The organism is Streptomyces sp. NPDC039465, assembly GCF_055639315.1.
This window is the reverse complement of sequence record NZ_JBVKAP010000008.1, coordinates 1-113,194: the sequence shown is the minus strand read 5'-3', so window position 1 is coordinate 113,194 and position 113,194 is coordinate 1. Positions and strand designations below refer to the sequence as shown.

Here is a 113,194-nt window from a genome sequence, read left to right as displayed (position 1 = left end):
AGCGCCCCGTCGGCTTCACCGCCACGTCACTGAACTCCGTCGCGGCCGAGCCGCCCCTGGTCTCCTTCGGTGTGGGCACCACCTCGTCGAGCTGGCCGGTGGTCGCCGAGGCCGAGCACATCGGCGTGCACATACTCGGCGAGCACCAGAGCGAGCTGGCCGCCACCTTCGCCCGCAGCGGCGCGGACCGCTTCGCGGCCCCCACCAGCTGGCGCCCCGGCCCCGAGGGCGTGCCCGTCCTCGACGGCGTCCTCGCCTGGCTGGTGTGCCGGGTCGTCGCCCGCGTGCCCGCCGGTGACCACCGCATCGTGGTCGCCCAGGCGGTCGCCGGCGACCCCACCGGCCAGGGCCGTCCGCTCCTCTACCACCAGGGGCGCTTCAACGCTCTGCGAGACTGAAAGTCTCCGGTTACGGAGCGTTGGCAAGGTCACAGTTCCGAGCGCTTGCTTACTGGGAACGTATTGGGTGTACTGGCGAGTAACATTTCGTGAGGGGCGTCAGGCGCCCCGAACGGAAACCGTCCCTTCAGGCGCCTATGCTGCGTGCAACAAGGCAGCCCAGTAATGACGATGCAGTAGGAGAGCCGGCGTGAGCTTGAGGATCGTAGTAGCTGTTAAGTACGTGCCCGACGCGACCGGCGACCGGCACTTCGCCGACGACCTGACCGTCGACCGGGACGACGTCGACGGCCTGCTGTCGGAGCTCGACGAATACGCGGTCGAGCAGGCGCTCCAGATCGCCGAGGACGCCGACGACGCCGAGATCACCGTCGTCACCGTCGGTCCCGAGGACGCCAAGGACGCGCTGCGCAAGGCCCTGTCGATGGGCGCCGACAAGGCCGTCCACGTCGAGGACGACGACCTGCACGGCAGCGACGTCATGGGCACCTCGCTGGTGCTCGCCAAGGCGATCGAGAAGACCGGCTACGACGTCGTCATCTGCGGCATGGCCTCGACGGACGGCACCATGGGTGTCCTCCCGGCGATCCTGGCCGAGCGCCTGGGCGTCCCGCAGGTCACCCTGCTCTCCGAGGTCAAGGTCGAGGACGGCAAGGTCACCGGCCGCCGCGACGGCGACTCCGCGTCCGAGCAGCTGGAGGCGTCCCTGCCGGCCGTCGTGTCCGTGACGGACCAGTCGGGCGAGGCCCGCTACCCGTCCTTCAAGGGCATCATGGCCGCCAAGAAGAAGCCGGTGGAGTCCCTGGACCTGTCGGACCTGGAGCTCGACGCCGACGAGGTCGGCCTCGAGGGTTCCTGGACCAAGGTCGACTCGGCCACCGAGCGTCCCGCGCGCACCGCGGGCACGATCGTCAAGGACGAGGGCGAGGGCGGCAAGCAGCTTGCCGAGTTCCTCGCGAGCCAGAAGTTCATCTAGCCGCTCTCCCGGGGCGCGCCGCCCCGGGTCCGGCTCAGGCTCGCGCAGAGCCACCGACCGCCCCCAGATTCTTCGTTCGCAGGAGATTGAAGTCCCATGGCTGAAGTTCTCGTCTACGTCGACCACGTGGACGGCGCCGTCCGCAAGCCCACCCTGGAGCTGCTGACGCTGGCCCGCCGCATCGGCGAGCCCGTCGCCGTCGCCCTCGGCGCCGGTGCCGAGGCGACCGCCCCGGCCCTCGCCGAGCACGGCGCGGTCAAGGTCCTCACCGCCGACGCGCCCGAGTTCGCCGACTACCTCGTCGTCCCTAAGGTCGACGCGCTGCAGGCCGCGTACGAGGCCGTGTCCCCGGCCGCCGTGCTCGTCCCGTCCTCCGCCGAGGGCAAGGAGATCGCGGCCCGCCTCGCGGTCCGTATCGGCTCCGGCATCATCACCGACGCCGTCGACCTCGAGGCCGGCGACGAGGGTCCGGTCGCGACGCAGTCCGCGTTCGCCGCCTCCTTCACCACCAAGTCCCGTGTCTCCAAGGGCACCCCGGTCATCACGGTCAAGCCGAACTCGGCCGCCGTCGAGGCCGCCCCGGCCGCGGGCACCGTCGAGGCCCTGACGGTCTCCTTCGGTGAGCTGGCCACCGGCACCAAGGTCGTCTCCCGCACCCCGCGTGAGTCGACCGGCCGCCCCGAGCTGACCGAGGCCGCGATCGTGGTCTCCGGTGGCCGTGGCGTCAACGGCGCCGAGAACTTCGCGATCATCGAGGCGCTCGCCGACTCCCTCGGTGCGGCCGTCGGTGCCTCGCGCGCCGCCGTCGACGCCGGCTGGTACCCGCACTCCAATCAGGTCGGCCAGACCGGCAAGTCGGTCTCGCCGCAGCTGTACATCGCCTCCGGCATCTCGGGTGCGATCCAGCACCGCGCGGGTATGCAGACCTCGAAGACGATCGTGGCGATCAACAAGGACGCCGAGGCCCCGATCTTCGAACTGGTCGACTACGGCATCGTCGGCGACCTCTTCGACGTCGTCCCGCAGCTGACCCAGGAGATTCAGTCCCGCAAGGGCTGACCTGCTGCTTCGTCCGGTCCGGGGGCCGCGCGGTGATCTTTCACCGGGCGGCCCCCGGCCGTTTCGGACAACCATTGACTCAGGTCCCGGCGGACTACTAACTTCGCTATACGGATTGTTGATTCCGTGAAGCGGAAAAGAGAAGGGTGTGGGAATGGGTCAGCAGGAGAAGGTGGCAACGAGCCTCGCGGGTGGCGTCAGCGAGGCCATCAGCGCCTCCCTCGAAACCGTGGACGCCGAACTCGCCCGCCGCTACCCCGGCGACCCCGGCACCCGCCAGCCCGTCCACACCGTCTACGTCCCCGGTGACGTCTTCGACGCCGGCACCATCCGCTCCTGGGGCGACCAGGCCCTCGCCGCCCTCGACGAGCACGCCCCCGACGCCGCCTCCTTCGGCGCCGTCCTCGGCCTCCCCGGCGCCCTCGCCGAGGACGTCCACGCGCGCGTACGGGCCAAGCTGGAGCGTGAGCCGATCGAGGACCTCCGGGTCGACTTCGAGGACGGCTACGGCGGAAAGGACGGGGCCGCGGAAGACGCCGACGCCGCCCGCGCCGCCCGGATCATCTCCGAGGCGTACGCCTCCGGCACCGCCGCCCCCTACATGGGCATCCGGATGAAGTGCATGGAGGCCGCCGTCCGCGACCGGGGCATCCGCACCACCGACATCTTCCTCACCGGCCTCATGGAGCACGGCGGACTGCCCGACGGCCTCGTCCTCACCCTCCCCAAGGTCACCTACCCCGAGCAGGTCTCCGCCTTCGTCCGCCTCCTCGAAGCCTTCGAGAAGGCCCACGGCCTCGACGCCGGCCGCCTCGGCTTCGAGATCCAGATCGAGACCAGCCAGTCCATCCTGGCCGCCGACGGCACCGCCGCCGTCGCCCGCATGATCGACGCCGCCGAGGGCCGCGCCACCGGCCTGCACTACGGCACCTTCGACTACAGCGCCTGCCTCGGCGTCTCCGCCGCCTACCAGGCCAGCGACCACCCGGCCGCCGACCACGCCAAGGCGATCATGCAGGTCGCCGCCGCCGGCACCGGCGTACGGGTCTCCGACGGCTCCACCAATGTGCTGCCCGTCGGCTCCACCGAGCACGTGCACGAGGCCTGGCGCCTGCACTACGGCCTCACCCGCCGGGCCCTCGCCCGCGCCTACTACCAGGGCTGGGACATGCACCCCGGCCACATCCCCACCCGCTACGCCGCCGTCTTCGCCTTCTACCGCGAGGGGTTCGAGACCGCCGCCAAGCGCCTGTCCGCCTACGCCAACCACGCCGGCGGCGACGTCATGGACGAGCCCGCCACCGCCAAGGCGCTCAGCTCCTACCTGCTGCGCGGCATCGACTGCGGAGCCCTCGACACCGCCGAGGTGGCCGCCCTGACCGGCCTGACCCGCGCCGACCTCGACCGCTTCGCCTCCCCGCGCCGCGGCGACCTCACGGCGACTGCCCAGTAAACCCCCGCGCCCCCGGGCGCTGCCATCGCCGCCCCGTGCTCTGTACGCGTTCATCACCCAACGCCACAGGGAACGGGGCAGCGGTGTCATCGGGGGAGAACGAGCGGCTGGCCGGCCTCCCCTCATAGCCTTCGGCATGGGAGGTGCCCCCACGGATCGTGCGCCAACTGGGGCGCGGCGGCATGGGCGTCGTCTGGCGCGCCGTCGACGAGGTGCTCGGCCGTGAGGTCGCCGTCAAGGAACTGCGGACGTACACCGACGCGGCCGCGCCGGAACTGGCCGATCTGCGCCTGCGGATGCAGCGCGAGGCACGGGCCGCCGCCCGCGTCCGCCATCCCGGAGTGGTCGCCGTCCACGACGTGACCGAGCACGACGGCCGCCCGGTCATCGTCATGGAGTCCGCGCCCAAGAAGCCGCCGTCGGTCTCCCCGCAGCCCCCCGCGCCCGGGAAGGACCCCGGCGACCAGGGCACGGGCGGAACCACCGGCTCCCGGGGCGCCGACGGCGGCTCGGCCACCACCGGCGGCACGACGGGCGGCAAGGGCACCACGGGCGGCGGCTCCACCACCACGACGGGCGGTACGGGCGGCGAGCCTGCCCCCGCTCCGGTCTGCCGCCCCAAGGGCGGCGCAAGTACAACTGCGAGGTGTACCGCACCGGGAAGACCTACCGCCACGACGGCGGCGAGGCGGGCGTCCTCAACGCCGGCACCACCTACTTCTACTGCCAGGCCAACCTGGGCCGCCGCGAGACCTACGGCCAGTGGACCAACGTCTGGTGGGCCAAGACCGACCACGACAGCGGCAACAGGGACGTCTACTTCAGCGTCGTCTACATCAAGGGCGGCGACAACGACGCGCCCCTGCCGGGTCTGCCCGTCTGCTGAGCGAGCGGTGCGGCCCGGCGGACCGGCCGCACCGCGCCTACGCGTCGTGCGGCGGGATCTCGCCCGAGCCCCGCGCGATAAGGACCGGCGTGAGCTCCACCCGGTCCGGGGCGTCGTCGAAGCCGTCCAGACGGCGGAAGAGCCGCTCCGCCGCCGTCCGCCCCAGCGCGGCGGCGTCCTGGGCTATGACGGTGATCCCGAGCAGGTCCGCGAGCTCGATGTCGTCGAAGCCGACCAGGGCGACCGGCCGTTCGCGCCCCGCCAGGGTCCGTACGGCCGTCACGGTCACCCGGTTGTTCCCCGCGAAGAGCGCGGTGACCGGATGCGGTCCCGTCACCATGGCCGTGACCGCGTCCCGTACCCGCTCCGGGGCCGTGGGGCCCAGCGACACCCACGCGGGGTCCACCGGCAGCCCGGCGTCCTCCATCGCCGCGTGGTAGCCGCGCAGCCGCTCCGTCGCGGTGTGGATGCGCGGCTGGTCGCCGATGAACCCGATCCGCCGGTGGCCGTGCGCGACGAGATGGGCGACGCCCTCGCGGGCCCCGCCGAAGCTGTCGGAGAGGACGACGTCGGCGTCGATCCGCCCGGCCGGCCGGTCCACGAAGACCGTCGCGATGCCCGCCTTGATCTCCGGCTCCAGATAGCGGTGGTCGGTACCGGCCGGGATCACGATCAGACCGTCGACCCGGCGGGCGCAGAGCGCCAGGGCCAGTTCCTGCTCCCGGTCCGGGTCCTCGGCGCTGGAGCCGTTGATGAGCAGCGCGCCGTGCGCCCGCGCCACCTCCTCCACGGCGCGGCTGAGCGGGCCGTAGAAGGGGTCGGCGAGATCCTCCAGGACGAGCCCGATCGAAGCCGTACGACCCTTGCGCAGCACCCGGGCGCTGTCGTTGCGGCGGAACCCCAGGGCCTCGATGGCCTCCTGGACGCGGCGCTCGGTGTCGGGCGTGACCCCGGGCTCGCCGTTGACCACCCGCGAGACCGTCTTGAGGCCCACTCCGGCACGGGCCGCGACGTCCTTCATGGTCGGCCGGATGCCATAGCGGTGGTCGGTGCGGCGGGCGTTGTCGGCCACAGTGCGCTGTCCTGTTCGTTCGTCCGGAGTCATGGGAGGCTGTGCCGTCGAGCATAGGGCCTGGACAACGTTGTCAGGTGAATGGAGACTGTTCCTCGCACCCCTTCGTCGACCCTGCCCACCTGGAGACTCGCGCCCATGCTTACCGACCTCGTCGTCGCGCTCGACATCGGTGGTACCAAGATCGCCGGTGCGTTGGTCGACGGCGGCGGGCGGATCCTCGTACGGGCGCAGCGCCCGACCCCCGCCCGCGAGGACGGCGAGACGGTGATGCGGGCGGTCGAGGCGGTCGTCGAGGAGCTCGCGGCCTCGTCCCTGTGGCCGCTGGCCGGGGCAGTCGGCGTCGGCAGCGCCGGACCGGTCGACGCCGGTGCCGGTACGGTCAGCCCGGTCAACGTCCCCGGCTGGCGCGACTATCCGCTGGTCGAGCGGGTCCGCCGGGCGGCCGGGGGCCGGCCCGTGACCCTTGTCGGCGACGGGGTCGCCATGACGGCGGCCGAACACTGGCAGGGCGCCGCGCGCGGCTACGACAACGCCCTGTGCATGGTCGTCTCGACCGGTGTCGGCGGCGGCCTCGTGCTCGGCGGTGCCCTGCACCCCGGCCCCACGGGCAACGCCGGACACATCGGCCACGTCTGCGTGGAGCTGGACGGCGACCCGTGCCCGTGCGGCGGGCGCGGCTGCGTGGAGCGGATCGCCAGCGGACCCAACATCGCCCGCCGGGCCCTGGAGAACGGCTGGCGGCCCGGCCCGGACGGCGACACCACCGCCGCGGCGGTGGCCGCGTCCGCCCGGGCCGGCGACCCCGTCGCGACCGCCTCCTACGCCCGCGCGGCCCAGGCCCTGGCCGCCGGCATCGCGGCCACCGCCAGCCTGGTCGAGATCGAGATCGCGGTGGTCGGCGGGGGAGTGGCGGGTGCGGGCGACGTCCTGTTCGACCCGCTGCGGGGGGCCCTGCGCGACTACGCCACGCTCTCCTTCGTCCGGCGCCTGACCGTCGCCCCGGCGCTCACCGGCACGGACGCCGGCCTGCTGGGCGCGGCCGCCGCCGCGTCCCCGCGCCGTACGGGCGGCGCGCCGGTCAGCCTCACCGGCTGAGCCGCCCGGCCGCCGGCACTGGGCCAGGCGGCCGCCTTTCGACGGGTGTGACGCCCGGCCCGTCAGCGTGGCTCCGACGGCCGCCCTTCAGCGGGTGTCGGGTGTCCGCTGGACCACGACCACCAGGAACGCGTCCGACTCCAGATCCATCACGACCTCCGCCGGCTGGCCCTCGTCCCGGCGTTGCCGGGCGAACTCCTCAGCCGGCCAGCTTCCGCGGGGACCCCCCGCGGGGAACCTCTCCAGCACCGTGCGACGCATCGCGCACCCCCTCGTCATTGCCGGACCCAACGTCCCTCCGTCCCGGAGTGTTACGGCCGAACGGACCCGGCGGCCCGTTCAGTGAGACGTTGCACATCCTGGTCCGGTTCGACCCCGGCGCGTGCGATCCGCGACGGAGAGTCATCGGGATCGTCCCGTCCGGTACCGGACGGGGGTTTCCGTGGCAGGGTGTTGCGGGCAAGCCACTGAGGGCTACGGATAAGGGGGAACTGTGATCGTCTGGATCAACGGTGCGTTCAGTGCGGGCAAGACCAGCGCCGCGCGCGAACTGATCGACCTGATCCCGCACAGCACCTTGTACGACCCCGAACTCACCGGCACCGCGGTGCGCTCCCTGCTCCCGCACAAGCGCCTCGCGGAGGTCAACGACGTCCAGGAGCTGCCGATCTGGCGCCGGATGGTCGTCGACACCGCCGCGGCGCTGCTCGCCGAGGTCGGTGGGGTGCTGGTGGTGCCTATGACGCTGCTGCGACAGGAGTACCGCGACGAGATATTCGGCGGGCTCGCGGCCCGGCGCATCGAGGTCTGTCATGTGGCACTGACCCCGGACGAAACGATCCTGCGCGGATGGATCGCCGGACGGGAGGAGTACGCCGACGACCCCGATGCCAACGAACGCGTACGGCAATGGGCGTACGACCACCTGGAGCCGTACCGCGCGGCCCTCGGCTGGATCACCGCCGACGCCCACCTCGTCGACAACTCCGCCCTCACCCCGGCGGGCACCGCCGAGGTCATCGCGCGGGCCGTGCACACCGGCGCGGCCGGGACCTGCACGATCGTGCAGACGCCGGAGCCGACCCGCGAGACGCTCGCCGCCGGGGTGCTCCTCTTCGACGAGGAGGACCGGGTCCTGCTCGTCGATCCCACCTACAAGCCCGGCTGGGAGTTCCCCGGCGGGGTCGTCGAGCGCGGCGAGCCGCCCGCCCGTGCCGGGATGCGGGAGGTCGCCGAGGAGATCGGCCTCGAACTCGACACCGTCCCGCGCCTCCTGGTCGTCGACTGGGAACGGCCCATGCCTCCCGGCTACGGCGGCCTGCGGCTGCTCTTCGACGGCGGCCGGCTGAGCGGCGTGGACGCACGGCGGATGCTCCTGCCCGGCGCCGAGCTCCGCGGCTGGCGGTTCGTCACCGAGGAGGAGGCCGCCGAACTCCTGCCCCCGGTCCGCTACCAGCGGCTGCGCTGGGCGCTACGGGCCCGGGAACGCGCCACCGTCCTCAATCTGGAAGGCGGCGTCCCGGTCTAGCGGCCGGGCTACGGCGTGGCGGCCGCGTCCCGGGCGGCCGCCTCGTCCAGCCGCGCCGCCGCGTCCACGGTCAGCGGATCGCCGTGGCCGAAGCAGACCGTCGACGGTGCGAGCGCGGCGAGCCGTCGCATCGACGCCTTGGCCCGCTCCCGGTCCACATGGAAGACCCCGAACGTCACCCCCTGCACCGCCGCGATCGTGTCGCCCGTGAACAGCACGCCGTGGCGCGGCAGATGGACACCGATCGAACCGTCCGTGTGGCCCGGGGCGTGCACCACCACGGCCCCGTCACCGAAGCCGAGCACGTCACCGTCCTCCAGTTCCCGGTCGACCGGGGTCGGCGGGGCCTGGGGGACGGTGAGCGCGTGCTCGTACAGCGGGAGCTCCCAGTCCAGCAGGTCCGGTTCCGGCACGGGCGCCTCGCCACGGATCACCGGCGCGTCCAGGCGGTGGGCGAGGATCTCGGCGCCGTGCCGGCCGGCGAGCTCCCCGGCCGAGCCGACATGGTCGCCGTGGCAGTGGGTGAGCACGATCCGGCGCAGGTTCTCGGGCCGCATCCCGGCCTGGCGTATGGCCTGCTCGATGTCGTCGGCGGCGCCGGCCCACCCGGCGTCGACCAGGGTCAGCTCCTCGCCGTCGCGCCAGAGATAGGCCTGGCCGATGGAGAAGTGGAGCATGTGCAGTTGAGGGGTCACCTCGGTGAAGTCCATGCAGTGAACGTACGTGTTCGGGGACGTCCGCCGCGGCGGTCTACGCTCCTGGCGATCTTCGCCGAACGCGGAACGGGCGTGCGCCGCGACGCACGCCCATTCCGCGTTCGGGATCGCTCAACCCTTCTTCGACTGGGCGTAGTTCACCAGGAAGTACGCCTCGGCCACCGAGAGCCGCTCCAGCTCCTCGGGCGACACCGACTCGTTGACGGCGTGGATCTGGGCCTCCGGGTCGCTCAGGCCGATCAGCAGGATCTCCGCCTGCGGGTAGAGCCCGGCGAGCGTGTTGCAGAGCGGGATCGAGCCGCCCATGCCCGACGTCTGCATCTTCTGGCCCGGGTACGCGATCTCCATCGCCTCGGCCATCGAGGTGTACGCCGGGCTGGTGACGTCTGCCAGGAACGGCTGGCCCTGGCCGACCTGCTCGAAGGACACCCGGGCGTTCCACGGCACCCGCTTCTCGATGTGCGCGTACAGCAGGCGCGTCGCCTCGGCCGCGTCCTGGCCGGGCGGCACCCGCAGACTGATCTGCGCGCGGGCCGTGGCCGGGATGGACGGGGTCGCACCGGCGACCGGGTGGCAGTCGATGCCGATGACCGTCACGGCGGGACGGGCCCAGATACGGTCGGCGACCGTGCCGTTGCCCGGCAGCCCCACGCCGTCGAGGACGCGGGCGTCGCGGCGGAAGTCGTCCTCGGGGTACTGCACTCCGTCCCACACCGCGTCCGCGGGTAGACCGTCGATGACGGTGGAGCCGTCCTCGGCCCGCAGGGTGTCCAGGACGCGGATGAGCGCGGCCAGCGCGTCCGGCGCGGCGCCGCCGAACTGGCCGGAGTGCAGGTTCCCTTCGAGGGTGTCGATCCGTACGCGGATCATCGTCATCCCGCGCAGCGTCGCCGTCACCGTCGGCAGGCCGACCCGGAAGTTGCCGGTGTCGCCGATCACGATCGCGTCGGCGGTGAGCAGCTCGGGGTGCGCCTCGGCGTACCGCTCAAGACCGCCCGTACCCTGCTCCTCGGAGCCCTCGACGATCACCTTCACCGTGACCGGGACGCCGCCGTTCGCCTTGAGGGCGCGCAGCGCCAGCAGGTGCATGATGAAGCCGCCCTTGCAGTCGGCGGCGCCGCGGCCGTACCAGCGGCCGTCCCGCTCGGTCAGCTCGAACGGCGGGCTCAGCCACGCCGACTCGTCCAGCTTGGGCTGGACGTCGTAGTGGGCGTAGAGCAGGACGGTCGGGGCGCCGGCCGGGCCGGGCAGTACGCCGTACACCGACTGGGATCCGTCGGGGGTGTCGAGGAGCGCCACGTCCTGGAAGTCCTCGGCGCGCAGCGCGTCGGCCACCCAGTTCGCCGCCGCCTCGCACTCGCTCCGCGGGGCCACGGCCTCGTCCGCGACCGACTCGAAGGCCACCAGCTCCGCGAGCTCCGCCTTGGCGCGGGGCAACAGGGATGCGACCGTCTCGGCGATGGGATTCGCGGTCATGGGCACGCTCCTCGTGGGTGCGACGTTATGGAGTGACGGAGTACGTGACGTCGAGCCATGTGACGGGTGAGCCGTCACGCATGACGCCTGCGTCCGTTGTGCCTGGTGTGGCAGCGAACGCAGGGGCGATCCTCCCACAGAGGGGCGATCGGTACCGCGCCGTAGGATGCCGTGAAGAGCATGGACCACTGGTCGGATCAGGAGCAGAAGCACATCGTGAGCAGCGAGAACGCAGACGCCGGAACCACTCGGCCCGGCCCGGCGGAGCCCGGTCGGGCATCGTCCGAGCCCGTGCCCTCCGAGCCGGTGCGGGCCGAGGGCGCGCCGTCCGAGCCTGGGCCGTCCGAGAGCGTGCCGTCCGAGCCCGGGCAGGCCCAGGGTGTGCCGGCCGAGTCCGTGGCCTCCGAGGGCGACCTGCCGCTGGACTCCGTGGAGTCGGGCGCCGGGGAGCCGGACGCGGAACCGGACACCGAGGCGGCCGGGGCGGCGCGGCCGGAGTCCGTGTGGGACGTGGTCGTGGTCGGCGCCGGGCCCGCCGGTGCCTCCGCCGCCTACGCGGCGGCCGTGGCGGGACGCCGGGTCCTCCTGCTGGAAAAGGCCGAGCTGCCCCGCTACAAGACCTGCGGCGGCGGCATCATCGGCCCCTCCCGCGACGCGCTGCCGCCCGGCTTCGAACTACCCCTCCAGGACCGGGTGCACGCCGTCACGTTCTCGATGAACGGCAAGTTCGCCCGTACCCGCCGCTCCCGGCGGATGCTGTTCGGGCTCATCAACCGGCCTGAGTTCGACGCCGGACTCGTCGAACAGGCCCAGAAGGCGGGCGCCGAGCTGCGCACCGGAGCGACCGTCTCCCGGGTCGAGCAGCACGGCACGGCCGTACCGGACCGGCGGACCGTCGCGGTCGTCCTCGCCGACGGCGAGACCGTGCTCGCGCGGGCGGTCATCGGCGCCGACGGCAGCGCCAGCCGCATAGGAGCCCATGTCGGCGTCAAGCTCGACCAGGTGGACCTCGGTCTGGAGGCCGAGATCCCCGTGCCGCCCTCGGTCGCCGAGGACTGGGCGGGCCGGGTGCTCATCGACTGGGGCCCGATGCCCGGCAGTTACGGATGGGTGTTCCCCAAGGGCGACACGCTCACCGTCGGAGTCATCTCGGCGCGGGGCGAGGGCGCGGCGACCAAGAGGTACCTGGAGGACTTCATCGCCCGGCTCGGCCTCGCCGGATTCGAGCCGGCCATCTCCTCGGGCCATCTGACCCGCTGCCGCAGCGACGACTCGCCGCTGTCCCGGGGCAGGGTGCTGGTCTGCGGCGACGCGGCCGGTCTCCTCGAACCCTGGACGCGCGAGGGCATCTCCTTCGCGCTGCGCTCGGGGCGCCTCGCGGGGGAGTGGGCGGTACGGATCGCGGAGTCCCACGACGCCGTGGACGCCCGGCGACAGGCCCTGAACTACGCCTTCGCCATCAAGGCGGGGCTCGGCGTGGAGATGGCGGTCGGGCGGCGGATGCTGTCGCTCTTCGAGCGGCGGCCGGGCCTGCTGCACGCGGCCGTGACCGGGCTGCGGCCGGTGTGGCGCGCCTTCGCCGACATCACGCGCGGCACGACGACACTGGCCGGTCTGGTACGTACGCACGGACTGGCGCGCCGGGCCCTGGACCTCCTGGACCGCCAGATGCCGGAGGCCCGTACGGAGCGGCAGACGGACGAGCGGGCGGATGAATGGGCGGACGAGCGGACGGAGCGGAGCGCGCCGGGCCAGGCGTGACCGGCGGCCGGGGCGGGGCTGGGGCCGGGCCTGGCGGTCGGCTCCCGGGCCGTGTCACGCGGTCGTGGTGATGCGGAAGACCGGGTGCCTGGGGGCGATGGCCCGCAGCTCCTCCTCGGGGGAGTCCGGGCCCACCCCGCCGAAGAAGACCCCGACCTCGGCCTTCCACCGCTTGAGGTAGGCCCGGAGCAGCTCGGGCTTCTCGTCGTCCGCCAGCTCCACGGCGGTGAACCGCTGCACCCGCTTCCCGAGGTGCAGCTCACCCCCGCCCGCCGCCCGCATGTTGTACGTCCACTGGACGTGACCGCGCGGGGCGACCAAGTACTCGACGCCGTCGAGCGTCAGCAGGTTGACGGGCGTACGACGCCACTCGCCGCTCTTGCGCCCGCGTACGGCCAGCACCCGGGAGCCCCAGACGCTGATGCCCCGGCGGGTCAGCCAGGCGACCGCGGGGTTCAGCACGTTCCTGGTGATCCAGCCGGGCTTCATGACATGTGCCGACATGGCGTACCTCCGAAGTGTGAGCACTGCTCTCGCTGGAGAACAGTGTGCACGGATCAGTGCGCCGAAACAAGAGCAGTGCTCTCGAAGTGGTGCGCCGCTCTTGGTCCGATGGCACACTGATCACCATGACCAGCGTTCAAGGAGCCCGTGCCCGCGCCCGGATCGAAGTCACCGCCGCCATCAAGGACGAGGCGCGCAGACAGCTCGCCGCCGAGGGCGCCGCGAAACTCTCCCTGCGGGCCGTCGCCCGGGAGCTGGGCATGGTCTCGTCGGCGCTCTACCGCTACTTCCCGAGCCGCGACGACCTGCTCACCGCCCTGATCGTCGACGCGTACGACGCCGTCGGCGCCGACGCCGAAGCCGCCCTCGCCGCCTCCCGCGGCACCGACGCCCCCGCCCGCTGGATCGCCGTCTGCCGCGCCGTACGGGCCTGGGCGCTCGCCCACCCCCATGAGTACGCCCTGATCTACGGCTCTCCCGTGCCCGGCTACAGCGCGCCGAGGGACACTGTCGTGCCCGCCTCCCGGGTGGGCCTCGCGCTCATCACGATCGCGCGGGACGCCCACCGCCGCGGGTGCGTCGCCCTTCCCCCGCTCGCCGATGAGCTGCGCCCCGAGGCCCGGCGGCTCGCCGACGAGTTCGCCCCGGATCTGCCCCCGGCGCTGGTGGTGGCCCTGGTCGCGGCCTGGTCGCAGCTGTTCGGGATGGTCTCCTTCGAGGTGTTCGGCCAGTTCAACCGCATGGTCGAGAACCGGGACGCCTTCTTCACCGCCACCGTCCGCCGCCTCGCCCACGACACCGGCCTGATCGCCCTCCCCTGAGGCCTCCTGGCGCCCTCCCCTCAGCCGGCCTGGGCGCGGTACCGACCGGGGGTCGTGCCGAACTCCCTGCTGAAGGCGTGGGAGAAGGCGTACGGAGTGCCGTAGCCGACCCTGCGGGCGATCGTGGCCAACGGGTCCTGGGTGTCACGGAGCAGAGCCGCCGCAAACGTCAGCCGCCACCAGGTGAGGTACGCCGTCGGTGGCCGACCGACCAGCGCCGTGAACCGGCGGGCCAGAGTGGCGCGGGAGACACCCGCCTCGGCGGCCAGACGGTCGTTGGTCCACGGCTCGGCCGGTTCCGCGTGCAGGGCCCGCAGGGCGGCGGCCACCACCGGGTCCCCCAGGACGGCCGGCCAGGCGCCGGTCGTACTCGCGTCCATCCAGGCACGGATCATGTAGACGAGCAGGAGATCCAGCAGACTGGGGACCGCGACGCAGGACCCGGGCCGGCCGGCGCCCAGCTCACGGCCCAGCAGGTCGATGGCGGCGCGGAGTTCGGGGTGGCCGCCCACCCGGTTGGGCAGATGGACGACCTCCGGCAGCTCGGCCATGAGCGGATGTACCCGGCTGCGGTCCAGCCGGTACTTGCCGCACAGCACCTCCACCTCGCCGGGACCGTCGCCCCGGCCCACGCCCTCTGCTTCGAACCACCGCTCGAAGGGCACCGCCCGCGCCACGGTCGCCGCGTCGGCGGGGGAGTCGGCGATCACATGCCCGGTGCCGTGCGGCAGCAGCACGGCGTCACCGGCGCCCAGCGCGACCGGGGCGCCGGAGTCTGGCAACAGCCAGCAACCGCCCTCCAGGACGACATGGAAACCCGCGCCGTCGTACGGAGCGAGCCGCGTGCACCAACTGCCGCCCGCCCGCACCCGGTTCGAGGAGGGCCGCCCGATGCGTACGGCGGAGATCGCGTCGCTCACCACATCCATCCGCGTACGGTATCGCGGGCGTCAGTGGTGAGACGGAGACGTATTCGCCTGAGCAGTACGGGCATTGAGCGGCTCAGTGGTCCCTTTCTAGGGTCGACGGCATGAGTGAGAACGTACAGAGCTTCACGCTGGGAGACGTCGAGGTCATCCGGATCGTCGAGTGGCGGGGACCGTTCGCCCCGGCCCGGGGTCTCGTCCCCGGCTCCAGCCCCGACCTGTGGCAGGAGAACGAGGACTGGCTGGCACCGGACCACTGGGAACCGGCCGGTGACCGGGCGGTGGCCGCCTTGCAGACCTGGGTGCTGCGCAGCGGCGGACGGACCGTCCTGGTCGACACCGGGGTGGGCAATGGACGAGAGCGGCCGCAGTCGCCGCAGTTCCACCACTGGCAGGGCGACTTCCTCGGCGGACTGGCCGAGGCGGGTGTCGAGCCCGGCGACGTCGACGTCGTCGTCAACACCCACCTCCACGCCGACCACGTCGGCTGGAACACCATCGGCGCCGACGGCGAGTGGACACCGACGTTCCCGGGCGCCCAGTACCTCCTCCCGGCCGCCGACGACGCGTACTTCGGCCCGGACAACGGATACGGGAAGGGCCTGCGGGGGGAGGACCGGCTGATCTACGAGGACAGCGTGGCCCCCGTCCACCGGGCCGGGCAGGCCGTGCTGTGGGACGGCACCCACCGCATCGACGAGAACCTCGTCCTGGAGTCCGCGCCCGGCCACACCCCGGGCTCGTCCGTGCTGCGGGTCAGCTCCGGCGGGGACCGTGCCGTGTTCGTGGGCGATCTGCTGCACAGCCCGGTCCAGATCCTCCAGCCCTCCCACAACAGCTGTTTCTGCCTGGACCCGGCCCAGGCGGCAGCCGCCCGCCGCAGGGTCCTGGCACGGGCCGCCGCCGAACGGGAGCTGGTCGTCCCCGCCCACTTCGCCGGGGCGGGCGGACTGGAGATCCGGCGCCAGGGGGAGGGGTTCGCCGTCGAAAGGTGGGCGGCCTACGGCACCGAGTAGGGGCCCGGGCGCGGCCCCCGAGGGAGAAGCGCCCAACTAATGGTCCTCGCCTACGAGTCGGGTCTCGTACGGCCGGGCTGGCTGGGCTGACCCGGCCCGCGCCCGGCCCGCCCGGCGCCCGGACCGTAATCACCCGGACCGTCCGGCGCCCGGGCGGCCCGGACGGCTCGGCCCCGCGTCTCGACCCTCACACGCGGGCGCGCGCGGCCGGGAGCCGTTCCCGGCCCACCGCCGCGCGCCCCCGTCAGGCCCCGGGCTCTCAGTCCCGTACGACGGCCTTCTCGGCGGTCGGCACCCCGGCGGACGTGGCGACCACCCGCGAGGGCCGCGGTGCCGCGGCCCGCCGGCGCAGGCCCGGCAGCGTGATCAGCAGGCCGACCAGCGCGATACCGGTGACCACGGCGAGCCCGGGCCGGTAGTGGTCGAGCACCGCCTGCGGGGAGGAAGCGCCCTCCGCGCCGCCGCCCGCAGTGATCACCGCCGTCACCACGGCGAGGAAGATCGCGCCGCCGACCTGGATCGAGGTGTTCAGCAGGCCCGAGACCATGCCCTGCTCGTCGTCGTGCACGCCGTTGGTGGCCTGGATGTTGAGCGACGGGAAGACCAGCGCGCACGCCGCGCCCAGCAGCAGCATCGACGGCAGGATCACCGCCGCGTACCGCGGGTGCAGATCGACCCGGAGGAAGAGCGCGTATCCCGCCACGAGCAGCGCGAAGCCGGTCACGATGACCTTCGGCGTGCCGAACCGGTCCACCAGATCGCCGATCTTCGTGGAGGAGAGCGCCACCAGCACACCCGCCGGCAGGAAGGCGAGCGCGGTCTGCAGGGCCGACCAGCCGAGCAGTGACTGCATGTACTGGGTCACGATGAACTGGAAGGAGACGTACGAGCCGAAGAACGCCATCGCCCCCAGCTGCGCCCGTACCTGCGGACCGGAGCGGAGCACGCCGAGCCGGACCAGCGGGTTGGCACTGCGCCGCTCGATGACCACGAAGGCGGCCAGGAGCAGGGCGGTGAGCAGGAACGACAGGAGCGTACGGGCGGACGCCCAGCCGACCTCGGGTGCCTGGACGACGGTGAAGACGAGCAGCAGCATGGCGGCCGTGCCGGTGACGGCGCCCGGCAGGTCGTAGCCGCGGTGGGTGTCGTCGCGGTCGCTGTGCGGGATGAGCTTGAGGCCGGCGATGAGCGCGAGGAGCGCGACCGGGGCGGGCAGCAGCATTGTCCAGCGCCAGCTCAGCTCGGTGAGCAGGCCGGACAGGACCAGGCCCATGGAGAAGCCGGTGGCGGCGCAGGTGGTGTAGATGGCCAGGGCGCGGTTGCGCTGCGGGCCCTCCTGGAACGTGGTCGTGATGATGGACAGGCCGGCGGGCGCGGTGAACGCGGCGCTGAGGCCCTTGATGAAACGGCTGGCGATCAGCAGCGGGCCGGAGTCGACGAGTCCGCCGAGCAGGGACGCGACCGCGAAGACGGCCAGGGCGATCAGGAAGACACGGCGGCGGCCGAGCAGATCGGCGGCGCGGCCGCCGAGGAGCAACAGTCCGCCGTAACCGAGGATGTAGCCGCTGACGATCCACTGCAGGGTCGACGTGGACAGGTCGAGGTCCGTGGCGATCGACGGCAGGGCGACGCCGACCATCGAGACGTCGAGGGCGTCGAGGAACATCGCGGCGCAGAGCACGAGCAGGGTGCCCCACAGGCGAGGGCTCCAGCGTGCCTGTGTGGCGGGGACGTTGAGCGGAGAGGTCATGCGCAGCACAGTACATGCACGTGCATTCAATGCAAGCGCATTTAATTCCCGTGCAACAAAGCGGCCGAGCTCTGCTAACGTGCCTTCATGGCAGCGAAGAAGTCCGAGCGTGCGCTCGTACAGGAGTGGCGGGACGTCCTCGCGCTGCACGCCCGGACGATGTGCGAGCTCGACCGCGAGCTGCATCGCCACGGGCTCGGCGCCAGCGACTTCGAGGTCCTCGACGTGCTCGCCGAGGCGGCCCCGGCCGACGGCGGCACGTCCTATCGCGTCCAGGAGCTCGCGGACCGGGTGCATCTGAGCCAGAGCGCGCTGTCGCGCCTGGTGGGCCGGCTGGAGAAGAGCGGGCTAGTGGTGCGCGGCATGTGCGGTGAGGACCGGCGCGGCGTACGGGTCGCCCTCACGGACGCCGGACGGGCACGCCACGCCGAGGTGCAGCCGCTCCAGCGGGCGGTCCTGACCCGGATGCTGGAGGGCTGACCGGGCCGCCTGCCCCGGATGGTGGGGACGGTGGCGTCCGGGCCCGCCGAGGCGGCCGCTTCGGCCAGCGCCCGCCCTTCCCGGTCGAGGGCCGCGAGGTGCTCAGAGACCTCCACGTCCGGGATTGTGCCAGCGCGGCCCGGATCCCAGGGGCAGTTCGTGCCGACCGGGCTTCTTCCGTGCCAGGGCCACAAGCCATCCGAGGACGAAGGCCTGGAAGAGGTACGAGAAGAGGAAGAGGGAGTAGACGGCCGGCGTGGATTCGGCCCAGTCGCCGAGCATGCCCTGCAGTGTGAAGAGCATCGCGCTCGCCGGCGCGGACAGGAACAGGGCGAGGATGCCGGCGCCGAAGGCGGCGCCGTTGCCGTTCGAGTCCCCCAGGCCGATCAGGATCGTGAGGGTGACCAGGCCGAGGTAGCTGAGCGACAGCCAGTTGCCGAAGGTCGTCCGCGTGAAGGCGCGGAGCAGGCGCAGTGCCACGGTGGATCGTGCTCCCTGGGGGTTCCGGCCGGGGAGGCCGGACGGTGAGGCGGATGGGCCGGGTTCATCGTGCGGCGGCCCGCCCGCCGTCCGCCTGAGTACTCCTACTCAACTACTCGACTGCTCGACCGGAGCTGGTGCGGACACCGCCGTGCGCGCCGCGAACCCGATCAGCGCCGCACCCGCCGCCAGCGCCGCCACCGTCGTCAGGGCGAGCGGCAGCGAGAACAGGTCGGCGAGGAACCCTATCGCGGGCGGCCCGAGCAGCATGCCGCCGTAGCCGAGGGTCGAGGCGGTGGCCACCCCGGCGGGACCGGCCAGAGCGCCCGCGCGGGCCACGGCCACCGGGAAGATGTTCGCCAGTCCGAGGCCGGTCACCGCGAAGCCGAGCAGCGCCGCCCATACGGTCGGGGCCAGCGCGCCGAGCAGCATGCCGGCCGCCGCCGTCGCCCCGCCCGCGACGAGGGTCCGGGTCTGCCCGAGCCGCTCCAGGAGCGTCGTACCGGTCAGCCGGCCCGTGGTCATGGCGAGGGCGAAGAGCGCGTACCCGGCGGCCGCGAGGCCGGGGTGGGCGTGCAGGTCCTGCTCCAGGTGGAGCGCGCCCCAGTCGGCCATCGCCCCCTCCCCGTACGCGGTGCACAGCGCGATCACACCGCACACGACGACCAGACGGCGCGTGCGCCCGTCCGCCGGCCGGCCGGCCGGGGGCGCGTCGGCCCGTGGCGGGGTGACGGGCGCGGGTTCGCGGAGCAGTACGGGACCGGCCGCCGCGGTCAGCAGCAGACCGACGCCGGTCAGCGCGAGCAGATGCGCGGTCGGGCTGAGGGATCCGGCGACGAGGCCCCCAAGGCCGGCCCCGACCATGCCCCCGAGGCTGAACGCGGCGTGGAAGGCGGGCATCACGGGCCTGCGCAGGGCGGCGACCAGATCGACGGCGGCGCTGTTCATGCTGACGTTGATCGCCCCGTAGGCCGCGCCGAAGACCAGCAGGACCAGGCCGAGGGCGAGCGTGGAACCGGTCAGCGCCGGGAGCGCGATGCTCAGCGACATCAGGGTGGCGGCGGCGACGGTGACGGCGTGGCTGCCGAAGCGGCGGCAGAGCCGCCCGGTGGAGGTCATGGTGACCACCGCGCCGGCCGAGACTCCGAGGAGCGCGAGCCCGAGGCCGGTGGCGGAGGCCCCGGTCTGCTCCTTGATGGCCGGGATCCGAACCACCCAGCCGGCGAAGAGGAAGCCGTCGAGGGCGAAGAAGAGGGTCAATGCGGTGCGAAGGCGAGCGAGGGAGGGGGCGGCGGGGTTTCCGTCGGCTCCCCCCGCGGCGGCCGTCCTGAGTTTGTTTAGTAGCGGCACAAAGTCAGAATAGAGGTGGAGCACCGATCCGGACAAGCTGACGGTCTCGGAGCGCGGCAACACCCCGCGCGGGCCGTGCGGAGTACGGATCATGGGAGACTCGCCCCCATGAACGGCAAGGCGACGACGACTCGGACACGGCTGGACAGAGGCCGCAGCGCACTCGGCCCCGCGCTCGAACTGGTGCATACGGGCCGCGCGCCGACCCGCGCCGTCCTCACCGCCGAGCTCGGCGTCACCCGCGCCACCGCGGGCGCCGTCGCCGCCGAACTCGAAGCCCTCGGCCTCATCCGGGTCGACTCCAACCCCGGCGCGGCCGCCGGCTCCCAGGGCCGCCCCTCGCACCGCCTCGCCGTCGACGACAACGGTCCCGTCGCGCTCGCCGCCCAGGTCCACTCCGACGGATTCCGCGCCGCGCTGGTCGGCCTCGGCGGACAGATCGTGGCCACCGCCCCCGGCTGCGTCACCGTCTCCGCCGACCCCGCCCAGGTCCTCGGCGCGGTCGTCGACGCGGGCGCCGACCTGCTGCGCGCCACCGGCCGCCGCTGCGTCGGCGCCGGACTCGCCGCGCCCTCCGCCGTCGCGGAACCGGAAGGCACCGCCCTCAACCCGCTCCACCTCGCCTGGCCCGCGGGCGCCCCGGTCCGCGAGATCTTCGCCGAGCGGGTACGCGCCGCCGGCATCGACGGGCCCGCCTTCACCGGCAACGACGTCAACCTCGCCGCGCTCGCCGAGCACCGCCACGGCGCCGGCCGGGGCGCCCGTGACCTCCTGTGCGTCGCCACCGGACACCGCGGCGTCGGCGGCGCGCTCGTCCTCGACGGCCGCCTGCACACCGGCAGTTCGGGCCTCGCGCTCGAAGTCGGCCATCTCACCGTCAACCCCGAGGGCCGCCCCTGCCACTGCGGCAGCCGCGGCTGCCTCGACGTCGAGACCGATCCGCTCGCCTTCCTCACCGCCGCCGGCCGCACCCCCGGACCGGAGGTCTCCCTGCTCCAGCAGTCCCGCGACCTGCTCCGCGACCGCCCCGACGACCCCGGCGTCCGGGCGGCCACCGAGGAGCTCATCGACCGCCTCGGACTCGGTCTCGCCGGCCTCGTGAACATCCTCAACCCGGACCGCATCATTCTCGGCGGGCTCCACCGCGAACTCCTCGACGCCGACCCGGAACGCCTGCGCGCCGTCGTCGCCGACCGCAGCCTGTGGGGCCGCAGCGGGGGAGTGCCGATCCTGCCCTGCACCCTCGACCACAACAGCCTGGTCGGCGCAGGCGAACTCGCCTGGCAGCCCGTCCTCGACGACCCGCTGGCCGCCCTCGGCCGCCCCGCGGCCTGAACGCGCGGAGCCCGGACCTGACGCCCGCGAGCCCGCCCGGAGGTCCGGGCGGGAAATCGCTGGTCAACCGGTGCCCTGAGAACTAGTGTGCGCCCCCATGACCACCGATGATCTTCCTCCGGCGCTCGGCCGCCATCTCACCTTCCACAGCCCGCTGTCCGAGGCCCGCGCCACCCGCCTCATCGACCGGCTCGCCGCCGGCCGGCCCGCCACCGTCCTCGACATCGGCTGCGGCTGGGGAGAGCTGCTGCTGCGGCTCCTGGCCGCCGCGCCGGACGCGCACGGCACCGGCCTCGACATCGACACCCGCGACCTGGACCACGGCCGGGAGCTCGCCAAGGAGCGCGGCCTCGCCGACCGCGTCACCTTCGTCGCCGAGTCCGCCCTCGGCACCAGCCAAGGCCCGGCCGACCTGGTCCTGTGCCTCGGCTCCAGCCAGGCGCTGTGCGACCCCGACGGGCCGCACGACCCGGCCGCCGCGCTGCGGGAGCTGCGCCGGCTCGTGGCACCCGGCGGCAGGGTCCTCCTCGGCGAGGGCTTCTGGCAGCGCCCGCCCACCCAGGAAGAACTCGCCGGCATGTGGCCCGGCGCGCACGGAGGAGACCACTTCTCGCTCGGCGCGCTGGTCGACCTCGCCGTCGAGGCCGGATTCCGGCCCGCGCGGATCGAGACGGCGACCGAGGAGGAATGGGAGGAGTTCGAGTCCGGCTACCGCGAGGCGACCGAGGTCTGGCTCGCGGCCAACGCCGCTCACCCGTCGGCCGAGGAGACCCGGGCCCGCGTCGACCGTCAGCGCTCCACCTGGCTTCACGGCTACCGCCAGGTCCTCGGCATGGCCTACCTCACGCTGGTACCGGTGGACTGACCGGCGCGAGCGCCAGCGCCCGCGCCGGATTCACCCGGAGCATCCGCTCCACCAGCTCCTCGCCCAGGGTGAGTTCAAGGCGCGGGCGCAGCCCGCGCAGCAGATGGGGTGCGCCCGGAGTGCCCGGCACGGTCGTGTCCCCGCCCAGCAGCAGCCGGTCCCCGAACCCGGCGTCGGCCAGCGCCGCCAGCGCCTCGGGCAGCCGCCAGTCCGTGCCGTGATGGGCTCGTGACGGCCCGTCGAAGGCCAGGTAGGCCCCCGCCCTCGCCCCCTCGCGCTGGACGGTCCCGTCCGGGAAGCGGCCCAGATGCCCGAGGATCACCCGCGCCGGCGCCATCCCCTCCCGCCCGCACAGCAGCTCCAGTACGTCCGCCGCGCCCGTCCCCAGCTCCAGATGGACCGCGACCGGCGCCCCCGTGCGGTGATGGGCCCGGGCCGCGGCCGAGAGCGTACGGCGGGCGTGCGCGTCGAGGCCGTGGAAGTCACCGGCGACCTTGATCAGACCCGCCCGTACGCCCGTCGATCCGACGCCCTCGGTCAGCTCGGCGGTGAACAGATCCGCCAGGTCCCCGGGAAGCGCCGCGAGCAGCGCCGGATCGTAGTGCTGCGCCTGGTGCAGTCCGGTCGCGGCGACCACATGGACCCCCGACTCCCGTGAGAGCCCGGCCAGTTCGGCCACGCGGCGCCCCATCCCGTACGGCGTCCACTGCACCAGCGTCCGCCCGCCGAGCTCCGCGAACGCCCGCAGCCGCAGGGCCGCGTCCCCGGCGTCGTCCAGCTCCTGCCCCGGCAGTCGCGGACTGCGCAGGAAGAGATGGTCGTGTGCGTCGCAGATCCCCAACTCCCCGGCCGGTACGTCTCCGAGGACCGTACGGACCGAGGGGCTGTCGGAGCGGCCGGAGCAGCCGGAGCGGCCGGAGTTGACCGCGCCGGCCCGGTCCGGGGCGCTCACCACTGCCTGCCGCGGACCAGCGCGCCCCGGTGCGGATCGGACACGTGGAGCACCTGGAGGACCTCCCCGGCCGCCTCGGGCGCCGCCCCGGCCCAGAGGGTGAAGTGGACCAGCTCCCACCGCCGGGGATCGATCGCCACGGCCGCGGCGACCACGGCGTCCAGGCCCGTCACGCGCTCGTGCTCCGCGAGGGCCCGCTCCACCGCATCGGCGGGCGCCTCGCCGGGCGCCGACCGCTCACGCCGCCGGGTCGCCGCCCGGGGTACGGACCCGGCCGCCGGGCCCTCCTCGTACGCGAGCCCGGTCCAGTGCTGCACCTCCGGGCGCCCGAAGTCCCGGACGACGCCCTGGAATCCGGGGCTCCAGAGAAAGGAGTTCATGCCCTCGGGGGTGGCCCAGAGGTAGAACGGCGCGTACTGGTTCACCGGCGACCCGTCGACCCCGCGCTCCCGCGCCAGATACGCCTTGATCCCGAGGCCCGGGAAGTCGTCGAGCAGGTGCCCTCTGGTCGCCACCCGCGTGCGGATGACGCCCATGTCGTAGTCGGCGGGCAGAGTGATCTCGTACTGCATGGCGTGCATCTGTGCCGTACTCCCTTATGCCTGGCGGGGCGCGAGCAGCGCCAGCAATCCGCGGACCGCGCTGTCGAAGGCGGTGGACGAGCCGGACGCGCGGGCCAGGACGTAGCCGCCCTGCACGGTCGCCACGATCGTCGCCGCGGTCTCCCGCGGATCCGTCCCGGCGGCGAACTCGCCCGCGTCCACGCCCTCCTGGACGAGCTCGGCGAGCCGCCCGCGCAGCCAGTCGACGGTCTCGTCGACCGGCGCCCGCAGCGCGTCGCTCGCGATGACGTCCGGGTCCATCGTGAGCCGCCCGACCGGACAGCCGCGCAGCACATCGCGCTCGCGCAGCAGATACGCCCGAATCCGCTCGTACGGCGAGCCGCCGCCCCCCAGGACCGCCTCCACGGCGCCGCGCATCTCCTCGGCCGTCCGCCGGATCGCCGCGAGGGCGAGATCCGGCTTCCCGCTGAAGTGGTGGTACATGCTGCCCTGGCCGGCGCCGGCCTGCTGCTGGATCGCCTTGGGGCTCGTGCCCACGTAGCCGCGCTCCCACAGGAGCTCACAGGTGGCCTCGATCAGTCGCTCCGGAGTGCTCATGATCCCTACTGTACATACTAGTAGGTACAGTAGGGGCCGTCGGGAAACACCCGTTCGGAGCAGCTCACCGAGCCCTGGCTACTTCTCCCTGGGTCTTCCTCTTCCCCCTGATCTGGGCCGCCGTCATCGCCCTCGTCATCACGACCGCCCTGCTGGGGCACCGCTTCGAGGCCGGGGAGATCGATGAAGACGAGTACTGGCGCCGGCTGTCCGTCCTCGACGAGCAGTTCGGCACCCGCCCGAAGGGGGTGCCGGGTGACCGCCGGCGACGCCGTCCGCGATCTCAGCCCGCGACCGCCGACCGCGCCGCCGGGCGGCCCCGGGCGTGCCGCGCGGGGGTCTCCTTGGGGGCGCCGAAGGGGGCGTCGTCCGACTCGGCGAAGGGGCCGCGCGTCGTGCCGGCGGCCGCGAACGCGCCCTCCGGCGTCGGCGCCTGCGTCGCCCGGGTCGTCGCCGGGACCGCCATCAGGTGCGGGGGAGCGGTCAGGGTGAACCAGACGACCTTCCCGCCGTCGTCCCGCGGCCGTACACCCCAGCTCTCGCTGAACGCCTCGATGAGCGCGAGCCCGCGCCCCGAGGTCTCCAGGCCCTCGGTCGCATGGACCGACGGAAGCCGGGGATCGTGGTCATGGACGGAGACCGTGAGCCGGTCGAGCAGTAGCTCGATCTCGACCGTGCACGTCTTGTCCGGCTGAGCATGCCTGTGCACATTGGTCAGCAACTCGGTGACACCCAGCGCCGCCTGGTCTATCAAGGCATCGAGATGCCAGTAGCGCAGATGCGCAGAAACGATTCTGCGGACCTGACCGATCCGCGACGGCAGGGCTTGCAGCTCCACCGTGCAGTGCCTGCTTGGTTCGCTGATCACGGCTGCGACTCCCCGAAATTGGTCCGGAAGAAGACGAAGGATCGGATCCTGCTTGGCTGCCTGCTGTGCGTACCGGCGGAGGCTGGGTCGCAGCGTAATCGCCGGTGAACCCTGAGTGAGGTCGTTCCAGCGTGAACCAGGAGTGACCTTCGCGCAACTCGCGGCGACAGGGGCGCGTGAGGCGCGACCGGCGCGTTACCCCGGCGCGTTCGGTCGTGCCCGGCCCTGTCCGGTCAGGTCCGGTTGCGTTCGGTCAGCCCGTCGGACGCGTCGCAACGCGTGCGTACGCGCTCGATCGGCGCCGCGCGGGTCGTCCGTTCGTGTTCGTGCTTGTGGTCCGTACGGGCCCTTCTGCGTGCGTCAGCGCCGTACGGGCTTCGCGCCCGCTCAGCTGCCGTCGCCGCCCGCGCGCCGCACCGCCGCCAGGAAGCGGCCCACCGGCTCGGCCGTGTCGTGGCTGTCGTGGTCGTCCATCGTCAGGCGGTACCGCTTGCCGTTCACGGTCGCCACCGTCTCGTCCGGGCCTGCGAACCAAGGGCGTCCCGCCCGTACGGCTCGTACCGGCGCGCTGTCGATCTCCCGCCCGGAGCTGGTCAGCAGCTCCAGCCTGCCGTCCTTGATCAGGACCTCGCCGGCCCGCGTCAAGGAGCGGGGCCACCGCTCGATCCGTACGCGCGTCGCGCTGAACTCGGGCTCCGACATGACTTTGTGCCCCCTTCGACCGATTGCTCTCGGCCAGTCTGCCCGGCTTCGCGCGTCTCAGCCAGGGGGCGGTGCCGAGCTGTCCGATATCCGACCCCCCGCGCGGCCCGTGACGGCCCCCAAGCGCCCCCTATGGACGGTCAAAGTGAACGTTTGTGCAGGTGAGGGGGTTATGGTCGCTGTAGGGGACCAGGAGCGCACAGAAGCAGGAGACGGACCCATGAGCACCGCCGAGAAGAGCAGTCACGCCATACGGGGCGAGGCCATGGCCACCATCGACGTGGACCGCAGCGACGACGAGTACCGCACCTGGCTGAAGGAGGCGGTCCGCAAGGTCCAGGCCGACGCCAACCGCTCCGCCGACACCCACCTGCTGCGCTTCCCGCTCCCGGAGGAATGGGGCATCGACCTCTACCTGAAGGACGAGTCCACGCACCCCACCGGCAGCCTCAAGCACCGGCTGGCCCGTTCGCTCTTCCTCTACGGCCTGTGCAATGGCTGGATCCGCCCCGGAAAGCCGGTCATCGAGGCCTCCAGCGGCTCCACGGCCGTCTCCGAGGCGTACTTCGCCAAGCTGATCGGCGTGCCCTTCGTGGCGGTCATGCCGCGCACCACCAGCCCGGAGAAGTGCCGGCTCATCGAATTCCACGGCGGCCAGTGCCACTTCGTGGACGACTCGCGCACCATGTACGAGGAGTCCGCCGCCCTCGCCGAGCGCACCGGCGGGCACTACATGGACCAGTTCACCTACGCCGAGCGGGCCACCGACTGGCGCGGCAACAACAACATCGCCGAATCGATGTACCAGCAGCTGCGGCTGGAGCGGTACCCGGAACCGGCCTGGATCGTCGCCACCGCCGGCACCGGCGGCACTTCGGCCACCATCGCCCGCTACGTCCACTACATGCAGCACGACACCCGTGTCTGTGTCGCGGACCCGGAGAACTCCTGTTTCTTCGACGGCTGGACGCAGGGCGACCCGCTCGCCACCAGCGACTGCGGCTCCCGCATCGAGGGCATCGGCCGTCCCCGGATGGAACCGTCCTTCGTCCCCGGCGCCATCGACCGGATGATGAAGGTGCCGGACGCGGCGAGCGTGGCCGCCGTACGCGCCCTGGAGCAGGCCATCGGCCGCAAGGCGGGCGGCTCCACCGGCACGGGGCTGTGGAGCGCGCTGAAGATCGTCGCCGAGATGGTCGCGCAGGGCCGCAAGGGCAGCGTGGTCACCCTGCTCTGCGACCCGGGCGACCGCTACCTGGACAAGTACTACTCCGACGCCTGGCTCGCCGAACAGGGCCTGGACATCGCGCCGTACACGGCCGCGATCGAGGAGTTCCTGGCCACCGGCGCCTGGCCCGAGTGACGCCCGGGGCTCAGCGGCCCGCCGTACGGGGCGCGAGGCGGCGCTCCAGGCCGCGCATCGCGTCCCGGAACGAACGGCCCACCCCGGGGCGCAGCAGCCTCATGGCGGTCCGCAGCGGGGCGGGTCCGTCCACGGCCATCGTCCAGCGCACCCGCGTCCCCTCCGGGGTGGGGGCGAGCCGCCACTCCTCCAGCATGGCCCGCACGCCCGGGGCGTTGCTCTCGTCCACGCGGTAGGCGTACCGGGAACCCGGCTCCCGCGCCATGATCGTCTCCTGGAAGCGGGTGCCGCCCCTGAGGCGGACCGCCCGGCCCGCTCCGCCACCGGTCGGCGTCGCCGAGACCACCGCGCCGAACCACGACGGCCAGTCCTCGACGTCGTCGGCCAGCGCCTCGTAGACCGCGTCGGGCGGGGACGCCAGCTCCGCCGTGAAGACCAGCCGCACGGGGGCCGTCTCGACGAAGTCCAGCTCCACGGGGCTCAGTCGGCGTGCCATGGACCGTACCTCCAGGCGGAAGGGGTGGTGGCGGGCCCGCACACGATAACTGGCGGACCGTCAGATGTCTTGTGTCCTGGCCTCTTCCGCCAGCACACCCGTCAGCGCCCGTCCGAACAGCAGCCGCCCCGCCCGCCTGAGGACCGGGTCGAAAAGCCGGGGCAGCCCCCGCAACCGGAGCGCCTCCTCCCACACGACCCGGGCGCCGCTCCCCTCCGCGTACACGGTGATCTCGGCCCGGCCGAGGACCACCCGCCCCCGCTTCACCAGCCGGCACACCCCTGGCCGCCCCGGAGACGGCGGCTCCCAGCGCACGACCTCCATCGGATCGTCGACACCCAGCCGCCCCACACCCGTGCGCACCACGAAGCGGCTCCCGAGGCCCGGCGGGCCGGGCGTCACCGTCCGGGCCCGGGTGAGCGGTACGCCCGCCGCGTGGGCCGACCAGTCGGTGACCCGCTCCCACGCCTCGGCCGCGCTCAGTGCCGTACGCCGTTCGACCACGAAGAGGCTCACCTCGCGATCGTAGGCCGGGACACCCCCGACAGCTCTGACAGGGCCGCGCCGATCAGGCCGACACCGTCGCGAATCTCGCCCGAGGTGCTCGCCGCGTACCCGAGCACCAGACCGGGCCGGTGCGGGCGCTGACAGTGCCACGACAGCGGCTGGACCTTGACACCCGCGGCGAGGGCCGCCGACGCGAGCTCGGTGTCCGACAGCCCCTCATCACCGAAGGTGATGGTCAGATGCAGACCCGCCGCCGCGCCGTACACCACCGCCCCGGGCAGCGCCGCTGCGACCGCGGCCACCATCGCGTCCCTGCGCCGCCGGTGCCGGGCCCGGACCAGCCGCAGATGCCGCTCCAGCTCCCCCGACTCCATCAGCCGCGCCAGAACGAGCTGGGGGAGCACGGCACTGCCCAGATCGGCGTAGCGCTTGGCGTCCAGCAGGGGCTCCCGCAAAGGAGCCGGGGCCAGCACCCAGCCCAGGCGCAGCGCCGGGGCGAGCAGCTTGGACACACTCCCCGCGTACACGACGTGCTCGGGGAGCATCGCGCGCAGCGCGGGCACCGGGGGCCGGTCGTAGCGGTGCTCGGCGTCGTAGTCGTCCTCGACGACGAGCCCGCCCTCCCCGGCCCAGCGCATCAGCTCCCGCCGCCGCGCGCCCCCGAGCACCACCCCGGTGGGGAACTGATGAGCCGGCGTCAGCAGCACGGCCGGGGCGCCCGACGCCCGCAGCTCGCCGACGCGTACGCCTTCCTCGTCGACCCCGACCGGCGGCGTCGCGAGTCCGCGGCTCGCGAGATGCTGCCGCGCCCCCAGCGCCCCGGGGTCCTCCACCGCCATCTCCCGGATCCCCCGGTCGTACAGCACCTGCGCGCACAGGGTCAGGGTCTGCCCGGTTCCGGACACGATCAGTACGTCGGCGGGGTCGGCCCGTACGCCCCGGTTACGGGCCAGCCAGTGGGCGACGGCGGTCCGCAGCGCCGGCGCGCCCCGCGGGTCGCCGTAGCCGAGCTCGGCGGCCGGGAGCCCGGCCAGCACGGCCCGCTCGGCCCGCAGCCAGGCCGTACGGGGAAAGGCGGTGAGGTCCGGCAGCCCCGGGGACAGGTCGATCCGCGCCTTCGTCGCCCGCCACGCGTCGAACACGTCCGGACGCCCGGTGCTGGCGAAGAGCGCCTCCGGCGACGGCGGTTCCGCCGCCGAGGCAGGGGCCGGGGCGGCGTCCAGGGGCGCGGCGACGACGACCGTGCCCGCCCGGCCACGCCCCGCCACGTGGCCGTCCTCGCCGAGGCGCCGGTACGCGTCCGTCACCACACCGCGCGACACCCGCAGTTCGGCGGCGAGGACCCGGCTTGCGGGCAGCCTTCCGCCGACCGGGAGCCGCCCGTCGGAGATCGCCCGGCGCAACTGCCCCGCCAGCCACTCGCTCAGCCCGCCCGGCGGCGCCCCCTCCCGCGTCAGCTGGAGGAAGTCCGCGCCGTGGACCGCGGCGGCGCTTGTGGACCGGTCGGACGGACCCTCTTTGGACCTGTGCACCGGACCATCATCGCGCCAGGCTGAAGACGTCCGGAACCCACCTCCGGACCTCCCCCACCCACCACGGACGCAAGGGCGTGACGTATGACGGTCGACTATGTGCACGGATACTCGGACCAGGAGGCCCAGCGGCTCGGAGACCAGGCGGACACCCTCGCCGCGCTGCTCCACGACGGCACCGCCTACCCGCCCGGCAGCCGGGTCCTCGAAGCGGGCTGCGGCGTCGGCGCCCAGACCGTGCACCTCGCCACCCGCAGCCCCGGCGCCCAGATCGTCGCCGTCGACCTCTCCGAGGACTCCCTCGCCCAGGCACGCGCGCGTGTCCAGGCCCACGCCCCGCACGCGCGCGTGCGGTGGCACCAGGCCGACCTGCTGGAACCGCCCTTCCCCGACAGGTCCTTCGATCACGTCTTCGTCTGCTTCGTCCTGGAACACCTCTCCGACCCGGCGCGCACCCTGCGGCGGCTACGGCGACTGCTGCGCCCCGGCGGCACCCTCACCGTCATCGAGGGCGACCACGGATCGGCGCTCTTCCACCCCGACTCGGCCTATGCGCACGCCGCCATCGACTGCCAGGTGAGCCTCCAGGCCAAGGTCGGCGGCAACGCGCTGATCGGCCGCGAGCTGCACCCGCTGCTGACCGCCGCGGGCTACCTCGACGTCGTCGTCCGCCCCCGTACCGTCTACGCGGACGCCGGCCGGCCCGCCCTCGTCGAAGGCTTCACCCGCGGCACGTTCATCGCCATGGTCGACTCCGTACGCGACGAAGCCCTCGCCGCCGGACTCACCACCCCGGCCGACTGGGACCGCGGCCTGGCCGACCTCCACCGCACGGCGGAGCCGGGCGGCACCTTCTCGTACACCTTCTTCAAGGCGGTCGCCGTGGCGCCGCTCTTTTAGGGCTCGGTTCGCCAGGCGGTCCTGGGCGCCCTCAACGCAGGCGGTCGGGGTGGGCGTGACAAAACAGGCGGTCGTGGCCGGCCCCGCACCGTCAGGTGTCGTCCTCGCCCGCGATCAGGAGCCCCGGGACGTGTTCCGTCATCTCCGCGCGGGTCTCGGGCGACAGGCCCGCGTCCGTGACCAGCGTGTCCACGTCCTCCAGGCGGGCGAACGAGCTCAGGCCCACCGTGCCCCACTTGGTGTGGTCGGCGACCACCACCACCCGGCGGGCCGAGTGGACCAGGCGGCGGTTCGTCTCCGCCTCCGCCAGGTTCGGCGTGGACAGGCCCGCCTCCACCGAGATGCCGTGCACCCCCAGGAACAGCACGTCGAAGTGGAGCGAGGCGATCGCCTGATCGGCCACCGGCCCCACCAGTGAGTCCGACGGTGTGCGCACCCCGCCGGTGAGCACCACCGTCGCCGCCCCCGGCCGCGGACCGCCCGAGGAGCCCGTGCGCTGCGCCGTGTGGAACACGTCCGCCACACGCACCGAGTTCGTCACCACCGTCAGGTCCGGCACATCGAGCAGCTGATGCGCCAGCGCGTACGTGGTCGTCCCGCCGGACAGGGCGATCGCGCTGCCCGGTACGGCCATCGCCGCCGCCGCCCGCGCGATGTCTTCCTTCGCGGTCGGCTCCAGCGACGACTTCGCCTCGAACCCCGGCTCGTGCGTGCTCGGCTCCACCACCGGCACCGCACCGCCGTGCACCTTCGCCACGAACCCCTGCCGGGCCAGTGCGTCCAGATCCCGGCGCACCGTCATGTCCGACACGTTCAGCCTGCGGGTGAGCTCGTTGACCCGCACCCCGCCGCGCCGCCGTACCTCGTCGAGGATCAGGGCGCGCCGCTGCTCCGCGAGGAGATTCTGATTGTCACTCACCGCCGGGCCGGTCCTTCCAGAGGGGATTGAGGTCGGATTCCGTGAGACCACCTGCACGGGCACACGGCCATCCGCGATTCTGTTGCTGCCGCGCATCCTCCCACCACGAGAGCGAGTCACCGAAGTGCCCCCTGCCACACCGGCCCCGCGGAGCGGGGGTGCCGCCCTCGAGCTGCTGGTCCATGGCGTCGGCGGCGCCACCCCTCAGGCCATGCTCGACGATCCCCGGACCGTCAGGGTCACCGGCGACGCCACCGCCGCCATGCACCGCCGCGCCGACGACACGGACGCCGAGGACCACCCCGAGCGGTACGACGAAAGGCCGGTCCCCGAGGCGTACTGCTGGTCCAACCTCACCTCCGGCAACGGCGCCCGCGCCCTGTGGCTGCTCCTGCTGCCCTTCATGGTCGCCAACCTGGCCCACTGGATGCGCCCGCCCACCGAGGACCAGCCCCGGGCCGTCCGGTTCTACGGCGTCCTCGTCCGGCTCGTCGCACTCTCCCTCACCGTGCTCATGACGGCGGCCGCCTGCGAGGTCGCGCTCGACCTGACGGCCTGGCAGTGCGCGGGCACCGCCGCCTGCGCCGAGGAGCGGTCCTGGCTCGGCTTCGTGTCCGCCGCCCGCGAGGGCTGGTGGTCGCAGCCAGGCCGCCGCCTCGCCCTCGCCGCGCTCGTACCGACCGCGCTGGTCACCCTCCTCTGGTACCTGTCCAACCGCACCTGGAGCGCCTATGAGGCCGAACGCCCGCGGACCTTCGACGACGAGGACGCGGACCTGCCGCAGGCGGCCGAGGCCCCCGCCGGTGAAGCACCGACCGCCACGACACCCCCGGCCGCCGTACGGCCCGCGCTCGGCCGTCCCGGCTTCTGGTACGGCCGCCGCCTCGTCGCCCGGCTCCGCGCCGCCCACACCGCCGCCGGTCTGCTCACCGTCGCCGCGGGCGTGGCAGGCGCCGCCGCCCGGCACGACCGGGCCGCCGGCGGCACCTTGCGCGAGATCCTGGCCTGGACCGTCGAGGGGGCCATCGCCGCCGCCGCGCTCTTCGTCGTCGTAGTCGTCTGCCGGCGCGGACGCAGCGAACGGCGCGTCGACCACCGCGTGGACCGCGCCCTGGTCAACTGGCTGCCCGAGGCGTCCCTCGGCCTGCTCGTCCTGGCGATGGTGTACGCCTCCTGGTCCCGGCCCGCCTGGCGGTCCTCCGGCACCCTGCCCGGCGAAGTCACCTTCACCGCCCTAGCCCTCGCCCAAGGAGCCCTCGTCGTCGCGCTCGGCGCCGTCGCGCTCGTCCTGCACCGCCGCACCCGCCACCCCCGCACCGCGATGTACGGACTCGGCGGCCCCTCCGTCGCCATGCTGGCCTGCGCGCTCGGCGGCGTGATGACCGGCGGTGTCGCCCAGCGCGTCGCCGACTGGCTCGACGGCCCCGGCACCCCCGGCATGCAGCGCGGCCCCATCGTCGGACCGCCCGTCCTGCTGAGCTGGCAGGCCTCCGTCATCCCCGTGCTGCTGCTCCTGCTCGCCGTACCGGCCCTGTTCCTGGCCGCCCGTACCGTCCTCGCGGCCCACCGCTCCGTGCCCACGGTCGAGGCCGAGTACGAGATCGACCGCCCCGACCCCGTCCGCAGCCGCCGGATCTCCGCCACGCGCGCGTGGGCCTCCCTCACCGACACCGCGCCCGTCCTCATCGGCATCCTCTCCGGAGCGACCCTGCTCCTCGGCGCCGCCGCCGTCGCCGGATCCATGGCCGGCAAGCAGGTCCCCGGGCGGGTCTTCGACGACGCGCACCCGTTCGTCGCCGGCCTCGCCGACTCGGCGCAGGCGCTCGGCTCCTGGCTCGTCGGCTTCGGCTTCCTGCTCTTCGTCGCCTGCGGCCGCCGCGCCTACAAGGACGCCTCCGCCCGCCGCACCATCGGCATCCTCTGGGACGTGGGCACCTTCTGGCCGCGCGCCGCCCACCCGTTCGCCCCGCCCTGCTATGCCGAGCGGGCCGTGCCCGACCTCACCTGGCGGATGTGCTCCTGGACCGACCGCACCGGCGGACGGCTCGTCATCTCCGGCCACTCCCAGGGCAGCGTGCTCGCCGCGGCCGCCGTCTGGCAGCTGCCCCCGCAGACCCGCAACCGCGTCGCGCTGCTCACCTACGGCTCGCCCCTGGAGCGGCTCTACGGGCGCTGGTTCCCCGCCTACTTCGGCCCAGGGCCCCTCGCCGCCCTCCACCGGGAGGTGCACTGCTGGCGCAATCTGTGGCGGCGGACGGACCCGATAGGGGGCCCCGTCCACCTGCCCGCGCACGGCGACAAGCCCGCAGTGGACCGGGAGGCGCTGGCCGACCCGGTCGTCTACGGCCGCACCGACAACCATCCGCTGCCCGAGCCGATCCTCGGCCACTCCGACTACCAGGCCGACCCGGCGTTCGCCCAGGAGCGGACCGGGCTGCTCGATCTGCTGCCGCCCGCCCTGCCCCGGCAGCGCACCGGCACCCTGCCCTCTCAGGGCAGTTCGGGCAGGTCCTCCGGGTAGAGCAGGGTCAGGTCGTCCGTGCTCGCGTCCGCGAGCGCGGCGACCCGGCCAGCGTGCCGCTCCACCATCGACTCGAACGTCTGCCGGGCGGTACGGCCGTTGCCGAACGCCGGCCCCTTGGGCAGCTCCGTGAAGTACTTCACCAGCGCCTCGGCGGTGCCCTGCGCGAGCCGGTACTCGTGCTCCTCCGCCTGCTGCTCCACGATCCGCACCAGCTCGTCGGGGACGTAGTCGCTGAAGGTGATGGTCCGCGAGAAACGGGACGCCACCCCGGGGTTGACGGTCAGGAACCGCTCCATCTCGGCCGTGTACCCGGCGACGATCACCACCACCGCGTCCCGGTGGTCCTCCATCAGCTTCACCAGCGTGTCGATCGCCTCCCGGCCGAAGTCCCGCCCGGAGTCCTCGGGCGACAGCGCGTACGCCTCGTCGACGAAGAGCACCCCGCCGCGCGCCCGGTCGAACGCCTCCTGGGTGCGGATCGCGGTGGACCCGATGTGCTCGCCGACCAGGTCGACCCGGGACACCTCCACCAGATGCCCGCGCTCCAGCACGCCCAGCGAGGCCAGGATCTCGCCGTACAGCCGCGCCACGGTCGTCTTGCCGGTGCCGGGGGAGCCGGTGAAGACCAGATGGCGGCGGACGGAGGCGGCCTTCAGCCCGGCCTCCTGCCGCTTGCGCCCCACCTCGATCATGTTGGTGAGCGAACGGACCTCGTGCTTGACGCTGTCCAGGCCGACGAGGGCGTCGAGTTCGCCGAGCACGTCGCCGGAGGACCGCGCCGGCTCGGCCGGGGCGGGCGCCGCCGCGGGCTGCTGGACCGGCACAGCGGAGAGCAGGCCCACCGTCTGCGTCGCGGTCTGGGCGAGGGGGGCGGCCGGGGCCGGTGCGGTGGAGCGTACGGCGCTCTCGTCGCTGGTGCAGTCCTGCGCGACCACCCCGTCCTCGGCGAACTCGTAGCCCGCCCGCGCGCACCGCTCCGTACGGCACCCGCGCAGCGTGGTGCGGCAGCCGTCCATCACATGGAAGCCGTAGCCCCCGCTGCCGGTCACCCGGCAGCCGACGAACGAGCCGCGGCCCTCCGCGGAGACGTAGAACCCGGCCTCGGCGGGCGAGGTGACCGTGACCCGCTCGATGGTGGGGTCCGCGCCCTTGGTGACGATGACTCCCGTCTGGACCGCGTCGACAAGGCAGTTGGCGAGCGTGCCGCCGCTGCCGTGGTCCCGGAACCAGGCGCCGGTGGACGCCTCCCGGATCCGGCAGTCGTCCAGCTGGGCGGTCGCCCCGTCGCTCACCGACACCGCCGTGTTACGCACCTGTGAGAGATCGCTGTCGACGACGTCGACCCGTGAGCCCCGGTCGAGCACGAACAGCGCGTCCGGCACGTCGTGCACCCGGCAGGCGTCCAGCACGGCAGTGGCGCCGTCGCTGACCCAGACCGCCGGATAGTCGCCCGTACTGTCATGGATCTCGCACTGGTTGGCGTCCACCCGGGTCCCCGGGTCCCACACCGACAGGCCGTTGCGTCCGAACCGGCGGACCGTCGAGCGGGTCAGGGTCAGGACCGAACGCGACCGCAGGTCGACCGCGTTCTCCGGGATGTCGTGAATGTCGCAGTCCGACAGCGTCAGCACCGCATCCGTGTCCAGGGTGATGCCGTCCGCCGAAGTGCGGTGCACGGTCGAGTCGGTGAGATGGGCCGTGGCGCGTGCGGCGATCTGCACCCCCGAGCCCTTGATCTCGTACACCTCACAGCCGACCGCCTCCAGGGCGGTGCCCTCACCGGTCACCGCCAGCCCCGCGCCCGAGGTGTGGTGGACCCGGCAGCGCTCCAGACGCGGGTGCGCGCCGCCGCGGACCGAGACGCCCGACTGGCCGGCCGCCACGACCTCGCACTCCTCGAACACGCCGCCGGCGCCGTCGACCACGGCGATCCCGACCCCGGCCGGGTTGTCGACCGTGCAGCGCCGTACCGTCGGCCGGGCAGCGCCCCGTACCTCCACACCGGCGGCCGAGCGGGTCACGATCCGCAGGTCCAGCAGTTCGGGGGTGCCGTCCTCGATCAGCAGCGCGGGCGCGGCCGAGTCCTGGCCCTCCACGTGCAGGTCCTGGACGGTGGCCGAGGCGCGCACGGTCAGCGGCACCCCGTCGGCCGGCGCGATCCGCACCGAGCCGACCGAGCCCTCGGGTCCGCGCAGTGTCACGGCCCGTCGAAGGACCAGGTTCTCCCGGTACGTTCCCGGCGCGACGGTGAGGATGTCACCGTCCGCGGCGGCCTCCAGGGCTGCGGCGAGGGAGGCGTACTCGCCCGTGCGGCGGCGCCACCTCGATGTGCCGGTGTGCGTCACCTGGACCGTGCCCTGTGCCATGGTGCTGCTCGTCCCCCACCTCGTGAGCGTGTCGGTGATCCGATCGCACCACCGTAGCGCGCGCGACGGCGCCGAGTTGACCGCTCGGGCGCGCGCCTGCCTCCCGTGCCCGTGACAGCCGGGCGGGGCAGCGGGCACGCTCGAAAGGACCGCTCTCGGCTGTCGGCAGGGGAGGGACCGTTGTCCGGTGCCGCGTTACCCGATGATCTTCACGGCGTCGCCGACCCGGATGGTTCCGGTGCGTTCGGGCACGACGTTCTGCCCGAAGACCAGCTTGCCGCCCTGACGGCGGTGCTGCCCGAGCGTGCGCAGCGGTTCCCTGCCGCGCTCGGTGGTGCGCTGGTCGGTGGTGGTCACCACGCACCGGCCGCAGGGCTTGGCGACCCGGAAGGTGACCTCTCCTACGGCGAGCCGGGTCCAGTTGTCCTCGTCCCAGGGAAGGGTGCCCTCCAGGACCGCGTTCGGCCGGAACCGGTTCATGGGAAGCGGGCCCTCGTGGGCGTGATCGCCCTGCGCGATCAGCGCGTTGAGAGCCTCGAGGGAGGCGGTCGTGGTGAGAAGGAGCGGATAGCCGTCGGCGAAGCTCACCGTTTCGCCTGGCCGTGCGTACTTCGGATCGATGGGCCTGCGGTACGACGGGTCGTCCATGTGCACGAGCCGTACGTCGCAGCCGAGGTGGTCGCTGAACCAGGCGTCCGCGGCCCCGCCCGCGGGTACGGCCTCGACCTTGGTCTCGAAGACCTCCACCGGGACCGTCGTCGAGGGCTCGGGGACCGCGACGCTCAGCTCCTCGAGACCGGGCGCGGTCAGCCGGATCCCCCCGTCCGGCTTCGCCCCCGCCGAGGCCAACGCCATGCGCGGGTGACGCCGTTGGGTCACGACCTTCCCGGATGCGTCGACCAGCGCCCAGCGGCGGTCCCCGGCGAGTCCCCACGGCTCGACCGCGGCCTCGGCGGGGGCGAAGCCCTGGATCGCCTTGACCGGGTGGATGTGGAGGGAACGCAGCACAGGATTGGGCATGCACCCATCCTGCCAGGCGCTCCGTGCGGCGATTGTCCGGTCAGTACCCCCCGCCCTGGTAAGGGCGGTTGTACGGGTCGTCGTACGGCGCGGCGGCCGGTACGGGACGCGGCGCGGCGGGGCGCATCGCCTCGTAGCCGGTGGCGACCGGACGCGTCTGCATCGGCTGCGGGCCGGGGTAGCCGCGCGGGGCGACCGGCTGCTGCGGGATGTACGGCGCGGGCGCCTGCTGCAGCGGCACCGGCATGGGCTGCTGCTGCATCTGCTGCGGGTAGCCGTACCCACCGCCGTAGGAGGGGGCGGACTGGCTGGGACCCGCGGGCAGGGCGGGCAGCGCCGCGGGAAGGGCCGGCAGATAGCTGCCGGGTGTGTCGTATGCGGCCGGTACTCGGATCGGAGCGATCTGAGGCGTGCCCCGCTCCGCGACCAGGGAGTCGTAGATCGGAGTGTCGGGGAACGACGGCGCGGTGTAGTAACCGCCGCCGTAGGTGGCGCGGGGGGAGGTCATGGCACATAAGTTAAGCCCACTATGTGCTCTGTGGGGAGCCCGATAAGAGGGTTGTTTCACGGGTTGTGGGAAGCCTTGGTTCCACAATGCGAGCGAACGTGGGAAAAACGGTCGCCGACAGCCGTAGGGATCGTGTAAAGGGCAGCTCGGAAGGGGTTACCGTCGGGTCACCCGAGGCGACCCCGAAGCACCCTCGAAGTTGCCGGTAATAGCTTGGCCATACACAAATCTTCGTGCACGTGGACCGCGGGGAGAATGATCATGTCCATGCTTAAGGGAGCGAATGTTCCGGTGCCCGCGCCACGTGTGCGCGTGGAATTGGGATGGCGTTCAGGCGCGGGAGTGCCGGACGTCGACGCCTCCGCCCTCCTGCTCGTCTCCGGAAAGGTCCGCTCCGACGCGGACTTCGTCTTCTACAACCAGCCCGCCCACGGCTCCGGCGCCGTCCGGCACGACGGCAAGCGGGCCTCCGGCGGGGCCGTGACCGACACCCTCGCCGTCGACCTCGCGCGCGTGGAGCCCGGGATCGAGCGGATCGTCCTGGCCGCCTCCGCCGCCGGCGGCGCCTTCGGCCAGGTCCCCGGCCTGTACGTACGCGTCCTCGACGCCGCCGCGGGCACCGAACTGGCCCGCTACGACAGCCAGGATGCCACCGTCGAGACCGCGTTCATCCTCGGCGAGCTCTACCGCAGGCAGGGCGGCTGGAAGTTCCGTGCGGTCGGGCAGGGCTACGGCAGCGGGCTCGAAGGCCTCGCCACCGACTTCGGCATCACGGTCGACGACCCCCGCCCCGCGCCCGCCCCGGCCACCCCTGCCCCCGTCCCCCGTCCGGCGGCCCCGGTCCGTCCGCCCGCCCCGCCGCGTACGGCGCCCGCCGCCGCACCCCGGCCCGTGCAGCTGTCGAAGGTCACGCTGACCAAAGAGGCCCCGACCGTCTCCCTCGCCAAACAGGGCGGCACCTCCGGCGCCCTGCGCGTCAACCTCAACTGGGAGATGCGCAAGCAGTTCCAGGGCTGGGCCGCCAAGCTCGGCCGGGCCGTCGCCCAGCACGCCGACCTCGACCTCGACCTGTGCGCCCTCTTCGAACTCGCCGACGGCCGCAAGGGCGTCGTCCAGGCCCTCGGCAACGCCTTCGGCGCCCTGCACCAGCCCCCGTACATCCACCTCGACGGCGACGACCGCACCGGCGCCCTCGCCGGTGGCGAGAACCTCACCGTCAACCTCGACCACAAGGACAAGCTCCGCCGCGTCCTCATCTTCGTCACCATCTACGAGGGCGCCCGCAGCTTCGCCGACCTCCACGCCACCGTCACCCTGCGCCCGCAGAACGGCGCCCCCGTCGAGTTCTTCCTCGACGAGTGCACCGTCCCCTCCACCGTCTGCGCCCTCGCCCTGCTCACCCACGAGAACGGCGACCTGGTCGTCCGCCGCGAGGCCCGCTATCTCGTACCCCCGCGCGGCGTCAGCCCGCAGCGCACCATCGACCAGGCCTACGGGTGGGGCATGAACTGGACCCCGGGCCGGAAGTAGCACCCGCGGGCGGCGCCGGACGGGCTCAGCGGTCCGGCGCCGGCTGCGGACGGGCGTACGTACGCCCCTTCCAGGCGGCGCCCCGGCCCCGGTAGTGCTGCACGGCCGAGTCGACCGTCATCAGCAGATAAAGCAACGCCGTGAACGGCAGCGTCGGCGCCAGCCAGAGCGGCTGCCGGTAGTAGCGCAGCATCGGCACATACGTGCCCGCCATCACCGCCCAGGCCGCCCCGCCCGCCCAGGCCGCCGCCGCGTCACCGCCGAGCACCCCGGCCACCAGCGCCACCGGCGGCGCCAGATACACCAGCGCGAGCCCGGCGACCGTCCCGGCGAGCACCAGAGGGTTGTGCCGCAGCTGGGCGTAGGCGCTGCGCGAGACCATCCGCCACAGATCGGCGAGGCGCGGATACGGCCGGACGCTGTCCACCCGCTCCGCGAGACCCAGCCAGATCCGCCCCCCGCTCCGGCGCACCGCCCTGGCCAGCGACACGTCGTCGATCACCGCGTGCCGGATCACCTCCGGCACCCCGGCCCGCTCGGCGGCGTCCGCCCGCAGCAGCACACAGCCGCCCGCCGCGGCCGTCGTCCGCGCCCCCTCCCGGTTGATCCGGCGGAAGGGGTACAGCTGCGCGAAGAAGTAGACGAAGGCGGGCACCACGAGCCGCTCCCAGCCGCTCGCCACCCGCAGCCGGGCCATCTGCGAGACCAGATCGAGCCGGTTGGTGACGGCCGCCGCGACCAGCTCCCGCAGGCTGTCGGGCTCATGCGCGATGTCGGCGTCCGTCAGGAGCAGAAACTCCGGTTCACGCGCGCGTGCCAGCCCGATGCCGTGCCGCAGGGCCCACAGCTTCCCCGTCCATCCCGGCTCCGGTTCACCCGGATGGGTCACCGTCAGCGGCAGCCCGCCGCAGTCGTCGGCCAGCTCGCGTGCGACCGCCGCCGTGCCGTCCGTACTCCCGTCGTCGACGAGCACGACCTCCGCGTCGCCGGGATAGTCCTGGGCGAGCAGCGACGGCAGGCTCACCGGCAGGACATGTGCCTCGTCCCGGGCCGGTACGACGACCGCGACCCGCGGCCAGTGCGGGGGTCCGGCCCGTCGTGGCAGCCGCTGGTCGGTACGCCAGAAAAACCCCTGACCCAGCAGCAGCCACCCCCAGGCGGCCAGCGACCCCACGGCGATCCAGGCAATGGCGCTCATTCCCGGCAGTCTGCCCCAGATTGTCGGGCGCGCAAGGCCCGTCGGCTAGGGTGACCGGGTGAAGATCGCGCTCATGGACTCCGGAATCGGCCTGCTCGCGGCGGCCGCCGCGGTGCGCCGGCTGCGGCCGGACGCCGATCTCGTCCTCTCCTCCGACCCCGACGGCATGCCGTGGGGCCGTGGTACACCGGACGACGTCATCGCCCATGCCCTCGCCGTCGCGCGCGCCGCGGCCGCCCATGGCCCCGACGCCCTGATCGTCGCCTGCAACACCGCCTCCGTCCACGCGCTGCCCGCGCTCCGGGCCGAGCTGGAGCCCGACATCCCCGTCATCGGCACCGTCCCGGCGATCAAGCCGGCCGCCGCGGGCGGCGGGCCCGTGGCCATCTGGGCGACCCCGGCCACCACCGGCAGCCCGTACCAGCGCGGTCTGATCCGTGACTTCGCCGCCTCTGTGCCGGTCACCGAGGTGCCCTGCCCCGGCCTCGCCGACGCCGTCCAGTACGCCGACGAAGCCGCGATCGACGCCGCCATCGCGGCCGCCGCCGCCCTCACCCCCGACGACGTCCGCGCCGTCGTCCTCGGCTGCACGCACTACGAACTCGTCGCCGAACGCATCCGTACGGCCGTACGGCCCGGCGGCGTCCCGCCCGTGGTTCTGCACGGCTCCGCCGGGGCGGTCGCCGCTCAGGCCCTGCGCCGTATCGGAGCCGGGCCCGCGCCCGCCGCGGAACCGGCCACCGGCCTGACCGTGCTGCTCAGCGGCCGGGCGTCGGACCTCCCGGCCGCGGCGCTGAGCTATGCGGAAGGCCGTCTGCTCGCCTCGGCGGCCACTCCCGCCCGCTGACGCCGACCAGGCCGCCATGAGCGGAACGTGCGTACGCTGTGACTCATGAGGGACCACTCTCGTAGCACCCCCCATGCCGACGAGCCCCTTCCCGAGGTGTGGACGGGCCGCGCCACCAACCGCATCCAATGGGTCCTCGCGGGGGCCGGGGCCGCGTGCATCGCCCTGGGCGTCCAGCTGGCCGTGGACTCCCAGTGGGCCTCCAGCATCACCCCGCTGCTGATGTCGGTCATCGGCTGTGTCGCGGCAGGTCTGCTGATGCTCTTCGGCACGCTCGCCTTCGTCCATGTGGCGGTCAAGGTGGACCGCCACGCCTTCGAGGTCCGCTGCGGCCACATGGGCGTACCGCGGCGCCGGATCCTGCTCGACCATGTCGTGGGCGCGGAGTTCGACCCGAAGGTCAACCCCCGCCACTGGGGAGGCTGGGGCTACCGCTGGCGGCCCGAACAGGGCACGGCCGTGGTGGTCCGCAGAGGCGAGGGCCTGGTCCTGACCCTGTGGGACGGCCGCAGCTTCACCGTCACCGTCGACGACGCCGAATCCGCGGTACGGGTCATCCGCGAACGCCTCGGCACGCCCCCGTCCCCGAGCGCGGCCGCCAAGGCCTGACGCCCGGAGCGCGCCCCCTCCGGCTGGTCCGTCGGGCGCCCGGCCGGCGCCACAGACATGCGCCGTAGACTCCGCAACGTGAGCGCCACCATCACCCCCGTCGGTCCGTCCGACGCATCCGACGTGCCAGAACCCGCCGACCGGGGCCTCAGGAGGCTGCTCCGGCGCTTCGCGCGCCCCGGGGCCGCCGTGCTCTCCGGAGCGCTGCTCTACCTGAGCTTCCCGCCTCGGCCCCTGTGGTGGCTCGCCCTGCCCGCCTTCGCGCTCCTCGGCTGGACGCTCCGCGACCGCCGTCCACGCGCCGGCTTCGGCCTCGGCTACCTCGCCGGGCTCGGCTTCCTCGCGCCCCTGCTCATCTGGACCGGATCGTTCGTCGGAGCGGTACCGTGGCTGGCCCTGGTGGCCGCCGAGGCGCTGTTCGTCGGCGGCACCGGGCTCGGCATCGCCGTCGTCTCCCGGCTGCCCGCCTGGCCCGTGTGGGCCGCCGCCGTCTGGGTCCTCGGCGAGGCGGCACGCGCGCGTGCCCCCTTCGGCGGCTTCCCCTGGGGCAAGATCGCCTTCGGCCAGGCCGACGGTGTGTTCCTGCCGCTCGCCGCGCTCGGCGGCACGCCCGTCCTCGGCTTCGCCGTCGCCCTGTGCGGTTTCGGCCTCTACGAGACGGTCCGGCTGCTCCGCGCGTACCGGGCGAGCCACGTCCTGCCGCGCGGCCCGCTGGCCACCGCCGCGCTCACCGTCCTCGTCCCCGTCACCGGCGCCTTCGCGGCGCTGCCCCTGGTGGACGCCTCCGCGCAGGACGGCACCGCCACCGTCGCCGCGATCCAGGGCAACGTGCCCCGCCTGGGCCTCGACTTCAACGACCAGCGCCGGGCGGTCCTCGACAACCACGCCCGCCGCACCCAGCAGCTCGCGGACGACGTCGCCGCGGGCAAGGAACCCCGGCCGGACTTCGTGCTGTGGCCGGAGAACTCCAGCGACATCGACCCGTACCGCAACGACGACGCCCGCCTCGTCATCGACCAGGCCGTACGCGCCATCGGCGCCCCGACCGTCATCGGATCGGTCCTCACGCCCGACACCGGGAAGCTGCGCAACACCCTGATCGAATGGGACCCGCGGCGCGGCCCCGTCGCCACGTACGACAAGCGGCATGTGCAGCCGTTCGGTGAGTACATCCCCCTGCGGCCGGTCGTGCGCCTCTTCAACGAGAACGTCGACCGGGTCAGCCGGGACTTCGGGCCGGGCGACAAGGTCGGCGTCTTCGACCTGGCCGGCACCAAGGTCGGCCTCGCCACCTGCTACGAGGCGGCGTTCGACTGGGCGGTCCGGGACACGGTCACCCACGGCGCCCAGCTGATCTCCGTACCCAGCAACAACGCCACCTTCGGACGTAGCGAGATGACCTACCAGCAGCTCGCCATGTCGCGGGTGCGGGCCGTCGAGCACAGCCGCGCCGTCGTCGTGCCCGTCACCAGCGGGGTCAGCGCCATCATCCGGCCGGACGGCACGATCGTGGAGAAGAGCGGGATGTTCACCCCGGCCGCGCTGGTCGCCGAGGTGCCGCTGCGGTCCACCCAGACACCCGCGACCCGGATGGGCACCCTTCCCGAGGCCGTACTCGTCGCGCTGGCCGTCGCCGGCCTCGGCTGGTCCACGACGCGCGGCATCCGGGCCCGACGCTCCGTCCCCGCCGTCCCCGCCTCCTGAGACCGCGCCGAACACCTAGGGTCGACGACATGGGTACCCCTGACTTCATCCGTGCCATCCGCGAAACCGCCGGGCAGCAGCTGCTCTTCCTGCCCGGGGTGACCGCGGTCGTCCTCGACGACGAGGGACGGGTCCTGCTCGGGCGGCGTACCGACAACGGCATGTGGTCGGTCATCGGCGGCATCGTCGACCCGGGGGAGCAGCCGGCCGCGGCCGCCGTACGGGAGGTGTACGAGGAGACGGCCGTACGCTGCGAGGTGGAGCGGGTCGTCCTCGTCCAGACCATGCACCAGCCGGTGACGTACCCCAACGGCGACCAGTGCCAGTTCATGGACGTCACCTTCCGCTGCCGGGCGATCGGGGGCCGGGCGAGGGTCAACGACGAGGAGTCGACCGATGTGGGCTGGTTCCCCGTGGACGCGCTGCCGGAGCTGAGGGAGTTCTCGCTGTTCCGGATCAAGCAGGCGCTCGCCGACGAACCCACATGGTTCGACGCCACCCCCTTGGGCTGAAGTATGGGTGCTGACCACATCGGTGGGGGGCGGTGCGGTTCGTAGGGTGCGAAGCATGACCGCCCCCACCGCATCTGGTCCCGCCGCCGCACCTCCCTCCGTCACCGTCGACCTCGGCGGCCGTACCGCGCTCGTCACCGGCGCGGCCGGCGGCATCGGCCGTGCCTGCGCGCTGCGCCTCGCGGCCGCCGGCGCGAAGGTCAGGGCCGTCGACCGGGCGGCCGACGGGCTGGCCGAACTGGTGGACCGGGCAGCCGGCCTCACGGGCACCGTCGAGGCCCACGTCCTCGACCTCACCGACCTCGACGCCGCCGAGACCGCCGCCGCCGGCACCGACATCCTCGTCAACAACGCCGGGCTCCAACTGGTCCGCCCCATCGAGGAGTTCCCCCCAGACGTCTTCCACACCGTCCTCACCGTGATGCTGGAGGCGCCGTTCCGGCTGATCAGGGGCGCCCTGCCGCACATGTACGGCCAGGGCTGGGGCCGGATCGTCAACCTCTCCTCCGTCCATGGGCTGCGCGCCTCGGCGTACAAGTCCGCCTACGTGGCGGCCAAACACGGGCTGGAGGGTCTCTCCAAGACGGCGGCGCTGGAAGGGGCGGCGCACGGCGTCACCTCCAACTGCGTCAACCCCGGCTATGTGCGCACGCCACTGGTGGAACGGCAGATCGCCGACCAGGCCGCGGCGCACGCCATCCCGCCCGAGGCCGTCCTCACCGACGTGCTGCTCAAGGACTCGGCCCTCAAGCGGCTCATCGAGCCGGAGGAGGTCGCCGAAGCCGTCCTCTACCTCTGCACCCCGCAGGCCTCCTTCATCACCGGCACCTCCCTCGCCCTCGACGGCGGCTGGACCGCGCACTGAGCGGTGGAGCCACGTGCCGGCCGGATCGGTTGTCCACAGGGCTGGTGCGATCACCCGTACGGCAGGTATCCCTGTGTCCATGTCCCAAGAACAGGCCTCCTACCTGGAGCTCCTCGCCCGCGGAGCGGCCGTGGAGGCGTACGACCGGCCCGTGCTGCTCGCCCGCGCGAGCGGCGCGGGCCCCGAGGCGCTGGCCGGGCTGGAGCACGCCAAGCAGCTCGCCCTGCGCGTCCGCGCCGAGCTCGAAGGGCGCCGCCGCCGTGAGGCCGAGCTGTCCGCGCTCTTCGCCACCGCGCACGACCTCGCGGGCCTGCGCGACCTCGACGCGGTCCTGCGCGCCATCGTGCAGCGGGCCAGGTCCCTCCTCGGTACCGAAGTCGCCTACCTCAGCCTGAACGACCCGGTCGCGGGCGACACCTACATGCGGGTCACCGACGGGTCCGTCTCCGCCCGCTTCCAGCAGCTGCGGCTGGGGATGGGGGAGGGGCTCGGCGGGCTCGTCGCCCAGACCGCCCGCCCCTACGTCACCGACAGCTACTTCGACGACAAGCGTTTCCAGCACACCCGGGCCATCGACTCCGGCGTCCGCGACGAGGGTCTCGTCGCCATCCTCGGCGTCCCGCTGACGCTGGGCAGCCAGGTCATCGGCGTGCTCTTCGCGGCCGACCGCCGCGCCCGGGTCTTCGAGCGCGAACAGGTCGCCCTCCTGGGCTCGTTCGCCGCCCACGCCGCGGTCGCCATCGACACCGCGAACCTCCTCGCCGAGACCCGCTCCGCCCTCGCCGAACTGGAGCGGGCCAACGAGATCATCCGCGACCGCAGCGCCGTCATCGAGCGGGCCTCGGAGGTCCACGACCGGCTGAGCGAGCTCGTGCTGCACGGCGGCGGCGTCCACGACGTGGCCGAGTCGCTCTCCGAAGTCCTCGACGGGACCGTCGAGTTCACCGACACCGTGCCGGCGGCACCGCAGAGCGACGGCCGTGCCGTGCGCCACGGCGACGACTGGGTCGCGGCCGTCTCCGCGGGCGGCGAGCTGCTCGGCGCGCTCGTCCTGCGCGGCCACGGCGACCTCGACCCGGTCGACCAGCGCACCCTGGAGCGCGCCGCGCTGGTCACCTCCCTGCTTCTGCTCGCCCGCCGTTCGGCCGGCGAGGCCGAACAGCGCGTACGGGGAGAGCTCCTCGACGACCTCCTGGACGCGCCCGACCGGGACCGGCGGCTGCTGCGTGAGCGGGCCGCCCGGCTGCGTACCGACGTCGACGCCCCGCATGTGGTCCTCGCCGCCCGGATCGACCGGACCACCGTGGGCAGCGGGCCGGCCACCGGCGGCCGCGAGAGCGCGGACCGCCAGCGGCTGTGGTCCGCCGCCTCCCATCTGGCGGCGACCCGGCACGGCCTGGCGTCGGCGCGGGACGGCGGCACCGTCCTGCTGCTGCCCCTGGGCTCCGGCGACAGCGCCGCCGAACTCGCCCGCCAGACCGCCAGACACCTGGGCGGCGCGCTGCGGGAACCGGTCACCGTCGGGGCGTCCGCACCGGTCGAAGCGCCCGCGGCCCGGCCGGGGGCGATAGCCGGCGCGTACGAGGAAGCCCGCCGCTGCCTCGACGCCCTGCGCCTGCTCGGCCGCGCGGGCCAGGGCGCGGCCGCCCAGGACCTCGGATTCCTGGGGTTGTTGCTCGCCGACGGCCGGGACGTCGAAGGGTTCGTCCGGCGCACGATCGGCGATGTCGTCGCCTACGACGAGCGGCGCGGTACGGACTTGGTACGGACGATGGAGGCGTACTTCGCGAGCGGGATGAGCCCGGCCCGTACCAAGGACGCGCTGCACGTCCACGTCAACACGGTGGCCCAGCGGCTGGACCGGGTCGGGCGGCTGCTCGGCGCCGACTGGCAGGAGCCGGCCCGCGCGTTGGAGATCCAACTGGCGCTGCGGCTGCACGCGATGGCGGCGGCCGTGACGAGCTGACACTGACACGTCGAGCTGACACATCGAGCTGACACGTCGAAGGGTCCGGTGGATCGCTGGGATCCACCAGACCCTTCCGACGAGGAGACCTGCGAGCCGGCTCAGGCGGTACGGGCGTCCGCCGCGGCGGCCTCCCGGGCCGCGGTACCGCTCTCGGTCCCCTCGGCCTCCACCTCCGCGAGATCCCGGTGACGCGTCTCCTTCGCGCAGCTGATCGCGACGACGGTCAGGAGCGCGGCGGCGATCACGTACAGCGCGATCGGGGTCGAGGTGCCGTGGTCGGCGAGCAGCGCGGTGGCGATGAGCGGCGCGGGGGCGCCGGCCGCGACCGAGGAGAACTGGGCGCCGATCGAGGCACCGGAGTAGCGCATTCGGGTCGCGAACATCTCGGAGAAGAAGGCCGCCTGCGGCGCGTACATCGCCCCGTGCAGCACCAGGCCGACGGTCACCGCGAGCAGCAGGCTGCCGAAGCTCTTGGTGTCGATCAGCGCGAAGAACGGGAACATCCAGGCGCCGACGCCGATCGCGCCGATCAGATAGACCGGCTTGCGGCCGATCCGGTCGGAGAGCGCGCCCCAGGCCGGGATGACGGCGAAGTGCACGGCGGAGGCGATGAGAACGGCGTTGAGCGCGGTCTGCTTGCTCAGGCCGGTGCTGGTGGTGGCGTAGACGAGGATGAACGCGGTGATCACGTAGTAGCTGATGTTCTCCGCCATGCGTGCGCCCATCGCGATCAGCACATCCCGCCAGTGGTGCCGCATCACGGCCACCAGCGGCATCTTCTCGACCTGCCTGGCGGCGGCCTTGCGCTCCTCGGCGGCGGCGAGGGCGGCCTTGAAGACGGGCGACTCGTCGACCGACAGCCGGATCCACAGCCCCACGATCACCAGCACACCGGAGAGCAGGAACGGCACGCGCCACCCCCAGGAGATGAACGCGGACTCCGACAGCAGCGCGGTGAGCGCCGAGAGCACCCCGGTCGCCAGCAACTGCCCGGCGGGCGCCCCGGTCTGCGGCCAGGAGGCCCAGAACCCGCGCCGCTGCGCATCCCCGTGCTCGGAGACCAGCAGCACGGCCCCACCCCACTCACCCCCGAGCGCGAATCCCTGCACCAGCCGCAGCACGGTGAGCAGCACGGGCGCGACGCTCCCGATGGCGGCGTGCGTCGGCAGAAGCCCAATGGCGAAGGTGGCCCCACCCATCATCAGCAGACTGAGCACGAGCAGCTTCTTCCGCCCGAGCCGGTCCCCGTAGTGCCCGAACACCAGGGCGCCGAGGGGGCGCGCGGCGAACCCGACGGCGTAGGTCAGGAACGACAGCAGGGTGCCGACGAGCGGATCTGACCCCGGAAAGAACAGCTTGTTGAAGACGAGCGCGGCGGCCGACCCGTACAAGAAAAAGTCGTACCACTCGATGGTGGTGCCGATGAGGCTCGCGGCGACGATGCGCTTGAGGCTGGAGGGGGCTGGCGGAGCGGTCGCGGGGGAGGACATCGGCACCACTTCCTGGCGTGTGACGGGGACGTGTTCGTGTCGCCATACCGTAGGAACGCGCAGGTCAGGGGCGTATGTGGTGGGACACCATAGTTCTTGGGCCGGGGGTGCGTGGGGCCACCATGGGGGCGGTGCCGGTGTCTCCGCGACGGCCTCGACGAGGCCGCGAAGGAGGCTGCCTGAGTTGCGCTATTCGGGCATGATGTGGAGGTGCCGTGCTGACTCCCGTGCTGGTTTGGTGCTGACTAAGAGCCCACGTCATCACCCGTTCCCACCCCTCCCGTGCTGACTACGCTGCGTAGAACTCCGGCATGTGTTGCAGATCGGGCGCTGGGGCTGCGTGGTGGGCAGGCGGACTGACGAGCCGTAGGGGCCGGCCACGAGCCGCGAAAGGCCGGACGGACCGGGGTCTTGTGCAGGATGCGCGTCGGAAGCTTCGTGACTCATGGCGCATCGTTCTTGGCCAGTTCCATTGTCAACTGCAGGGAACTGGGTCGTTATCTTTGTCTGCATGCCGACGCGCCGCAGAGACTTGGTCAGCCATGCTACGTGCATCGCGTTTCGCAGGCTGGCCACGAACCTGACTGTGCGAGCGATCAGCGAAGCGTGGCAGAGCCATAATGCTCGACGACTTGGCGGCGAACTCCAGCAAGACGGGCTGCAGTTTGACGAGCGTGGGCGCATTACGGAGGTGCCGGGCACCTGGGCTGCGGCGGACCATGGTCACCCGAGGCGCCGGCTCCCGCACCGCCGTCCCGGCCATGGTCTTCACACTCGTCGAGTCCACCCAGCAGTGGTGGCGGGCCGTGAACGCACCCCATCTCGTCGCACTCGTCCGTGCCGGAGCCCGCTTCGAACGCGGCTGGCGCGTTGAACGGCCGCAGACGACCGCGGCATGAATAGGGTGGCGGGCCTGCCTCAAAGTTCGAGATCATCCGATCACGTCGGATGACACGCCAGGACAGGACCTTCCGGCCGGCTTCGGGTTCCGGCCGTATCGCGGGGACGAAGACCACGGACCCATGTCCGCGGTGCGGCGGGGGTGTGCCGAACGGGACCGGGTCGACGCCCGTTCGGTTGTGGAAGGGCTCCCGACAGCGGCCGAGATTGCCGAAGCTTATGCCGAGCTGGAGGAGCCGTCCAAGAACCAGATCCTGGTGGTGTACGACGGGAGCGTCGTCGGCTACGCGGCGATCCGGTGGTGGCAAGAGCGGGACGATACGTGGCTCTACCTGCACCGCGGTTACCTCTTGCCCGAGCACCGCCACCAGGGCATGGGGTCAGCCATGCTGAGCTGGGCCGAAAAGCGCATCCGCCAGCTCGTCGAACAACATGGAACGGCGCGGACGGCAGTGATCGGCGCGAACGCCGTGGCCTCCGAGCAGGATGCCACGGCGCTTCTACTCGCAGCCGGCTATTGGCCGTCGATGGTTCTCACGTACGGGCATTGAAAGGGGGATCCAAGACGGGACGAGGCCCCGTTGACCGGGGTAGGACGGGCAGCAAGCGTCACCTGATCACCGACGCCACCGGTATCCCGCTCGCGGTCACCTTGACCGGCGGCAACCGCATCGACGTCACCCAGGTGATTCCGCTGCTTCAGGCGGTGCCGCCGGTGAGGGGCAAGCGTGGCCGGCCCCGGCACCACCCGGACATCGTGCTGGGCGACCGCGGCTACGACCACGACAAGTACCGCCGCCTCGTCCGGGATCTCGGGGTGAAGCCCCTGATCGCCCGCCGGGGCACCGAGCACGGCTCGGGCCTGGGCACGCAACGCTGGGTCGTGGAGCGAGCATTCGCCCACCTGCACTGGTTCCGCCGCCTGCGGATCCGCTGGGAGATCCGCGACGACATCCACGAAGCCTTCCTCACCCTCGGATGTGCACTGATCTGCTGGCGACGCCTGAACTCCCGATAGAAGTTCAAGACAGGCACGACCAACGTTGATGGCCCAGTGGCCGACCTCAGGCTGGCTTGCGCCACACGGAGACGTGCTTCGCGGAGTCCTGGGTGAACGGAGACCCGTCCCAGTCCGCGACGCGACGTTCCAGCTCGAGCCCGGCGATCCGTGCCATCAGGTCGAGCTCCGCCGGCCAGGCGTACCGGTGCAGGGAGTTTTCGCGGCGGTAATGGCCGTCGTCGCCGTCGCGGGTGAAGTGGTGCGAGACGAGAATCTGCTCGACCAGGTCGAAGGTGTCGAAGCCGAGATGCTGCTGGGAGACGTCGAACGGCACCGCGACCTGGCCGGGCGGCAGGAACCGCAGCGGCGGCACACCCAGCTCGATGACGAATCGGCCGCCAGGCTCCAGATGCCGTGCGGCGTTGCGGAAGCACTCGACCTGCTCGTCCTGCGTAAGCAGGTTCGTAATGGTGTTGTAGACGAGATAGACCAGGGTGAACCCGCCCGGAACGACAGTGGTGGCCATGTCCCCGATGACCACCGGGAGGCTGTCCTCGTCGACCTTGCGCCGCAGCACCGCCGCCATGTGCTCGGACAGTTCGATGCCCACGACCGGCACGCCGCGTTCCCGGAGCGGGACGCCCACGCGTCCGGTTCCGATGGCGAACTCCAGTGCCCGGCCGTCTCCGGCGAGCTCGGCGAGGAAGGCGAGGGTCGGTCCGAGAACGGCGGCCGAGGACGCTTCGGCCTCCTCGGCGTCGTAGCGGTCGGCGGTCGCACGGGTCCACAGCTCACTGCTCGTCACGGACGGCCACTTTGCCGGGTGTCGAGGGCATTGTCGACGCATTTACGTTCACTGCGGCGCAGCGTGCACCGCCCACAGCTCGTCGTCGCCTTCTCAGGGCTTCGACCGAACCACCCCGCACCCCGGATCATCAGTCCCGGAGTGATCCAACCACCTTGGAGATCATTTCATTAGGAGTTCTTAGGGACTCATAGGTTGCCAGAGCGAGGAGAGGTCGACGCAGCCATCATGTGGCTGATCGGCATCGCGCAAGAGGCTGCGGCCGCTGGAGAACTCGACCTGCTGTGAAGAGTCCTGCAACGGCGCTTCCGAGTGGGATGCCGATTGGGATCAGTGGGGCCCCAGAAGCACATCCCCACGTGGCTGAGCACCTTGACCACTGACAACGCCAGCTCAGTCGCATCGATACTCCGCCAGTATCCCAAGTGCGCAGCCCACTTCAAGCACCTTGCCAATGACGTGCATGTCGACAACAGAACCCGATCTGAGCTTCAGTGGGACGCCTAGGCGAGCCCTCGGGCGCGATCCTCTGTCCCCAGAACGAGATCCTCTTGAAGTTGTCTAATGATGGCGCTGACCTGCATCGATGTGGCGGTACCCACCTCCTGACCTGTGCGGATAAGTCTTTCAGCGTCATCCAGGATCGTGCTGCGTTACGCGGTCGATTCTCCCCACGCGCTCCCCAGGACCGTCGATACTCCCCAGATTCTCCCCGGGAAGTGCCGTTGCGGCGGGCCGTGGTGGCAGGGGACGTCATTCCGTCGGAGGCGCTGCCAAGGGCATGCTGAGTTACTGCCTGTGAGGGGGCAGGGCAGAAGTGTGGCGCCGAGCGGATGAGCGCAAGGCGTGAGTCTGACGGTCCTGAGCAGGGCTCACCTTCGAACCCTGCCGTTGGAAGCCGACGTCATTCCGATGACCCACCACGTGGAGTGCGTCGCGATCCTTGAGCCCGCCGAAAAGGGCCGCTGACCTGCGTCTTTACCGAGTGTGCATTATGTGCGTTACGGGCGATGTCTTGACGCATATAGGTTCTGCCCTGTCTGCGGCGGCTTCGTTGGGCGGGTAGAGGTCGTCCGCAGGTGGTGCAGGTACCGGCCCAGCACCTCAGCAGGTCCTGAAGAACGTCGAGGACCTGGTTGAGGGTCAGGCCGGTGTGCGGACTTTTGGGTCGAGCCGCTTGAGGGTGAGGAATGCCTGGGCGGCGGTGACGAGGGTGACGTGGTGGTGCCAGCCGTGCCAGGTGCGGCCCTCGAAGTGGTCCAGTCCCAGGCCGTGTTTGAGTTCGCGGTAGTCGTGCTCGATCCGCCAGCGCATCTTCGCCCAGCGCACCAGGTCGGTGGCCGGTGTGGTGGCGGGCAGGTTCGATATCCAGTAGTCCCTCGGAGCGTCCTGCCCCTCCGGCCACTCCACCAGGAGCGTCCGGGCGGGCAGGACGCCGTCCCACCAGTTGCGGCCGCCGCCCGCCTCCTGAGCTGCGACCAGGGACTGCTTGCCCGCGGGCCGCACTGTCAGCACCGCGAACCGTGAGGTCATCGCGCCTTTGCTGCCCTGCCTCCAGGTCACCTCGGTGAACCGCTCCGTACTCGCCTCCATTGCGAGGACGGAGACGGCTCGCGGTGGGGTGCGGTAGCGGGGAAGGGTGGGCGGTCCGAGTCCGCCATAAGCAGGCTGGTACGGCTCGGCATCCTCCCGGTGGGCGACTTCCTTCCCGTTCAGGGCCAGGACATAGGACAGCCCTCGCTCCTCGAGACCGAGCCGGAACGGTGTGCTGACGCCGTAACCGGCGTCGGCGACCACGACCGGCGCCTGTAACTGCCACTCGGCGAGTGTGTCCAGAAGGCCGAGCGCGAGGCGCCACTTCTCCTGGTGCACCACGTCGCCGGGGACTCCTGCCCTGCGGCATCGGTCCGGTTCGTCCGTCCACTCACGCGGCAGATACAACTGCCACTCCAACGGGCACGAGGCGGTGTCGGTGGCGGCGTGGACACTGACCGCGACCTGGCAGTTCGCCCGTTTCCCGACCGCCCCGCAGTACTGCCGGGCCACCCCCACCGACGCCTTGCCGCACTTGGGGAACGACACATCGTCCACCACCCACACTTCGGGAGTGATCACCTCGGACAGCCGCTCGGCAATCCGCCGCCGCACCGGCAGCGGATCCCACGGCGACTGGTTCACGAACTGCTGCAGGGCCTGCATGTTCCCGTCCGGCAGCCGATCGGCCATCGGCTGGGTCGACTTCCGACGGCCGTCCAGCATCAGACCCCGCAGATAACAATCACCCCACCGCCGCTGATCCCGCCGCGGAAGCGAGGCGAACACATCGGCAACGAACCCCGATAACTCACCCCGGAGCCGTTCCACCTCCCCAAGCCTCATACCGGAGAAGATGCCCACCACCAGGCGAGATCACCCGACGTAACGAATCACTACTAGCCAGGTGTTGGGGGGAACCCGTTCTTATGAGCCTCGGCGATGCTGTCCTTTGACGAGGCCAGCCAGAAGTCCACTCCGATTCCGCCCTGGGGGTATCCCATGTGGAAGAAGCGGTTCAGGAAGCACATCTGCCTGTCATGGTTGCTGACTTCCGCGGTGACCTCTTCCAGGTGCTCCGGCCATCCGAGCGCTTCTTCGTGGCGTACGAGGTACAGGTCCCGAAGGCTGAGTTGCGGTACCCGGCTCCGCCATGGATCGTGCCCATCCCGCGCCACTCCCCGGCCATTGCTGTCGCGAGGTAGCACACCACAGGGTCCCGCTTGCGCTTCATGTTGTTGCAGGGGGAGCAGGCGGGCACGAAGATCAGGAATGGTGACGAGATCCCGACCCGATCTTCTTGATCGGGTCGGGATCTTCATCGTTTCCGGAGTCGTTCGGTGCCTGTGCGGGGAAGTCCGGCCGTAGCAGGCGTACGGGTCAGGAGCCCGCCGCCACGGCCGTCAGCCAGGCGTTCCAGTCGCTCTCGTAGTCCAGCGAGGTGAGGAAGGAACGCGCGGCCGTCCAGTTTCCGGTGCGGTAGTGGCCGAGCACGGTGGCGACGTCGGCCGGGTGTCTTTCGACCATGTAGCGGGCGGCGAGGTAGCCCCAGTTGTAGGTGCGGTTGACGTCGCTGTTGGCGTAGGTGGTGTCGAACAGCGTGCGCAGGGAGTACGTGTGCTTGCCGGCCTCGGCCAGCGCCTTGGAGTAGGTGACGCCGCGGTAGGAGTAGGAGATGTACTCCGCTATGCCCTCGCCCCACCACACGGTGGGGGTGGTCTGGCTGGCGTTGAAGTCGCCGTACAGGTCGAAGCGGCCGTCGAGGTAGTGGGTGTACTCGTGGTTGAGGTTCCAGATCTGCCAGCCGGGGCTGACGTCGGTGCGCTCGTAGCAGATGAACCGCGGCTGGTTGCCCGTACGGGAGGGGTCTCCCTCCAGATACATGCCGCCGTTGTTGGTGTCGATGCCGTAGATCCTCCCCGCGTAGGCCTTGTAGTCGGCGCTCGAGTTGAAGACATCGACCTCCAGGGTGGTGTTGTAGTCGTTTGCGACCGGCCCGGAGTCCTTGACCACGTTGTGGAAGTAGGCGTCCTGGTTGGCCAGGCTCGCGCAGGTCGCCGTCAGCTGGTCGGCGGTCATCTCCTGGGCGCGGATCCGCAGCGACGGGCTGCAGTTGTGGACGATCGGCAGGATGCGCGACTCCAGCTTGCCGCCGCCGCCGGCGGTCGCGCCGAGAGTGCGTTTGGCGTTGCCGTGGGCCGGGCGCTGGCCCGGGTCCGCGAAGACGTGGTCCGGCTTCGGGTCGGCTTGGGGGGCCTGGGATGCCTGGGCGGGAGAGGCCGCGACGGCGGCTATGAGCAGGGCGGTGGCGACGGCCATGGCGCGCAAGATTCACTCCTGGGGATGGGAGTAGGGGTCCCGTCCGCGACGGGCTGCGCTGTAAAATGGCACATGTCACATGGTTGAACAAGGTTTTTGACAGGGACACATCGATTCGTTGTCGCTCCGGGGCAGCTAATGCGCGTGGCGGCCGGGGACGTTCCGCCCTGGGGCAGGGGAACGGCAGTGGCCAGCAGTCGAAGCCCCAGGCAGCCTCGTACGAATGGCCCGCGAGACCTCGCCGTCATCGGCACTTGAGGACGGAAGGGGGCCGAGAGTGGGGGACGATCACTTCGGATCTGGGAAACGATCACCGGATCCAGCCGTTCTGACTGGTCAGGCCTACTCGTGACACCCCGACAGACGCCGACGGAGGGCTGGAACCAACGGCACGACCACGCGCGGCGCGTCGGAGACGAGGCCGGCGATGGCGAGGTAGGTGTCTGGGAGGGTTCCGCGCCGGTGGGGCCAGCGGGTCAGGCCCTTCCATCGATTGTGGTCGGCGAGGGCGCGCTCGACGGGAATGCGCTGGGACGAGTGCGTGTGCCGAGTCCTGTCCCGTGCCTCGTGGATTTCCGTCGGGCAGATTTTGTTCGCCTTCCGCGGTGGAGTGATCGCCTGGCCGGGGTGATCCCGCCGAAGGTCCAAATACCCGTCATCGAGCAAGACTTGGACGTCGGAAAACTGGCGGAAGAGGCCGTCGATGCCTTCGCCGCGGATGGCGGCGGTGTCGTGCATGCGTCCCGGCGGAGGTTGCCGGCCCACAGGGTGCGGCCGTATCCGTCCGCAACGACGGTGGCCTTCATGGTGTTCTGCTTCTTCTTGCCGGACACGAACGCCCGCCGCCCGCCCCTGTGGCCGACCTGGATCTCGGTGGCGTCCAGCCGCAAGGCCACACCTTCGGCCTGCGCGTAGGCAAAGACGTCTGCGAGGGTCCGCAGCCGTACGCCCGGACGGTCCGGCACCGCAAAACCGCGGCGCGCGAGCAGAGCGCGTATCTCCGCCACCGCCCGGGTGATCGTGGAGCGGTCGACCCCGAACAGCAGACCCAAGACGGCGTGCGGGAGATCGTGTCGCAGATGGATCAGCGTCGCGACCACCCGGTAGGTGAACACCAGCCGGTGCTTGGCGCCCGCACCCGCGGCCCGGCGACGCCCGCCGCCCCGGTCCGCGTGCCGCCTGCCCTCGACCACCGCCTGCCATGGCGAAGCGAGCTCAACAACCAGGTCGGTCAGGCGCCGGTCGCGAGACGCCGGTCAGCACCCGATGACTGAGGAGAGTACGGTTCACCATGATCGTCACAGCGACAGATCATGCCTCCTGGACCGGCGCATCCCCACCGCAATCACGCACCAGCTCGCTGGAGGGAAGCCCTGGAATCCCAGGGAGTAGCCCCCCAGTTACCCCAGTAGGCATGACGGGGGCGGGGATGGCTATCAGGTCATACCAGCCCTGCCGCGTGTGAGGTGCGTAGGGATGTGCTGGTAGAGCCTGCGGCGCTCTTTATAGTCGTCCAGCTTGTCCTTGTAGAGATGGGCTCTGTCACCGCAACGGCGGGAGAAACGGACTTGGAGTGCGCCCGGCTGCCCGGCGGTGCTACGGGCGTAGAAGCGGCAGCCCCAATAGGACTCAGGCGGCTGGCCGCAGGAGCAGTCCAGATGTACGCCCACGATTGGCAGCCCGCATTCTGGGTCCGTCAGCAGATTCGTGAAGCCCTGGTGGTAGCACGGCGCGTCCGTGAGGGGTTCGTTGATGTACTCGATGATCCATTCAGAGCCACCGTCATCTGGGAGATTCGTCCAGGCCGTAGTGCTCAGGGGAACGCCGATGGTTCGGAACAATGGCGCGCGGCGCAGCAAGCCACTGGCGAGCCAGGAAGAGGGCTTCTTTCGGTAGTGGTGTCGGCTGAGAACGGTTCGGGTGGTCGGTTGCCGGAAGGGCGCTTCGCTGCGGTGCCATCGGTGAGGGTGGCTGTCATGACAGAAGCGTTTGCCGTCACCTTCATTCTCATACCGTTGCAGGATCAAAGCGGTGGCCCAGTCCTCAGCGGGAATCCCCAAAATGGTGAGGGAGCCTGGCAGTCCCATCCGCCGGATGTGAACGCCATCGTTGTCCGTAGTGAAGCGGGCGCCGGGGATGCCCGCGTACCTCGCCATGCTCGTCGAAGCAGGGGACGAGGGCGCGGACCAGTTCCTTGGCCATGGATTCCGAGTCGACGAGCTGGGCGACATCGTTCTCGAACGTCAAGGTGACGCTGTCGGTTCGAGCGTCGACGGACCGGATCCCCCAGGGGTTATGGGTTTCGACCATCGGCCAGGCGAGGCCCGACAGCACGTAGCTTTCAAGGACAGCTTGGCCGGCGTGCGCCTCGGGAATCAGTCGTGACTCCGGGGCCAGGGACTTCACACGCTTGAGCGCTTCGGTCCAGGTCCCACTCCGGTGGCCAGTTGAAGCTTTTCGGCACGTCGTTCCAGACGGGGGCTCTTCACGAAAGAGCCCACGTCGTCACCCGTTCCCACCCCTCCCGTGCTGATTTGGTGCTGACTGCGCTGCGTAGAACTCCGGCATGTGTTGCAGATCGGGCGCTGGGCCGTGTGGGAGGACGTGGATTGGTGGGTCGTTGGGTAGACCACGACCCGCGAAGGGCCCGCTCCGGACGAGGATTCTGGTGCAGCGATGCGCGTCGGAGCGACCGGGCTCAGGGCGCCTTCTTCGTTCGGCGGCTGCGTGCCAGCTGCGGGGACCAGAGTCGTTATCTTTGTCTGCACGCCGACGCGCCGCAGAGACTTGGTCAGCCGTGCTACGCGAATCGCGTTTCGAACGCTGGCCACGAACCTGACCGTGCGAACGATCAGCGAAGTGTGGCAGAGCCAAAACTTCGCCCCCGTCGCCGAGGACGAGCTTCGCTACACGGGCACGAGCGTGCGGCGCACCACGTTCGAGTCCTACGTCGCGACAGTCGACTGGAGCGACCGCGGCCATGTGACCAGAGCTCTGCGCGGTCTTCGAAGACATCATCCGCAGTATGGGGGACCAGCGTTTCCTGGCTCGCCTCTACGACCTCGACGCCATGCCGAGCTACGACTCCCGCTTCGCGACCGCAGGGCAGGACATCAGCCAGCGCCGGTACAACAACCACGACTGGGAGGACGACTGGATCTTCAGCGATGACCGGGTCGGCCTTCAGCGGGGCCCGACGAGACACTGCTTCGATTCCTCGCCGAGACGCTCCACCCCGCAGTCCGCACGGATACGGACGAAGTGGCGCTTACTCACCGCCCTTAATGAAGTCCTGTCCCGTGACGGCTTTGCCCTCGCACCGGCGGGCGTCATCAGCGGTTATCCCGTCTAGCAAGCGCGGCGCCTCGAAGGCACCCCCGCGACGGGCAGACAGAAGGCCGGCGTCGCTCCATCGCCGAAACCAGCTCAAATCCCGGCAGTCGGGACTTCCTCGATACGTCAGTCCCCGGCAAGCTCGCTACCGACGGCAGAGAACGTCCTCCGAGTACGAGACAGCGCACGCGGAGATAGGAAGGATTACGCCTGCGAGCGCCTGCCCTTTGCCGATGGGGGACAGGCAGTTGTGTCGAGCGCAAGACCTACCGGGCCTATCGGCGGCTGCGGAACTTCGCCTGCGTTTGTCCTCCGCAACGGAGCAAGCTCCTGGTCTACCTGAGGGTCGACCCGAAGGGTGTCGACCTTGTTCCGGGCTTTATCCGGGACGTCTCCGGTCTCGGTCACCACGGGTCGGGTGATCTGGAGGTGCAGCTCCGTACGCCGAGGGACGTGGAGCGGGCGCTGGATCTTTTCCGGGCGAGCTACGCGGCGGCATGATCGTCTGCCGGCCTCTTGGCCGTGCGACCTTCGCGGGTGGTCTGTGGTCGTCGGGAGATGCCTTTCGGCGGACGGGCAGGGCGTGGCGGTGGACCATCAATGATCCGTGGGATCGCCGGTTTGGCCAACCGGCGATCCCGCTCTATGTTCCCCTGCGCTGATTTCGGGCGTGGGGGAACTCTGGACGGGCGGCTCGCCGCGGCGGCCTGTGGCGGCCTCCCCCGCCCCATGGGATCATTTTGCCTGGAACTACTCGAAGGGGGCGTCATGGCCCGCATCGAAGAAACCATTGACATCTCCCGTCGCCCCGGCGAAGTCTTCTCGTACCTGACGGATCCGAAGCACATCGCGGAGTGGGAGGAGAGCGCTGTAGCGGTGCGCACCCTGAGTGAAGGGCCGCTCGGCGTCGGCTCTCGCTTCCAGGTGCAGCGGCGGGTCGGGTTTCTGAAGCTCCCCATGACCATGGAGGTCATGGAGATCGACCCGCCGCGCAGCTGGCACTTCCACGGCGTTGATGGCCCGGTCCGCGGTGACCTCCAGGGCAGGATCGAGCCGCTCGACGACGGCGAGCGGACCCGGCTGACGCTGTCCGTCGATCTCGAGCCGCACGGCATCGGCAAGGTTCTCGTCCCGCTGGTGGTCAAGCCCATGGTCCGCAAGGAGATTCCGCGGGACAAGGCGCACGCCAAGGAACTGCTCGAGGCGGGCGTGTCCTAGGAAGGTCGGAGGCTGACGCGCGACGGGGAAGTGCGGCGGACGGCCCACATCTGCGTCTGATCGTGCAAGGCGTTCATCGTCCTGGCTGGCTAGATCCGCGAGGCGATCTGGCACGTCTGCGGGCACGGCCTGTGCGCCCCGGCAGTGCATCCCACATCTCTTCCGCCTACGACTCCTCCGGGAGGTTCGGGTCGCGGTTCTCGCCGTCGTCGCCCGCGCTGTTCTGCGAGCTGGTGATGTCGGACCGCTCGGACTCGCTACGGTCGTGCGCGGTCGCCAGCTCTGTCCGACATGATGCAGGTTTCATGTGGCAGACACGGGCTGGACGGAGGCAGGCACGGCCTTCGGTGATTGCGAGGTGTCGAGTTCCTGATCACCACAGCGGAAGCCCGTGTGTGCCCGCTCATCATCGCCCATCCTCGCCGGCCTCCTGGCAGCGGGGGCGGTCGTTGGCCCAGGTCGCGGGCAGGTGCAGGCGGCGGTTGATGTAGGCGTACCTGCCCGGGACGGTGTACGTCAGCATCACCATGACCTGGCAGTTTCGGATGCTACCGGTCACCCTGGCGTGCTAGTGCTCTGACCGGCAACCTGCGCCGAGTGGAGGTCGAACCGCATCCCGTCGCCGGGGTGCTCTGGCAGGACCCCTTGCCCGGTTTGCGTGAATTGTCATCCCCCGGGACGGGGGCTAGCGTGGCAGGGGTAAGCCTCGTCTGCTCCGCGGAGGCCGTCGTGACCCAGCTCACCGATCATGCCGTCGGCTCGCTCAAGGGGCGGATCAGGGGAGATGTCCTAGGGCCCGAGCATCCTGAGTACGACGCCGCCCGCTCCGTGGCCAACGGAGCCATCGACCACCGCCCCGCCCTGCTGGTCCGCTGCGTCGAACCCGCGGATGTAGCCGCCGCGCTGTCCTTCGCCCGTGACGAGCACCTCGAGGTGTCGGTACGCGGTGGGGGGCACAACCCGGCGGGTGCCGCCGTCTGCCCCGACGGGCTGGTCGTCGACCTGACGGCGATGCACGCCGTCACGGTCGACCCCGAGGCCCGCACCGCCCGCTGCGGCGGTGGAGCCACCCTCGCCCAGCTCGACGCCGCCACCCAGGCGCACGGTCTCGCCGTGCCGGCCGGCACCATCAGCCACACGGGCGTCGGCGGCCTGACCCTCGGCGGTGGCATGGGCTGGCTCACCCGCCACCACGGACTGACCGTCGACAATCTGCTGGGCGCCGAGGTGGTGCTGGCCAACGGCACCCTGGTGCACGCGTCGGCGGAGGAGAACCCGGACCTGTTCTGGGCGCTGCGCGGGGGCGGTGGGAACTTCGGGGTGGTCACGGCCTTCGACTTCGGGCTGCACGCGGTGGGGCCCGAGGTGCACGTAGGTGTCTTCTTCTGGGACATGTCGGTGGGCCGCGAGGCGTTGGAGTTGATCCGCGAGGTGGTTCCGGCGCTGCCGCCGAGGCACAGTGTGCTGGTCGGCATCGGGCTGAACGCCCCGCCGGAGCCCTTCGTGCCGGTCGAGCATCGCGGCAAGCTCGGCCACGCGCTGATCATCGGAGGCTTCGGCAGCGCGGAGGAGCATGCCGCCGCGGCCGCCTTGCTGGACGGTGGGCCGCCGAGGCTCTTCGAGATGCGGACTCCGCTGCCCTACACCCAGCTGCAGAGCATGCTCGACGACTCCTCGCCGTACGGGATCCTCGACTACGAGAAGGGCCTCCCCGTCACGGAGTTGACCGATGACGTGATCGCGCTGCTGAACGAGTATCTGCGGCGCAAGACCTCGCCGCTGACCTTCTGCCCGACCTTCCGGCTGGACGGCGCCTTCACCGAGGTCGACGAGGACGCCACGGCCTACGGAAGCCCGCGGGAACCTGGCTACATGATGGCCCTCACCGCCCTCACCTTCGACCCGGAGGAGCTGGTGGCCGACACCGCCTGGGTCAGGGCGCTGTGGACCGAGCTGCTGCCGCACGCGGTCGGCCCCGGTGGCTACGTCAACTTCATGACAGAGATCGAAGAGGACCGCGTCCGGGCGTCGTACGGGCCGGGGAAGTATCAGCGGCTGGCCCGGATCAAGTCCAAGTACGACCCGGAGAACGTCTTCCACCGGAACGCCAACGTCACCCCCGCCGCAGCCTGACGCACCGTCACGCGCGATCTTCGCTTCGAGGCGCACGGTATGGGCAAGTGTCCGTGTACTCACCTTGTGGGCGGACAGGTTGTCCGTGATTACGTAGATGGGTGCGCCGTCAGGGCCGTGCTCTGACCGCATAGGTTCACCGGGATGCCTGGTTCTGGGAGAAATCCGAGCAGTCCTGGTGGAGATCGGCGCGTCGTTCGTAGCGAGTGCGGAGCCGTTTGAACTGGTGCAGCCAGGCGAAGGCACGCTCGACCACCCAACGGACCTTGCCCAGTCCGGAGCCGTGGGCGACGCCGCATCGCGCGATCACGGGTTTGATGCCGCGCTTCCACAGCAGGCGGCGGTACTTGTCGAAGTCGTAGCCCCGGTCTGCGTACAGACGCCGCGGCTTGCGGCGGGGGCGTCCCCGCAGTCCCCGGATCGATGGGACCGCGTCCAGCAGGGGCAGGAGTTGGGTGACGTCGTCTCGGTTGCCGCCGGTGAGCGTGACGGCGAGCGGGGTTCCGTACTGGTCGACGATCAGGTGGTGCTTGGAGCCGGGGCGGGCGCGGTGAACGGGCGAGGGGCCGACGTGATCCCCCCTTTGAGGGCCCGGATATGCGAGCCGTCCACAGCGCAGTCATCGAGGTCCAACACGTCGGCGCGGCGCAGCTCGCTCAGCAGGGCGGCATGCAGGCGTGGCCAGACGCCGGCCTCGGTCCATTCCCGCAGCCGGCGCCAGGCCGTCACCCCGGAACAACCCACAGTCTCCGCTGGGACGTCCCGCCAGGCGACACCGGTCCGCAGCACAAACAGGACGCCGGCGAGTGCTGTTCGGTCAGGGACACGCAACCGCCCGGGATGGCGACGGCGCCGTTCGGGAGCAGGCGGTAGCAGCGGGGCCACCCGGTCCCACAGGTCGTCAGGAACAAGATCAGCACGCACCCCGGATACCCTGCCGACCAAGATCGTCGAGCACAAGACCCGCAGCTCAACTCATTCTGAAACGATCAGTAAGTTGCACTGTTCGGCATGCTTTGGAGGCCCGGTGCTGACTCCCGTGCTGGTTTGGTGCTGACCTGAAACCGCATGTCAGCACCCCTGATCACCTGTCCCGTGCCGACTTGGTGCTGACTACGCAGCGTAGAAGTCCGGCGTGAGTCGCACATCGGACGTCGTGATGTTGCCGTGGCCGACGGGTGCGGCATGGGATTGCCCGGCCGTGGTCCAGGACGGTGTGGGCGGCAGGTGTACGCCCTCTGGAGCGCGCTTGACGAACTGGAAGCCGAAGGCGTCGAGACGAACGGCATTCGCGGCATCGACGGCGGGCTCAAGAACATCGTCTTCGGCCCGTGGTCCGGTCGTGGACGCCAGGTTCGCGGAGACCCGCGAGATACCGTCGCGGCGCGAGGCCGGAAGGGCGGGCGGTGGACCTGCCGCGAAGCGAGCGCATACGTTCAGGGCCATGGGTGAAATCGCACGCTGGCGCCTGATGATGCTCGACGCGCTCGCCGCACTCGGGTTCGTCATGCTCCCGCAGGTGTCGGTCCTGCGGCCGGCCTTGGGCGGCGAGGTGGACCACACCACGGTGTGGCTTCTGTCGGCGGCCACCGCCCTGCCGCTCGCCGTCCGCCGGCTGAGCCCGGTGCCCGTCTTCGCGTTCGTCGTGACCGCCGCGTGCGTCGCGCTGGCCCTGGGCCTCGGGCCCACCCCGTTCCTCGCGGCCGCCTACGCCCTGTACCTGGTGGCCGTGACCTGGACCCGGCCTACCCGGACGTCCGCGGTCGTCGTGGGCGGGGTGAGCGTGGCGGGCGCGGCCGCGCTGACCATGACGGGCGGCCGGCACTACGAGGGCGGGACCTTGGGCGTGCAGCTCGTGTTCGGCCTGCTGGTGCTCGCCGCCACCTGGGCGGCCGGGGCGGCGGTCCGGGAACGGCGGGAGAGCGTGCGGGGCGTCGTCGAGCAGGCGGCCGAGCGGGCGAAGATCGAGGAACGCCTGCGCATCGCCCGTGAGATCCACGACGTCGTCACGCACAGCGTGGGCCTGATCGCCGTCAAGGCCGGCATCGCCAACCACGTGATCGCCGACCACCCGGAGGAGGCGCGGGAAGCTCTGACCGTGATCGAGGAGGTCAGCAAGCGGGCGCTGCGCGACATGCGGGCCACTCTCAAGGTGCTGCGCCGCGGCTCGGAGGACGCCCAGGACCTTCGGCCGCTCCTCGGGCTGTCGGACCTGCCCGAGCTGGTCCGGACGGCCGAGGCGGCGGGCGTCCGCGTCGACCTCCGGTCCCACTGCCCGGAGGAGCCCCCGGACGGTGTGGCGCTGTCCGCGTTCCGGATCGTCCAGGAAGCGCTGACCAACGTCGTCAAGCACGCCGCCCCCACCCGGTGCCGGGTCCGTCTCGTCGCGCAGGAGGGCGCGTTGACGATCGAGGTCGCGGACGAGGGCCCCGGGCCCGGCCACCGTCCGACCGTCCCCGGCGGCGGGCTCGGCCTCGTCGGGATGCGGGAGCGGGCCACCGCGCACGGCGGCGTCCTGACCGCCGGACCGCGGGACGGCGGCGGATTCAGGGTCTCGGCGACGCTGCCGTACTGAGCCGCGGTGAACTGCCGTACCGATGTGCCGTACTGAGCCGCCGTGTACTGCCGTACTGAGCCTCCGCGGTCGGCGGAACTCATCCTCAGGTATGGGTTCCGCCCGTGCGTGACGTCCGGCAGTCCCGTCCCCGGACCGATGTGACGGGCCCGGCACCCCGGCCAGACTGGTCCGGTGATCAACGTCCTGGAACTGACCAAACGGTACGGCGAGAACACCGTCGTGGACCGCCTCACCTTCACGGTGCGGCCCGGGTCCGTCACCGGCTTCCTGGGTCCCAACGGAGCCGGGAAGTCGACCACGATGCGGATGCTGGTGGGCCTGACCCGGCCGGACGCCGGCTCCGCCCGCATCGATGGGCACGCCTATCACGAACTGCGCTACCCGGCCCGGTACGTCGGCGCCCTGCTGGAGACCTCGGTGCCGCATCGCAGCCTGACCGCCGCCCACTACCTGCAGTGGATCGCCCAGAGCAACCGGATCCCCCGGCGCCGGGTCGGTGAGGTCCTCGAGACGGTCGACCTGGCGGGCGCGGCCCGGCGACGGATCGGCACGTTGTCGCTCGGCATGGGCCAGCGGCTCGGCCTGGCCGCGGCCCTGCTCGGCGATCCGCCCGTCCTGGTGCTCGACGAGCCGGTCAACGGCCTCGACCCGGAGGGGATCCGGTGGCTGCGGGAACTGCTCCGCACGATGGCCGCGCAGGGTCGGACCGTCCTCGTCTCCAGCCACCTCATGACCGAGATGTCCATGGTCGCCGACCAGTTGGTCGTCATCAGCGGCGGACGGCTGCTCGCCGACACCGGCATGTCGGAGTTCATCCAGCGGCACGGGCGTACGTACGTCCGCGTGCGGACACCCGAACCCGGCTCGCTCGGCAGGGAACTGGAACGGAGCGGGGCCAGGCTGACGCTCGCGCCCGACGGCAGTCTGGAGGTCGACGGCATGCCGGCGGCCGAGGTCAGCCGGGTGGCCGCGGCCGGCGGACTCGTCCTGGACGAGCTGAGCACCCACACAGGATCGCTCGAGGACACCTTCCTCGGGCTCGTCGGCAGGGGAGACAGGAGCACCCGTGTCTGAGACCGTCGCGGCCGTTCACGCCGAGATCACCAAGCTGCGCGGCGTACGCGGCACGCTCGTCGCGCTGCTGCTGTTCGTCCCCGTCAGCGTCCTCCTTTCCGCGCTGGGCGGCTGGTCCGCCAGGTCGGCGCTCGACTCCGACAGCCCCTTGATCCGGTCCGACTTCACGCCGCAGCAGGCCGGCCTGGACGGCATCCTCTACGGTCAGTTGGCGCTGATCGTGTTCGGTGTCCTCGTCGTCACCAGCGAGTTCGGGTCCGGCATGATGCGGGTCTCGCTGCTCGCCGTGCCTCGGCGCGGCCGGCTCTACCTCGCGAAGACGGCCGTCGTCGCCGGCGCAGCCGCGGCTGTCGCGATCCCGGTCACCGTCGTCAGCTACCTGGTCACCCAGTCCGCCCTGGGACCCCACGGCGTCTCGATCGGCACCGACGGCGTCCCCCGCGCCCTGGCGGGCGCGGCGGTCTACCTGACGCTCATGTCCCTGTTCGCGGCGGGCATCGCCATGATGGCCCGCAACGCCATCATCCCGCTGGCCGTCCTGCTGCCGATGGTGCTCGCGGGAACCCATATCCTCTCCCTCGTCGGAGCGACGAAGGAACTGGTGCGGTACTTCCCCGACCGGGCCGGTGCCCAGATGCTCACCGTCGACTCGCCCGACGGGTACAGCGGGTTCGTGGTGATGCTCGCCTGGACCGCGGCGGCGCTGGCCGGGGGCTACCTCCGGCACCGCCGTTGGGACGCGTGACGGGACAGGGCTGAGGCGCCTGCCCCATGCCGGTGGGATCTACGGCGACCGGCGCCAACGGCATAGGACGCCAAGGAGGTTGAGGTGGCGAGGCTGCTAGGGTCCTGGAATTCCATGGCCGGATGAGCAGCGTGCGAGGAATGCGGAATGGCCGAGCGGGTCCGGGTGCTGATCGCCGACGATCAGGCGTTGTTGCGCGGGAGTTTCCGCGTCCTCATCGATTCGACCCCCGGAATGGAGGCGGTCGGCGAAGCGGGTGACGGCGCCGCCGCGGTGGAACTCGCCCGCGCACTCAGACCGGACGTCGTCCTGATGGATCTCCGCATGCCTGGTATGGACGGGATCGCGGCCACACGGGCGATCTGCTCCGACGACACCCTGGCGGGCGTGCGGGTCCTGGCCCTCACGATGTTCGACATGGACGAGTTCGTCCATCCGGCCCTCCAGGCGGGCGCGAGCGGATTCATGCTGAAGGACGCCTCGCCGGCCGACCTGGTCGCCGGCATCCGCGTCATCGCCACCGGCGAGGGCGTCCTGGCCCCCACGGTCACCCGTCGCCTGATCGCGAACTTCTCCCGCGAGGCTGAGCCCCCGCGACAGGCCCCGCGGCTGGTCGGCCTCACCAACCGGGAACAGGAGGTGCTCGTGCTGATCGCGAACGGACTGTCGAACGCCGAGATCTCCGAGCGACTGGTGATCAGCCTGCCGACCGCGAAGACCCACGTAAGCAGCCTCCTCGCCAAGCTCCGCGCCCGCGACCGCGCGCAGCTCGTCATCATCGCCTATGAGACCGGCCTCGCCGAGCGGGGAATGCCGGACTGAGGCTCTAGAAGGCCATGCGCGCCACGACGGGCAGGTGGTCGCTACCCGTCCCGGCCAGCGTGCAGATCTGCGTGACTGTGGCGCCGCGGGCCAGGACCTGGTCGATACGGGCCAGCGGCAGCGCCGCCGGCCAGCTGAAGGCGACCCCGGTACGCGGCGCGCTCATCCGGTCGGTCAGCGGGGCCAGGCCGCGGTCGTCCACGGCGCCGTTGAGGTCGCCGGCGAGGAGGACCCGGTGCGTCCGCTCCGCCGCGATCAGCTCGCCGAGCCGGGCGGCGTTCTCGTCCCGCCACGCGGAGCGGAGACCGCTCGGCCCGATCCGTACCGACGGCAGGTGCGCCACGTACACGGCGACGTCACTGCGCGGCGTGGCGGCCGTGGCGCGGAGCGCCCGCTGCCAACCGGGCCCGATCCCGGCGGGCTTGATGTCCAGCGGCCGGACGTCCCGGAGCGGGTGCCGGGACCACAGCCCGACCTTCCCGGACGTGGCGTGATAGGGGTACGCGCCTGCCAGCGCCTCCGCGTAGGCCGGCAGGGCGGACCGGGTCAGCTCCTCGAACGCTCTGGCGCGACGTCGGTCGATGAGCGGACCGCCGCCATCAGTTATGACACCCCGTACGCGCGCAGGCCCATGAGGACACGACCGCTCGGCACGCGCCCGCCAGGCCGCCAAGTTCCTGGAAGCCGTGCTGTCCGAGACTGAGGTTGGCCGGGACTCGGCCAGGAGGCTTCGGCTGCACCAATGGTTCGGGAGACGTCTGGCCAGGGCCGGGTGACCGCAGTTCGACTCGTAACGCCGGGGGTTCATGATGTGTGAACCTTGATGGTGTCGGTGATGAGGTGCCGGGTGCGGTCCGGGCTGAGTGCCTGGGTCTGCAAGTGGGCGTACATCACGCCGTATTGCTGCACGTCGGATGGCTTTTCCAGGTAGAGGTCGCTGGTGAACCTCTCCAGGTACACCACCGCCTGGCTGCTGTCGGGGAACCGCAGGAGGGAGAACTGTCCCGACAGGCCCGGGTGGGCGCCCGCGGTGTGGGGGAGGACCTGGACGGTGATGTGCGGCTCGGTGCTCAGTACGTGCAGGTGCTCCAGTTGCTCGCGCATGATCTCCCGGCTGCCGACGACGCGCCGCAGGGCTGACTCGTCCAGGACGACCCACAGACGCAGGCGGCAGGCGGGGTCGTAGATCCGGTGCTGGCGGCGAAGCCGCACCTTCAGACGCGCGGCGGCCTGCTCGACAGTCACCAGGGGGGTCGCTTCCTCGATGACCGCGGCCGCGTAGGCGGGGGTCTGCAACAGACCGGGAATCACCATGGACTCGTAGGCGTGAATGGAGGCGGCTTCCGTCTCCAGGCCGACATACACGCTGTGGGGGATGTCGCCGTAGGCGTACCACCAGCCCTGCCGGCTCGACTCCCTCGCCAGCTCCATCAGGGAGTCGACGACATGCTGGTCGGTGACCCAATAGAGCTTGCACAGGTCGCGCACGTCGCGAGGGCTGACGGCACGACGGCCGTTCTCCATGTGACTGACCTTGGCCTGGGAAACCAGCAGGTGCTCCGCCACCTGCGTACCGGTCAGGCCGCTGGCCATACGGAGCCGGCGCAGCTCCGCTCCCAGTCGTCGTCCTCTGACGGTGGGGATGTTGTTCGCCGCCACGGGCGGTGGACCTCCGGCTCCAAACCACTGTGTGCGTAAGCAGGTTGGCATGGAGCACCGGCTGTTGATCACCCGCCGCGCCGCCGGATCCGGCGGGCGAAAACGGATCGTGACGCTGTAATTTGCCGCTCGGTGATGCCCCGAACAGAGCAGTGCTCCGCGCCGCAAGGGAGAGGGCGACAACCAGCGGGACAGCGGCAGCCAGTCCCGCCGGGCACAGATGGAACGTGCCCCTCAAGGCTGGATGCGCTGCTGACGCCGTTCCCGTCGCCTTCCCCGAGTGGTCGGGCCAGGGCCGTCCGCCCAGATACGGGCGTGATCGGCCGTCCTCAGGTCACGGCCGAGCGCCACCCTGCACTCCCTGTACGTCCGCGGGGATGCCCATGTGACGACAGAGGTTGGCGGCGACCGGCCACTGCCGCCGCTGCGGGCGACGATCACCTGGCCCCGGCCTCTGGCCGTGCTCCAACAGGTGGACATGGAGCGTCTCCTCGAGATCACCCGTCAGGCAGACACGGTCGTGGTACTCAAGGCGGTCCCCGGTGCCACGCTGCCGTCCGGGACCGTGGTCGCGGACGTGCACGGCGCCGACCTGGACGCCTCGGCAGTGCTGAGCACGCTGGTCACCGGAACCGAACCGGTCCTCCACCAGGACCCCTCCCTCGCCCTCCGGCTCCTGGCCGACATCGTGCTACGGGCCCTGTCCCCGGCGGTCAACGACCCCGCCACCGCCGTCCAGGGCCTGAACTGCCTCGAGGACCTGCTCGCCGAACCGGCCGCGATGCCGGCCGGGCCACTCCGTGTCGCCGACCGCGACGGCGCTGTGCGCGTGGTGGTTCAACTGCCCGGCTGGGAGGACTTCCTGCACATCGGTGTGGACGACGTCATCGCCGCAGCCGTCCACTCGCCCATGACGCTCCTGCGGCTGCGCACCCTGCTGCTGCGCCTGCAGGCAAAGGGGCACGCCGACCGGCATGACCTGCTGGGACGCCGATTGTCGTGGGTGGAGGCCGAGCTGGCTCAACGCTTCCCGGTCCTGTGGGGGGAGCTCGGCGACACCCCCTCGGACCGCTTGTAGGGACGTCGAGGCCGTCACCTACATCGAGGTCACCGCCGTCGACGCCCTCACCCAGCTCCGCATCGACCTCGCCGTCCGCGGCGTCACCCTGGCCTTCGCCCGCCCCATGGCTTCCCTGCGCAAGGTGTTCGCCGACACCGGCCTCACCGACCGGATCGGCCCAGCGTACCTGTCCCCAGCGTCCGGGCTCGCGACCGCAGCCTTCCGCGAGGCCGGCACGGGCGGGTCCCGTTCGTCAGGTCGGCTGAGCCGTCGCACCGACCCGGCACGTCAGCCCGTTCGGGAGACGATGAGCGCGTCCAGGGCGGCGACGGTGGGGTGGTCGAAGAGGTCCCGGACCGCGATCCGGGCCGGGGCCACGCGGTTGATCCGGGCTGCCACCTGGGCTGCCAGCAGAGAGTGGCCACCGACGGCGAAGAAGTTCTCGTCGTCGGTGAAGTTTCCGTGGCCAAGCACGTGTTCCCAGACGCCCCGGATCTGCTCACGCTGCGGGCTCATCAGAACTCTCCCTTGGATCGAAGCCGGGCTCGCTGTGGCCTGCGCCACACTCAACAGCCCCAAGAACATATGACACCTGACGTGTGACATTGTACTCACGGAGGTAGCGCATGCTTGATGCACAACGCGGCGGGATCGCCCTGACTCAACAACAGGAGACCGTGTGGAAGGCCCAGTTGATGGCTCCCGCCAGCGACTCCTACCACATCCCCCTGGCTTTCCATCTGACCGGCCTGATCGATCCAGCCGCCCTCGACCTGGCGCTGCGACGCATTGTCGAGCGCCATCCCGTCCTGTGCGTGACCATCTCCGACGGTATTGACGGCGGGCCTCGCCAGTACCCCGGGCCACCGCCACAGTCCGTGCTCGCCGTACACGACACCCAGCGGAATCAGGCCAGGCGATTACTGGCGGAGGCCGCCCGCCGCCCGTTCGACCAGGCCAAGCCCCTGAGGATGACGGCGGAGCTCTTCCGGTGGGCGGACGAGGAAGCCCTGCTGCTCCTGGTCTTCGACCACATCGCCGTGGACGCGCCCTCTGTGGCCCACGTGCTGCACGAGCTGTCCCAGGACTGCGCACAGCTCGCCGAAGGCCGGCCGTTGGGCGAAGTCGTACCGGAAGAGGGCTACTTCGCGTACGCACGAGAGCAGCAGAATCGTTTCTCCACGCCCGACGCCGAGACAGCGGCGGGGGCGGCGTTCTGGGCGGAGCAGACCGCACGGCTCGACAGCGACCCCAATACGGGCCTTCGCCAATCCGGCGAAGGCGGCATCCCCGCGGCGGAGCTGGCGTTCTCGCTGCCGGACGGGTTGAAGGAGGCCGCCGTGGCGGCCGGCGGCTCGCTCTTCACCGTGCTGATGGCCGCGTACTGCCTGACGCTCAGACACCTCAGCCTGGAACGCGACATCCTGGTGGCGTATCCGGCCATCGATCTGCGGCGCGCCGAATACGAGGGCGCGGTCGGCCTCTTCACCGACGGGGTATTCCTCCGTGCTCCGGACCCGGCCGGACTCTCCCTCGGCGAATACACCGCCAAGGTCCGCGAGGACCTGCTCGCCGGCCTCGAGCACCAGGGAGCGCCGCTGGCAGACATGTACCGCGGCCTGCGTACCGCCGGGTCCTCCGCGCGGGCGATGCTGTCACTGCACGACCAGGGCGCGGAGGAGTTGATACTTCCCGGGGCCACCGTACGGCGGGTGCCCGTCTACCCCCGCGCGGGCAAGACGGATCTTCTGCTGGCCGTGGAGAGCGACAGGGAAACGGCCACGGCTCGGTTGCAGTTCAACACCGACCGCTATGACGAGACCACCGCGAGGGGCTTCGTCGCGGCCTACCAGTCCGTCCTCGGAGCGCTCACCGGCCTCGCCCGTGGTGCCGACCTACCCGCCGTCGAGGTGCCGTTGGTACCGGATGAGCACCGGGCCCGGACGCTCGACCTGGCCCACGGACCCGCGCAGCCGGCCTTCGCACCGGTCACCCGCCTGTTTCTGGAGCAGGTGCGCCGAACACCGGACCAGGTGGCAGTGGTCTCGTCCGGGGAGGAGCTGAGCTACTGCGAACTGGAGCGGGCTTCGGGTGTGCTGGCCACCCGGCTGGGCGAACTGGGCGTTGCGCGGGGCAGCACGGTGGCGCTGCTTCTGCCACGATCGGCCCAGTACGTCGTGGCGGCGCTCGGCGTGCTTCGCGGCGGGCAGGCATTCCTTCCGGTCGACCCCGACCTTCCTCCCGCAAGGCGGGGGTTCGTGCTCTCGGACGCCCAGGTGGCGGCCGTCGTCGTGGCCACGCGGGCCGACGCCGCGGAGCTATCGGTGGGGGTGCCGGTGGTGGCGCTGGACGATCCGGCGCTCTCTGCCCCGGCCGACGCCGTCCAGCAGGAGGACCATAGGCCGTTCGACGGGGACGAGCCCCTCGCGGCGGACCCCGCGTACGTGATCAGCACCTCCGGCAGTACTGGCCTGCCGAAATGCGTCCAGGTTCCGCACGGGGCGCTGGCCAACAATCTCCGCTGGAAGGCAGAGCGGTTCGGGTTCACCGCCCAGGACCGGTTCTACTTCAAGACGCCTCCGGTCTTCGATGCCTCGATCTGGGAGTTCCTCACACCCCTGACGGTGGGCGCCTCCGTCGTCGTGGCACCGGCCTGGGCACACCACGACCCGTCCGCCCTGGCTGCGGAGATCGAAGCGCAGGGCGTGAGTGTCGTCCAGTTCGTCCCGACCCTCCTCAAAGCGCTGCTGGCAGAGCGCCGCCCGTCGTCCCGCTCGGTGCGATGGGTGTTCTGCGGCGGAGAGGCGCTGGACACCGCCGTGGCCGCTCGCACGGTGCGGCACTTCGAAGCGCCGGTGGTCAACCTCTACGGGCCGGCCGAAACCGCCATCGACGTCACCTCGTTCACGTACGAAGAGGACGTCCCCGAGGTCGGCGACGGCCGGTGTGCGGGCCGGGTGCCGATCGGGCGGCCGGCTACCGGTGTGCAGGTCCATGTCCTGGGCCGCGGAGGCCAGTTGGTCCCTTCCGGGTTCCCGGGAGAGCTGTGCGTCGGGGGTGCTTCACTCGCTCTCGGTTACGTGAACCGCCGGGAGCTGACAGAGCAGCGTTTCGTCCGCCACCCCTTCGACGCCGACCCTGGCGCGAGGCTCTACCGCACCGGCGACCTGGCCTTGCGCGCCTCGGACGGGACACTGGTGTTCCTCGGCCGCCAGGACGGGCAGGTCAAGGTCCGTGGTATCCGGGTCGAATTGGACGAGGTCCGATCGGTGGCGCTCGGGCACCCCGAAGTCCGGGACGCGGTCGCGGTGCTCATCCCAGGGCGGGAGGAGGAGCTGCTCGCGCTGTATTTCCTGGGCCGGGAGCCGGACACTTCTGCCCGGCTGCGTGCCCACCTTGCGCAGCACCTGCCCGCCGCTCTGCTGCCCAGTCATCTCATCGCCCTGGACGCGTTCCCGCTGACCGGAAGCGGCAAGGTGGACGTACGGGCACTTCCCGCGCCGCCCCCGCTCACCACCGCCGCCCCCGCCGAGCTGCCGCGGACCGAGTTGGAGCGACGAATTGCGGCCCTGTGGGCGCAGTTGCTCGACTGCCGCCCGGACCTCGTCCCCCGGGACGTCAGCTTCTTCGAGTCTGGCGGCACCTCCCTGACGCTCATCCGCCTGCACCGCATGCTCCGCGCGGAGTTCAGCACCCCGGTGCCGGTCACCGCCCTGTTCGCCTTCCCCACGGTCGCCGCGATGGCGCGCGCGCTGAAGACACCTGACGAGTACGGAGATTCCCCATCATGAGTGAACTGCCGGACGGATCGGCGGTTGCGATCGTCGGCATGGCCTGCCGGTTCCCGGGCGCCAAGGACCTGGAGGAGTACCGACACCTGCTGCTGCGTACGGAGAGCGCCGTGCGGCACTTCGACGACGGGCCGGGCGGGGGCGATCCGCGCCATGTCCCGGTCGGCGCGGAGCTGGACGACGTGGACCGCTTCGACGCAGAGTATTTCGGCATCGCCCCGGCCGAGGCGGCGGCGATGGATCCGCAACAGCGCCTGCTCCTGCAGGAGGTTGTGCACGCACTGGAGCACGCCGGACGTGGCGTCGACGCGCCGCTCGGACGGGTCGGGGTCTTCTGCGGAAGCGGCGACAACCGCTACGGCGCGCTGATCACGGCGTCCGGCGGCGAGCTGCCGATGGGAACGTCCGCGGCCGCGCTGCCGCTGCGTGTCTCCTACCACCTCGGGCTGCGGGGGCCGAGCGTGTTCGTGGCAAGCCTCTGCTCGACCGCGCTCACCGCCGTGCACCTGGCTCGTCGCAGCCTCCTGGCCGGTGACTGCGACATGGCCCTCGCCGGCGCGGTGTCGGTCGGGCTGCCGCACGAGCGCGGCTACCTGGCGGCCGACGGCGGAGTGCTGTCGGCGAGCGGGGTGTGCCGTCCCTTCGACCGGGACGCCGACGGGACGGTACCGGGCAGCGGCGTGGGCGTGGTGGTGCTCAGGCGGCTGGCCGACGCGCTGCGTGACGGGGACACCATCCACGCCGTGGTGCGCGGCTCGGCGCTGAACAACGACGGCGCCGATCGGTTGAGCTTTGCCGCCCCCAGCGTCGCCGGGCAGCGTGACGTCCTGCTGTCGGCCTGGGCCGACGCCGGCGTCCCGCCGGACGGCATCGGCTACATCGAGGCACACGGCACCGGAACGCCGCTCGGTGACCCGGTCGAGCTCGCCGCGGTGATGGCCGCGCGGAAGCAGCTCGGTGTGACCTCGCCCTGTGCGGTCGGCAGCGTCAAATCCGCGCTCGGCCACCTGGACGCGGCCGCGGGCATGGCCGGCCTCATCAAGGCCGTCCTGGCGGTACGCGACGGGGTGATCCCCGGGACGGTGGGCCACCGGGAGCTCAATCCGGAGATCGACCTCGACGGCAGCGGTCTGCACGTGGCGGTGGACACCTCCCCGTGGCCCGCGATCGACGGTCCCCGGCGAGCGGGCGTGTCGGCGCTCGGGGTGGGCGGAACCAACGCGCACGTCGTGCTGGAGCAGCAGACGACCGTTCCGGCGCCTACGGGTGGCGGCGGGCCGCTGGTGTTCCCGGTGTCCGCCCGCTCATCCTGGTCCTTCGACCGCTCGCGCGCCGCGCTCGTCGAGCTGCTGCCGGGTCTGGACGGCGGCCCGACGACGGCGGCCCGGCTGGCGCGCTCACTGCAGGACGGCCGGCCTCCCGGCCGCTGCCGCCGGGCCTGGGTGGCCGCCGACGCCGCCGAACTGGCTACGGCCATCGGCACGGACTCCGGAGAGCCGGCGGCCGGCCCGCTGGTCCTCGGGTTGGAGGCCGGGCCGTGGCCCGGCAGCGGACGGCCCGCGACGGGGCCGGACGAGGTGCTGTCCTACTTCGACGGCCCGCTGGCCCTGCTCGGCTCCCTCGGCGAACTCGGTGTGGAGCCGGACGCGCTCGCGGCCTGCGGGATCGGTGAGTTCGCGGCGTTCGCCTTCGCCGGCGCGATCGACGCGGACCGCGCGCGGCGGTGCGCCGGTTACCACTCCGCCGCCGTGCTCGCCGCCCGGGCCGGCGGCGATCTCAGCGCCTGCGAGCGTGCCCTGGCCGCGCTGGACACGGAGCTGACGTCTGCCGGACTGCGCGCGCTGAATGTGGAGATCCGCTCGGTGACCCTCGGCGTGGTTCTGCGGGCCGGCGACGTGCCCCGGGCGGACCACCTGGTGGAGGTCTCCCGCGCCGCCGTGCTGGGTGGCGAGGCCGCCGTTCTCCCGCCGGAGGCGTGTGCGGTGACTCCGGCGGCGGCCGGCGACCGCGCGCGTTACCTCCGGCTGGTGGCGCGCTGCTGGGAGCACGGTGCGGACGTGCGGTGGGCGGGGCTGCGCGAGGCGGACGGACCCCCGCCGATGGCGATACCGCCGTACCCGTTCCAACCGACACGGCACTGGCACCCGGCGGTCCCCGTCGTCGCGTCGCCTGATGCGGCCAGTGACACCGCGTCCGCCGGTCCGGGCTCGCATCGGGCCCGCGGCGCGACCACGGTCGAGACGATGACGGCGATCTGGTGCGAGGTGCTGGGCCTGCCCGAGGTCGGCCCCGAGGACGACTTCTTCGACCTGGGCGGTCACTCGCTCCTGGGAGCCCAGGTGCTCGCCCGGATCCAGGAGGAGTTCGGCGTCCGGATCCCGCTGGGCGATCTGCTGGACGGCCACTCCCCGGTGGAGGTGGCCGGCCTGGTGGACGCGGAGCTGGAGGCGTCCCGGCTGTACCGGAGGTTGGTCGACGCGCCGGCCGAGCGCATCGCATGGGAAGAGGTGGAGCTGTGAGCGTGGTCGCCGTCCTGGAAGAGCTCTCCCGGCGGGGCGCCCGCCTCGCGCTGGAGGATGACCGGCTCACCCTCACCGCCCCCGAAGGCGTTCTGGACCCCGATCTCACCGCGCTGGTGCGGCGCCACCGTGCCGAGGTGGTCCAGTTCCTGCGGGAACAGGCGGAGGAGGAGGCCCGTCGCACCCTGCGGATCAAGCGAGTGGATCGCGGCGGGCCGCTGCCGGCCTCCTACGCCCAACAGCGTCTGTGGCTGATCGAGCAGCTCGGCACCGATTTCCCGGTCTACAACATGTACTTCACGACCGAGCTGAACGGGCCGCTCGACGAGGAGGCCCTGCGCTGGGCCGCCGGAGAGCTGATGGCGCGGCACGAGGCGCTGCGTACCGCCCTGCGGAATTCCCCCGCCGGGCTGGTCCAGGAGATCTCGGCGCACTGCCCGACCCCGTTCTTCGAGCACGACGCGCCGACCGACGCGCAGGCGGAAGCCCTGATCCGTGAGGTCACCGAGACCAGGTTCGACCTCGCCGTCGCGCCGTTGATCCGCTTCGATCTGATCCGATGCGCACCCGAGCGGTGGATCTTCGTGGTCACCCAGCACCACGTCATCTCCGACGGCTGGTCGACCGGTCTGATCCGCTCGGAGCTGTCTGAGCTGTACGCGGCCAGGGTCGCCGGACGCCCGGCCGACCTGGCCGAAGTGACGGTGCAGTACGCCGACTTCGCGGCCTGGGAACGGGAATGGCTGGGTACCGAGCTGGCGGAGCGACAGCGCACCTTCTGGCGGGGGCAGTTGGCCGAGCTGCCGCCGCTGCTCGACCTGGCGCCGGGCCGTACCAGGGAGGCCGTGCAGGGCTTCCGCGGCGACGCCCTGGACTTCCGCCTGGGTCCTGACGCCGCCGCCGCGCTGGAACGGCTCTGCGCGCTCGCCGCCGGTACCCCGTACAGCGTCTTCATGGGGGTGTTCACGCTGTTGCTGGCCCGGATCTCCCGGACCGACGACATCGCGGTGGGCAGCCCGCTCGCCAACCGTCCCTACACCGCTCTGGAGCACACGCTCGGCCTGTTCTTCAACTCGATCACCGTCCGGACGGTGGTACGGCCGGAGGAGACCGTGCGGGACTACCTGGCCCGGGTGCGGCGAACGGCGTTCGATGCCTTCGCCCACCAGGACCTGCCGTTCGACCAGGTGGTCGAGGCGGTCGCGCCGGATCGCAGCAGTTCGCACTCCCCTATTTTCCAGAGCATCTTCATCTACCAGAACTACCCCGACGGCGACCTCGACCTTCCCGCCATCCGCACCGGGCCGGCGCCCGCGCCGGTGTACGCGGCGCAGTACGACCTGATGCTGAAGCTGCGCCAGGAGTCGGACGGGTTCCTCGGCCAGTTGCTCTTCAGCACCGTTCTCTTCGACCAGACCCAGGCCGGGCTGCTGATCACCTGGTTCGAGCGGCTGCTGACGGCGATGGCCAAGGATCCGGACCGCCCGGTCGCCGAACTTCCGCTGACCAGCCCCGAGGAGGAGGCCCGCCAGGCGCGCTTCGACGCGGAGGCGGAGCTGGAGGTGGAGCGGCGGCCCGTTCACCGCCTCGTCCTCGACCGGCTGGCCGAGGAGGGCGACCGGCCACTGGTGTCGTTCCGTGGGCGGTCTCTCACCGGTGCGCAACTGGCGGAGCGATCCGCCGCCGTTGCAGCAGGTCTGCGGGCGGCGGGTCTGCGCCCGGGTGACCGGGTGGGCCTGCTGGTGCCGCGCTCACCGGACCTCGTCGTGGTCCTGCTCGGGGTGCTGGCAGCCGGGCTGGCGTACGTGCCGCTCGGCGCGACCGAACCGCAGGGCCGGCTGGAGGGGATGCTGGCGGACGCCCGGTGCGCCGCCTTGATCACCGACGACCCGTACCGGCGGCTGTGCCCCGGCTTCGCCGGGCGCCGGTTCGCGCTGACCGATCTGGTCGCCTCGCCGGTCCAGGCCGACGGAACGGCACCGGCCCTCGCGGAGCCCGGGCCCGAGGACAGCGCGTACGTGATCTTCACATCCGGCTCGACCGGACGGCCCAAGGGGGTCGAGGTCACCCATGGCAACCTCGCCAACCTCTTCACCGCCCTCGACCACGCTGTCGAGCTGCCTGCGGAGGCCCGCTGGCTCGCCGTCACCGCCCTCACGTTCGACATCGCCGTGGTGGAGCTGCTGTGGACCCTGTCCCGGGGCGTGCCGGTGGTCATGGCCGAGAGCGGAGAGACACTGGCCCTGACCGACCCGGGCCAGGAGGCCGAGAGCGTTCCCGAATTGATCGTCCGGACCGGGGTCACCGCCTTGCAGGCCACCCCGACCCTGCTGCGCAGTGTGCTGCGTCTGCCGGGCGGGGACCAGGCGCTCTCCCGTCTCCGCTTGGTGCTGTGCGGCGGCGAGCCGCTTGAGGCGGCGCTGGCCGCGCGTCTGAAGGACCTCGGCATATCTCGGGTGCTCAACGTGTACGGTCCCACCGAGACGACGGTCTGGTCGACGGTCTGGGAGGTCCCGGACAAGCCGGCGGCGGTCTTCGTCGGGCGGCCGCTGGCCAACACGCGGGTTCGTATCCTGGACGCCGGGCTGCGCCCGGTGCCGGACGGGATGTTCGGCGAGCTGGCGATCGCCGGGGCGGGGGTGGCCAAGGGCTATCTGACGGACCCGGAGCTCACCGCCGCCCGCTTCGTCAGGGCCGCCGGCGAGGAGCGACTGTACCGCACCGGCGACCTCGCCCGCAGACTGCCGGACGGCACGCTCGAACTGACCGGGCGCCTCGACCACCAGGTAAAGGTCAACGGCTACCGCATCGAACTCCCGGAGGTGGAGCGGGCCCTGGGCTCGCTGCCCGGGATCGCCGCCTGCGCGGTGGTCGTCCAAGCGTCGGGAGACAGCCGGGCCCTGGTCGCTCACTACGTCACCGATGACGGCCGCGACCGGCACCCGCGCGAGCTGCGCTCGGCGCTCGCCGCCGTGCTGCCGGAACCGTATGTGCCGGCCGCCTTCAACCGGTTGCCGGCGCTGCCGGCCACCAGCGGCGGCAAGACCGACCGGCGGGCGCTGCCGACGGTCGCCCTGACGAGTGGCGGGGCAACCGGCCCGGCCGCGCCGCAGCCGGCGGACGAAATGGAGTCGCTGCTGCTGGCCGCATGGCGGCGCGTCCTGGACCGACCGCTGACCTCTTTGGACGACGACTTCTTCCAAGCCGGCGGCAACTCGATCCTGGTGGCCCGGTTGCTCACCGAGATCCGCGCCCACGTCACGGCCGAGGCGAGGATCGTCGACCTGTTCCGGTACCCGACGGTCCGCGCGTACGCCGCCCATCTTCGGGGCGGTACAGCATCCCCGGCGCCGCAGAACGACGTCCCGGCGCCGACCACCGAGCGGGCGGTTGGTGCCCGTCGCCGCGAGCAGGTGCTGCGTAAGCGCCGGCTGCGCGAACGGCTCGGCCCCGCCCCGGCGGACGCCGCCCCTGACACCCCGCCGGGTCCGGCGACCGGTACCGCCTCCGGAGGTCAGCCGTGAGCCGACTCGACCGCAGTCCCTGCCCGTCCTCTGATCAGGAGCCGCCCGTGCCGGCCGAACTGCCCGATGACGACCTGCCGGCGATCGCGGTCACCGGTATGGCCTGCCGGTTTCCCGGCGCCGACTCGCCCGAGGAGTTCTGGGAGCTGCTGCGCGACGGGCGGGACCTCTTCGAGGAGGTACCGGCGGACGAACTGCGCCGGGCGGGTGTCCGGGAGCCGGTATCCGGGGGGTCGTTTCATGTGCCCGTCCGACGGAGGTTCCCAGACCGGGCGCTGTTCGACGCGGCCGCCTTCGGGATGACCCCGGCGGAAGCCGAACTGACCGACCCGCAGCAGCGCATCCTGCTGGAGCTGGCGGTGCACGCCCTGCAGGACGCCGGGATCGACCGGGACCGCTTTCCCGGGCCGATCGGTGTGGTGGTCGGCCTGAACCACTCCGACTACCTGCTGCGCAACGTGCTGGCCCACCCCGAGGTGGTGCGCACTCATGGCTGGCACCGGGTCCTGATGGGCAACGACCGGGGGTTCACCGCCACGCAGATCTCCTACCGGCTCGGCCTGACCGGGCCCAGTCTGGCGGTCGACTGCGGCTGCTCGGCGAGCCTGGTCGCGGTGCACCAGGCCGCCCGCATGCTGCTCGACTACGAGGCGGACGCAGTGCTCACGGGCGGTGCCGCGATCCGGCCGGACGATGTCGGCTACGAGTACACCCCGGGCGGGATCGTCTCGCCCGACGGCCGCTGCCGGCCGTTCTCGGCCGATGCCTCGGGGACGGTGTTTGCCAGCGGAGCCGGGTTGGTGGTCCTGCGGCGCCTCGACGACGCTCTGGCGGACGGTGACCGCGTCCTGGCGGTGATCCGGGCAAGTGCGGTGAACAACGACGGTGCCCGCAAGAGCGGATACACCGCGCCGAGCATCGCCGGCCAGGCCGAACTGGTGGCCGGGGTACACCGGCTCGCGGGGATATCCGCGGACCGGGTGGGCCACCTGGAGGCGCACGGAACCGCGACCCTGCTCGGGGACCCGATCGAGGTGGCCGCGCTGACCGAGGCATTCCGCCGGACCACCACGGCCACCGGCTTCTGCGCCCTCGGCTCGGTGAAGTCCAACATCGGGCACCTGGATTCGGCGGCCGGCATCGCCGGGCTGATCAAGACCGTCCTGCTGCTACGGCACCGGGCTCTGCCGCCCTCGCTCGGCTGCGAGCGGACCAATCCGCACATCGACTTCGGATCGTCCCCCTTCCGGGTCAGTACCGAGCTGCGCCCCTGGGAGTCCGAGGCCCCCCGGATGGCCGGAGTGAGCGCGTTCGGCGTCGGCGGCACCAACGCGCACGTCCTGCTGGAGGAGGGCCCGGAAGCCCCGGCGCCCCGCCTGCCGGCTCCTGCTCGGCAGCGCTTCGAGCGCCGGCGGTACTGGCTGGAGGCCGGCGTGCCCTCGGCCGAGATTGGGCCGGGTGTCCCGGATGCGGCTGTTCCGGGCGAGCCCGTCAGGACGGAGGTGGCGCTGGAGATATTCCGGACGGTCCTGGGCGTGGAGGACATCTCTGCGCAGGACGTCTCCCTGGAGCACGACCTGTACGTCCTGGGCGGTGACTCGCTGACGGCGCAGCGGATCGTGGCGCTCTCCGCGGAGCGGTGGGGGGTGGCCGTCCCGCTGGGTTCGTTCCTGGACGAGCCGACACCCCGGCGATTGGCCGAGCTGGTCGGGCTGGCCGAGCCGGGTGAGCCGGCCGCCGCGGCGGTTCCCGAGCCTGGCGGCGCCGACCGTGAGCTGCTGCCGCTGACGGCCTTGCAGGAACGGTTCTTGTTCCTCGACGAGGTGCCGGGCGCGGCCGAAGCCCACCACGTGCCGGTCCTCACGGAGCTGCGTGGCCCGCTGGATGTCGCCGCGTTGCGGGCGGCCCTCCAGGATGTGGTGGACCGGCATGACGGCCTGCGGCTGAGGTTCCACCGTTCGGAGCTGGAGCCGAGGTTCGAGATCCTGCCGACGGCCGCGGTCGAACTGCCCGTACAAGAAGTCGAGGACGACGAGGCCCTGCGGGCTTGCGTGAACGGTCTGCTGTCGGTGGCGATCCCGCTGGACCGGGCACCCGTGCTGGTCGCCCGGCTCTTCCGTCGTTCGAACGAGCGCCATGTGCTGGCGATCGTGGTCCACCACATCTGCGCGGACGCGCACTCCACCGGCCTGATCCTGCGGGATCTGTTCGCCTGCTACGAGCACCGCACCGGCACCGGCACGCCCGAACTGCCGGTGCTGACCGGCCTGCTGGCCGAGCACGCGCGGGCCGAGGCCGCCTGGCTCGCTTCGGCCGCGGCTGACCGGCAGGCCGCGTTCTGGCGGGCCGAGCTCGCCGACCTCCCCGCTCCGCTCGCTCTGCCCGGACATCCGCACCCGGCCGAGCGCGGCTACCGCGGCGGCCTGGTGGAGTTCGTGCTCTCCGAAGCCGTGTCCACACAGGTCCGCGCGGCGGCCGAGCGCGTCCGGGTGACGCCGTTCACCATCGTGCTCGCCGCGTTCTGCGCGCTCCTTGGCCGGCTTGGCGGACAGACCGAGATGGTGGTCGGCACTCCGGTCGCGGGCCGCCACCACCCGCGGACCCGGGATCTGGTCGGCAACTTCGTCAACACGCTGCCGGTGCGGGTGCGAGTCGGGCAGGAGGACGACTTCCTCGCCCTGGTCGAGCACGTCTCGGGCCGGCTGCGAGCGGCCCTGGACCATCAGGACCTGCCCTTCGAGGTCCTGGCCAGGCGTATCGACCGGGCACCCGACCAGCGGGACGCGCCACTGATCGGCGTGCTGTTCAACATGCTCAGCGCCGACGCGTCGGAGGCCGACGCGCCCGCCGGGCTGACCGCGCACCCGGTGCCGTTCGAGTACGCCGGCAGCCCGTACGAGCTGTCCATGGACTGGTGGTTCGAGCCCGACGGGCGCATCGGAGGCCGCCTGCGCTACGACCGGGACCGGTTCGAGCACGCGGCCGTCGAGGACTGGTCAGCTGTCTTCGCTCACCTGCTGGAGCGCTTCACCGCCGATCCCGCGCTGGCCGTCGGCCGGGTCCCGGCCCTCCCCGCCGCCGCGCCCACCCGGGCGGCGGCGGCCCTGCGCGGCCCGGTGGTCGACGTACCGGACCTCGCCGTGCACGAGGTCTTCGCGGACCGGGCACGTCGCGAGCCGGACCGCCTGGCGGTCAGCGGGGGCGGTGTCGAGCTGACGTACGGCGGACTCGCCCAGGTCTCGGCCGCCGTCGCCGGGCTGCTGGCCGAGCACGGGGTGCGGCCCGGAGACCGGGTCGGCCTCGCTCTGCCGAAGGGTGTGCCGGCCGTGGCCGCCGTGCTCGGTGTGGTGCGCGCGGGCGCCGTCGCCGTACCGTTCGACCTCGCCCTGCCGGCTGCCCGGCTGACGGTGATGGCCGAGGACTGTGCACCGGTGGTGGTGCTGTGCGAGGAGCCGGCGCAGGCCGGGTTCGTACCGGCCGCTGAGCCGGTTGTCCTGCCCGCTCTGGCCGAGCTCCGCTCCCGCCCGGCGCCTGCCGTCCTTCCGTCGGTGACCGGCGACGACCTGGTCTACCTCACCTTCACCAGCGGCAGCACCGGTCGGCCGAAGCCGATCGCCTTCCCGCACCGGGCGCTCAGCAACCTGATCCACTGGGAGACCGAGGGCTTCGACCGCGCGCTGCGCTGGCTGCAGTTCGCCTCGCTCGGCTTCGACGCGGCCTTCCACGAGATCTTCGCCGCGCTCTGCGGCGGCGGCTCGCTGCACGTCGCCGACGAGGAGACCCGCTTCGACCACGAGCTGCTGGCGTCCTTCGTCGCCGAACACGGGGTGCAGAAGGCGATCTGGCCGGTCTCCCTGCTCAACTCGGTGGCTGCGGTCTTCCAGGACGACGCGTCGGCGTTCGCGTCGCTGCGGGAGATCGCCGCCACCGGTGAGCAGCTCCGGATCGGCGAGGGCGTGGTGGCCTTCTTCGAGGCGCTGCCGGGCTGCCGGCTCGTGAACAACTACGGGCCCGCCGAGACCCATGTGGTCACCTCCTACCGTTTCCAGGCATCGCCGAGCGGCTGGCCGCGGTACGCGCCGATCGGTCGGCCGCTGCCGAACACCGTGCTGCGGCTGACCGACCCGGACGGACGGGACGTGCCGTATGGGACGGCCGGCGAGCTGAGGATCGGCGGGGTCTGTGTCGCCGACGGCTACCTGGCGCGCCCGGAGCTGACCGCGGAGCGTTTCGAGCGAGTCGACGGGGTGCCGTTCTACCGGTCGGGCGACCGGGCGCGGCTGCTGCCCGGCGGCGATCTGGAGTTCCTCGGCCGGGACGACCAGCAGGTCAAGATCCGGGGCTACCGGGTCGAGCTCGCCGAGGTCGATCTCGCGATCCGCCGGGTACCCGGTGTACGGGATGTGGCGCTTGCGGTGGCGGGCGAGGCCGGCGCGCGGCGGATCGACGCCTACCTGGTCGTCGACGACGGGTCGGCCGGGCAGGTGGAGCGGGTGCGCCGGCAGCTGCTCGCCGAGCTGCCGCAGGCCATGGTCCCGTCCACCTTCACCCTGCTCGACGCTCTGCCGGTCAACACCAATGGCAAGGTGGTAACCGCTCTCCTGCCGCCGCCTGGCCACACCGCCGCACCCTCGGCCGCGCCTCCGGCGAGCCGGCCCGACCAGACGCCCGCGGGGGCGCCTCCGCAGGCGCCCGCCGCACCGGCTCCTGGCACGGCCGCGGATCCGGTCGGCGAGGTGCTCGCGCTCTTCCGCCGGGTGCTCGACCGTCCGGAACTCACCCCGGACGATGACTTTTTCGCCGCCGGCGGCCACTCGCTGCTCGCCGCCCGGGTGCTGTACGGGCTGCGGGACCGCTTCGCCGCGCGGCTCACCGTCGCGGAGTTCTACCGCTGCCGCACCGCCGGGCAGGTGGCCCGGCTCCTGGCCGGACGCGGCACCGGCGGCCCCCGCGACGGCGGACGGCTCCTGGAGCTGCCGGCCGACGGGCCGCCGCCCGTTCTGCCTCCCGGGCTGCGCCACCTCGCCCACCCGGGTGCGGCAGCCATGAGCAAGACATTCGTCCTGGAACTCGACACCCGCCCGGAGCCCCGGCAGCTGCGCCTGGCGCTGGCAGCGGTCGTGCGACGCCACCCCGCGCTTCGCCTGTGCGCCGGACCCGACGGCAGCGCACTGCGGGTACGCCCGCTCGACGATCTCGACCCCACCGTCACCGAAGTGACGCCCGGGCGGTCCGTCGAGCCCGCGGACCGCCCGGCCTGGCTGCACCGCGCGGCTCAGGCCCGCGTGCCCGATCTGCGCAGGGATCCGCTGCTGGGGCTGATGCTCGCCACGCCGCAGGACGGGCCCGCGCTCCTGGCCCTGACCGTGCACCCGCTGGCACTGGACGGCCTCGGGCTGCTGAGCCTGTGCCACGATCTGTCCGCCGCCTATCAGGACCCGGGCTCTCTCGGGGCGGAGGACCGGGGATTCCTCAGGCAGCTGGCCTGGCGTCACGGGCTGGTCGACACCGCGCCCGCGAAGCAGGCCGCCGAGATGTGGCGCACCCTGCTGAGCAGCCCCGTCGTGTCCCCGGACGAAGTCGCACGGAGTTCGGGCAGGGCTTCGGCCGCAGACGCCGCCGAGGCCCTCGGCGGGGCCACCGAGTCGCGGTGGGCGCCACGGCCGGAGCTGCACGCCGCGATCCGGTCGGCCTGCGCCCGGGACGGGATCGCACCGTATGCCGTCCAGCTCACCGCCTTCGCCATCGCCGCGGCCGTGGCCGAGGGAGGCGAGCTGCGGATCGCCCTGCCGTGGGACGGCCGGGCCGGCGCCGGCCTGGAGAGCTCCGTCGGTGCGTTCGCCGACATCGTGCCGCTGCCCGTCACGGTCCGTCCCGGACAGCCGGCAGGTGCCGTCCTGTCGGCTGTCCGCGCCACCCTCGACCGGATCGAAGAGGCCCGTCCCGTGCCGTACGCCGACCTGGCGGCCGCCGATCCGGATCTCGGCCCGGACCCGGACGTGGTGTTCGGCTACGCCTGGGACGACGGCGGGGACGTCACCTTCGGCGGGAGGGCGGCGCGTTGGGTGGGTCCCGAACCGCTCCAGCCGGGCGTGCGCGTGAACTTCTCGGTCGTCGACGGCGCCGACGGGTTCCGAGTGCACGCCCGGTCCCGGGCCGACGGCCCCGGCGCGGCGGCACTGCTGGCGGCATACCGAACCGCTCTCTATGCGCTGGTGTTCGATCCACAGGCGCGGGCCGATGGCCGCCCGGAGACCGATGGCACGAGTGAGGACGTATGAGGTTCAGTCTGTTCTTCTTCGCCAACGGAGACGACCCGGACGAGCAGTACCGGCTGCTCATCGAGGCGTCCAGGTTCGCCGACGCGGAGGGGTTCTCGGCCGTCTGGACACCTGAGCGGCATTTCCATCCGTTCGGCGCGCCCTTCCCCAACCCGGCGGTCACGGGGGCGGCGGTCGCCGCGACCACCCGCCGGATCGCGGTGCGGGCCGGCAGCGTGGTGCTGCCGCTGCACGATCCGCTGCGAGTCGCGGAGGAATGGGCCGTGGTGGACCGGCTCTCCGGCGGCCGGGCCGAGGTGGCGTTCGCCTCCGGGTGGAATCCGCGGGACTTCGTCCTCGCACCGGAGCGATTCGCCGAGGCCAAGGCGGAGATGCGCCGGGGGATCGACGAGGTGATCCGGCTCTGGTCCGGTGCCGCTGTGGAGCGCACCGGCCCCGGTGGGCGCCGCTTTCCCGTCCGCACCTACCCCACGCCTCGGCAGGGCGGGCTGCCGCTGTGGATCACAGCGGCGGGCTCGCCGCAGACCTATGCCCTGGCCGGGGAGCTGGGTGCCGGGGTTCTGACCCATCTGCTCGGTCAGTCACTGGACGAGCTGGAGGAGAATCTGGCCGGGTACACCGATGCCCTGACCGCACACGGCCACGGCATCGAGCGGGAACGCGTCTGCGTCATGGTGCACACCCACCTTGGGTCCGACCGCGAGCGGGCCCTGGCCGCCGCCAAGGGCCCTCTCATGGCCTATATGCGCTCCTCACTCAGTCTGTTCGGCCTCAAGTCCACCGCCCCGGCCGGTGACGGTACCGGCGAGGAGGCCCTCGACGAGCTGCTGGAACTCGCCTACCGGGACTTCTCACGCGATCGCTGCCTGCTCGGCTCACCGGCCGACGCACTGCCGTTGGTCGAGGCCCTGGCCGCGCTCGGGGTCGACGAGATCGGCTGTCTCATCGACTTCGGCATCGGCACCGACGAGGTCCTGCACGGCCTCAATGCCCTGGCCGAGTTGAACCGCCGATGCGCCGACCTGTGAGCGCCGCCGGGACAGGACCGGCACCGAGGGGCCCGCGGCAGCTTCTGGTCCTGCACCACGCGGGTGGCTCGGCCGGGCCGTATCAGCGGCTCGTCCGGGCGCTCGGTGCCCGCGGCCGGGAGGCTGTCGCTGTCGATCTGCCGGGCCGGGGACGCAGCGCCGGCAAGCCTCCTTGTCGCAGCATGGCCGAGGCAGTCGACCACGTGGTCGAGGTGGTGACGCGGGACTTCGAACCGGGCTGCGCGCTCTTCGGTCACAGCATGGGCGGACTGATCGTCTTCGAAACCGCCCGTGAGCTGGAACGTCTCGGCCGGGCGGCGAGCTGGGTGGGCATCTCGGGCTGTCTGTCGCCCGCCGCTGCGGCCGCCTGCCCCGCTGCGGCGGATCGGCACCTGTGGAGCGACGACCGACTTGCGGAGTACATGCGCGAGCTCGGTGGGACCCCGGATGAGGCGCTGCGGGACCCGGAGCTGCGCGCCTATCTGCTCGGCGTCCTGCGGGCCGACCTGGCCGTGGTCGACGGCTACCGGGCCACCGCCGGCGCTCAGCTGCGCCGAACGCCCGGCGCGGTCTTCTGCGGCCTGGCCGACCCGGTGGCCTCACCGGACGGCTGGCGCGGGGCATTCCGGCAGCCGATGACCGTCCACGCCTTCGCAGGCGGCCATTTCTCCCTCTTCGAACAGGTCGAGGAGGGAGCCGATTGCATCGACGCAGAGCTCGGACGGCTCCGGCCGCCCGGGCCGGAGCATGGTGAGCCGATCATGAGGGAGCAGTTTCAGTGACAACGACCAACGGACGGCCGACGGCCACGGCACAGATCAGGCACATCGCCATAGCCGCGCTGTCGCTGTACGTGTCGATGATCGCGGCCTCGGCGGCCGCCGTGGTGGACACCGCGGTTCTGGGCCACCACGCGACCGCGGCACTGGCGGGGCTGGCCGTGACCATGGCCGTCTACGGCCCGGCGACCGCGGCGATCGCCGGCGCGCAGCGCGGTGTGATGCCGTTTGTGGCGGAGCATCAGGATGAGCCGGAGAAGCTGGTCTCGGTTCTGCGTAACGGGATGTGGCTGGCCGTCGCCACCGGTGGTCTGGGCGCCCTGGCGGTGGCCGCGGTGCCGTGGATCGGCCGGATCGGAGGCGTTCCGGACGCGACACTCGATCAGCTCGGGGTGTTCCCGCTGCTTTTGGCGGTGTCCACGTTGTTGACCGCGGTGTCGACGACGGCGGGCTCCGCGCTGATCGGGCTCGGCCGGAGCCGCCTGGTGATGCGTGCCGGCCTGGCCGGCACGGGGGCGGCCGTCATTCTGTCGCTGCTCCTGGTCGGCGGGCCCGGCCCGCTGCCCTCGCTCGGTCTGGCGGGCGCCGGGATCGCGATGGTGGCCTCCAGTGCGATCGGCGCCGTCGTCGCGCAGGTCGCACTGCGGCGGTCCCCGCAACTGGCAGGGCGCTCCTTGAGGTTGGGGCGTCCTCAGCCGGCGCAGGTGCTCGGGCTGGCGCGGGTCGGCATCCCGCTGGCCGCCACCGTGCTGATCAAGTTCGCTGTCCTGGGGGTACTGGCCTTCTCTGCCGCTCGGATCAGCACGGAGGCGGCTGCCGTGCACAGCGTCGCGGTGTCGCTGGTGAACCTGATGTTCACCGCCGCCGTCGCGGTCGGGCAGGCGGTGGTGCCGGTGGTGGCGGAGCGGCTGAAGGAGCAGGACCTTGCGGGGGTCCGGGCCGGGGTGGTGTCCGGGCTGGTCGTCTCCGCCGGGGCGGTGCTGCTCCTCGGCGGACTGCTCACGGTGGCGCGCGGGCCCGTGCTGTCGGTGTTCAGCACGGACCCCGGGGTACGGGACGGCCTGGTGGAGCTGCTGCCGCTCGTGCTGGCGGCGACCCTGGCGGACGCCTTCCAGGCCCTGTTCGGCTTCGGGCTGATCGGTGTGAGGCGGACCCTGCCGAGCATGCTCTGCTTCGCGGCCTGCTACGGCGTGCTGGCCGTCCTGGCCGGACCAATGGCTGCCGGCGGCGGCCTCACCGCACTCTGGGGCACGCTGGCCGTGGTCAACCTGGTCCTGATCGCGGCCCAGGGCTGGTGCTTCCGCCGCTACAGCGCCCTGGCGGTAGCGGAACCGGTCCCGGCCTGACCCGTCGGCTCGTCCGCCCTCGGAGCCGCCCCGTGAGGGGCCGTTCCGGGGGCGGACGGCCTTACGCCCCTTGAGGCGCCGCCTGCTCAGTGCGCCGGCGCCGACCGGTTGGGGGCAGGCCGGTCGGTGATCTCCACCGCTCGGATGGGAGTGTCCGGCTGTTCCACCGCGGCCCGCAGCAGAGCGAGCAGGCCGTCCGCCAGCCAACGGGCCGTAGCCTCCTCGAAGAGGTCGGCCGCGTACTCGATCCCGCCCGTGATCCCGCCCGGACCGCCTCTGCCGCTCTCCGGGTGTTCGGTCAGGGTGAACGTCAGGTCGACCTTGGCGGTGTCCGTCGCCAGTTCGCGATGCCGTACTGCGAGGCCCGGCACCTCGGGCAGGCGCGGGGGCTCGACCTGGAACGCGAGCAGGACCTGGAACAGCGGGTGGTAGGCCCGTGACCTGGGCGGGGCTACTGCTTCCACCACCTGGTCGAACGGTGTTTCCTGGTGGGCGAGGAACTCCAGATCCGCCTCCCGGACCCGGGCCATCAGGTCGGCCATCGACGGGTCGCCGGAAGTGTCGGAGCGCAGCAGCAGAGTGTTGGCGAAGAAGCCGACCAGGTCCTCCAGTGCGCTGTCGGGGCGGCCGACGACCACCGTGCCGATCGTGATGTCGGTGCCGGCTCCCGCTCGCGTGAGCAATGCGGCCAGAGCCGCGTGAACGGTCATGAAGACGGTGCAGTTCCGTCGGCGGGCCAGCGCCGCCAGCCCCGCGTGCAGGTCGGCTGGGACTTCGAGCGGCACCCACCCGCCCGTCCCTTCGGCCGCACTTCTAGGCCGGTCGGTGGGCAGGGCAGGCTCCGTCGGCGCTCCGGCCAGGGCCGTGCGCCAGAACTCGGACCGTTCCTCGGTCCGGGCCCGCAGCAGCTCGCGTTGCCAGAGCACGTGGTCCGCGTACTGGACGGGCAGGGGCACCCAGTCGGGAGCCGATCCGCCCAGCCTTGCCCGGTACGCGGTCAGCAGGTCGCGTAGCAGTGGTTCGGTGGACCAGCCGTCAGCCGCGCTGTGGTGCAACACGATCAGGAGCGTCGAGCGCTGCGGGCCGTCGGCCGCCACGGTGCGCCACAGCGAGGCCCGCACCGGGAGGTCGACCGCGAGGTCGAAGACCTCCCGTGCGGCCTGCCGCAGGTGCCCGTCGAGCGCCGCTTGGTCGACCTGGTGCTCGGGCAGTTCCAGGTCGACGTCCGCGGCCGGCACCACGTGCTGGTACGGAACACCGTCCTCATCCGGGAGCAGGGTGCGCAGGGCTTCGTGCCGGATCACCACGTCGACGAGTGCGGCCCGCAGAGCACGAGCTTGGAGCGGCCCGGTGAACTCCACGGCCAGCGGAATGTTGTAGCGGGGGCTCGGCCCCTCGAGCAGGTCGATGAACCAGAGCCGTTGCTGGGCGTGGGAGAGCGGGATACGGGCCGGACGCTGCGCTGGGCGCAGTGCCGGGCGAGCCGACCCGCCGGTCTCCGCATGCCCCAATTCCGCCAACCGCTGGGCGAGGCCGGCCACCGTCGGGGCGGCGAAGACGTCCCGCAGGGTGAGTTCGGCGGTGAAGAGGGCGCCGAGACGGCTGATCAGACGAACAGCGAGCAGCGAGTTTCCGCCCAGGTCGAAGAAGCTGTCGTCGGCGCCGACCGGTCCAGTGTCCAGCACCTTCGCGAACAGCCCGGCCAGCGCCTCCTCGACGGGGTCTTCGGGGGCACGCCGTCCCGCGCGCGGAGTGAACTCGGGTGCGGTCAGCGCGCTGCGATCCAGCTTGCCGCTCGGGGTCATCGGAAACCGGTCAAGCCAGACGAAAGCGGCGGGGACCATGTAGGCGGGTAGCGCGCGCTCGGCCGACTCCCGAAGCCGGACCGTGTCGGATTCGCTCGGCATGGACCGAACGGGCTTGCCGGCCCGAGGTGTGGGGACCAGGTAGGCCACCAGCCGGCGCCGCTCCGGGTTCGGCCCCTGGGCCAAGACCGCCGCCTGGCTGACCATCGGATCGCGCAGCAGGACGGCGGCCACCTCGCCCGGTTCGATGCGGTGACCGCGGATCTTGATCTGGTCGTCGGACCGGCCCCGGTACTCGATCCTCCCATCCGGGCGCAGCGCCGCGAGGTCGCCGGTGCGGTACATCCGAGCACCCGGCGGGCCTGCTGGGTCGGCGACGAAGCGGGCGGCCGTCAGGCCGGGGCGGTGCAGGTAGCCGCGGGCCAGGGTGGGGCCGGTGAGGTACAGCTCCCCCTCGGCGCCCACCGGGGCCGGCCGCAGCTTCGCATCGAGCACCCGGGCGCCGGTTCCCGGCAGCGGGGCGCCGATCGGCGGGGCGGAGGTCCCGGGACCGACCTCGGCGGTCAAGGACCAGATGGTGGTCTCGGTCGGCCCGTAGAGGTTGGTGACCCGCGCCGCTACCGAAAGGAGCCGGTCTGCCAGATCCCTGGACAGCGCCTCGCCGCCGGCCAGTGCCCGTACTCCTCTCAGCCGCTCCGGGTGTACGGACAGCAGCCCCTGCCACAGCGACGGCGTGGCCTGGACGACGTTGGCCCCGGTGGCCTCTATCAGCTGCGCCAAGGCGAGTGGGTCGCCGGCCTGTTCGGGGTCGGCGAGAACGATGGTGGCGCCGGCCAGCAGGGTGCCGAAGATCTCCAGGCCTGCGATGTCGAAGGAGATGGTGGTCGCGGCGACCACCCGGTCCCCGGCGGTGATGCCCAGACGGGCCGTCAGCGCGGCGAGCGCGTGGCCGTACGCCTTGCGACTGATGACAACGCCCTTGGGACGGCCGGTCGACCCGGAAGTGTAGAGAACGTACGCCGCCTGGTCCGGCTCGACGGCGGGGTGTGTCCACGGCGTGGCGGCGTGCTTCGGCTCGGTGAGCGTGTCCAGTAACAGTCTGGGCACTTCGGGGGACGCAAGGCTGCTGGAGGAGTCGGAGTCCGTCAGCAGGAGGCACGGCGCCGCGTCCTCCAGCATCAGGGCGATGCGTTCTTGGGGAAGACCCGGGTCGACGGGCAGGTACGCCGCCCCTGCTTTCAGCACGGCGAGGAGCGCGACCACCAACCCGGGCCCGCGCGGCAGCGCCACCGCGACGAGCCCATCCGGACCCGCGCCCTCGCCGACCAGCCGGGCAGCCAGCCGCTCCGCCCGCTCGTTCAGGTCGCGATAGGACAGAGCGCGTTCGAGCCCTGCGCGGCTGCGGGTCAGCACGGCGGTGGCGCCCGGCCGTTCAGCGGCCCGGCGGACGATCTCCTCGACCACATCCATTGCCAGGGGGACAGCCGGGTGGGCACTGGCGACGGTGCTCCGAGGCGCCTTTGCGCACCGGTCGACGACTGCCATCGCTGCCTGCCAACCGAGGCCGGTTCGCACGGCCTGCCAGCCTGGCGGAACCTCTAACTCGTCCGGCCACAGGCAGTACTCGCTGAGATCGTTGACGAGCATCGAGTACAGCCGTGCCGGGTCGTCGAAAGGGCTGGGCATGACATCCGCCTTCGCGCTGAGTACAGAGGGAGATGTGTGACATGTGAAATGTTATACGGTCGGGACCCTATGTGTCCTTGGTACATAGCCGTCTCGGCCGCGGAACAATGCCTGCGCGCCATCGGGCGGCGCGGCAAACTCGCCCGCTGGCTCGGCGAGCACGGACACCTCGAAGCACCGCCCCCAAACGGCGGGCGCTGAGAGCGGTCAGTGCCTGCGGCAGCGGGCGAAGCCGATGGCGCCGCCGAGGTAGCCGGCCAGTGCAGCGGGAGGCAGCACGGTGTGCGTGCTGGTGAGCGCCGCCCAGTCGTCTTCGCTCACGCGCGCCCGGCCGGGTCCTGTTCCGGTACGGCCCCTTGCGACTCAGCTGGGGACGGCATCGCGGCCGGGCGTGGCCCGTCAGGGCTGCGGTGCTTGCTGATCCAGGCGGCCGCGGGTTCGGTGTAGCGGGCGGTCAGAGGCCCGATCACGACCAGGATGAGGACGTACGCGGTGGCCAGCGGCCCCAGCGCCGGTTCGATGCCCGCGGTGACGGCGAGACCGGCGATGACGATGGAGAACTCGCCGCGGGCGACCAGAGTTCCGCCGGCGCGCCAGCGGCCCTTGACGCCGACGCCGGCGCGCTTCGCGGCCCAGTAGCCGGTGGCGATCTTCGTCAGGGCGGTGACGACAGCCAGCGCGAGTGCGGGCAGCAGCACTGGCGGAATGCTGGCCGGGTCGGTGTGCAGGCCGAAGAAGACGAAGAACACCGCGGCGAACAGGTCCCGCAGCGGGCTCAGCAGCGTGTGGGTGCCCTCGGCGACCTCGCCGGACAGGGCGATTCCGGGCGCGGCGAGGGTTCATGTTGCCAGGTGCGAGCAGGGCCGGGATATGGGTGTCGCCACGGACGTCACGGGCGCTACCGCTGAAGGCCACCTGGGGGAGAACGCCCGATGACCGAACCGAACCGAACCGAACCGAACCGGACCTGACCGCATCCGCCCCGGCCTGCGCACCCTCAGTCATCGCGGCCATCGCCCTGGCTGGGCGCGAGTTCGCTGCCCACCGCGCACGCACAGCCACAACACGGTGGCCCGATGCTCGTGCGGGACCTGTCCGGTACCCCGGGAAACGTTTGGGGTCCAGAAAAAGGGCAAATTCACAGTAAAGGGCAAACGGATCGAATGCCTCCGTGAAAGCCGCAGGGGCAGGAGGGCGCAATGGATCCGTGGCTGATCTGGTTGGTTGCAGCGGGGGTGCTGGCGGTTGCGGAGATCTTTACTCTCACTGCTGCGCTCGGGTTGCTGGCTGTGGCTGGGCTGGCCACGGCAGGGTTCGCTGCGGTGGGGCTTCCGTTGCCTTTGCAGTTCTTGGTTTTCACGTTCCTGGCCGCGGTCAGCTTGTTTTTCGTGCGCCCCCTCGCAGTGCGTCACCTGTTCAAGCCTGAGGTGGAGAAGTTCGGCGTAGACGCGCTGGTGGGCAGGTCCGCCTATGTCGTCTCGGAGGTGACGGGCCTGGGTGGCAGGGTCCGCATCGGCGGCGAGGAATGGACGGCTCGCGCCTATGACGAAACACTGGTGATTCCCCCGGGAGCGACCGTCGACGTCATGGAAATCAATGGCGCCACCGCCGTCGTCTACCCCCGGGAGTGAGCGATGGAAGTCTCGGGCTTTCTCATAGCCGGCGTGATCGTCGCACTGATCGCGGTCTTCACCGTGGTACGGGCGGTACGCATCGTGCCTCAAGCGCGCGCTCGCAACGTCGAACGCCTAGGCCGCTACCGGCGCACGCTGAGGCCAGGTCTCAACCTCGTCATCCCCTACATCGACCGGGTGTACCCGGTGATCGACCTCCGGGAACAGGTCGTCTCGTTCAAGCCGCAACCGGTGATCACCGAGGACAATCTGGTCGTCGAGATCGATACCGTCCTGTACTTCCAGGTCACGGATCCACGAGCGGCCGCCTATGAGATCGCCGATTTCCTCCAGGGCGTCGAACAGCTCACCGTCACCACCCTGCGCAACGTCGTGGGTTCCATGGACCTGGAGAAGACTCTTACCTCGCGCGACACCATCAACAACCAGCTCCGTGGCGTGCTGGATGAGGCAACCGGCAAGTGGGGACTGAGAGTCAACCGGGTGGAGATCAAGGCCATCGACCCTCCACAGTCCATCAAGGACGCGATGGAGAAGCAGATGCGTGCCGAGCGCGACAAGCGGGCGGCGATTCTTGGAGCGGAGGGGCAACGGCAGTCGCAGATCCTCACCGCCGAAGGCGACAAGCAGTCCGCCGTCCTCCGGGCGGAGGGTAACCGTACGGCTGAGATCCTCAAGGCCGAGGGCCAGTCGCGAGCCATCGACGAGGTGTTCCAGGCCGTGCACCGCAACGACCCCGACCCCAAGCTGCTCGCTTACCAGTACATGCAGATGCTTCCCCAACTTGCCCAAGGGGCGGGCAGTACCTTCTGGGTGATCCCCAGCGAGGTCACGTCCGCACTGGAGGGGGTGTCCCGCGCCTTCAGCGAGGTGCTGCCCCAGTCGCCGGCCACGCGTGAAACGTCCGTGGAGGACAGGGCGGCCGCCCAGGCTGCCGACGATGCGGCGCAGGCCGCGGAAGCCGCCGCCGAGGCCCTCGCCGACGCGGCTGATGCCGACACAGGCTCACGTCCCCTCGCCGACCGCCGTCAGGAAGCACCGGACATGGAGTAGCCGTTGGCCCCCGTCTGGCAGGCGGGATGCACAAGCGGAGTGTTTGCCGGCGTGGTGTTCTCGGGCGGGTGGTTGGGGCTCGGCAGCTCTCCGGCTTGGAGTCACTGCCGGGTGGTGCGGTGGGATGGTGCTGTTCTGAGGAGTTCGGCGAGGCCCTGGCGCGTTGCCGCGATGACGACGCGATCCTGGGGACGAAGGACGTAGCCGGGGTGGAGGTCCCACAGCAGTTGGGGGTGTTCGCCGTCGGAGTGGGGGTTGGCGAGGTCGGGGCGGCGGGACGTGGGTTCGGCGACCCTCCCCTCCCCCTGTCCGGTCGACCCGTCGGCGGTGAGGGCCGGAGGTGTCAACGACGGTGTACCGCCCATGAGTGGCCTCGCCGCCTGAAAGGGGGCCGTCGTCGGACATGACGCCGGAGAGCAGTGCTGCCCCGGCCAGGCCCACACTTCACGCCCCCACCCCCTGAGCCCTGGCCTACTCGGTGATCTCGATGGCTCCGTTGTCGGACGGCGTCGCCGACGTGGGCACGGTCTTCTTCTGCGTGATGCTCTGGAGGAGCTGGGCCAGGTCGACTCCGGTGGTGGAGCTGAGGAGTTCCATGCCCTGGGCGACGTTGTCGGCGACCGTTCGCGACAACTGGCTCGCCCCGTCGGTGGAGATCACGGTCATCTTGTCGACGGCCGACAGCGGTTCGGACGCCTTCGCCACGACCTGCGGCAAGACCTCGACGAGCATCTGAAGAACGGCGGCGTCGCCGTACTGGGCGAAGGCGTCGGCCTTCTTCACCATGGCCTCGGCCTCGGCGGAGCCCCTGGCGGCGATGGCGGCGGCCTCGGCCTCGCCCTCGATGCGTACGGCGTCGGCGAGCGCCGCGCGGTGGGCCTTCTCGCCCTCGCCGGTGAGGCGGGAGCGCTGGGCGTCGGCCTCGGCCTCCTTGACCAGGGCGATGCGGCGGGCCTCGGCCTCCTGTTCGGCCTGGTAGCGGGCGGCGTCGGCGGGCTTGCGGACCTGGGTGTCGAGCTGCCGGTCAGTCAGTGCCGCCTGGCGCTCGGCGACCTTCTCCTGCTCGGCGAGGATCTGCTGCTGGCGGTCGGCTTCGGCCAGCGGACCCGCGGCGTTGGCCTGGGCGGCGGCCTCGTCGGTCTGTGCCTTGATCTCGGCCTGCTTCAGGTAGAGGGTCCGCTGGGCGATCGCGATCTCCTCCTCCGCTTTGAGCCGGGCCTGTTCGGCGGCGCGGCGGGCGACGGCCTCGGCGATGTCCGCCTCCTGCTTGGCGCGGGCGGCTTCGGGCCGACCTAGGTCCTCCAGGTAGGAGCCTTCCGTGGTGATGTCCTGGATCTGGAAGGCGTCCAGGACCAGGCCCTGGCCGGAGAGGCTGGCCTCGGCTTCCTCGGCGACCTGGCCGGCGAACGCGGCCCTGTCGCGGATGATGTCCTCGACCGACATGCGGCCGACGATGGAGCGCAGCGCGCCGGACAGCACTTCCTGCGTGAACCCGACGATGCCGTCCTGCTGCATCAGGAATCGCTGCGCGGCCGCCCGGATCGAGTCCTCGGTGCCTCCGACCTTGACGATCGCGACGCCCTCCAGGTTCGCCTTCACCCCGCGCAGCGTGACCGCGCCGCGCACGGCGACGGGGATGTGCCGGCTGGACAGGTCGAGGGTGAACTTCTGCTGCACGAAGGGCACGACGAACACGCCGCCGCCGACCACGACCTTCTGGCCGCTGTTGTCGGTGAACACCCGCCCCGTGGCGGGATCAGTGGCCTGCTTGCCGCGCCGGCCGGTGATGATGAACGCCTCGCTCGGTCCTGCGACCTTGTAACGGGTGATGACGACGAGGGCGAGCAGGACGACGAGTACGACGATGCCCACCACAGCGGTGAGGACAGGGCTCATGAAGCGTTCCCCTTGGTTCGAGCCGGGTTGAGTGAACTGAATACGACGGGGGTCAGCGTTCGACCGGGCGGACGACGACCGACGTCGCCGACAGGACGGACTCCACCCAGACTTCCGTGCCGCGCGCGACGGGTGCGGCGGATTTCGCCGCGTACTTCACCGGCTGACCGGCGAGATGGAGCAGAACCTCGCCGTACGCGTCCACCGGGATCGCTGTCACCACCGAACCCGACGTGCCCGTCAAGTCCTCGCCCCTGGGTGCGGGCGCGGCGCCGTCGCGCATGAGTGCCCGGCTGAACCTCCAGGTCAGCCATGCGGCGACAACCCCCGTGGCCACGCCCGCACCAGTGGCGGCCCCCGCCCCCAGGCCGGTGGTGCCGAGTGTGATCGCGCCGGTGAACCCCAGCATCGACACGAACCCGGCGATCACCGGCAACGACAGAATCCCGTCGAGCCCCCCGCCGATACCGTCGAGGACCCCCTCCAGCACCCCGTCGAAGACCAGGGACAGGACCAGCAGCACCAGACCCCCGATGCCGAGACCGAGAAACCAGACCATGTCCCCGCTCCTTCGACTGGTGCCGCCTGCGCCGTCCACGGCATGGTCGCACCGACTCGTACAGAAGTTCACTGCCGGTCTTCGGCAACCTTTTCGCGTTCTTGATGCCGCTCTCGTGCCCGCCTCGGCAGGCGCCGTTCAGGACCGCCTGGTCGGCCAGTCGAGCAGTCGCGCGCCGATGACCGCGGTGTGGAGCGTGTAGCGGTGCATGGGGTCGTTCGGGTTGAGGTTGGTGAGGGTGTGGATGCGTTCGAGACGGTAGGTGAGGGCTCGTACGCTCAACGACAGCCGTCGCGCCGCTTCGGTGGAAACGCAGCCGGTGTCGAAGTACGCGATGAGGGTGTGGATCAGTGGTTGCGGGCCGCCACGTGCCTGCTCCAGGGGCCCGAGCGTGCTGTCCACCAGGTCCACCAGTGCCTGCCGGTCGCGGGCGAGGACGGGGAAGACCAACAGGTCGGCGGCGCGCAGAAGGGGCTCCTCGAAGCCCATGCGGCGCGCGACGTCGAGCGCGTTGAGGGCCTCTTCGTAGCTGTGGCCGATGCCGCCCGCGCCCGGGCGGGGCCGCCCGATCGCGACCTGGCCGCCGTCGGTCGCCGCGTGTGCTCGCTTGGCGAAGTGGACGAGTACGTCGTCCTGGTCGGCCGGCGCGATGCACACCATGCGGCCGTCCTTGGTGGTGAACAGGATGCGGCGTCTTTCGAATCGGGCGAACAGGCCGGCCTGCACTTCCCTGGGCACGGGGTCGGTTTCGTCGTACTCGGTGGGACCTTCGGCGACCGCGACCGCGTGCGTGCGGGACAGGCGGAGCCCGAACCGCTCGGAGCGAGCGGAGAGATGTCCCGCGTCTCTGCGGCCATGGAGGAGGTCGTCGATGAACTCGCGCCGAGCCGCCTCCTCTCTTCGTACGACGAGCCGCTGTGCGTGCTCGTACCCCTCGGCGAAGGCGTCGATGGCCTGCTCGACGGCGCTGAGGACACTGTCCAGGTCGGTTGACGCGGGCCGGGGTACTCGGCTGGCCGCGAGATGGTCGCGGACCAGAGCGCGCCATCCATGCCCGGCTTCAGCGGCCTTCGCGCCAAGTGCACGGCGTGATTCCAGCTCGGCGCGCGTGAGGCGGCGACCGGTCGTCGATGCCTCGGCGATGATCTGGCCGTAGCCCTCCAAGAAGCTCGTCGGCGTTGTCTGCTGCACCGGTTGGCGTCCCCCTGGTTCTTGATGAAGTGACGGTTCTCTTCGTGGTCTTGTGCTCGTCGACCCTGCCCGCGGGCCACAGTCGCCGGCCCGGGCGGCCTCCGCTGCCGTACGCCGCGCCCGCCCCGCTTGCTCACCTGCTGGTGTATGCGGGGTCGATGCGCTCCGCTGCGGGCATGGCGACCGGCGCCACAGGCGGGCGGCGGCGGGTGAGACGGCGGGCGAGGGGTTCGGTCCAGCGGGCGGCGAGCGGGCCGACGATGACGAGGATCAGAACGTAGGCGGTGGCGAGGGGGCCGATGCGGGGCTCGACGCCGACGGCGAGGCCGGCGATGACGAGGGAGAACTCGCCGCGTGCGACGAGGGTGCCGCCTGCGCGCCAGCGGCCCGCGGTCTTGATTCCCGCGCGGCGTGCCGCGAACCAGCCGGTGGCGATCTTCGTGAGTGCGGTCACGACCGTGAGGATCAGGGCGGGGGCGAGTACGGGCGGGATGTCCGCGGGGTCGGTGGACAGGCCGAAGAAGACGAAGAAGACGGCGGCGAACAGGTCGCGTAGCGGGGTCAGCAGGGTGCTGGCTCCTTCAGCGACCTCGCCGGACAGGGCGATGCCGACGAGGAAGGCGCCGACGGCGGCGGAGACCTGGAGTTCCTGGGCGATGCCCGCGACCAGGAGCGTCAGGCCGAGGACGACGAGGAGGAGCATTTCGGCGTTGTCCGACGAGACCGCACGGCTGATGAGACGCCCGTGGCGCAGGGCGAGGTAGAGAACGGCGCCGACGGTTCCGAGCGAGATCAGCAGGGTGAGGGCGCCGCCCGCCAGGCTTACGCCTGCGAGCAGAGCGGTGAGGATGGGCAGGTAGAGGGCCATGGCCAGGTCTTCGATGACCAGGACGCCGAGGACGACAGGCGTTTCGCGGTTGCCCAGACGGCCGGAGTCGCCGAGGACCTTGGCGATGACGCCGGAGGAGGAGATCCAGGTGACGCCGGCCAGGGCGACAGCCGCGACGGGGCCCCAGCCCAGGAGAAGGGCGGCGGCCGCGCCCGGCGCCGCGTTCAGGACGAAGTCGATGGCGCCGGATGGGTACTGCGTCTTGAGGTTGGTCACGAGTTCGGAGGCGCTGTACTCCAGGCCGAGCAGCAGCAGGAGGAGGATGACGCCGATCTCGGCGCCGGTGGCGGTGAACTCCTCGCTTGCGGTAAGCGGGAGTATGCCACCGTGGCCGAAGGCGAGTCCGGCGAGCAGGTAGAGGGGTATGGGGGAGAAGCCCACGCGTCCTGCGAGTCGTCCTAGGAGTCCCAGACTGAGGATGATCGCTCCGAGCTCGATGAGCATGACTGTGGTGTTGTGCACGGGCCTACGTCCTCCGGTGATGAGTTCGGCGACGGCATGTACGCCTTCGCGGGTGCCGACGACGAGGGTGTCGCCGGTCGCGAAAACGGAAGTCGGGTACGGGCGGGGGGAACGCTGCGGTGCGGCGCAGGACGGCGATGATCGATGCCCCGGTGCGTGTGCGCGCCTGGGAGGAGCCGGGCAGGCGTCCGGCGATCGCTTGGTGACGGGTACGTGTTCGATGGCCAGGTCGATCTCGATGTGCTGGTGCAGGTGGGCGACGGGGTCGTCGTAGGTGGGCTCAGCGACGCAGGGCGAGACCAGTGGCCTTCATGCGGACCTCGAGGCGCACGGACCGTCAGGTACGCGGTCCGGGAAGTGCGAGCATCCGGAACATGGATGCGTCAGAGGCGCTGGTCGCCGGAGCCGCTGCCGTTGGTATCAGGCACGCTGCCGCGAGGGGCGTTGTCGACGCGGACTGCCCGGAGGGCGCGGGACGAGGAGCAGCGGTGATCCGAGTGGGCGAGGGGCAGGTCTGGGGCGTTGAAGCGTCGTCGCACGTGATCCCCCGTTCCGCTGACATCGATGGCCGCCGCAACGGTCCGCAAAGATGAGCGCCCGCATGCTCAATGGAGCGTAATGGCTCGGTAAAGGATTCTAGCGTAGGAGATAGGGGGCAATCTTCGTAAAGTAGAGAACTGGGGTGCGAATCCCCTGGGTTTTTGGGCTCGATGGCAGGATCGGCCCGCGAACCGTCGTCATCAGCAGGCCGCTTGGCGGTCAGCGGCTGTCGGCCGCCAGCGGGGGAGCGCCCGGGCATTCCCCGCGTGGCCTCTCGCCGCATGCCGGAGCCCCGGTGTCCCTTGATGATGGCGACATGGATGTCACCGAGGTACTTCTGCCAGGTGTGGGGCTGCGGTACGAGTTCACGAACCATCTGGGTGACCGGGTGGGTGTGGTGGCCCGGCGGACGGGTGACTTCGATCTGGTCGTCTACCGGGAAGAGGACCCGGACGAAGGCCGGCCGGTGCTCCAGCTCAATGACGAGGAAGCCGACGCGGTCGCCGAGATCCTGGGAGCTCCACGGATCGCGGAGCGGTTCGCGGACCTGACCAAAGAAGTCCCGGGATTGATGTCCGCGCAAGTCGAGGTGGCCTCGGGCAGTGCGTACGACGGCCGGCCGCTGGGAGACACGCGGGCGCGGACCCGTACCGGCGCGTCGGTCGTCGCGATCGTACGAGGTGAGGATGTGATCGCCTCACCCACCCCAGGGGAAGTCCTCCGCGGCGGGGATGTGCTGGTGGTGATCGGCACCCACGAGGGCATCGCGGGCGTGGAACAGATCATCCGGGGCTGAGCGGCGTGCGTACGCCGGTCGCCCTGCTCCTGGAGCTGGGAGTGATCCTCGCCGTTCTGAGCGTGCTCGGGACGCTGGCGCGACGCTTCACCCTCTCGCCCATTCCGCTCTACCTGCTCGCCGGTCTCGCCATCGGTGAGGGCGGCGTCGCCCCCGTGCCCGCGGCCGGTGAGTTCGTCGAGACCGGTGCCGCGATCGGCATTGTCCTGCTACTGCTCGCCCTGGGCCTGGAGTTCTCGCTGCCCGAGTTCGCGGTGGGGGTCAGACGGCACGTGCCGTCCGCCCTGGTGGACCTGGGGCTGAACGCCGTCCCCGGGGCCGTGGCCGGGTGGCTTCTGGGCATGGACGGCATCGGGATCTTCGCCCTGGCCGGCGCCACGTACATCTCCTCCTCCGGAATCGTCGCCCGCCTGCTGTCCGACCTGCAGCGCCTGGGCAACCGCGAGACCCCGGCGGTCCTGTCGGTGCTGGTCATCGAGGACTGCGCCATGGCCGCCTACCTGCCGGTGCTCGCCGTACTCGCATCAGGTGGCCAGTGGTGGCAGGCGGTACTCGGCGTGCTCGCTGCCGTGGGCGCCGTCGTCATCGCGTTCACGGCCTCGTACCGGTGGGGTCACCACGTCGGCAGGCTCGTCGCCCACCCGGACGCCGAGCAACTGCTCCTGCGTGTCCTGGGCCTCACGCTCATCGTCGCCGCTCTGGCCGAAGCCGTGCACGCCTCGGCCGCGGTCGGGGCGTTCCTCGTCGGTCTCACCCTTACGGGCGAGACCGCGACCCGTACCCGCGCCGTCCTCGGTCCACTGCGGGATCTGTTCGCGGCGGTGTTCTTCCTGGCCATCGGGCTGTCAGTCGACCCCGGCGATCTCCTGCCCGTCCTTCCCGCGGCTCTTGCGCTCGCCGCTGTCACCGCCGTCACCAAAGTAGCCACCGGACGGTTCGCCGCCGCACGCGACCACGTGGGCCGGAGAGGCCGACTGCGCGCCGGGACCGTGCTCATTGCCCGAGGTGAGTTCTCTCTGGTGATCGTCGGCCTCGTAGGCACGATGCACGACTCACTCGTCCCCCTGGTCACCGCATACGTCTTCGTCCTCGCGCTCGTGGGCCCCCTCCTGACCCGGTCCGCCAGCACCCTTCCCTTGCGCAAGACCCGCTCGCTCGGATCCCCGGACGGCGCGCGGTAGCCACAACCGAGACCCGCGCGTGCGTCTACCGCCTCCGTCCACGCTGGTGCGCCGGCAATCTCGGCCCCGTAGTCCTAGCTCGGACACCAGGAAGCAAGTAACCCGCCGGTAGCTTTCGCTGGGTCAGGTCTCCCGTTTCTCGTCGTCGTGCGCCTCGTTGGGCTGAACGAGCGAATCCCAGGGTGGGGCGGCGAAATGGGGCGGGTGTGCGGCAGGAGTGGTCGCCGGAAGACGTGGTGGCGTGCTGGACGCTGGTGGACGGCGACTGGGACCTGGTGGCGAACAAGACCGGTCGGACCCGGCTCGGCTTTTGCCTGATGCTCAAGTTCTTCGAGATGGAGGGCCGGTTCCCGGAGTTCATCGAGGAGTTCCCGCAGCCCGCTGTCGAGTACGTCGCCGGTCTGGTGAAGGTCCCTGCGACCGAGCTTGCGAAGTACGACCTGGCGGGGGCGAAGCGGCACCGGAAGCAGATCCGGGAAGCCCTGCACTTCCGGCCTGCGACGCTGGACGACGAGGAGCGGCTGACCGCGTGGCTGGCGGTGGAGGTGTGCCCGGTAGAGCTGGTGGAGGACCGACAGCGGGAGGCCCTGCTGGTCGAGTGCCGGGCGAGGAAGATCGAGCCGCCGGGCCGGACCCGGATCGAGAAGGTACTGGTCGCCGCCCGCAACCGGTGGGAGAAGGCGTTCTGCGCCCGGACCATCGAGCGCCTGGGCGACGTCGGCGTGGCCCGGCTGCTTGCAATGGTCGCGGAGGAAACGAGGACGGTGCCGGCCTGCTGGCCTTGCTCAAGCGTGATCCCGGCGCGGTCGGCCTGGACTCGCTCCTGACGGAGATCAACAAACTGAACGACGTGCGCAAACTCGGGCTTCCCCAGGGACTGTTCGCGGACTGCTCGGAAGAGCTGCTGGCCGCGTGGCGGTCGAGGGCGATCAAGATGTACCCCTCGGACTTCCGGGACACCGCCGAGGACGCCCGGATCACACTGCTCGCGGCCCTGTGCTCTTCTCGTCAGGCGGAGATCACTGACGCTCTGGTGGAGCTACTGGTGGCCCTGGTCCACAAGATCAACGCGCGTGCCGAGCGGCGGTGGAGAGGCAGCTCACCGCGGAGTTGAAGAAGGTCCGGGGCAAGGAAGGCATCCTCTTCAAGCTCGCTGACGCGGCGATCGGCAAGCCCGACGACGTGGTACGCGAGGCCCTTTACCCGGTGGTCGGTGAGAAGACGCTGCGCGACCTGGTCGCGGAGGCGAAGGCGAACGAGAAGGTCTTCAAGGCCAAGGTCCGCACCACCCTGCGGTCCTCCTACAGCTCGTACTACCGGCAGATGCTGCCGCCGCTACTGAGGACACTGGGCTTCAAGTGCAACAACACCGCCTACCGGCCCGTGATGGACGCGATGGCGCTGCTGGAGAAGTACGCGGAGGTCGACGGCAAGACCCGCTTCTACGACGCCGGCGACACGGTGCCGATGGATGGCGTCGTACGCAAGGACTGGCGCGAGGCCGTCGTGGACGACAAGGGCAAGGCCGAACGTATCCCGTACGAGCTGTGCGTCCTGGTCGCGCTGCGGGACGCGATCCGGCGCCGGGAGATCTACGTCGAGGGGGCCTTGCGCTGGCGAAATCCGGAGGACGACCTGCCGGGCGACTTCGAGGCCGCCCGCACCGTGCACTACGCGGCTATCCGCCAGCCCCAGGACCCGCAGGCGTTCACCACGAGCCTGAAGCAGCGGATGACCGAGGGCCTGGACAGGTTGTCGGCGGCGATCGCGGACGGCTCGGCGGGCGGGGTGAAGGTGACCACGCGGCACGGCGACCCGTGGATCACCGTGCCGAAGCTGGAGAGGCTGGACGAGCCGACCGGCCTCCAGGCACTCAAGGACGAGGTCGTACGCCGATGGGGAGTCCTCGATCTCCTGGACGTGCTGAAGAACGCCGACTTCCTTTCCGGCTTCACCGACGAGTTCACCTCCGTCGCCGCGTACGAGCGCATCGACCGGGCCACCCTCCAGCGCCGTCTGCTGCTCGCGCTGTTCGCCTTGGGCACCAACATGGGCATCCGCTCGATCGTCGCGACCGGCGAGCATGGCGAGAGTGAAGTCGCTCTGCGCCATATCAGGCGGCACTTCATCACCGTCGACAACCTCCGCGCCGCCGTCACCCGGCTGGTCAACGCCACCTTCTCCGCCCGCGACACCGCGTGGTGGGGGCAGGGAAACGCGTGTGCCTCGGACTCGAAGAAGTTCGGGTCCTGGTCCAGCAACTTCATGACCGAGTACCACGCACGCTACGGCGGCAACGGCGTGATGATCTACTGGCACGTGGAGCGGAAGAACGTCTGCATCTACTCGCAGCTGAAGTCCTGTTCGTCGTCCGAGGTTGCCGCGATGATCGAGGGACTGCTGCGGCACTGCACGGATGCCGAGATCGAGTCGAACTACGTCGACACACACGGCGCGTCTGTCGTTGGGTTCGCCTTCACCGAGCTGCTCAACTTCCGCCTGCTGCCCCGGCTGAAGAACATCGGCAGCATCCGCCTGTACCGCCCGGACGACGACCCGCCCGGCTGGCCGGCGCTTGGCGCCTCCCTGACCCGTGCCATCAGGCGGGACCTGATCGAGCAGCAGTACGACCAGATGGTCAAGTACGCCACTGCGCTCCGGCTGGGGACGGCGGAGGCGGAGCAGGTGCTGCGGCGCTTCACCCGCGGCGGGCCCAAGCACCCCACGTACGCCGGGCTCGAAGAACTCGGCCGCGCGGTCCGTACGGTCTTCGCCTGCGACTACCTCGCCGCTCCCGGCCTGCGCCGGGAGATCCACGGCGGGCTCCAGGTCGTGGAGAACTGGAATTCGGCGAACACCGTGCTCCACTACGGCAAGGACGGTGCGCTCACCGGCCCGGACAAGGAACACGCCGAGACCTCTATGCTCGCCCTGCACCTGCTCCAGTCCGCGCTCGTGCACGTCAACACGCTGCTGCTTCAGAAGGTCCTCGCCGAACCTGCCTGGGCGAAGAAGCTCTCGGACGAGGACCGGCGCGGGCTCACCGCGCTGTTCTGGTCCAACATCAACCCGTACGGAACCTTCCGCCTGGAGATGGACAAGCGACTCGATCTCGCGCCGCTTCTTTCAGTGCCCGGTCCCCGCACCCCGGCGGACGCCTCCGACCGGGCCCTGGCGGAACCGAGGTGAGCCCCGTGCCGACGGGCCGGTGCCTGTACCGGCCTTGGGTCACCGGGACAGCCGATATCGGCGAGCTTGATCTTGAATGGTGAGAGGACCCCGCCAAGTCCGTGAGGGGCGGCCGGGTCCCGGCTGCCCCTCACGGCTACTCCTGTAGTGGGGCTGGCGTCTGTCAGGTCACTCGGCGGCGGATCCACCAGGCGCAGAACCCGGTCAGGGCCAGGGCGAGGCCGAGATAGAGCCCGGTCTCGGCCCATTGAAGGGCCCAGAAGTTCCCGGCGGGCTGGTACGTCACCTGCTGCTTGTAGCCCAGGGCGCCGAGGTCGGCGAGGCAGCGGTCGAATTGCTGCAGGGCGGGCGGGCCCGACTCGGTGTGCAGGCAGTCGGCGAAGGACGACGGCACGGAGGTCGGCTGACCTGCGGCGTTCAGCGTCTGCTGGGAGGTTTCCCAGGCACCGGGCACCTCGGGATGCACGACGATCTGCTTGGCGCCGTCCTGGATGCTGATGGGGGCGCCGCCGGGCTCGATCGGCACGGTGATCCGCTCCGTGGCAGCCAGGTGGGGCCGGATCCACATCGGCGCGGAGATCTGGACGGCGGCGTAGAGGGCGAACGTGGTGGCCATCGTGGGCAGGGTGCGGCGGATGACGAGGCCGAGGGCGACGCCCAGGACGAAGGCGAAGGCGGCATGGGCCATGGGGACGACACCCCGTGCGGCGAAGGCCACGGGGTCGAGCCGCGGGAAGTACGTGTCCGTCGCGCCGCCGCCGTTGACAGCCCGGTCGATGGGGCTGCTCCACCAGCTCACCGCGAGTGAGGCCAGTCCGGCGACGGTCATGGCGGCCGCCGTACCGAGGCCCAGTTTGGTCGCCAGCCAGCGGGTGCGGGTGACGCCCTGGTTCCACGCGAGGTAGTGGGTGCCGGTCTCCAGCTCACGGGAGATCAGCGGCGCGCCCCAGAACATTCCGATGACCGCCGGCACGGCAAGCACAACCAGCAGGCCGGCGTAGTAGACGGTTTGGTCCGAACTGGAGACCTGGTCCACCAGGCTGCTGCCGGCCGTCCGGTAGAGGTTGGCCAGCTGCGGTCCGGTGACCGCGAGGGTGGCGGCGAGGGCAGCCACCGCGGCGAACATCACGGCGGCCTGGGTGCGGAACTGGCGCCAGGTCAGCCAGATCATCGGAGTACCTCCAGTGCGGGTCGGGTGTCACGAACCGCATCGGCGGGCCGGGTCATGTAGGCCAGGACAATGTCTTCCAGATCGAGCGGGCTGACGGTCCAGGACGGATCGTGGACCGCGGTGTCGGTGCGCACCAGGAGGGTGGTCTGCCGGTCGGTGTGGCTGGCGGTGATGACGTGCTGACCGGCCGGGAGCGTGTTCGGGTCCCGGCGCGGTCCGGTGAGCCGGTGGTGGCAGGCGACCAGGTCGTCGATGTCGCCGGCCACCTGCACCCGGGAGTCGACCAGGACGATGACGTAGTCGCAGGTTCGCTCCACGTCGGAGACCAGGTGGGAGGAGAGCACGACGCTCAGCTCGTGCTCGGCGACGGCCTCCATCAGGTCCTGCATGAACTCCCGTCGGGCGAGCGGGTCCAGGGCCGCGACCGGCTCGTCCAGGATGAGCAGTTCCGGGCGCTTGGCGATGCCCAGGGTGAGAGCGAGCTGCGCGCGCTGGCCGCCGGACAGCTTGCCGGCCCGCTGCTTGGGGTCCAGACCGAGGCGACGGATCCGGTCGCGCGCCACGGCGTCGTCCCAGTTCGGGTTGAGGCGCTTGCCGAAGTCGAGGTGGTCGGCGACGCTCAGCGCGGAGTAGGTCGGGGTGTCCTGGGCGACGAAGCCGACCTTGGCCAGCTGTTCCACACCGTCGGCAGGACGGCCACCGCACACCTCGATGGTGCCGGCCGTCGGGGTCAGCATGCCGGAGGCCAGTTTCAACAAGGTCGACTTGCCGGCACCGTTGGGGCCGACCAGGCCGACCACCCGGCCGGCGGGGACGTCCAGGTCGCAGTTCTGCAGCGCCCAGCGCTGCTTGTACCTCTTGCCCAGGCCCTGGGCTCGTAAGACGGCGCTCACGCTACGTCCTCTCCGGCGGCGTTGCGAAATGTGTTCACGAACAGCGCCTCGATGCTCTCGTCGTCGAGCCCGGCCAGGCGGGCCTTGGTCAGCCAGCGCTGCAGGTCCTTGCGCAGCGGTCCGTGCGCGGCGAGCGTGCCGTCGGCCAGCGTCCGGGTTACGAACGTCCCGACGCCGGGACGGGCGGCCACCAGGCCGTCGTGCTCCAGCTCCCGGTACGCCTTGAGTACCGTGTTCGGGTTGACCGCCATCTGCTTCGCCACGTCCTTGACCGTCGGTAGCCGGTCCCCCTCCTTCAGCAGGCCGAGGCGCAGTGCGTGACGCACCTGTTGGACCAGCTGCTGGTACGGGGACAGGCCGGACCGGCTGTTCAGGTGGAACTCAATCATCGGTTCCTCCATTTATCTAGTTGCCTAGCACTATAGCGCTCTGCGTCGACTATTTCGGCAAGGCGTGCACTGCGGGCGCCAGCCACCGAGGGGAACCAGCGCATGGTTGGCGCTCGCCACCGTCTGCCGACACTCGGACCCGTGATCACGAACCCGCAGGTGGGCAGTGTCGGCAACTCGCGTCGGGAATCAACGTCGGTGAACGGTCCGGCCGATAGATTCCGACACATGCTCATCGGCTACGCGCGGGTCTCGACTTCCGACCAGAACCCCGATGACCAGATCGACGCACTGCCGCGGGTCGGCGTCGACCGCGACAACATCCACGTTGACACCGCGAGCGGCGCAAAGGCGTCCCGGCCAAAGCTCGACCTCGTCATGCAGCTGCTGCGCGAGGGCGACACGCTGAAGGTCACCAGGCTCGACCGGCTCTCCCGCTCGGTGCTCCACCTGGTGACCCTCGGCGCGGACCTGCGCGAGCGCAGCATCGGGCTGCACGTCATCGAGCAGGGCATCGACACCGCCACCATGGAGGGCCGGGCGATGTTCGGCATGCTGTCGGTGCTCGCCGAGCTGCAGCGCGAGCTGATCGTGGCGAACACCAACGACGGCCTCGCCTCCGCCCGGGCCCGCGGCCGGGTCGGCGGACGCCGACCGAGGCTCACCGAGGACCAGGCCGCGCTCGCCCAGCAGCTCTACGACGAGCAGGAGAAGACCGTCCAGCAGATCGCCGACATGTTCAACGTGCCCCGCTCCACGGTGTACGGACACCTCGACAAGACCAAGACCGTCCCACGCCAACCGAAGAAGAGCACGATCACGAAGCCGAGATAGCTACCGGTGGGTTACTTGCTCCCTGATGTCCGGGCTAGGACTCCGGGGCCATCTCCGTGCGCGGCGAGGATCCGGCTGCAAGGAGGAGGACATCCCGTGCATATTGCGTATGGAACGCATCAAGAAGGGAGAGGCGACTGTCCTCGGGCGGGGGAGCCAGGCAGCTACGCACCGTATCGGGCCGTGAGGCTCGGCCCGCATGCGCCGCCCTGGGGATCGGCATGACCGGCTGTGCGTTTTCGTGCCAACTCCTGGGCGCAGTAGGTCAACGCGGTCGGTCGGGGCGCTCGTAGCTTGAAGGAGTGCCGAGCCGCAGAGGCGGCGGGCGCACTGTCGATTGCCTCGAAAGGACCCCTCATGTTCGACATCAACAAGGTGCAGGCTGCCCCCAGCGCGGACCTGCTCACCCCCGACAACGCGGTCATGCTCTTCGTCGACCACCAGCCGCAGATGTTCTTCGGCACCGGCAGCGGCGACCGCGCCGCGATCATCAACAGCACCGTGGGTCTCGCCAAGGCGGCTCAGGCCTTCGACGTGCCGGCCGTGCTGACCACGGTCGCCGCCGAGTCGTTCTCCGGGCCGCTGCTGCCGCAGCTCGCCGAGGTGTTCCCCAAGCACGAGGTCATCGACCGCACCACCATGAACGCCTGGGAGGACGAGGCGCTCGTCGCGGCGGTCAAGGCGACCGGGCGCAAGAAGATCATCCTGTCAGGTCTGTGGACCGAGGTCTGCCTCGTGCTGCCCGCGCTCTCCGCCCTGGAGCAGGGTTACGAGGTGTACGTCGTCTCCGACGCCTCCGGCGGTGTCAGCCCGGCCGCCCACGAGCACGCGCTGCAGCGGATGCTGGCCGCCGGCGCGGTGCCCGTGACCTGGGTGCAGGTGCTGCTTGAGCTGCAGCGCGACTGGGCGCGCCAGGAGACCTACCCCGCGGTCATGGAGATCGTCAAGGCCCACGCGGGTGCGTACGGCCTGGGCGTCGTGTACGCGCAGAGCGTCATCGGCGCGCACGCGGCCGGCTGACCTCCTTGGACACCGGCATTCTGATCCTGCGTCTGCTGGTGGGACTGCTCGTCGCCGGCCACGGTGTGCAGAAGGTCAGCTCGCATCTGGGCGGCAGGGGACTCGAGGGCGGCACGGAGGAGTTCCGCGCCGACGGATTCCGCGGCGGGGCCCTCACCGCCCTGGCCGCAGGCGGTGGCCAGATCGGATCGGGTCTGCTGCTCGCCGCCGGCTTCCTGACCCCGCTCGCCGCGACCGGCGTCATCGGGGTCATGACGGTCGCGCTCACCGTGAAATGGCGCCACGGGCTCTGGGTGCAGAACGACGGATACGAGTACCCGCTCGTCCTCGTCGGCACCGCCGCCGCCCTGGCCGCCACCGGACCCGGCGCCTGGTCCCTCGACGCGGTCCTCGGCCTCACGCCGTACCCGCTGTGGTGGGCGCCCCCCCGCGGTCGTGGCCGGTCTCGGCAGCGGACTGCTCACCCGGCTCGTCCTGCACCGGCCCGCCGCCCCGGCGATCGCCGAGCGCTGAGCGCGAGCCGCGCAGACCGGGTCCGGTCGCCCGCGTACCCCCGACCGGGCGGCCGGGCCCTTCCCACCCTCTTTCCCGAACAGGAACACTCGATGGACACCATCACGACCCCGCACGGCGGCGGCCAGCCGCTGCTGCATCAGAAGGGCGCCGAGACGCAGGCGTTCGGCACGCTCAAGCAGCTGCCGATCGGCCTCGGCCACGACACCCGCATGTACGCCTGTCAGCGGCTGAACCGCGTACTCGCCGACACGCAGATCCTCTACTCCCTTTACAAGAAGCACCACTGGCTCATGCGCGGGGCGACCTTCTACTCACTCCACCTGATGCTGGACAAGCACGCGGAGGCCCAACTGGCCATCGTGGACGCGCTGGCCGAGCGGGTCCAGAGCCTCGGCGGCGTCGCCGTCGGGGACCCGCGCCACGTCGCGGAGCTGACGGCGATCCCCCGCCCGCCGGACGGCGTGGAGCCGGTGCCCGTCATGCTGTCGCGGATCCTCGACGCGCATGAGCGGATCCTGATCGACGCGCGGGACGCCGCCGCCCGGATCTCGGCGGAGGGTGACGAGGGCAGCGCCGACCTGCTCGTATCCGAGGTCATCCGGACCGGCGAGGCGCAGGTGTGGTTCCTGGCCGAGCACCTCGTGGACACCCCTCTGGTGCTGATGGAGCGCCCGTACGAGGAGGCCCACGCCCACGAGGCCGCGTACGACGTCGTCGTGGTCGGCGGCGGGCCGGGCGGCGAGGTCGTCGCCGACCGGACCGTCCGATCGGGGCTGACCGCCGTCGTCGTCGAGGCCGAGGCGGTCGGCGGCGAGTGCTCCTACCGTGCCTGTGTGCCGAGCAAGGCCCTGCTGCGTCCCGGCGCCGCCCGGGAGGCCGCCCGTTCGGTCGACGGGGCACGGCAGGCGGTCACGGTGCCACTCGACCCGGCGCGCGTCCTGGCCCGCCGTGACCGCTTCACCGGGCGCGGTGACGACACGGGCCAGACCGACTGGCTCGACGGTGCGGGCATCGTGCTCGTACGGGGGCACGGACGGCTCGCCGGTGAGCGCCGGGTGGAGGTGACCGGGGCCGACGGCACGGTCCGTGCCCTGCGGGCCCGGTGCGCGGTCGTGGTCTGCACCGGAACGGAACCCGTGCTGCCGCCGGTCGAAGGGCTCGGCGGGATCGGCGTGTGGACCAGCCGGCAGGCCACCACGGCCGACGCGGTGCCCGCGCGGCTCGTCGTCATCGGCGGGGGAGTGGTGGCCTGCGAGATGGCCACCGCCTGGAGCTCGCTCGGTTCCTCCGTCACCCTGCTCGTTCGCGACCAGGCTCTGCTGACCGGCTGGGAGCCGTGCGCGGCCGATGAGGTCACCCGGGGGCTGCGCGATCTGGGCGTCACGATCCACTTCGGGGTCTCGGCCGTCCGATTCGCCCGTGACGAGGACACCCGTACGGTGACCGTGGACACCGACGACGGCACCACCCTCGTCTGCGACGAGGTCCTCGCCGCCGTCGGCCGGCGCCCGCGCACCGCGGACCTCGGCCTGGACTCTGTCGGACTGCCGGCAGGCGACTGGCTCCTGGTCGACGACACCTGCCGCGTCACGGCAGTCGAGGGCGACTGGCTCTATGCCGTCGGCGACGTGAACCACCGTGCGCCGCTGACCCACATGGCCAAGTACCAGGGACGCGCCTGCGCGGCGGCGATCGCCGAGCGAGCCGCGGGGCGCCCGGCCGATATCGGCGGCCTGCAGCCGTGGAGCGCGGAAGCCGACCATGTCGCCGTCCCGCAGGCCGTCTTCACCCGTCCCGAGGTCGCGAGTGTCGGTCTCACGGAGCGCGCGGCACGCGAAGCGGGTCTCGCGGTACGCACGGTGGAGTACCGCATCGACGACGTCGCCGGAGCCGCGCTCCACGCGGACGACTACCGCGGCCACGCCAAGCTCGTCGTCGACGAGACCCGGGGCGTCGTCGTCGGCTGCACCCTCACCGGCCCGATGGCCACCGAACTCATCCACACGGCCACCGTCGCCATCGTGGGCGAGATTCCCCTCGAGCGCCTCCGGCACGCCGTGCCCGCCTTCCCGACGGTGAGCGAGGTCTGGCTCCGGCGCCTGGAGGCGTACGGCCTCTGAGGCGAGGCCCCTCCCGCCCAACCGGCGCACCCGCCCGCCCGAGCACATCCGAACGCGGCACCACCCGACAAGGAAAGGTGGTGCCCTCGCTATAGCGTTCACTCTCACGTCGTTGCAACGTCCAGAGGGCGGGTGTTGCATTAGGCCTCACGGACATTGCAACGATTTCAGGGACTTGACCTGCGGTTATGTCGCTCATGAGCAACGAAGTCATTGCCGGACTTTCGAATGCAACGTAGCGTTTCACCTGTCAGAAAGCAGCGGGCCGACGGGGCCCGCAGCACCGATGAAGGAGAAACACCATGCAGACGTTCGCCACCCCCGCCCCGGTCTCCGTCGTCCTCGACATCCCCGCGGGCCGTATCCAGTTCATCGCCGCCGACCGGGCCGACACCACGGTCGAGGTCCGGCCCGCGGACGCCGCCAAGAGCC

Annotated in this window: 89 protein-coding genes and 16 pseudogenes (1 of these 105 cut by a window edge); 58 read left to right on the top strand and 47 right to left on the bottom strand. The window is 71.5% G+C overall.

The features are described 5' to 3' along the window. The 6 genes and pseudogenes from ACZ7LT_RS25660 to ACZ7LT_RS25635 all read left to right on the top strand — a co-directional run. Positions 1-398: the 3' portion of a flavin reductase family protein gene (locus tag ACZ7LT_RS25660; RefSeq protein ID WP_471238444.1), read on the top strand. It extends 136 nt beyond the left edge of the window; only the last 398 of its 534 coding nucleotides appear in the window; its start codon lies off the left edge, out of view; the stop codon is at positions 396-398. A 190-nt stretch (positions 399-588) separates the two neighbouring features. Beyond that, positions 589-1,374: an electron transfer flavoprotein subunit beta/FixA family protein gene (locus ACZ7LT_RS25655; RefSeq protein ID WP_471238443.1), complete on the top strand. Its 786-nt coding sequence runs from the start codon at positions 589-591 to the stop codon at positions 1,372-1,374. Positions 1,375-1,470: 96 nt separating this feature from the next. Then, entirely contained in the window at positions 1,471-2,433 is a 963-nt protein-coding gene (locus ACZ7LT_RS25650; protein ID WP_471238442.1) for an electron transfer flavoprotein subunit alpha/FixB family protein, read from the top strand. A 154-nt stretch (positions 2,434-2,587) separates the two neighbouring features. After that, on the top strand, positions 2,588-3,886 hold the full coding sequence (locus tag ACZ7LT_RS25645) for a DUF6986 family protein (protein ID WP_471238441.1): 1,299 nt from the start codon (positions 2,588-2,590) through the stop codon (positions 3,884-3,886). Positions 3,887-4,068: 182 nt separating this feature from the next. Then, positions 4,069-4,284, top strand: a pseudogene (locus ACZ7LT_RS25640) (serine/threonine-protein kinase); the annotation flags it as partial. Positions 4,285-4,532: 248 nt separating this feature from the next. Then, the gene (locus ACZ7LT_RS25635; RefSeq protein ID WP_471238440.1) at positions 4,533-4,772 is read left to right on the top strand and encodes a hypothetical protein; all 240 of its coding nucleotides are present in this window, start codon (positions 4,533-4,535) and stop codon (positions 4,770-4,772) included. Between the two features lie 37 nt (positions 4,773-4,809). Here the strand turns inward: ACZ7LT_RS25635 and ACZ7LT_RS25630 are convergent, their stop codons facing one another. Beyond that, positions 4,810-5,877, bottom strand: coding sequence for a LacI family DNA-binding transcriptional regulator (locus tag ACZ7LT_RS25630; protein WP_471238439.1), 1,068 nt, complete (start codon positions 5,875-5,877; stop codon positions 4,810-4,812). A gap of 105 nt (positions 5,878-5,982) precedes the next feature. Here ACZ7LT_RS25630 and ACZ7LT_RS25625 point away from each other — a divergent pair, with 105 nt between their 5' ends. After that, on the top strand, positions 5,983-6,942 hold the full coding sequence (locus tag ACZ7LT_RS25625) for an ROK family protein (protein ID WP_471238438.1): 960 nt from the start codon (positions 5,983-5,985) through the stop codon (positions 6,940-6,942). Between the two features lie 87 nt (positions 6,943-7,029). Here the strand turns inward: ACZ7LT_RS25625 and ACZ7LT_RS25620 are convergent, their stop codons facing one another. Beyond that, on the bottom strand, positions 7,030-7,203 hold the full coding sequence (locus ACZ7LT_RS25620) for a hypothetical protein (protein WP_471238437.1): 174 nt from the start codon (positions 7,201-7,203) through the stop codon (positions 7,030-7,032). A 232-nt stretch (positions 7,204-7,435) separates the two neighbouring features. Between ACZ7LT_RS25620 and ACZ7LT_RS25615 the strand changes: the two genes are divergently transcribed. Then, the gene (locus ACZ7LT_RS25615; RefSeq protein WP_471238436.1) at positions 7,436-8,470 is read left to right on the top strand and encodes an NUDIX domain-containing protein; all 1,035 of its coding nucleotides are present in this window, start codon (positions 7,436-7,438) and stop codon (positions 8,468-8,470) included. Between the two features lie 8 nt (positions 8,471-8,478). Here ACZ7LT_RS25615 and ACZ7LT_RS25610 read toward each other — a convergent pair whose 3' ends face one another. Further along, complete coding sequence (locus tag ACZ7LT_RS25610; protein ID WP_471238435.1) at positions 8,479-9,180, bottom strand: MBL fold metallo-hydrolase; 702 nt, start codon at positions 9,178-9,180, stop codon at positions 8,479-8,481. A gap of 117 nt (positions 9,181-9,297) precedes the next feature. Continuing rightward, complete coding sequence (locus ACZ7LT_RS25605; RefSeq protein WP_471238434.1) at positions 9,298-10,662, bottom strand: M20/M25/M40 family metallo-hydrolase; 1,365 nt, start codon at positions 10,660-10,662, stop codon at positions 9,298-9,300. Between the two features lie 180 nt (positions 10,663-10,842). On the opposite strand from ACZ7LT_RS25605, the gene ACZ7LT_RS25600 reads away from it, so the two are divergent. Then, entirely contained in the window at positions 10,843-12,423 is a 1,581-nt protein-coding gene (locus tag ACZ7LT_RS25600; RefSeq protein ID WP_471238433.1) for a geranylgeranyl reductase family protein, read from the top strand. A 54-nt stretch (positions 12,424-12,477) separates the two neighbouring features. On the opposite strand, the gene ACZ7LT_RS25595 is transcribed toward ACZ7LT_RS25600, so the two are convergent. Further along, the gene (locus ACZ7LT_RS25595; RefSeq protein WP_471238432.1) at positions 12,478-12,927 is read right to left on the bottom strand and encodes a nitroreductase family deazaflavin-dependent oxidoreductase; all 450 of its coding nucleotides are present in this window, start codon (positions 12,925-12,927) and stop codon (positions 12,478-12,480) included. Positions 12,928-13,052: 125 nt separating this feature from the next. Here ACZ7LT_RS25595 and ACZ7LT_RS25590 point away from each other — a divergent pair, with 125 nt between their 5' ends. Next, positions 13,053-13,748 (top strand): TetR/AcrR family transcriptional regulator, encoded by a 696-nt coding sequence (locus ACZ7LT_RS25590; RefSeq protein WP_471238431.1) that lies wholly within the window; start codon positions 13,053-13,055, stop codon positions 13,746-13,748. A 20-nt stretch (positions 13,749-13,768) separates the two neighbouring features. On the opposite strand, the gene ACZ7LT_RS25585 is transcribed toward ACZ7LT_RS25590, so the two are convergent. Then, the gene (locus ACZ7LT_RS25585; RefSeq protein WP_471238430.1) at positions 13,769-14,677 is read right to left on the bottom strand and encodes an AraC family transcriptional regulator; all 909 of its coding nucleotides are present in this window, start codon (positions 14,675-14,677) and stop codon (positions 13,769-13,771) included. Positions 14,678-14,778: 101 nt separating this feature from the next. Between ACZ7LT_RS25585 and ACZ7LT_RS25580 the strand changes: the two genes are divergently transcribed. Together ACZ7LT_RS25580 and ACZ7LT_RS25575 are read left to right on the top strand one after the other, a co-directional pair. Next, on the top strand, positions 14,779-15,690 hold the full coding sequence (locus ACZ7LT_RS25580) for an MBL fold metallo-hydrolase (protein WP_471238429.1): 912 nt from the start codon (positions 14,779-14,781) through the stop codon (positions 15,688-15,690). Positions 15,691-15,702: 12 nt separating this feature from the next. Further along, a pseudogene (locus ACZ7LT_RS25575) lies at positions 15,703-15,780 on the top strand (DNA-binding response regulator); the annotation flags it as partial. 169 nt (positions 15,781-15,949) lie between these two features. On the opposite strand, the gene ACZ7LT_RS25570 reads toward ACZ7LT_RS25575, so the two are convergent. Then, positions 15,950-17,440 (bottom strand): MFS transporter, encoded by a 1,491-nt coding sequence (locus tag ACZ7LT_RS25570; protein ID WP_471238428.1) that lies wholly within the window; start codon positions 17,438-17,440, stop codon positions 15,950-15,952. An 87-nt stretch (positions 17,441-17,527) separates the two neighbouring features. Here ACZ7LT_RS25570 and ACZ7LT_RS25565 point away from each other — a divergent pair, with 87 nt between their 5' ends. Further along, a complete protein-coding gene (locus tag ACZ7LT_RS25565; protein ID WP_019884292.1) occupies positions 17,528-17,920 on the top strand; it encodes a MarR family winged helix-turn-helix transcriptional regulator in 393 nt (130 codons plus the stop codon). A gap of 102 nt (positions 17,921-18,022) precedes the next feature. On the opposite strand, the gene ACZ7LT_RS25560 is transcribed toward ACZ7LT_RS25565, so the two are convergent. Both ACZ7LT_RS25560 and ACZ7LT_RS25555 read right to left on the bottom strand, forming a co-directional pair. Next, positions 18,023-18,400, bottom strand: a complete 378-nt coding sequence (locus ACZ7LT_RS25560) for an SCO4225 family membrane protein (RefSeq protein WP_471238427.1) — start codon at positions 18,398-18,400, stop codon at positions 18,023-18,025. A gap of 108 nt (positions 18,401-18,508) precedes the next feature. Beyond that, the gene (locus tag ACZ7LT_RS25555) at positions 18,509-19,750 is read right to left on the bottom strand and encodes an MFS transporter (protein ID WP_471238426.1); all 1,242 of its coding nucleotides are present in this window, start codon (positions 19,748-19,750) and stop codon (positions 18,509-18,511) included. A 108-nt stretch (positions 19,751-19,858) separates the two neighbouring features. On the opposite strand from ACZ7LT_RS25555, the gene ACZ7LT_RS25550 reads away from it, so the two are divergent. Further along, the gene (locus ACZ7LT_RS25550; RefSeq protein ID WP_471238425.1) at positions 19,859-21,085 is read left to right on the top strand and encodes an ROK family protein; all 1,227 of its coding nucleotides are present in this window, start codon (positions 19,859-19,861) and stop codon (positions 21,083-21,085) included. Between the two features lie 97 nt (positions 21,086-21,182). After that, entirely contained in the window at positions 21,183-21,950 is a 768-nt protein-coding gene (locus ACZ7LT_RS25545) for an SAM-dependent methyltransferase (RefSeq protein WP_471238424.1), read from the top strand. Here ACZ7LT_RS25545 and ACZ7LT_RS25540 read toward each other — a convergent pair. The 3 genes from ACZ7LT_RS25540 to ACZ7LT_RS25530 all read right to left on the bottom strand — a co-directional run bounded on the left by ACZ7LT_RS25540 (position 21,928) and on the right by ACZ7LT_RS25530 (position 24,062). After that, entirely contained in the window at positions 21,928-22,791 is an 864-nt protein-coding gene (locus ACZ7LT_RS25540; protein WP_471238644.1) for a phosphotriesterase family protein, read from the bottom strand. The two genes, ACZ7LT_RS25545 and ACZ7LT_RS25540, sit on opposite strands and share 23 nt — an antisense overlap. A 107-nt stretch (positions 22,792-22,898) precedes the next feature. After that, the gene (locus ACZ7LT_RS25535; RefSeq protein ID WP_471238423.1) at positions 22,899-23,483 is read right to left on the bottom strand and encodes a DUF4865 family protein; all 585 of its coding nucleotides are present in this window, start codon (positions 23,481-23,483) and stop codon (positions 22,899-22,901) included. Positions 23,484-23,498: 15 nt separating this feature from the next. After that, on the bottom strand, positions 23,499-24,062 hold the full coding sequence (locus ACZ7LT_RS25530) for a TetR/AcrR family transcriptional regulator (RefSeq protein ID WP_471238422.1): 564 nt from the start codon (positions 24,060-24,062) through the stop codon (positions 23,499-23,501). Positions 24,063-24,169: 107 nt separating this feature from the next. On the opposite strand from ACZ7LT_RS25530, the pseudogene ACZ7LT_RS25525 reads away from it, so the two are divergent. Next, positions 24,170-24,310 (top strand): annotated as a pseudogene (locus tag ACZ7LT_RS25525) (SHOCT domain-containing protein); the annotation flags it as partial. A gap of 35 nt (positions 24,311-24,345) precedes the next feature. Here the strand turns inward: ACZ7LT_RS25525 and ACZ7LT_RS25520 are convergent. Beyond that, positions 24,346-24,930: an ATP-binding protein gene (locus ACZ7LT_RS25520; protein WP_471238421.1), complete on the bottom strand. Its 585-nt coding sequence runs from the start codon at positions 24,928-24,930 to the stop codon at positions 24,346-24,348. Between the two features lie 387 nt (positions 24,931-25,317). After that, positions 25,318-25,632 carry a hypothetical protein gene (locus ACZ7LT_RS25515; protein ID WP_471238420.1) on the bottom strand — a complete coding sequence of 105 codons (315 nt, stop codon included), beginning with the start codon at positions 25,630-25,632 and terminating at the stop codon, positions 25,318-25,320. 220 nt (positions 25,633-25,852) lie between these two features. Between ACZ7LT_RS25515 and cds1 the strand changes: the two genes are divergently transcribed. Continuing rightward, entirely contained in the window at positions 25,853-26,995 is a 1,143-nt protein-coding gene (cds1, locus tag ACZ7LT_RS25510; protein WP_471238419.1) for an L-cysteine desulfhydrase Cds1, read from the top strand. Positions 26,996-27,005: 10 nt separating this feature from the next. Here the strand turns inward: cds1 and ACZ7LT_RS25505 are convergent, their stop codons facing one another. The 3 genes from ACZ7LT_RS25505 to pdxR are packed head-to-tail and all read right to left on the bottom strand — an operon-like array spanning position 27,006 to position 29,530. Then, positions 27,006-27,491: an SRPBCC family protein gene (locus tag ACZ7LT_RS25505; RefSeq protein WP_471238418.1), complete on the bottom strand. Its 486-nt coding sequence runs from the start codon at positions 27,489-27,491 to the stop codon at positions 27,006-27,008. A 60-nt stretch (positions 27,492-27,551) separates the two neighbouring features. Beyond that, positions 27,552-28,007, bottom strand: coding sequence for an SRPBCC family protein (locus tag ACZ7LT_RS25500; RefSeq protein ID WP_471238417.1), 456 nt, complete (start codon positions 28,005-28,007; stop codon positions 27,552-27,554). Continuing rightward, positions 28,004-29,530 (bottom strand): MocR-like pyridoxine biosynthesis transcription factor PdxR, encoded by a 1,527-nt coding sequence (gene pdxR / locus ACZ7LT_RS25495; protein WP_471238416.1) that lies wholly within the window; start codon positions 29,528-29,530, stop codon positions 28,004-28,006. The genes ACZ7LT_RS25500 and pdxR overlap by 4 nt, the downstream gene beginning before the upstream one ends. A gap of 84 nt (positions 29,531-29,614) precedes the next feature. Between pdxR and ACZ7LT_RS25490 the strand changes: the two genes are divergently transcribed. Further along, positions 29,615-30,430 carry a methyltransferase domain-containing protein gene (locus ACZ7LT_RS25490; protein ID WP_471238415.1) on the top strand — a complete coding sequence of 272 codons (816 nt, stop codon included), beginning with the start codon at positions 29,615-29,617 and terminating at the stop codon, positions 30,428-30,430. 91 nt (positions 30,431-30,521) lie between these two features. Here ACZ7LT_RS25490 and ACZ7LT_RS25485 read toward each other — a convergent pair whose 3' ends face one another. Continuing rightward, entirely contained in the window at positions 30,522-31,349 is an 828-nt protein-coding gene (locus ACZ7LT_RS25485; RefSeq protein ID WP_471238414.1) for a DeoR/GlpR family DNA-binding transcription regulator, read from the bottom strand. A 124-nt stretch (positions 31,350-31,473) separates the two neighbouring features. Here ACZ7LT_RS25485 and ACZ7LT_RS25480 point away from each other — a divergent pair, with 124 nt between their 5' ends. After that, complete coding sequence (locus tag ACZ7LT_RS25480; protein WP_471238413.1) at positions 31,474-33,870, top strand: hypothetical protein; 2,397 nt, start codon at positions 31,474-31,476, stop codon at positions 33,868-33,870. Here ACZ7LT_RS25480 and ACZ7LT_RS25475 read toward each other — a convergent pair. The 3 genes from ACZ7LT_RS25475 to ACZ7LT_RS25465 all read right to left on the bottom strand — a co-directional run bounded on the left by ACZ7LT_RS25475 (position 33,840) and on the right by ACZ7LT_RS25465 (position 37,767). After that, a complete protein-coding gene (locus ACZ7LT_RS25475) occupies positions 33,840-36,239 on the bottom strand; it encodes a right-handed parallel beta-helix repeat-containing protein (RefSeq protein ID WP_471238412.1) in 2,400 nt (799 codons plus the stop codon). The genes ACZ7LT_RS25480 and ACZ7LT_RS25475 overlap by 31 nt on opposite strands. 195 nt (positions 36,240-36,434) lie before the next feature. Further along, the gene (locus ACZ7LT_RS25470; protein ID WP_471238411.1) at positions 36,435-37,259 is read right to left on the bottom strand and encodes an MOSC domain-containing protein; all 825 of its coding nucleotides are present in this window, start codon (positions 37,257-37,259) and stop codon (positions 36,435-36,437) included. Positions 37,260-37,299: 40 nt separating this feature from the next. Beyond that, positions 37,300-37,767, bottom strand: a complete 468-nt coding sequence (locus tag ACZ7LT_RS25465; RefSeq protein ID WP_471238410.1) for a DUF6643 family protein — start codon at positions 37,765-37,767, stop codon at positions 37,300-37,302. A 261-nt stretch (positions 37,768-38,028) separates the two neighbouring features. Between ACZ7LT_RS25465 and ACZ7LT_RS25460 the strand changes: the two genes are divergently transcribed. Continuing rightward, positions 38,029-39,297 (top strand): TerD family protein, encoded by a 1,269-nt coding sequence (locus tag ACZ7LT_RS25460; protein ID WP_471238409.1) that lies wholly within the window; start codon positions 38,029-38,031, stop codon positions 39,295-39,297. 25 nt (positions 39,298-39,322) lie between these two features. On the opposite strand, the gene ACZ7LT_RS25455 is transcribed toward ACZ7LT_RS25460, so the two are convergent. Further along, a complete protein-coding gene (locus ACZ7LT_RS25455; RefSeq protein WP_471238408.1) occupies positions 39,323-40,495 on the bottom strand; it encodes a glycosyltransferase in 1,173 nt (390 codons plus the stop codon). Between the two features lie 58 nt (positions 40,496-40,553). On the opposite strand from ACZ7LT_RS25455, the gene ACZ7LT_RS25450 reads away from it, so the two are divergent. The 6 genes from ACZ7LT_RS25450 (at position 40,554) to ACZ7LT_RS25425 (ending at position 46,998) form a co-directional block, all read left to right on the top strand. Beyond that, entirely contained in the window at positions 40,554-41,342 is a 789-nt protein-coding gene (locus ACZ7LT_RS25450) for a glutamate racemase (RefSeq protein ID WP_471238407.1), read from the top strand. Positions 41,343-41,387: 45 nt separating this feature from the next. Beyond that, the gene (locus ACZ7LT_RS25445; RefSeq protein ID WP_471238406.1) at positions 41,388-41,951 is read left to right on the top strand and encodes a hypothetical protein; all 564 of its coding nucleotides are present in this window, start codon (positions 41,388-41,390) and stop codon (positions 41,949-41,951) included. A gap of 78 nt (positions 41,952-42,029) precedes the next feature. Next, on the top strand, positions 42,030-43,655 hold the full coding sequence (gene lnt, locus ACZ7LT_RS25440; RefSeq protein ID WP_471238405.1) for an apolipoprotein N-acyltransferase: 1,626 nt from the start codon (positions 42,030-42,032) through the stop codon (positions 43,653-43,655). 29 nt (positions 43,656-43,684) lie between these two features. Further along, on the top strand, positions 43,685-44,167 hold the full coding sequence (locus ACZ7LT_RS25435) for an NUDIX hydrolase (protein WP_471238404.1): 483 nt from the start codon (positions 43,685-43,687) through the stop codon (positions 44,165-44,167). Positions 44,168-44,222: 55 nt separating this feature from the next. Further along, positions 44,223-45,032, top strand: coding sequence for a 3-hydroxybutyrate dehydrogenase (locus ACZ7LT_RS25430; protein WP_471238403.1), 810 nt, complete (start codon positions 44,223-44,225; stop codon positions 45,030-45,032). 79 nt (positions 45,033-45,111) lie between these two features. Beyond that, entirely contained in the window at positions 45,112-46,998 is a 1,887-nt protein-coding gene (locus tag ACZ7LT_RS25425; protein ID WP_471238402.1) for a helix-turn-helix domain-containing protein, read from the top strand. 101 nt (positions 46,999-47,099) lie between these two features. On the opposite strand, the gene ACZ7LT_RS25420 is transcribed toward ACZ7LT_RS25425, so the two are convergent. Beyond that, positions 47,100-48,491 carry an MFS transporter gene (locus tag ACZ7LT_RS25420; RefSeq protein ID WP_471238401.1) on the bottom strand — a complete coding sequence of 464 codons (1,392 nt, stop codon included), beginning with the start codon at positions 48,489-48,491 and terminating at the stop codon, positions 47,100-47,102. Positions 48,492-49,204: 713 nt separating this feature from the next. Here ACZ7LT_RS25420 and ACZ7LT_RS25415 point away from each other — a divergent pair. The 3 pseudogenes from ACZ7LT_RS25415 to ACZ7LT_RS25405 form a co-directional block, all read left to right on the top strand. Then, a pseudogene (locus ACZ7LT_RS25415) lies at positions 49,205-49,390 on the top strand (IS256 family transposase); the annotation flags it as partial. Positions 49,391-49,513: 123 nt separating this feature from the next. Beyond that, positions 49,514-49,909, top strand: a pseudogene (locus ACZ7LT_RS25410) (GNAT family N-acetyltransferase); the annotation flags it as partial. 2 nt (positions 49,910-49,911) lie between these two features. Beyond that, positions 49,912-50,409: pseudogene (locus ACZ7LT_RS25405) on the top strand (IS5 family transposase); the annotation flags it as partial. A gap of 46 nt (positions 50,410-50,455) precedes the next feature. On the opposite strand, the gene ACZ7LT_RS25400 reads toward ACZ7LT_RS25405, so the two are convergent. From ACZ7LT_RS25400 to ACZ7LT_RS25380, 5 genes and pseudogenes are all read right to left on the bottom strand, one after another. Beyond that, on the bottom strand, positions 50,456-51,196 hold the full coding sequence (locus ACZ7LT_RS25400; protein WP_471238400.1) for a class I SAM-dependent DNA methyltransferase: 741 nt from the start codon (positions 51,194-51,196) through the stop codon (positions 50,456-50,458). 1,143 nt (positions 51,197-52,339) lie between these two features. Further along, on the bottom strand, positions 52,340-53,575 hold the full coding sequence (locus tag ACZ7LT_RS25395; RefSeq protein ID WP_471238643.1) for an IS701 family transposase: 1,236 nt from the start codon (positions 53,573-53,575) through the stop codon (positions 52,340-52,342). 537 nt (positions 53,576-54,112) lie between these two features. After that, positions 54,113-54,877 (bottom strand): annotated as a pseudogene (locus ACZ7LT_RS25390) (collagenase); the annotation flags it as partial. Between the two features lie 513 nt (positions 54,878-55,390). Continuing rightward, positions 55,391-56,341 (bottom strand): annotated as a pseudogene (locus ACZ7LT_RS25385) (transposase). A 143-nt stretch (positions 56,342-56,484) separates the two neighbouring features. Then, positions 56,485-57,204 carry a hypothetical protein gene (locus tag ACZ7LT_RS25380; RefSeq protein ID WP_471238399.1) on the bottom strand — a complete coding sequence of 240 codons (720 nt, stop codon included), beginning with the start codon at positions 57,202-57,204 and terminating at the stop codon, positions 56,485-56,487. An 857-nt stretch (positions 57,205-58,061) separates the two neighbouring features. Between ACZ7LT_RS25380 and ACZ7LT_RS25375 the strand changes: the two genes are divergently transcribed. The 3 genes and pseudogenes from ACZ7LT_RS25375 to ACZ7LT_RS25365 all read left to right on the top strand — a co-directional run bounded on the left by ACZ7LT_RS25375 (position 58,062) and on the right by ACZ7LT_RS25365 (position 59,599). Next, a complete protein-coding gene (locus ACZ7LT_RS25375) occupies positions 58,062-58,400 on the top strand; it encodes an AbiJ-related protein (protein ID WP_471238642.1) in 339 nt (112 codons plus the stop codon). Between the two features lie 233 nt (positions 58,401-58,633). Further along, positions 58,634-58,882 (top strand): annotated as a pseudogene (locus tag ACZ7LT_RS25370) (DUF5655 domain-containing protein); the annotation flags it as partial. A 267-nt stretch (positions 58,883-59,149) separates the two neighbouring features. Beyond that, positions 59,150-59,599, top strand: a complete 450-nt coding sequence (locus tag ACZ7LT_RS25365) for an SRPBCC family protein (RefSeq protein ID WP_471238398.1) — start codon at positions 59,150-59,152, stop codon at positions 59,597-59,599. Positions 59,600-59,765: 166 nt separating this feature from the next. On the opposite strand, the gene ACZ7LT_RS25360 is transcribed toward ACZ7LT_RS25365, so the two are convergent. Further along, positions 59,766-59,906 (bottom strand): hypothetical protein, encoded by a 141-nt coding sequence (locus ACZ7LT_RS25360; protein WP_471238397.1) that lies wholly within the window; start codon positions 59,904-59,906, stop codon positions 59,766-59,768. A gap of 99 nt (positions 59,907-60,005) precedes the next feature. Further along, entirely contained in the window at positions 60,006-60,158 is a 153-nt protein-coding gene (locus ACZ7LT_RS25355) for a hypothetical protein (protein ID WP_471238396.1), read from the bottom strand. A 131-nt stretch (positions 60,159-60,289) separates the two neighbouring features. On the opposite strand from ACZ7LT_RS25355, the gene ACZ7LT_RS25350 reads away from it, so the two are divergent. Then, complete coding sequence (locus ACZ7LT_RS25350) at positions 60,290-61,732, top strand: FAD-binding oxidoreductase (protein WP_471238395.1); 1,443 nt, start codon at positions 60,290-60,292, stop codon at positions 61,730-61,732. 136 nt (positions 61,733-61,868) lie between these two features. On the opposite strand, the gene ACZ7LT_RS25345 is transcribed toward ACZ7LT_RS25350, so the two are convergent. After that, a protein-coding gene (locus tag ACZ7LT_RS25345) for an IS5 family transposase (RefSeq protein ID WP_471238394.1) occupies positions 61,869-62,656 on the bottom strand; the annotation gives its coding sequence in 2 pieces (ribosomal slippage) (positions 61,869-62,308 and positions 62,308-62,656; 789 coding nt in all). Positions 62,657-62,845: 189 nt separating this feature from the next. Next, complete coding sequence (locus tag ACZ7LT_RS25340) at positions 62,846-63,178, bottom strand: hypothetical protein (RefSeq protein WP_471238393.1); 333 nt, start codon at positions 63,176-63,178, stop codon at positions 62,846-62,848. On the opposite strand from ACZ7LT_RS25340, the gene ACZ7LT_RS25335 reads away from it, so the two are divergent. The 4 genes from ACZ7LT_RS25335 to ACZ7LT_RS25320 all read left to right on the top strand — a co-directional run bounded on the left by ACZ7LT_RS25335 (position 63,177) and on the right by ACZ7LT_RS25320 (position 66,951). Then, positions 63,177-64,307 carry a sensor histidine kinase gene (locus ACZ7LT_RS25335; protein WP_471238392.1) on the top strand — a complete coding sequence of 377 codons (1,131 nt, stop codon included), beginning with the start codon at positions 63,177-63,179 and terminating at the stop codon, positions 64,305-64,307. The genes ACZ7LT_RS25340 and ACZ7LT_RS25335 overlap by 2 nt on opposite strands. Positions 64,308-64,481: 174 nt before the next feature. After that, positions 64,482-65,384 carry an ABC transporter ATP-binding protein gene (locus ACZ7LT_RS25330; protein ID WP_471238391.1) on the top strand — a complete coding sequence of 301 codons (903 nt, stop codon included), beginning with the start codon at positions 64,482-64,484 and terminating at the stop codon, positions 65,382-65,384. Beyond that, positions 65,377-66,129: an ABC transporter permease gene (locus tag ACZ7LT_RS25325; protein WP_471238390.1), complete on the top strand. Its 753-nt coding sequence runs from the start codon at positions 65,377-65,379 to the stop codon at positions 66,127-66,129. Before ACZ7LT_RS25330 ends, ACZ7LT_RS25325 begins: the two co-directional genes overlap by 8 nt. Positions 66,130-66,276: 147 nt before the next feature. Next, positions 66,277-66,951, top strand: a complete 675-nt coding sequence (locus ACZ7LT_RS25320; RefSeq protein WP_471238389.1) for a response regulator — start codon at positions 66,277-66,279, stop codon at positions 66,949-66,951. A 4-nt stretch (positions 66,952-66,955) separates the two neighbouring features. Here the strand turns inward: ACZ7LT_RS25320 and ACZ7LT_RS25315 are convergent, their stop codons facing one another. Next, a complete protein-coding gene (locus ACZ7LT_RS25315; RefSeq protein ID WP_471238388.1) occupies positions 66,956-67,624 on the bottom strand; it encodes an endonuclease/exonuclease/phosphatase family protein in 669 nt (222 codons plus the stop codon). 131 nt (positions 67,625-67,755) lie between these two features. Continuing rightward, positions 67,756-68,610, bottom strand: a complete 855-nt coding sequence (locus ACZ7LT_RS25310) for a helix-turn-helix domain-containing protein (RefSeq protein ID WP_471238387.1) — start codon at positions 68,608-68,610, stop codon at positions 67,756-67,758. A gap of 385 nt (positions 68,611-68,995) precedes the next feature. Here ACZ7LT_RS25310 and ACZ7LT_RS25305 point away from each other — a divergent pair, with 385 nt between their 5' ends. Further along, positions 68,996-69,688 carry a DUF2254 family protein gene (locus ACZ7LT_RS25305; protein ID WP_471238386.1) on the top strand — a complete coding sequence of 231 codons (693 nt, stop codon included), beginning with the start codon at positions 68,996-68,998 and terminating at the stop codon, positions 69,686-69,688. Beyond that, positions 69,585-69,848: pseudogene (locus ACZ7LT_RS25300) on the top strand (sodium-independent anion transporter); the annotation flags it as partial. The gene ACZ7LT_RS25305 and the pseudogene ACZ7LT_RS25300, both read left to right, overlap by 104 nt. A gap of 110 nt (positions 69,849-69,958) precedes the next feature. Here ACZ7LT_RS25300 and ACZ7LT_RS25295 read toward each other — a convergent pair. Beyond that, positions 69,959-70,186 (bottom strand): phosphopantetheine-binding protein, encoded by a 228-nt coding sequence (locus tag ACZ7LT_RS25295; RefSeq protein ID WP_471238385.1) that lies wholly within the window; start codon positions 70,184-70,186, stop codon positions 69,959-69,961. Between the two features lie 110 nt (positions 70,187-70,296). Between ACZ7LT_RS25295 and ACZ7LT_RS25290 the strand changes: the two genes are divergently transcribed. From ACZ7LT_RS25290 to ACZ7LT_RS25260, 7 genes are read left to right on the top strand one after another with little or no spacing between them, the layout of a single operon-like run. Continuing rightward, positions 70,297-73,461: a non-ribosomal peptide synthetase gene (locus tag ACZ7LT_RS25290; protein WP_471238384.1), complete on the top strand. Its 3,165-nt coding sequence runs from the start codon at positions 70,297-70,299 to the stop codon at positions 73,459-73,461. Then, on the top strand, positions 73,458-75,980 hold the full coding sequence (locus ACZ7LT_RS25285; protein WP_471238383.1) for a beta-ketoacyl synthase N-terminal-like domain-containing protein: 2,523 nt from the start codon (positions 73,458-73,460) through the stop codon (positions 75,978-75,980). Before ACZ7LT_RS25290 ends, ACZ7LT_RS25285 begins: the two co-directional genes overlap by 4 nt. Next, a complete protein-coding gene (locus tag ACZ7LT_RS25280) occupies positions 75,977-79,504 on the top strand; it encodes a non-ribosomal peptide synthetase (protein WP_471238382.1) in 3,528 nt (1,175 codons plus the stop codon). Before ACZ7LT_RS25285 ends, ACZ7LT_RS25280 begins: the two co-directional genes overlap by 4 nt. 47 nt (positions 79,505-79,551) lie before the next feature. Continuing rightward, a complete protein-coding gene (locus ACZ7LT_RS25275) occupies positions 79,552-85,785 on the top strand; it encodes an amino acid adenylation domain-containing protein (protein ID WP_471238381.1) in 6,234 nt (2,077 codons plus the stop codon). Next, on the top strand, positions 85,782-86,813 hold the full coding sequence (locus ACZ7LT_RS25270) for a MupA/Atu3671 family FMN-dependent luciferase-like monooxygenase (protein ID WP_471238380.1): 1,032 nt from the start codon (positions 85,782-85,784) through the stop codon (positions 86,811-86,813). The genes ACZ7LT_RS25275 and ACZ7LT_RS25270 overlap by 4 nt, the downstream gene beginning before the upstream one ends. Next, positions 86,798-87,595, top strand: a complete 798-nt coding sequence (locus ACZ7LT_RS25265; protein ID WP_471238379.1) for a thioesterase II family protein — start codon at positions 86,798-86,800, stop codon at positions 87,593-87,595. The genes ACZ7LT_RS25270 and ACZ7LT_RS25265 overlap by 16 nt, the downstream gene beginning before the upstream one ends. Then, positions 87,592-88,938: an MATE family efflux transporter gene (locus ACZ7LT_RS25260; protein ID WP_471238378.1), complete on the top strand. Its 1,347-nt coding sequence runs from the start codon at positions 87,592-87,594 to the stop codon at positions 88,936-88,938. The genes ACZ7LT_RS25265 and ACZ7LT_RS25260 overlap by 4 nt, the downstream gene beginning before the upstream one ends. An 86-nt stretch (positions 88,939-89,024) precedes the next feature. Here ACZ7LT_RS25260 and ACZ7LT_RS25255 read toward each other — a convergent pair whose 3' ends face one another. The 3 genes and pseudogenes from ACZ7LT_RS25255 to ACZ7LT_RS25245 form a co-directional block, all read right to left on the bottom strand. Beyond that, the gene (locus tag ACZ7LT_RS25255; protein ID WP_471238641.1) at positions 89,025-92,213 is read right to left on the bottom strand and encodes an amino acid adenylation domain-containing protein; all 3,189 of its coding nucleotides are present in this window, start codon (positions 92,211-92,213) and stop codon (positions 89,025-89,027) included. An 81-nt stretch (positions 92,214-92,294) separates the two neighbouring features. Further along, positions 92,295-92,429: pseudogene (locus tag ACZ7LT_RS25250) on the bottom strand (MbtH family NRPS accessory protein); the annotation flags it as partial. A 317-nt stretch (positions 92,430-92,746) separates the two neighbouring features. After that, positions 92,747-93,253 (bottom strand): annotated as a pseudogene (locus ACZ7LT_RS25245) (cation:proton antiporter); the annotation flags it as partial. 375 nt (positions 93,254-93,628) lie between these two features. Here ACZ7LT_RS25245 and ACZ7LT_RS25240 point away from each other — a divergent pair. Together ACZ7LT_RS25240 and ACZ7LT_RS25235 are read left to right on the top strand one after the other, a co-directional pair. Next, complete coding sequence (locus ACZ7LT_RS25240) at positions 93,629-94,060, top strand: NfeD family protein (protein ID WP_471238377.1); 432 nt, start codon at positions 93,629-93,631, stop codon at positions 94,058-94,060. A gap of 3 nt (positions 94,061-94,063) precedes the next feature. Next, complete coding sequence (locus ACZ7LT_RS25235) at positions 94,064-95,116, top strand: SPFH domain-containing protein (RefSeq protein ID WP_471238376.1); 1,053 nt, start codon at positions 94,064-94,066, stop codon at positions 95,114-95,116. A gap of 101 nt (positions 95,117-95,217) precedes the next feature. Here the strand turns inward: ACZ7LT_RS25235 and ACZ7LT_RS25230 are convergent. The 6 genes and pseudogenes from ACZ7LT_RS25230 to ACZ7LT_RS25205 all read right to left on the bottom strand — a co-directional run. Next, positions 95,218-95,400 (bottom strand): annotated as a pseudogene (locus ACZ7LT_RS25230) (hypothetical protein); the annotation flags it as partial. Between the two features lie 187 nt (positions 95,401-95,587). After that, positions 95,588-97,012: a flotillin family protein gene (locus tag ACZ7LT_RS25225; protein WP_471238375.1), complete on the bottom strand. Its 1,425-nt coding sequence runs from the start codon at positions 97,010-97,012 to the stop codon at positions 95,588-95,590. 52 nt (positions 97,013-97,064) lie between these two features. Next, complete coding sequence (locus ACZ7LT_RS25220; RefSeq protein ID WP_471238374.1) at positions 97,065-97,571, bottom strand: hypothetical protein; 507 nt, start codon at positions 97,569-97,571, stop codon at positions 97,065-97,067. 138 nt (positions 97,572-97,709) lie between these two features. Further along, entirely contained in the window at positions 97,710-98,762 is a 1,053-nt protein-coding gene (locus ACZ7LT_RS25215) for a PucR family transcriptional regulator (RefSeq protein ID WP_471238373.1), read from the bottom strand. A gap of 133 nt (positions 98,763-98,895) precedes the next feature. Further along, positions 98,896-100,113 (bottom strand): cation:proton antiporter, encoded by a 1,218-nt coding sequence (locus ACZ7LT_RS25210; RefSeq protein WP_471238372.1) that lies wholly within the window; start codon positions 100,111-100,113, stop codon positions 98,896-98,898. A gap of 9 nt (positions 100,114-100,122) precedes the next feature. Continuing rightward, positions 100,123-100,380, bottom strand: a pseudogene (locus ACZ7LT_RS25205) (cation:proton antiporter regulatory subunit); the annotation flags it as partial. Positions 100,381-100,969: 589 nt separating this feature from the next. On the opposite strand from ACZ7LT_RS25205, the gene ACZ7LT_RS25200 reads away from it, so the two are divergent. The 5 genes from ACZ7LT_RS25200 (at position 100,970) to ACZ7LT_RS25180 (ending at position 105,819) form a co-directional block, all read left to right on the top strand. Next, positions 100,970-101,449, top strand: coding sequence for a cation:proton antiporter regulatory subunit (locus tag ACZ7LT_RS25200; protein ID WP_471238371.1), 480 nt, complete (start codon positions 100,970-100,972; stop codon positions 101,447-101,449). A gap of 5 nt (positions 101,450-101,454) precedes the next feature. Continuing rightward, the gene (locus ACZ7LT_RS25195; protein ID WP_471238370.1) at positions 101,455-102,630 is read left to right on the top strand and encodes a cation:proton antiporter; all 1,176 of its coding nucleotides are present in this window, start codon (positions 101,455-101,457) and stop codon (positions 102,628-102,630) included. Positions 102,631-102,836: 206 nt separating this feature from the next. Next, positions 102,837-103,457: a DUF4158 domain-containing protein gene (locus ACZ7LT_RS25190; RefSeq protein ID WP_471238369.1), complete on the top strand. Its 621-nt coding sequence runs from the start codon at positions 102,837-102,839 to the stop codon at positions 103,455-103,457. Beyond that, the gene (locus tag ACZ7LT_RS25185; protein ID WP_471238368.1) at positions 103,412-103,744 is read left to right on the top strand and encodes a hypothetical protein; all 333 of its coding nucleotides are present in this window, start codon (positions 103,412-103,414) and stop codon (positions 103,742-103,744) included. Before ACZ7LT_RS25190 ends, ACZ7LT_RS25185 begins: the two co-directional genes overlap by 46 nt. After that, positions 103,717-105,819 (top strand): Tn3 family transposase, encoded by a 2,103-nt coding sequence (locus ACZ7LT_RS25180; protein WP_471238367.1) that lies wholly within the window; start codon positions 103,717-103,719, stop codon positions 105,817-105,819. The genes ACZ7LT_RS25185 and ACZ7LT_RS25180 overlap by 28 nt, the downstream gene beginning before the upstream one ends. Before the next feature lie 163 nt (positions 105,820-105,982). On the opposite strand, the gene ACZ7LT_RS25175 is transcribed toward ACZ7LT_RS25180, so the two are convergent. Genes ACZ7LT_RS25175 through ACZ7LT_RS25165 form a run of 3 tightly spaced genes read right to left on the bottom strand, consistent with a single transcriptional unit; the run spans position 105,983 to position 108,284 of the window. Then, positions 105,983-106,990 (bottom strand): transporter, encoded by a 1,008-nt coding sequence (locus ACZ7LT_RS25175; RefSeq protein WP_471238366.1) that lies wholly within the window; start codon positions 106,988-106,990, stop codon positions 105,983-105,985. Next, a complete protein-coding gene (locus ACZ7LT_RS25170) occupies positions 106,987-107,883 on the bottom strand; it encodes an ABC transporter ATP-binding protein (RefSeq protein ID WP_471238365.1) in 897 nt (298 codons plus the stop codon). Before ACZ7LT_RS25170 ends, ACZ7LT_RS25175 begins: the two co-directional genes overlap by 4 nt. Next, on the bottom strand, positions 107,880-108,284 hold the full coding sequence (locus ACZ7LT_RS25165; protein ID WP_471238364.1) for a GntR family transcriptional regulator: 405 nt from the start codon (positions 108,282-108,284) through the stop codon (positions 107,880-107,882). The genes ACZ7LT_RS25170 and ACZ7LT_RS25165 overlap by 4 nt, the downstream gene beginning before the upstream one ends. Positions 108,285-108,500: 216 nt before the next feature. Between ACZ7LT_RS25165 and ACZ7LT_RS25160 the strand changes: the two genes are divergently transcribed. The 5 genes and pseudogenes from ACZ7LT_RS25160 to ACZ7LT_RS25140 all read left to right on the top strand — a co-directional run. Next, the gene (locus ACZ7LT_RS25160) at positions 108,501-109,106 is read left to right on the top strand and encodes a recombinase family protein (protein WP_471238363.1); all 606 of its coding nucleotides are present in this window, start codon (positions 108,501-108,503) and stop codon (positions 109,104-109,106) included. Positions 109,107-109,463: 357 nt separating this feature from the next. Then, a complete protein-coding gene (locus ACZ7LT_RS25155; RefSeq protein WP_471238362.1) occupies positions 109,464-110,126 on the top strand; it encodes a hydrolase in 663 nt (220 codons plus the stop codon). A 38-nt stretch (positions 110,127-110,164) separates the two neighbouring features. Then, positions 110,165-111,286 (top strand): annotated as a pseudogene (locus ACZ7LT_RS25150) (ferritin-like domain-containing protein); the annotation flags it as partial. Positions 111,287-111,304: 18 nt separating this feature from the next. Continuing rightward, positions 111,305-112,762: a dihydrolipoyl dehydrogenase family protein gene (locus ACZ7LT_RS25145; RefSeq protein WP_471238640.1), complete on the top strand. Its 1,458-nt coding sequence runs from the start codon at positions 111,305-111,307 to the stop codon at positions 112,760-112,762. Positions 112,763-113,064: 302 nt separating this feature from the next. Further along, positions 113,065-113,194: pseudogene (locus ACZ7LT_RS25140) on the top strand (DUF4097 family beta strand repeat-containing protein); the annotation flags it as partial.

Bases quoted from the DNA above. Each gene is read 5' to 3' on its own strand.
- ACZ7LT_RS25470 (WP_471238411.1), bottom strand. From the start codon at position 37,259: ATGCCCAATCCTGTGCTGCGTTCCCTCCACATCCACCCGGTCAAGGCG.
- cds1 (WP_471238419.1), top strand. From the start codon at position 25,853: ATGAGCACCGCCGAGAAGAGCAGTCACGCCATACGGGGCGAGGCCATG.
- ACZ7LT_RS25505 (WP_471238418.1), bottom strand. From the start codon at position 27,491: ATGGCACGCCGACTGAGCCCCGTGGAGCTGGACTTCGTCGAGACGGCC.
- ACZ7LT_RS25165 (WP_471238364.1), bottom strand. From the start codon at position 108,284: ATGGAGGAACCGATGATTGAGTTCCACCTGAACAGCCGGTCCGGCCTG.
- ACZ7LT_RS25270 (WP_471238380.1), top strand. From the start codon at position 85,782: ATGAGGTTCAGTCTGTTCTTCTTCGCCAACGGAGACGACCCGGACGAG.
- ACZ7LT_RS25455 (WP_471238408.1), bottom strand. From the start codon at position 40,495: ATGAGCGCCATTGCCTGGATCGCCGTGGGGTCGCTGGCCGCCTGGGGG.
- ACZ7LT_RS25395 (WP_471238643.1), bottom strand. From the start codon at position 53,575: ATGAGGCTTGGGGAGGTGGAACGGCTCCGGGGTGAGTTATCGGGGTTC.
- ACZ7LT_RS25465 (WP_471238410.1), bottom strand. From the start codon at position 37,767: ATGACCTCCCCCCGCGCCACCTACGGCGGCGGTTACTACACCGCGCCG.
- ACZ7LT_RS25160 (WP_471238363.1), top strand. From the start codon at position 108,501: ATGCTCATCGGCTACGCGCGGGTCTCGACTTCCGACCAGAACCCCGAT.
- ACZ7LT_RS25645 (WP_471238441.1), top strand. From the start codon at position 2,588: ATGGGTCAGCAGGAGAAGGTGGCAACGAGCCTCGCGGGTGGCGTCAGC.
- ACZ7LT_RS25420 (WP_471238401.1), bottom strand. From the start codon at position 48,491: ATGTCCTCCCCCGCGACCGCTCCGCCAGCCCCCTCCAGCCTCAAGCGC.
- ACZ7LT_RS25320 (WP_471238389.1), top strand. From the start codon at position 66,277: ATGGCCGAGCGGGTCCGGGTGCTGATCGCCGACGATCAGGCGTTGTTG.
- ACZ7LT_RS25200 (WP_471238371.1), top strand. From the start codon at position 100,970: ATGGATGTCACCGAGGTACTTCTGCCAGGTGTGGGGCTGCGGTACGAG.
- ACZ7LT_RS25290 (WP_471238384.1), top strand. From the start codon at position 70,297: ATGCTTGATGCACAACGCGGCGGGATCGCCCTGACTCAACAACAGGAG.
- ACZ7LT_RS25265 (WP_471238379.1), top strand. From the start codon at position 86,798: ATGCGCCGACCTGTGAGCGCCGCCGGGACAGGACCGGCACCGAGGGGC.
- ACZ7LT_RS25255 (WP_471238641.1), bottom strand. From the start codon at position 92,213: ATGGATGTGGTCGAGGAGATCGTCCGCCGGGCCGCTGAACGGCCGGGC.
- ACZ7LT_RS25590 (WP_471238431.1), top strand. From the start codon at position 13,053: ATGACCAGCGTTCAAGGAGCCCGTGCCCGCGCCCGGATCGAAGTCACC.
- ACZ7LT_RS25515 (WP_471238420.1), bottom strand. From the start codon at position 25,632: ATGTCGGAGCCCGAGTTCAGCGCGACGCGCGTACGGATCGAGCGGTGG.
- ACZ7LT_RS25490 (WP_471238415.1), top strand. From the start codon at position 29,615: ATGACGGTCGACTATGTGCACGGATACTCGGACCAGGAGGCCCAGCGG.
- ACZ7LT_RS25530 (WP_471238422.1), bottom strand. From the start codon at position 24,062: ATGAGCACTCCGGAGCGACTGATCGAGGCCACCTGTGAGCTCCTGTGG.
- ACZ7LT_RS25295 (WP_471238385.1), bottom strand. From the start codon at position 70,186: ATGAGCCCGCAGCGTGAGCAGATCCGGGGCGTCTGGGAACACGTGCTT.
- ACZ7LT_RS25650 (WP_471238442.1), top strand. From the start codon at position 1,471: ATGGCTGAAGTTCTCGTCTACGTCGACCACGTGGACGGCGCCGTCCGC.
- ACZ7LT_RS25580 (WP_471238429.1), top strand. From the start codon at position 14,779: ATGAGTGAGAACGTACAGAGCTTCACGCTGGGAGACGTCGAGGTCATC.
- ACZ7LT_RS25600 (WP_471238433.1), top strand. From the start codon at position 10,843: ATGGACCACTGGTCGGATCAGGAGCAGAAGCACATCGTGAGCAGCGAG.
- ACZ7LT_RS25610 (WP_471238435.1), bottom strand. From the start codon at position 9,180: ATGGACTTCACCGAGGTGACCCCTCAACTGCACATGCTCCACTTCTCC.
- ACZ7LT_RS25225 (WP_471238375.1), bottom strand. From the start codon at position 97,012: ATGAGCCCTGTCCTCACCGCTGTGGTGGGCATCGTCGTACTCGTCGTC.
- ACZ7LT_RS25535 (WP_471238423.1), bottom strand. From the start codon at position 23,483: ATGCACGCCATGCAGTACGAGATCACTCTGCCCGCCGACTACGACATG.
- ACZ7LT_RS25565 (WP_019884292.1), top strand. From the start codon at position 17,528: ATGGCAGCGAAGAAGTCCGAGCGTGCGCTCGTACAGGAGTGGCGGGAC.
- ACZ7LT_RS25460 (WP_471238409.1), top strand. From the start codon at position 38,029: ATGTCCATGCTTAAGGGAGCGAATGTTCCGGTGCCCGCGCCACGTGTG.
- ACZ7LT_RS25445 (WP_471238406.1), top strand. From the start codon at position 41,388: ATGAGGGACCACTCTCGTAGCACCCCCCATGCCGACGAGCCCCTTCCC.
- ACZ7LT_RS25430 (WP_471238403.1), top strand. From the start codon at position 44,223: ATGACCGCCCCCACCGCATCTGGTCCCGCCGCCGCACCTCCCTCCGTC.
- ACZ7LT_RS25620 (WP_471238437.1), bottom strand. From the start codon at position 7,203: ATGCGTCGCACGGTGCTGGAGAGGTTCCCCGCGGGGGGTCCCCGCGGA.
- ACZ7LT_RS25545 (WP_471238424.1), top strand. From the start codon at position 21,183: ATGACCACCGATGATCTTCCTCCGGCGCTCGGCCGCCATCTCACCTTC.
- ACZ7LT_RS25475 (WP_471238412.1), bottom strand. From the start codon at position 36,239: ATGGCACAGGGCACGGTCCAGGTGACGCACACCGGCACATCGAGGTGG.
- ACZ7LT_RS25340 (WP_471238393.1), bottom strand. From the start codon at position 63,178: ATGGCCCTGAACGTATGCGCTCGCTTCGCGGCAGGTCCACCGCCCGCC.
- ACZ7LT_RS25435 (WP_471238404.1), top strand. From the start codon at position 43,685: ATGGGTACCCCTGACTTCATCCGTGCCATCCGCGAAACCGCCGGGCAG.
- ACZ7LT_RS25605 (WP_471238434.1), bottom strand. From the start codon at position 10,662: ATGACCGCGAATCCCATCGCCGAGACGGTCGCATCCCTGTTGCCCCGC.
- ACZ7LT_RS25365 (WP_471238398.1), top strand. From the start codon at position 59,150: ATGGCCCGCATCGAAGAAACCATTGACATCTCCCGTCGCCCCGGCGAA.
- ACZ7LT_RS25285 (WP_471238383.1), top strand. From the start codon at position 73,458: ATGAGTGAACTGCCGGACGGATCGGCGGTTGCGATCGTCGGCATGGCC.
- ACZ7LT_RS25595 (WP_471238432.1), bottom strand. From the start codon at position 12,927: ATGTCGGCACATGTCATGAAGCCCGGCTGGATCACCAGGAACGTGCTG.
- ACZ7LT_RS25550 (WP_471238425.1), top strand. From the start codon at position 19,859: ATGAACGGCAAGGCGACGACGACTCGGACACGGCTGGACAGAGGCCGC.
- ACZ7LT_RS25380 (WP_471238399.1), bottom strand. From the start codon at position 57,204: ATGGCGAGGTACGCGGGCATCCCCGGCGCCCGCTTCACTACGGACAAC.
- ACZ7LT_RS25425 (WP_471238402.1), top strand. From the start codon at position 45,112: ATGTCCCAAGAACAGGCCTCCTACCTGGAGCTCCTCGCCCGCGGAGCG.
- ACZ7LT_RS25625 (WP_471238438.1), top strand. From the start codon at position 5,983: ATGCTTACCGACCTCGTCGTCGCGCTCGACATCGGTGGTACCAAGATC.
- ACZ7LT_RS25220 (WP_471238374.1), bottom strand. From the start codon at position 97,571: ATGGTCTGGTTTCTCGGTCTCGGCATCGGGGGTCTGGTGCTGCTGGTC.
- ACZ7LT_RS25235 (WP_471238376.1), top strand. From the start codon at position 94,064: ATGGAAGTCTCGGGCTTTCTCATAGCCGGCGTGATCGTCGCACTGATC.
- ACZ7LT_RS25155 (WP_471238362.1), top strand. From the start codon at position 109,464: ATGTTCGACATCAACAAGGTGCAGGCTGCCCCCAGCGCGGACCTGCTC.
- ACZ7LT_RS25585 (WP_471238430.1), bottom strand. From the start codon at position 14,677: ATGGATGTGGTGAGCGACGCGATCTCCGCCGTACGCATCGGGCGGCCC.
- ACZ7LT_RS25145 (WP_471238640.1), top strand. From the start codon at position 111,305: ATGGAGCGCCCGTACGAGGAGGCCCACGCCCACGAGGCCGCGTACGAC.
- ACZ7LT_RS25335 (WP_471238392.1), top strand. From the start codon at position 63,177: ATGGGTGAAATCGCACGCTGGCGCCTGATGATGCTCGACGCGCTCGCC.
- ACZ7LT_RS25630 (WP_471238439.1), bottom strand. From the start codon at position 5,877: ATGACTCCGGACGAACGAACAGGACAGCGCACTGTGGCCGACAACGCC.
- ACZ7LT_RS25360 (WP_471238397.1), bottom strand. From the start codon at position 59,906: ATGAAACCTGCATCATGTCGGACAGAGCTGGCGACCGCGCACGACCGT.
- ACZ7LT_RS25175 (WP_471238366.1), bottom strand. From the start codon at position 106,990: ATGATCTGGCTGACCTGGCGCCAGTTCCGCACCCAGGCCGCCGTGATG.
- ACZ7LT_RS25570 (WP_471238428.1), bottom strand. From the start codon at position 17,440: ATGACCTCTCCGCTCAACGTCCCCGCCACACAGGCACGCTGGAGCCCT.
- ACZ7LT_RS25240 (WP_471238377.1), top strand. From the start codon at position 93,629: ATGGATCCGTGGCTGATCTGGTTGGTTGCAGCGGGGGTGCTGGCGGTT.